The organism is Burkholderia sp. Bp9004, from assembly GCF_003858025.1.
GTDB lineage: Bacteria > Pseudomonadota > Gammaproteobacteria > Burkholderiales > Burkholderiaceae > Burkholderia > Burkholderia diffusa.
The window spans coordinates 1-112,607 of the sequence record NZ_QTQD01000004.1 but is presented as its reverse complement, the minus strand read 5'-3'; the positions used below and the strand labels follow the sequence as shown (position 1 = coordinate 112,607).

Here is a 112,607-nt window from a genome sequence, read left to right as displayed (position 1 = left end):
TGGATCCGAACCCGGCAAACATGCTGGTGTTCGAGTGTGGTAGTCAGCGACATCCGAGGTACTCGGACAATGCGTTACGCAAGCTGCAGGAAGCGAATACAGCAGAAAGCGTCGAAAACGCTTGGCACAAAAGAAGCGATAGTCAGCCACTTCGGCGGACGGCAATCCATTGCACTCTCCTTTACACCTTACTGGCAAAGGAGTTTGGCCCGAATTGACGGACAGGACAACGCGCGATCGGGAAGGCAACAAGACATCTCTTGGGCGCTGATGCTGCCAATTTCCGCCCGAGAAGAGAACCGATGTCGAGCGTCGGAACTCACATCACGACGGGCGCACTCGAAAGATCATCGAGCCGCGGGCCGTGACGTGGAAAGTGTTTTTGCAGCAGCTCGGTCACCTGCTCGATACCTCGCAGAACACCGGACCGATAATGGCCTTGCCGGAAGTGCGCCTCCATGGCCTGGCAAATCGCTTCCCATTCGCGGCCATCCACCTTGGCGTGGATGCCTCGGTCCGCGACGATTTCGACGTCGCGGTCCGCAAGAAGCAGGTAGATAAGAATGCCGTTGTTGTGCTCCGTGTCCCAAACCCGGAGGTCCGAGAAAACCTCGATGGCACGGTCCCTCGCAGATGTGCCCTTCAGCAATGCGCGGATGTGCAGCGCACCCTCTACAGCAAACCTGACTTGACCTACGTGCGCGCGATGACTCATACGTACAGCCTCTTCAATAGCGATGAGCTCCCGCCGTGAGAATGCGCTGTTGACCCGCCAGTGGGTCGTGAAGAGATGCCGGAACAGGCGTTTCAGGTCCATGCTCACCACCGTCCCGATGCGCCACCGCCGCCGAAGCCTCCGCCGCCTCCGCGAAAGATGTCGCGATTCGAATCACGACCGAAACGGCCACCGCTACCGCCAATGAAGCGCCCACCCGCCGCTCCCATTCCGCCGCCCAGCAACGTGAAGAGCAGCGCCATCAGTCCTGCCGCGATGGCGATAAAGAGCGCCCCCGATAAAACCCATGCGAGCACTCCGACGACTCCGCCCGTAACGGCTGCACCCGGCAGTCTCCCGAGCATGGCGCGCAGAAGGCCGCCCGCCATGACCGTCAGGAGGAAGAGGACCGGAAGCAACCGTCCGGCGCCGTCGCTCGTCTGATATCGCCGCTGCGGCGGAGGTAACTGCTCGCCGCTGGTGACGCGCATCATGCCGTCGACGCCGGCAGTGATGCCGCCGTAGAAATCTCCGTTTCGGAACCGCGGAACTATCGCCTCGTTGATGATGCGATTGCTCGTCGCGTCGGTGAGCACGCCTTCGAGGCCGTATCCGACCTCGATTCGAAGCGTTCGGTCGTTCTTGGCGACAATCAGGAGCGCGCCGTCGTCGACATTCTTGCGCCCAAGCTTCCATTGCTCGACGACTCGCATCGAATACTGTTCGATGGTTTCGGGCTCCGTGGTCGGAACGACGAGAACTGAAATCTGCGCTCCTCTTTTCGCCTCGAACTCTCTCAACGTCTTCTCAAGGCTGGCCATCTGGTCGCTGGTCAGGGTTCCAGTCTCATCGGTTACTCTCGATGTCAGCGGCGGGACAACGACGTCGGCATGGGCGCAGGCAGCCCCCAAGACAAAGAAAGCCAAGACGACGGCCGTCGCCAGCCGGAACACGTTCAATTGGAACCCCTGCCTGCAGATGCCGGCGTCGAACCGAAGTCGACCCGCGGCGGTTTGGAAATCTCGGCTTCGTTGCTCACCGAGAAGTTGGGACGTTCCAGATAGCCGAATGCCTTTGCAGTCAAATTGTTCGGGAAGGAGCGTACCGTCGTGTTGTACGTCTGGACGGCGCGAATGTATCGATTGCGGGCCACGGCAATGCGATTTTCCGTACCCTCGAGCTGCGCCTGCAGGTCGCGGAAGTTCGCATCCGACTTCAATTGCGGATAGTTCTCCGATACCGCCAGCAGACGTGACAGAGACGACGTGAGCTGCCCCTGTGCCGCTTCAAACTTTGCGAAAGCATGCGGGTCGGCAATGAGTTCGGGCGTGGCGCGAATCGAACCCACTTGCGCCCGGGCCTCAGTCACACGGACCAGCACTTCCTTTTCCTGGTCCGCGTACCCCTTCACTGTGTTGACGAGGTTGGGAACAAGGTCGGCACGCCGTTGATACTGATTTAGAACTTCTGACCAACTGGCCTTCACCTGTTCGTCTTCGCTCTGGATGGCGTTATAGCCACACCCTGAGAGAGACAGCAGGCTCAGCGCCAATGCGCCTGTCAGAAGTGCGCGGGCCAGACGGCGCCGTGTGGAGATTGCTGCGAAATTTGTCGACATGGACGCGCCTCTGTCCTGTATTCCCCGGCATTCCGCCGCTCACCGGTGCACTGCCTATCGTATGTAGCTCGGCGGTCGCAGGGTTGATGCACGTCAATGCTGCATTGTCGAGCGTGCCCGGGGTAATGCACCGTCTCGGTCGCATGTCGGCTCCACGGCCGCGCTACATATGAAGAATTCGGTGCGTGATCCGTTGAGCCACGTCAAGCCATCGAAGGGGCGTCAGCATAGAGTGATTCTAGGGTTCGACCAGCGCTCGAGAACCATGCTCACGGAGAACAAGGCGGCATTCCCGCAAAAACTCGCAATTGCAATTGCGACCGTCGGCATGGTCAGTGCCGTTGCAATCGCTGGTACGGCGGCGGCCGCCGACGATGCCCATCATCCGAACAAAGCAGCCGAAAAAGCGCCGAGCAAGTCAAACCGCGAAGCGGACGACCAAATGCAGGCCATGCGGGTCATGCACGAAAAGATGATGAACGCCAAGACGCCTCAAGAACGCGTTGCCCTGATGGACGAGCAAATGAAAGTCATGCAAAACGGCATGTGCATGATGGAAATGACGAGTGCTCACTCGTCCAGTATGCCGATGTCATCGCGGCAGGGGAGTATGGAAATGCGCACGGATATGATGCAGATGATGATGCTCGACACATTGCTCCGTCGTCGGTGGCGCCCTCTGATGATTTGACAATATAGTCGCACTGTACGCAACCGAGGTACCGGCTAGCCTCGGTAAAGGTAACTCACGTCGTAGCACGGCCGTCACGTCAATATCGAACGCGCAGGGCGAAGAGCCTCAATGGAAGCGGAACGGGTGAGCAAAGGAGCGTCAAATGAGCGGCCAACCCGGCGAAGACAAGCTTGATCACCCACGGATTTCTGAGCACTTGTCATCGGGCGAGCATCACGCACGCGAGACGGACAAGCACGACCAATCCGCCGGCCACGGCCACGACGCGCATGCGCCTCACCAACATGGCCAGGATGAGCACGTTCGACCCGCAGATTCGCTTCGCGACCCCGTCTGTGGAATGACGGTGGCCGATGAGTCAAGCTTGCGCTGCGAACACGATGGCAAGTGGTACGCGTTCTGCAGCCAGGCTTGCTTGACGAAATTCCAGGCTGCGCCGTCCAGGTACGTCGAGCCCTCGACCATTGAGCAGCCACGAGCAGTGCCTGAGGGCACCATCTACACGTGCCCGATGCACCCGGAAATTCGCCGGGACCATCCTGGGCAATGTCCGAAGTGCGGCATGACGCTGGAGCCGGTTCTGCCCGGTATCGACGAAGGCGAGAATCCGGAACTGGTCGATTTTCGACGCCGATTCTGGTGGACGTTGCCACTGACAGTCATCGTTTTCGTGCTGGCGATGTTTGGCCATCGCCTACGATTGATGGGAGCCGGCACCGAAAGCTGGGTTGAGTTCCTCATCTCCACGCCAGTCGTCCTGTGGGCGGGCCTTCCGTTTTTCGAGCGGTGCATGCGCTCATTCGTGAACCGCAGCCCCAACATGTGGACGCTCATCGGGCTCGGGACGGGGTCGGCCTATATCTACAGTGTCATCGCCACCATCTTCCCCGGCGTGTTTCCTGAAACGTACCGTGCGCACGGCCGGGTCAGCGTGTATTTCGAAGCAGCGGCAGTCATCATTTCGTTGACGCTTCTCGGGCAGTTGCTCGAACTGAAGGCCCGCTCGCAAACATCCGCGGCCATCAAGGCGCTGCTCGGGCTCGCACCCAGGACGGCCCGACGCATCAGCCCGGATGGTTCCGAGGAAGACGTTCCGTTGTCCCATGTGCATGTGGGAGACCTGCTTCGCGTGCGGCCAGGCGAGAAAGTCCCCGTGGACGGCGTGGTGACGGATGGCTCGAGTTCGCTCGACGAGTCCATGATTACCGGCGAACCCATTCCCGTCACGAAGCGCGTTGGCGACCACGTCATCGGCGCAACGATGAACGCGACAGGCAGTCTCGTCATTCGCTCGGAAAAGGTCGGCTCCCAGACTGTCTTGTCGCAAATCGTGCAGATGGTCGCGCAGGCGCAGCGGTCCCGTGCCCCCCTGCAGCGCATGGCCGACAAGGTGGCCGGCGTGTTTGTCGTCGGCGTCGTCAGTGCCGCTCTTCTGACATTCTTCGTGTGGGGCATCTTTGGGCCGGAGCCCAGCTGGGTGTTCGGTCTCATCAATGCGGTGGCGGTGCTCATCATTGCTTGCCCCTGCGCGCTGGGGCTTGCGACGCCAATGTCCATCATGGTTGCAAGCGGCAAAGGAGCCACAACCGGGATTCTCTTTCGAGATGCGGCCGCGATCGAAAATCTGCGCAAGGTCGATGTGCTCATCGTCGACAAGACGGGGACGCTGACAGAGGGGCGTCCAGCGTTCGAGCGAGCCGTGGGCACAAACGGATACTCGACCGACGAAGTACTTCGTCTGGCCGCGAGTCTCGACCAAGGTAGTGAGCATCCGCTTGCTGCGGCCATCGTTGCGGCTGCCCGTGAGAAGAAGCTGACTTTGGACCGCACGGAAAATTTTGAATCCGCTACGGGTATCGGCGTGAGAGGACTTGTCGCCGGCAGGAAACTTGCGCTTGGCAACACCGCGCTGATGCAGACTGACGCGGTATCCGTCGAATCGCTGGCGAGGGAGGCGGACGGCATGCGCGCGCAAGGCGCCAGTGTCATGTACTTGGCGGTCGATGGCAGTTTGGCCGGACTGCTGGCAGTCGCGGACCCGATAAAGACGACAACGCCAGAAGCGCTTTTGACGTTGAAGGAAAACGGCATTCGAGTCGTGATGGCGACCGGTGATGGTGTAGTCACTGCCAAGGCCGTAGCCGGAAAGCTCGGCATCGACGAATTCCATGGCGAGGTGAAGCCTGCAGACAAGCTCAACTTGGTGACACGGCTTCAGCAAGCCCGGCACGTTGTCGCAATGGCCGGAGACGGCATAAACGACGCCCCCGCGCTTGCCAAGGCCGATGTCGGCGTGGCCATGGGAACAGGCACGGATGTGGCGATGAGCAGCGCTCAGGTGACCCTCGTCAAAGGCGACTTGCGCGGTATCGCGCGTGCTCGAGAGCTGTCCGAGGCAACCGTCGCGAACATGAAGCAAAATCTTGGCTTCGCGTTCGTATACAACGCACTTGGGGTTCCGCTGGCGGCAGGGGTACTTTATCCATTCACCGGTTTGCTGCTTTCGCCGATGATTGCCGCACTTGCAATGAGTCTAAGCTCCGCTTCGGTCATTTCGAACGCACTGCGACTGCGCAACGCGAAGATTTAGCTTGTCACGCAGCTTGCGGCGGTCGCATAACGACAGCACACCTTTCGTCGCAGTGGGCCGCCCGCGCAGTTCCCACTAGTATCGTATGTAACCCGAACTATTGGAAAAGCGAGTGTTCGGATGTTCGCGGTGCACACGCAAGCATGCGTTGGATTGGACGTCTTCGGGCCCGGTCACGCAGGTCATTGATTTGCCTAGAGCGCTCGGGCGCAATCAGAACCAGCGGTGACGCGTAACCAGAATGAATGTACCTCGGGAGATCACTCGGCGCGAGGCTGAGCGGTCCCGTGACGGCAGCGGCGAACGAAGGCGATTCATGCGCGATCGCCCGCGCCGTTACGATTCCGGGTTGAAGGCAGACGTGTCGCCGTCGATCCGGAACACAATCGGATCGCGTGGATAGTGCTTGATGTCCGGAGAGAAATCGTACTTGCCCTCGGTCCAGTAGTACGCGAAGGAGACGAGCAGAATCGCCAGCGAAAATGGCAGCGACAGGCGCCCCCATGTCCAGAAGGCAATCAGCCCGAGTGCGGCGACGACCGCAAAATAGATCATGGCCGGGCGTCGCGCCTTTGCGAGCGGCTGCCACGTTTCGGGATGAATTCCGGCGGCAATGAATGCGCTCGGATTGAAACGCAACCCCTGATGTGCGAGGCCGCACAGCAGTGCGACAAGCAATTCGTGACGATTCTTGAAGCGAACGCAGCGAATGGCGTCGTCGGCGTCGTAATCCACGAGGCTCGTGCGCAGTGTGTATCGCTTCGCCGGTTCGCGCTTCCCACTTTGTCGCCAGAACTGGAAGTTCGCCGGGCTCATGGTCACTCGGGAAGGCGGGTTGAAGTCAACGTCGCAGCACATGTCCTCGTTCCGCACGACTTCACGCCATTCGATGCACCGTTCCTGCTGCAGGGCCGCCTGGTCCGAGTGCTTGCCGACGCCATATCGGAAGCCGGTTGCGTCGACTTGAAACCAGCCGCCGATATTCATCGTCGCGCGAATCACGATCACTACCGCCCAGGCGAGGCAGGCCAGAATGCAAAGCCATAGAACGAAACCGATGAACCCGACACGCGAGGAGGATGCATCGTCGAACGGCGCAACGAGCAATCCAGCGAACATCGTGCCGAAAAACAGCATGAAACCGATATTCAGCAGATAGGTATTGAACCGATCTGGAATTCCTTTGCATGTCGGTATCTGTCGAAGGTGTGCAGGCAGCGTGATGACTCGCGGTTTTGCGCTTGTGTCCGGGGCGGATTGCTTCGACGCGTCGTCAGTGCGGGGCGGCAACGCGTCGTCTGAGCGGGTAGTCATGGCGCGTGGCCCCTTGTTCGTAGGATGTGTTTTGGAAATCGGCGAATCGTTCGGATGGTAATCGATCTGGCGGAACGGCTCGCACCGGAATCAGGGTTCCCTGCACGAATGCAAAAGAATCCGGCCGATTGTTTTCTTCTGTGTCGGAAATCCGGAAAGTCGACGGCGTTCGTAGTGACGGCGGAACCCCAATGCTCGACCGGTACGCTCGGGGCGGCCCGAACCGACACCGCCATACCCACGCCTTCGTGCGAAGATTGAGCGATATTCCACCCGCATTCCATCGAGACCGTCGTGATCCGATCGAACCCCGAGGGCAACCCGCAAGCCGGCCATCCGCCGTGGATGGCCGTCGCACTGGCCGAGCTGGGCATTCGCCGCTTCCCGCCCGGCAGCATCAATCCGCGCATCGTCGAGTACAACAACCACACGAACCTCGTCGGCTACGACGACAAGATTTCGTGGTGCTCGTCGTTCGTCAACTGGTGCATGACGCATGCCGGCATACGCGGCACGGGGTCGGCGCTCGCGCGTTCGTGGCTCGAATGGGGGCGGCCGCTGGAGCGCCCGGTGTACGGTTGCATCGCGATTCTGACGCGCGACGACCCCGTGAGCTGGAAGGGGCACGTCGGGTTCTATCTGCGTCACGACGACGAGCGTGTCCACCTGTTCGGTGGCAATCAGCTGGAAGAGGTGCGCGAACTTGCGTATCCGGTGAGCGAGGTGATCGGTTACCGGTGGCCGGACGCGGGCTGATCGCGCCGCACGCCCGGCCTCCCGCGCACGGACGACGGCGCCGGCGTCGCACGGCGGCCGTGGTCAATCCTGCGCGGCGGTGGTAGCGGCGGCCACGGCCTGCGGTTCACCCGCCGCCTCGTTCCTGCTCCACCCGCCGCCGAGCGATCGATACAACGCGACCGCCGCCAGCGCATGCTCTCGCCGGACCTGATTGAGTGCATCCGAATCCCGCAGATACACTTCCTGCGCCGACAGCACGTCCAGAAAATCCGTCGCGCCGCCCTTATAGAGCTGGTTCGCCAGCCCGAGCGCCTTGTCCGACGCCGAGAGCGCGCTGTCGAGGCGCCGCGTCGCTTCATCGCTGCTGACGAGGTTCGCACGCGAGTCCTCGACTTCCCGCAGCGCCTGCAGCATCGTCTGCCGCAACCCGAGTTCCGACTCGCGCATTCTGCTTTCGCTTTGCGTGATGTCGGCGGTGATTCGCCCCGCGTTGAAGATCGGGCTCGTCGCGCTCAACGCCGCGCTGAACAGGTTGTCGGTCAGCGTCGGCAACCCGAGATACGACGCGGCCAGAATCCCGTCCGTCAGGTTCAGCGAGAACTTCGGATACCGCTCGGCCTTCGCGACGCCGACCTGCGCCGCGCGCCGCTCGACCTGTGCGTACGCGGTGAGCACGTCCGGCCGGCGCAGCAGCGCCTGCGATGGCAGCGTGGCGGGCGACCCGGCAGGCGGCGCCGGAATCGCGCCGGCCTGCGCGAGCATGATCCGGTCGTTCGACTCGGGCGTGCGGCCCGAATACACGGCAATCAGGTTGAGCTGATGCGCGATCTGCGCGCGCGTCGGCGGAATCCGCGCTTCGAGCGCATCGAGCTGGTTCTGCGCGCGCGTGACGTCGAGCTCCGTCGACAGCCCGAACGCCTGCCGCTTGCGCGTGAGTTCGAGCGCATGCCGGCGGATCGCCGCGTTGTCCTGGAGGATATTCAGTTCCTGCTGCGCCCAGCGCAGGTCGACGTAGGCCGAGGCGGCATCGGCCGCGAGCGCGAGCCGCATCGCGTCTTCCGCGTGCTTTTGCCCGACCAGCTCGGCCTGCGCGGCCAGCAGGTCGAGCCGTTCGCCGCCGAACACGTCCGGCGACCAGCTCAGCGCGAGTCCCGCGCCGGCCTGCCGCACGTAGCCGAGCGGCGGCGGCGTATTCTGGCGCGCGTCGGACGCACGCGCGGTCGCGTCGAGTTCGGGCAGCAGCACCGCGCGCTTCTGCACGGTCAGCGCCTGCGCCTGCTTCACGCGTTCGGCCGCGGCCTGCAGATCGAGGTTGCCGTCGAGCACGGTCGCGATCAGCCGGTCGAGCACGGGATCGTTGAACTGCGCCCACCATGCGGCGGCGTCGATGCCCGCACGCGGCACGTCGGTGTCCCACGCTGCGGGCGCGAGCGATTGCACGGAATCGTGCAGCGCCGGGTGCTGCGCGGGCTGCACCGCACACCCTGCGGCGAGTGCGCTGACGGCCAGCGCGACGAGTAGCTTTTTCATGATGACGACCTTGGCTTCAGTGCGCGTCCGGCGGCGGCGCGTTCAGGGTGATGGGACGGGAAAACGCGACGGCAACCAGAGCGACCACGAAGCACAGCGACAGCGCGTAGTACGCATCCGCGTAGGTGAGCGTCAGCGCTTCGCGATAGATCAGGCGATGCAGGTTCGCGAGGCCGGCCTGTGCGGTATCGAGCGTGTTGCCGGCCACCGAGGTCCAGTACGCGGCCTGGCGGTCGAGCAGCGACGCGACCTGCGGCTCGCCCGCGCTCACGTGTTCGTTCAGGCGCAGGTAGTGGAAGTTGAGCCGGTCGTTGAGCATCGTCGCGCTCACCGCGATGCCGATCGCACCGCCGAGGTTGCGCATCAGGTTGAACAGGCCGCTCGCCGACTTCAGACGCGACTGCGGCAGCGAGCCCAGTGCCATCGTGACGATCGGCGGCACGCTGAATTGCTGGCCGATGCCGCGCAGCGCCTGCGGCAGCAGCAGCTCCCGCCAGCCCCAGTCATGCGTGATCGGCGTGTACAGATAGCAGCCGAGGCCGAAGCAGATCAGCCCGAACACGAGCAGCACGCGCAAGCTGAGGTAGCGTGCGGCGAATGCATACGCGCAGAGCGCGATCAGCTGGAACGCACCGACCGACAGCAGCGCGATGCCGATCTGCAGCGAGCTGAACGCGCGCACCTGCGCGAGAAACAGCGGTGTCAGGAACACGGTGACGAAGATCCCGATGCCCGTCACGAACGACAGCAGGCTGCCGATCCCGAAGTTGCGCACGGCGAGCGCGCGCAGGTCGACGATCGGGTCTTCCGCGGTCAGTGCGTGCACGATGAACAGGAAGCCGCAGATGCCGGAGATCCACGCGCAGATGACGATCGCATCGTCGCTGAACCAGTTCTTGCGCGGGCCTTCTTCCAGCACGTATTCGAGGCAGCCGAGGAAGCCCGACATCAGCGCGATGCCGAGATAGTCGCCGCGCTTGATGAGGCTGAGATCGGGTTCGTCGATGTGCACGTAGCGCGGCACCAGCGCGGCCACGGCGATGCCCGGCACGAGATTCAGGTAGAACAGCCAGTGCCACGACCATTGATCGGTGATCCAGCCGCCGATCACCGGCCCGATCGCCGGCGCGAGCGACGCGAGCGCGCCGATCGTCGTCGACGCGATCAGCCGCTGCTTGCCCGGAAACAGCACGAACGCGGTCGTGAACACGGTCGGGATCATCGCGGCGCCGAGCGCGCCTTGCAGCCCGCGGAACAGGATCATCGAGTTGATGTCCCACGCGAGCCCGCACAGCATGCTCGTGATCGTGAAGCCGACGGCCGACGCGACGAACAGCCAGCGCGTCGACATCACCTTCGACAGCCAGCCCGACATCGGGATCACGATGATCTCGGCGATGAGGTAGGCCGTCTGCACCCAGGACAACTCGTCCTGGCTCGCGGACAGGCCGCCGCCGATGTCGCGCAGCGACGACGCGACGATCTGGATGTCGAGCGTCGCCATGAAGAAGCCGACGCACATCAGCGCGAACGCGAAGACGCGCTGCTTCGTCGGCTGCGACGCGGGGTCGCCGGAAAAGGCGGTGGTCATCTCGGGCTCCCGTTCAGTTCGCGTGGTCGGTATGCACGGTCACGACCGCGGAGAGGCCTGGACGCAGCACGTGCTCGATGCCCGGCTGCGGATCGAGATGCACGCGCACCGGCACGCGCTGGACGATCTTCGTGAAGTTACCGGTCGCGTTCTCGGGCGGCAGCACGCTGAAGGTCGCACCGGTCGCGGGCGCCAGGCTGTCGACGCGGCCGTGCAGGCGCGTGCTCGACGCGTCGAGCGCGACGTCGACGCGATCGCCGGCGCGCATCTTGCGCAGCTGGTCTTCCTTGAAGTTCGCGTCGATCCACGGCCCGGACACGGGCACGACCGTCAGCAGCGGCACGCCGACGTTGGCGAGCATCCCGACGCGGCCCGTGCGGTTGCCGACGTAACCGTCGACGGGCGAGCGGATCGTCGTGTACTCGACGTTGAGCGCCGCGACCCGTTGCGCGGCGAGTGCCGTGTTCACGCGGGCCCGCGCATCGACGAGCTGCGCGCCGAGCACGTCCAGCTGCCGCTTCGATGCGAGCAGCGCGGCGTCGCTGCGCGCGACGGCCGCATCCGCCTTCGAATAGTCGGCATCCGCGCGTTCGACGATCTGATTCGACACGGCATCGGATTTCACGAGCTCGCGGTAGCGCACACGGTCGGACGACGCACGCGTGAGCTCGGCCGAGGACGCATTCCTGTCCGCGGCATGCTGGCCGATCACGGCGTATTGAAGTTGTTGCTTCGCTTCGAGTTCGGCCACCGCGGCGCGCGCGCTGTCGACTTCGGCGGTCGCCTGCGCGAGCTTCGCATCGTAGTCGCGCGCATCGAGCTGCACGAGCACGTCGCCGGCCTTCACGCGCTGGTTGTCGGTCACGAGAATCCTGTCGACGAAGCCGTTTACCTTCGGCGCGAGGACCGTGACATCGCCGCCGACGTACGCATCGTCGGTGCTTTCCTGGAAGCGCAGCACGAACAGCCAGTCGAGCGTCGCGGCCGCGACCGCGACGACGACGGCGGCCACCGCGATGCGCATCCACGGCACGCGGCGCTGCTGCCTTGCCGGCCGGTCGGTTGTGGCTGCCTCGCGGGAGGCGGCGGCTTGGGTCGTTTCCATCGAATCACCTATGTATATGCACTTACTGAAGCGACCGACGATGCGTCGCCGATCGGGGAGGGGGTTAGCGTTCCGGGAGGTTGTGCGTGATCCGGAACAATTCGTCTCTGAGGCGGGCGGCCTGCGCCGACCCGAACCGCTGCTCGAACGCCTCCTGCGCGGCGAGCCAGTGCACCTGCGCTTCGGCGATCTTCGTTTCGCCTTGCGCGGTCAGCGCGAACGTCTGGCGGCGGCAACGCGGCTCGATCCTGCCCGTGACCAGCGCCGCGCCGACCAGCGGCTTGAGCGCGCGCAACAGCGCGGTGCGCTCGATCACCAGCACCGCCGACAGCATCGCCATCGTTACGCCCGGGCGCTCCCTCAGCAGCGCGAGAATGCTGTACTGAGACGGCGTGACGCCCGCCCGCGACAGGTAGCGCTCGTAGAACTGCGAGATCCGCCGGGCGGCTTGCCGGACCGCGAAGCAATCGTCATCGGTAAGCGTGGTCTTGTGCATGTGCACATGTTAGGTGGCAGAGCGGCCTGAAGCGAGTGGCGGTGCGGGATCAGATTGGTGCCGTGGCTGTACCAATCGACGATGGAACGGCGCGTTTTCGCGCCGGATCAGGCAGCGGCCGGAACAATCCCGCCTTGGCGGTCGCAGTACGCGGCCGTGTAGTCGATGAACGCCTTGACCTTCGCCGGCAGCAGCGCGCGGTTCGCGTAAGCGAGCTTGATTTCGACGAAGGCGTCGACGAGGTCGGCACCGTCGAGCAACTGCACGAGCGCGCCCGACGCGAGCTCTGCTTCGACGAGCGTTCTCGGCACGACGCCGATACCGAAGTCGTGCATCACCATTTCGCGGTTGAAGACGGGGCTGTTCGACGAGATGTCGAAGCTCAACGGCACGACCAGCGTGTCACCGTCGACGCGGAACGACAGCGCGGGCCGGCGCAGCGACGGCGACATCGGGATGAACGCATGATCGGCGAGGTCGGTCGGCGTTTCGGGACGCGCATGCGTGCGCAGATACGCGGGCGTCGCGACGATCACGACGGGTATGCGTTCGACCAACCGCACGACGGTCGTCTCGCTCGTCAGCATGTACGGCACGACGATGCCTATGTCGTAGCCTTCGCCGACGAGGTCGACCGGGCGCTCGGTCAGCGTGACGTCGAGGCGCACCTTCGGATGCGCGGCCTTGAAGCCGGCGATCAGCGGCACGAGCCGGTTGAGCGCGGCCGTCGTGTGCGCGACGAGGCGCAGCAGCCCCTCGGGCTCGCGCGTGTGCGACTGCGCCTGCGCTTCCAGCGAATCGAGTTCGTCGAGCACGGCCGCGCAGCGTTCGTAGATGCGCTCGGCGGTCTCGGTCAGCGAGACCTGGCGCGTGGTCCGGTGCAGCAGGCGACTGCCGAAGCGCGCCTCCAGATCCGCGACCGCCCGCGACACGACCGGCCGCGCGAGGCCGTGCATGTCGGCGGCGCGCGTGAAGCTGCGCATTTCCACCACCGACCGGAAGATCCGCAGCTTGTCGATGTAGTCCATGTCCGTCTCCTCGAGGCGATGGCGGGGCGCCTGATGCACGCGGCCGGCCCGGCCATGTTACGGCGGAGTGTACATTGACTTTATGCATATGCACATATAAATTGCCGATCATGAACGATATCCAGATCGCCCAGGCCTGCAATTGCCTCGCGCTGCGTCAGGCGGCGCGCTTCGTCACGCAACTTTACGAGCGACATCTGGCCCCGGTCGGCGTCACGCCCGCGCAGTTCTCGATCATGGCGAATCTGTCGCACCGGCCCGGCCTGGTGATGAGCGAACTCGCCGACACGCTGGTGATGGATCGCACGACGCTGTTGCGCGCGCTGAAGCCGCTGCAGCGCGACGGCTTCGTCGCCGCGGCCGCATCCGAGCATGACGCGCGCGCGCACGCGCTCAGCCTGACGAAGCTCGGTGAGCGCACCTACGCGCAGGCGAAAGTCGCGTGGCAGGCCGCGCAGGACGAGTTCGAGACGCAGTTCGGCCGCGGCCGCGCCAAGGCACTGCGCGACGAGCTGTTCAGCCTGACGGCGCAGCGATAGGCGCAACGCGCGCGGTAGTATGACAAAAGCGATCCGGATCCACCGGACGAGACACGAGGAGTCCCCCATGCTGCAGTTGAGCGAGCGCGACGATGCGATGTTGCGCGGCGCATTCGGCGACGGCGTCGCGCGCGCGATGCGGATCGTCGCGCGCACGGCCGACGTCATGTCGGCGCCGCACCTGATCGACATCACGTCCGCGCATATCGACGGCTGTCTTTACCACGGCCAGACCAGCCTCGACTTCGTCGAATATTTCGTCGACACGGGCGCGCGGGTCGCGGTGCCGACCACGCTGAACGTCGGGTCGCTGGACCTGATCCATCCCGAGCTGTATCACGGCGACCGCACGATCCAGCGCGACGCGCAACGCCTGATGGACGCGCATCTCCAGCTCGGCTGCGCGTCGAGCTTCACGTGCGCGCCGTATCAACTGAAGAATCGTCCGCGCCTGGGTGAGCAGATCGCGTGGGCCGAATCCAATGCGATCGTGTTCGCCAACTCGGTGCTCGGCGCGCGCACCAGCCGCTACGGCGACTTTCTCGATCTGGCCGCCGCGATCACCGGGCGCGCGCCGTACGCGGGGCTGCACGTCGAATCGAATCGCGCGGCACGGATCGTGTTCAACGCGCCGGACTTCGGCAACCGGCCGTCGCGCGACATCTACTTCGCGGCGCTCGGATTGCTGATCGGCCGGATCGCCGGTGCAACCGTGCCGGCGATCGTCGGGCTGCCGGCCGACACCACCGAAGACGAACTCAAGGCGCTCGGCGCGGCCGCCGCATCGAGCGGCGCGGTCGCGCTGTTCCATGCGGTGGGCGTCACGCCCGAGGCGCCGACGCTCGACGCCGCGCTGCACGGGCAGGCGTCGCAGCGAACCGTCGATGTCGCGATGGCCGATCTCGACGAGATCCGCCGCACGCTGAACCACGGTGCGGCCGGCGATGCGCTCGTCGCGGTCGCGCTCGGCACGCCGCACTTCTCGCTGGCCGAGTTCCGCACGCTCGACGCGCTGCTCGACCAGTTCGACGGCAAGCCCAAGTGCGATTTCTACGTGAACACGAGCCGCTTCATCCTGTGGGAACTGGACGAGCTCGGGCTTGCCGGCAAGTTCGACGCGCGCGGCATCCAGATCGTCGTCGACACCTGCACGTACATCACGCCGGTGATGAAACAGCTGTCGGGCCTGGTGATGACGAACTCGGGGAAGTGGGCGTCGTACGCGCCCGCGAACATTGGCGTCACGGTGGCGTACGGCAGCATGCGCGAGTGCGTGCGCTCCGCGTTCGAGGGAAAGGTGCGATTCGATGACTGAAGCAATGGTTCGGAAACTGACGGGCGATACGCTCGTGCCGGGCAGCGCATGCGCGAAGACGATCGTGCTCGACAAGCCGCTCAGCTTCTGGGGCGGCTACGACTCGGGCGCGGGGCGGATCGTCGATCGCGGGCATCCGCAGGCGGGCGCGAGCCTGGCCGGCCGGATCATGGTGATGCCGCACGCGAAGGGATCGAGTTCGAGCAGCAGCGTGCTCGCGGAAGCGGTGCGCAATGGCACGGGGCCGGTCGGGATCGTGCTGAAGGAGCGCGACCTGATCATCTCGATCGGCGCGATCGTCGCCGCCGAACTGTATGCGATCGCGGTGCCGGTGGTGTGCGTGACCGATGCGGTGTACGACGCGATCGTCGCCGCGACGGGCGACGTGCGGATCGAGGCAGGCGAGGGTGACGGCTGCGCGCGGATCGACGTCGGCAGCTGACGCGTCACGCGCTCGCCGGCTTGGAGGAAGCGGGTGTGCAGCGGATCTTCCCGCACGAGCGACAGCGCATTTCTTGCCGGCCGGTCGTGCGGGCCGCCGGATTTCGGACCATACAATCAGGCTGAACGCTGAACGCTGAACGCTGAACGCTGAACGCTGAACGCCGAACGCCGAACGCCGAACGCAGGATCGTGCTCGGCACGAAGCGGCCGATTGCCGTTCGATCGAACGATTAAATCCCGACCGGGCGCGTGGTGCCGCCTGCATTCGCCGGTCATTCGCGCGTGGTTGCGGCGGCCGCTTCCCGATAGGCGCTCGGCGTCTGCCCGGCCCAGCGCCGGAATGCCCGCGTGAAATTCGCCGGATCGGTGAACTGCAGCCGCTCGGCGATCGTCTTCAGGTCGAGATCCGACGCGGACAGCAACTGCTTCGCGTCGCGAAACCGCGCTTCGTCGAGCAGTTGCCGGTAGCTCGACCCGGCTTCCTCGAGCCGGCGCCGCAACGTGCGCGTCGACACGAGCAGGGCGTCGGCGAGCGCCTCCGGACTTGAATAGTTGCCGGCCGTTCGCGCCAGTTCCGCGCGCACGCGCCCGACGAGATCGCCTTCCTCCTGACGCACCTGCGCATACTCGCGCTCGACCTGCACGAGCGCTTGCCGGTGCGCGACTTCGTCGGCGAGCGGCAGCGGCCAGTCGAGTACGTCGCGGGCGATCCACAGCGCGTTCGCCGCACAGCCGAATTCGACCGGCGGCAGCTGGTCGCGATAGCGTGCGAAGTAATCGGGCTGCGGCCATGCGAAGCGCAGCGCGATCGGCGGCGATGCGCGCCCGGACCACTGCGAGATGTTCTGCGCGAGCCCCGTCAGCACGAACTCGAACATCACGTGATGTTGCAGCACCGGGCTTGCCTGCACGCCGTGCAGTTCGAGCGTCGCGCCGTGTTCGTCCTCCGCATAGGTCAGCCGATACTGGCGGTTGCGCATCCGGAAGTAGCGCTGCGTGACGACCAGTGCTTCGCGGATGTCCCGCGCGGTCAGCGTCGCATAACCGAGGAAGCCGTGCACGGTCGGCTTCAGCAGCAGCCCGAACGCGAGCCCGATGCCCGGATCGCCGCCGATCTCGATCGCGTTGAGCACGAGCCGGCCCCATTGCGACGGCGCGACGCGCGCGTCCGGTTCGGCCAGCACGGCGTCGCGCAGCCCGGTTCCCGCGCGCACGGCGGCCGGATCGACGCCGCGCTCGGCGAGCGCCTGCAGCAGCAGGCGCGTATAGGCGACCGGAATCGTCGGCCGGCGTAGCCCGAGGTGGTCCTTGCGTGACGGGGAGGTCATGTCGATTTGGCCGGAAATGACAAGCATTATGGCTGTTTGCCCCCTCACGTTCAAGGCGGCGCGCGGCCTACGATGGCACGTATCGATTATCGGCAGACTCACCATGACGACTTCCTTTCCCCACCTGCTCGCGCCGCTCGACCTCGGCTTCACCACGCTGAAGAATCGGGTGCTGATGGGCTCGATGCACACGGGCCTCGAGGACAGCCGCAAGACGCTGCCGCGGCTCGCCGACTATTTCGCCGAACGCGCGCGCGGCGGCGTAGGCCTGATCGTGACCGGCGGTTTCGCGCCGAACGTGGCCGGCTGGACCAAGCCGTTCGGCGGCACGCTGATGACGTCGGCCGGCGCGCGGCGCCATCGCGTGATCACCGATGCCGTGCATGCGGACGACGGCAAGATCGCGCTGCAGATCCTGCATACCGGCCGCTACGGCTACCACCCGTTCGCGGTCGCGCCTTCGAAGATCAAGTCGCCGATTTCGCCGTTCGCACCGCATGAACTCAGCGCGCGCGGCGTCGAGCGGCAGATCCGCGCGTTCGTCCGCTGCGCGCAGCTTGCGCGCGAGGGCGGCTACGACGGCGTCGAGATCATGGGCTCCGAGGGCTACCTGATCAACCAGTTCATCTCGATGCATACGAACAAGCGCAGCGACCAGTGGGGCGGTTCGTACGAGAACCGGATCCGGCTGCCGATCGAGATCGTCGAGCGCACGCGCGAGGCGGTCGGCCGCGACTTCATCCTGATCTACCGGCTGTCGATGCTCGACCTGATTCCGGACGGCAGCGACTGGAGCGAGACCGTGCAGCTCGCGAAGGCCGTCGAGCGCGCGGGCGCGACCATCATCAATACCGGGATCGGCTGGCACGAGGCGCGCGTGCCGACGATCGCGACCTCCGTGCCGCGCGGCGCGTTCGCGTGGGTGACGAAGAAGATGAAGGGCGAGGTCGGCATTCCGCTCGTGACGACCAACCGGATCAACCGGCCCGAGGTGGCCGAGCAGATTCTCGCGGACGGCTGCGCGGACATGGTGTCGATGGCGCGCCCGCTGCTGGCCGATGCCGAGTTCGTCGTCAAGGCCGCGCAAGGCCGGGCAGACGAGATCAACACCTGCATCGGCTGCAACCAGGCGTGTCTCGATCACGCGTTCAAGAACAAGATCGCGTCATGCCTGCTGAACCCGCGCGCATGCCACGAGACCGAGCTGGTTTATACGCGCGTGCAGCAGCCCAAGCGGATCGCGGTGGTCGGCGCCGGGCCGGCCGGGCTCGCGTGCTCGACCGTGCTCGCGCAGCGCGGCCACCACGTCGACCTGTTCGACGCGGCGCCGGAGATCGGCGGCCAGTTCAACATGGCGAAGCGGATTCCGGGCAAGGAGGAGTTCGACGAAGCGCTGCGTTATTTCGGCCGTCAGGTCGAGGTGACCGGCGTGAACCTGCACCTGAATCGTCGCGTCGACGCGAGCGACCTGATCGCCGGCGGCTACGACGAGATCGTGCTCGCGACCGGCGTGGCGCCGCGCGACCCGAAGATTCCCGGCCAGGATGGGCCTAACGTGCTCAGCTACATCGACGTGCTGGCCGGCGGGCAGCTGGTCGGCCGGCGTGTCGCGGTGGTCGGCGCCGGCGGCATCGGCTTCGACGTCGCCGAATATCTGGTGCAAGGCGGCGAGTCGCCGACGCTCGATCTGGAAGAGTGGAAAGCGGAGTGGGGCGTGACCGATCCGGCCGCGACGCGCGGCGGCGTGACGCGCGCGCAGGTCGCGGCGCCGGCTCGCGAAGTGACGCTGCTGCAGCGCAAGGCCGCGCCGCTCGGCAAGGGGCTCGGCAAGACGACCGGCTGGATTCACCGCGCGACGCTGAAGATGAAGCAGGTGAAGATGATCGGCGGCGTGAACTACGAACTGATCGATGCGCGCGGGTTGCACGTATCGTACGGCGAGCAGCGCACCGATCATGAACTGATCGAAGCCGACACGATCGTGCTGTGCACGGGGCAGGAACCGCAGCGCGCGCTGCTCGCGCCGTTGCAGGCGGCCGGACGCTCGGTGCATCTGATCGGTGGTGCGGAACTGGCCGCCGAGCTCGATGCGAAGCGGGCGATCGATCAGGGCTCGCGGCTCGCGGCGCGGCTGTAAAGGGCGTCGTTCCGGGTTGCGAAGCGGCGGAGTGCGTCACGCGGCGATGGCCCGCCTGCGCGACGCCTCGCGACTTCCCGCGCGGTGATTCATTCGACGTGCCGGGGCATGCGGACAATCTGGAAAGGATGCACCGCGTCGCCATGCAACGTGGCGACGCGATTCTGGCAGAACACCATTCGCCACCGGCCGGCGGACGTCAGGCCGCTTCGGCCCGCTCTTCCTCTTCCGCTTCCAGCATCGCCTTGACGATCAGGTAGACGGCCGGCAGGTCGTCGTCGTCGCGACGCCAGTCGACCGGCTCCTCGACATCCGCCGCGACCAGCCGGCTATCGCGCAGGCGGATGAACGCATCGACGACGGTCGGATCGTTGCGGCTCAGGAAACCGGTATTCGAGAACGCGAGTTCCTCGACGTTCAGCAGCGCCTGCCAGCTCATTGTGCGGACGGCGGCCGGATGCGTGCGGCGTCGCAGGCCGAGCGCGCGTTGCGCGGGGCCGCCGACGACACGCTGCAGGTCGACGACTGCCCGCTGCGCGGCACGCTCGAAGTGCGCGGGGTTGAAGCCGGGTTGCTCGGGATCGAATGCGGATGACTGGAACATGGTCGCCTCACAAAAGTCCGTCCGTCATGGATGACGGAATTCGGGTCAAATGGTGCAAAAGCACTGTAAATATATACAGTGTTCGAGGCGGTTTCAAGTCCTGAATGCATGTCTGTTTGGCGGCACGGGGGCGAGCGCGGCGGCGACGCTGCCCGACGCGCGTACCGCGCGGCTTTCGCGAACGATTTACACCGACGCCGCGATCGTCTCCCGCAACCACCGATGCGCGGGATCGCGATGCACGCGCTCGTGCCAGAGCATCGACATTTCGTAGCCGGGCACCTCGACCGGCGCTTCCACCACGCGCAGCGCGGGCACGTCGCGCACCAGCCGCTCGGGCAGCATCGCGACGAGATCCGTGCTGGCGACGGCCGACATCACGAACAGGAAATGCGGAACGGACAGCACGACACGCCGAGCGGCGCCCGCCTTCGCGAGAGTCTCGTCGGTCACGCCGAAGAAGCCGCCGCCGTCGGGCGACACGATCACGTGTTCCAGCGCGCCGAACTGCGCGAGCGTGGGGCGCCGCTTCAGCTTCGGATGACCGGCGCGGCCGACGAGCACGTAGCGCTCGACGAACAGCGGCAGGCGCCGCATCCCCTCCGGCGAACCTTCTGTCGTGTGGAAGGCCAGGTCGATGCCGTTTCGCTCCGCGTCCTGCTCGATGCGCGGCGGCACGAGCTCGACGACGGCGAGTCGCGTCGCGGGGGCGGCCGATCGCAGCGTGTTCAGCGCGGGCAGGACGATCGTCGATTCGCCATAGTCGGTCGCGGCCACGCGCCACGTGTTCGTCGCGGTTGCCGGATCGAACGGCGTGGCCGTCAGCACCGCGCGCTCGACTGCTTCGAGTGCATCCCGTAGCGGCGCGCGCAGCGTTTCCGCGCGCGCGGTCGGCCGCATCCCGCGCGGCCCCGGCAGCAGCAGTGGATCGCCGAACAGATCGCGCAGTTTCTGCAACTGCACGCTGACCGACGGCTGCGACATGTTCAGTTTCTCGGCCGCCCGCGTGACGTTGTGCTCGGCGAGCAGCACGTCGAGCGTGACCAGCAGGTTCAGATCCAGTCGTCTGAGATTGTTCATGGCTATACCTGGAATATCGTGAATTCATTTCCAATATACCGTTGGCGACGGCATCCTGCAGTCATTCAATCAACGGAGTGACGAACATGAATGTGCTGATCGTTTATGCCCATCCGGAACCGCGTTCGCTGAACGGCGCGTTGCGCGACTTCGCGGTCGAGCATCTCGAAGCCGCGGGCCATGCCGTGCAGGTGAGCGATCTGTACGCGATGAACTGGAAGGCCGCGTTCGATGCGCATGACGTGACCGACCGTGCGCCCGACGCGCGCTTCGATCCCGCGCTCGATTCGAAGCGCGCGTTCGAAACGGGCACGCAGCGCGACGACATCGCGCGCGAACAGGCCAAGCTGAAGTGGGCCGACGCGGTGATCCTGCAGTTTCCGCTGTGGTGGTTCTCGATGCCGGCGATCATGAAGGGCTGGGTCGAGCGCGTGTATGCGTATGGTTTTGCGTACGGCGTCGGCGAGCATTCCGACCAGCATTGGGGCGACCGTTACGGCGAGGGCTCGCTGGCGGGCAAGCGGGCGATGGTGATCGTCACGACGGGCGGCTGGGAGTCGCACTACAGCGCACGCGGCATCAACGGGCCGATCGACGACGTGCTGTTTCCGATCCAGCACGGGATCCTGTATTACCCGGGGTTCGACGTGCTGCCGCCGTTCGTGATCTACCGGACGGGGCGGATGAACGACGTGCGCTTCGACGAAACGCGTGCTGCGCTCGGCAAGCGTCTGGACGAACTGTGGACCGCGCAGCCGATTCCGTTCCGGCGGCAGAATGCGGGCGACTACGAGATTCCGGCGCTGACGCTGAAGGCGGAGATCGCGCCGGGCAAAGAGGGATTTGCCGCTCATCTTGCGCACGCGTATTGATTGCGCGTGAGAGGCCGTCGCGGGAAAGTGCGGTGTGGGCCTATCGGCGCCTGCAATCAAATCGAGTCGTTTCCTGAGATCGACGCGACGCGTCTGCACAATAGGCCCGCACGGGCCGCGCAGCGAATCCGTGAAGGGGTGACTTCACGTTCGTCAAGGACGGCAGCGGCTGGAAAACCACCGACGATTTCACTGAAACGCTGCTGCAGGCGATCGTCGCGCGACGTATCGCGAAGGTGTATGGCGACAATGTCGCCGACAAGATGGGGGCGCAGAAGTAGCCGCGCGGCAACCTGATCCGACGCTGCGGATGTCGAAATGAAACGGGCGGCCCGCAATGCGATCGCAGGCCGCCCGTTTTGTCCGTGCTCGACCGCCTGATTACCGATCATCCTCCCGCACCGAAGAAGGATGCCGGCACAGCGCCCGCACCTCCATCTCCATATACGGAAACAACGGCAGCTGGCTCAACAGGTCATGCAGCTGCTGCACGCTTTCCACATCGAAAATACTCACGTTCGCATACTGCCCCGCGATACGCCACAGATGCCGCCAGGTTCCTTCGTTCATCAGCCGCTGGCACATCGCCTTCTCTTCGGCCTTCAGCGTGGCCGCCTTGACCGGATCCATGTCCGTCGGCAGACGGACGGTCATTTCCACATGAAACAGCATCCTGTGCTCCTTGCGTTGTCGATTCGTCGAACGGGACGGCCGCTCAGGCCTGCGCCCGCGCCCGCGCGACTTCGCTCGCCGGCACGTCCTGCTTGTCCTTGAGCAGCGAGAAATCGAAGTCGATCAGCGCGAACGGCCCGTCGATGCCATACGGCTTGCCTTGCGCGCCCTCGGCCTGCTTGACCTTCGGGATCAACCCTTCGCGGGTCGCGAATGCGAAGTCGTCCCAGATGTGCGGGTCGCCTTCGATGTTGATCTGCGTCGTCAGCTTACGATATCCGTCCGCGGAAACGAAGAAGTGGATGTGCGCCGGACGATGGCCGTGGCGGCCGAGCTGGTCGAGCAGCTGTTCGGTCTTGCTGCCCGGCGGCACGCTGTAGCCGACCGGCAGCACGCTGCGGAAGCTGTAGCGGCCCTCGGCATCGGTGCGGATCGAGCGGCGCAGGTTGAACGCCGGCTGCGACTGATCGAAGTACGAATAGTTGCCCAGATGGTTCGCGTGCCACACCTCGACGAGCGCATTCGCGATCGGCGCGCCGTCCTGACCGAGTACCTGACCGCGCATGATCAGCGTCTGGCCCGGATCGGTGCCGTCGTCGAGACGCGCATGGCCGACCGATTCCGGCGCGCCCGCGACGTACAGCGGCCCTTCGATCGTGCGCGGCGTGCCGCCCTGGAAGCCGGCCTTCTCCTCGGCCTCGTCCATCCGCACGTCGAGGAAGCGCTCGAGGCCGAGGCCCGCGGCGATCAGCCCGAACTCACGGCCGGCTTCGTTCAGGTAGTTGAGCGCGGTCCAGAACTCGCTCGGCTGCACGTCGAAGTCCTCGATCGTGTAGCAGATGTCCTTCACGATCCGGTTGACGATCGCGCGCACGCGCGGGTTGCCGGGCTTTTCCGCGGCGTCGTCGAAGGTTTTCAGCAGGGCGTCGATGGCTTGCTTGTTCATCTGTGTCTCCGGTTTCGGTTGTCGTGTCATGCGGGATCAGCGGGCGTCGCGTCGCATCCGTTCGATGCGGGCCCAGTCAAAGGTGATGCCGAGGCCGGGCGTCGCCGGCAGGTGCAGCTTGAAATCCTGGTAACGCAGCGGCTCGACGAGGATTTCCTCGGTGAGCAGCAGCGGGCCGAACAGCTCGGTGCCCCATTTCAGCGAGCCGAACGTGCTGAACAGTTGCGCGGACGCCATCGTGCCGGCCGCGCCTTCGAGCATCGTGCCGCCGTACAGGTCGATGCCGGCGGCCGACGCGATCGATGCGACGCTCGCCGCACCGAGCAGGCCGCCCGATTGCGCGATCTTCACCGCGAACACGTCGGCCGCACGGTCCTGCGCGAGCGCGAATGCATCGACGGGGCCGTGCAGCGCCTCGTCGGCCATGATCGGAATCTGCGCGAGCTGCGTGAGGCGCTTCAGCCCCGCACGGTTGGTCGCCGCGATCGGTTGTTCGACGAGGCTCACGCCGGCCTCCGCGAGACGGGCGCCCGCGCGGATCGCGTCGGTTTCGGTCCATGCCTGATTCACGTCGACGCGGACGTCGCCGCGCTCGCCGAGCGCGCGCTTGATCGCGATCACGTGCGCGACGTCATCGTCGACCGCATTCGAGCCGATCTTCAGCTTGAACGCGCGATGGCGGCGCGCGTCGAGCATCGCCTCGGCTTCCGCGATGTCGCGCTGCGTGTCGCCGCTCGCGAGCGTCCACGCCACGTCGACCGCTTCGGTCGTGCGGCCGCCGAACAGCTCGGACAGCGGCACGCCGAGGCGGCGCGCCTGCGCGTCGAACAGTGCGGTTTCGAGCGCGCATTTCGCGAACCGGTTGCCCTGGAACAGCTTGCGCGCACGCGCCATCGCGGCGCCCGGTCGCGTCGCGTCCATGCCTTGCAGCAGCGGCGCGAAGTAGGTGTCGATGTTGACCTTGATGCTCTCGGGGCTTTCCTCGCCATACGCGAGACCGCCGATCGTGGTCGCCTCGCCGACGCCCTCGATACCGTCCGTGCATCGAACGCGGACCAGCACGAGGGTCTGGCAATTCATCGTGGCCACCGACAGTTTGTGGGGCCTGATCGTCGGCACGTCGACGAGCAGCGTCTCGACGCGTTCGATGGTGGCGGTAGTTGCTATCATGCGATTCCTCCTGTTGGTGCACATGGTAGGAATTTCCGCCGAGCGGCGTCCAACACTCTTTCCGACTACTTCCATACCTTTGAGGCATGAAATGGAATTGCGCCAGCTCCGGTATTTCATCGCCGTCGCGGAGGAAATGAACATCACGCGGGCGGCGGAGCGCCTGCACATGACGCAGCCGCCGCTGAGCCGCCAGCTCCAGGCGATCGAGGACGAGGTCGGGCTGCCGCTGTTCGAGCGCGGCGCGCGGCCGCTGAAGCTGACCGACGCGGGCCGCGTGTTCTATGCGCAGGCGACGCGCGTCGTCGAACAGGCCGACGAGCTCGGCCCGCTGACGCGGCGGCTCGCGCAGTTGTCGGAGCGGATCGTGATCGGCTTCGTGCCGTCGACGCTCTACGGCGCGCTGCCGGACGTGATCCGCGCGTTTCGCGAGGCGCACCCGGGCGTCGAGCTGTCGCTGATCGAAATGTTCACGCTCGAGCAGCTCGGTGCACTGAAGGGCGGGCGGATCGACGTCGGGTTCGGCCGCCTGCGCTTCGACGACGACCAGCTCGTGCGCGAGGCGCTGATCGAGGAAAAGCTGATCGCGGCGCTGCCAGTCGGGCATCCGCTCGCCGATCCGGGCCGGCCGTTGACGCTCGCGGACATCGCGAACGAGACGCTGATCGTTTATCCGAGCACGCCGCGGCCGAGCTTCGCGGACCAGCAGCTGTCCGCGCTGCGCGACGGCGCGCTCGTGCCGGCGGCCGTGCACGAGGTGCGCGAACTGCAGACGGCGCTCGGGCTCGTCGCCGCGCAGGTGGGCGTGTCGCTGGTGCCGGAGAGCGTGGAAGGCGTGCGCGTGAAGGGCGTCGTCTACCGGCGGCTGCCGGAACCCACGGCGACGTCGCCGATCATCATGAGCCGCCGGCTGCACGGCGAAAGCGCCGCGACGACCGCGTTCTGCGCGATCGCGCGGGAGATGATTGCGCCGGCCGCGTAGGGACGGTCGTTTCCGTATTGACTGCAACTAACGGTCAAATTCGGCGCGCCAGGGCGAATGCGGAGCGGGTGTCGCGATGCGATGTCATCTGCCGCTGATGCAGGCGGACAGCGAGCCGGCAAGCCGACCCGGCCGGCAACCTGCAACCCGGCGTCCCCGCTACCACTTGCCACTTACCGCTTCCCGTCGAGCGTCTCCGAAGGCGATTCGCCGAACTTCTCCCGGTACGCGATCGCGAATCGCCCGAGGTGCGTGAACCCGCAATCGAGCGCGATATCGGCGATCCGTCGCTCGGACACCGACCCGCGCAGCAACTCCCGCGCATGCTCGAGTCGCGTCGCGCGCAGGTATTGCATCGGGCTCATTCCGCGGAACTGCAGGAAGGCGTCACGCAGTGTCCGCTCCGGCACGTTGGCGGCCTGGACGATATCGATGAGCTGCAACGGCTGCGCGTAGTGTGCGTTCACGAACTCCTGCGCGCGCCGCACGAAGCCCGGCGCGGGATCCTGGCGCGCGCTCGGTACCGACGGCGGGTGGCCTTCGATCAGCAAATCGATCAGCAGATGCTCGAGCTGCGACGCGACGCGCGGGTTCGCGTTCGCCCGTTCGAGCAGCGCCGGCGAGCGGGCGACGAGCATCAGCTGCTGGCGCCACGCGGTGAGCGCGGCATCGCTGATGTGCAGCACGGGGTCGAGCATCGCGCGCGGGTCGCCGGTCAGCGAACCGACGGTCGCGGCATCGATGCGCAGCACGAACTGCTCGCAATCGGCGGACAGCACCGCGTCGAAGCGCTCGCCGGGCGCGCACAGCACGCCGGTCTGCCCGTCGACGCCGAGCCGGCGCCCCATCGCGTGGACTTCCGCCTGCCCGGACAGGCAGAACATCAGCAGGTAATAACCGTCGACGGCGTCGACCTGCACGCGCATCGCGTCGCCGAACGCGATGGTGCCGATGCCGAGCCCGCCGAGCCGCACGAAATCCATATGCGATGCGCCTTGCACGCGGCCGCTCGGCAGCAGCGCGTGCGGCTGCATCACGCGCGAGATCCGCTCGCGCGTCTCGTCGAGATCGCGGGATTCGAACAGCCGGTGCGCACGCAGCGCAAGCGGCTCGAACGACGTTGGGGACATGGGCATCAGCCTTGGTATGAACGACGGGCGCTTCGATCCGACGAATGGGTCGGGATCGCCCTCGGGTCGCGTGTGTCGCCATGCTAGCGCAGAAATCCGCCGAAAGTGGATATTGCGCCGCCGCAATCGCACTTTCCGGATAGACGCGGAATTTTAGCTTTTCAAAAATCGGCTCCATGCAATCAACGAAACGGAACCAGAAGGAGTCCGACATGGAGCAGACAGAATCGCCCGTCGTATTCGCCGCGCGCGACGACGCGTCCGATGTGCGCTTTCCGCACGACGACGGCTCGCGCGTGCCGTACAAGGTGTTCAGCTCGCGCGCCGTCTACGATCGCGAGCAGGAACGCATCTTCCGCGGGCCGACATGGAACTTCGTCGCGCTGGAAGCGGAAATCCCGAACGCCGGCGACTTCAAGAGCACGTTCGTCGGCGACACGCCGGTCGTCGTCACGCGCACCGAGGACGGCACGCTGTCCGCATGGGTGAACCGCTGCGCGCACCGCGGCGCGCAGGTGTGCCGCAAGTCGCGCGGCAACGCGAGCTCGCACACGTGCGTCTATCACCAGTGGAGCTTCGACAACCAGGGCAACCTGCTCGGCGTGCCGTTCCGGCGCGGCCAGAAGGGGATGACCGGGATGCCGGCCGACTTCGACCCGAAGCAGCACGGGCTGCGCAAGCTGCGCGTCGACAGCTATCGCGGGCTCGTGTTCGCGACTTTCAGCGATGAGGTGGCGCCGCTGCCCGACTATCTCGGCGAGCAGATGCGTCCGTGGATCGACCGGATCTTCCACAAGCCGATCGAGTATCTCGGCTGCACGCGCCAGTATTCGAAGTCGAACTGGAAGCTGTACATGGAGAACGTGAAGGATCCGTATCACGCGAGCATGCTGCACCTGTTCCATACGACCTTCAACATCTTCCGCGTCGGGATGAAGGCGCGCTCGATTCCGGATGCGAACCACGGGCTGCACAGCATCATCACGGTGACGAAGACGAACGACGACACGTCGGCCGCGTACAAGCAGCAGAACATCCGCTCGTTCGACGAGGGCTTCCATCTGGAAGACGAATCGATCCTCGATCTCGTGTCGGAATACGACGAGGACTGCACGAACCATATCCAGCCGATCTTTCCGCAGCTCGTGATCCAGCAGATCCACAACACGCTGGTCGCGCGCCAGATCCTGCCGAAGGGGCCGGACAACTTCGAGCTGATCTTCCACTTCTTCGGCTACGCGGACGACACGCCCGAACTGCGCGCGCTGCGCATCAAGCAGGCGAACCTGGTCGGGCCGGCCGGCTACATCTCGATGGAAGACACGGAAGCGACCGAGCTCGTGCAGCGCGGCACGGTGCGCGACGCCGACGCGACGTCGGTGATCGAGATGTCGCGCGGCAACCCGGATCAGCAGGACACGGTGATCACCGAAAGCCTGATCCGCAAGTTCTGGGTCGGGTACCAGAAGCTGATGGGCTATTGAAGCGGGAGCGCGCAATGATGGAAAACCTGACGGAAGACATGAAGACGTGGTTCGAGATTTACATGCTCCAGAACCGCTACATCGGCCACCTCGACAACGACCGGCTCGAACACTGGCCGGAAATGTTCACCGAGGACTGCACGTACGAGATCGTGCCGAAGGAGAACGCGGATCTCGGGCTGCCGGTCGGGATCGTCCACTGCACGAACCAGCGGATGCTGCGCGACCGCGTGGTGTCGCTGCGGCACGCGAACATCTTTGAAGAGCACACGTACCGGCACATGACGTCGGGGCTCACGATCGTTGCGGAGCGCGACGGCGAGATCGACACGGAGAGCAACTACGTGGTCGTGCAGACGCGCAGCAACGGCGAATCGAACGTGTACCAGGCCGGCAAGTATTACGACACGGTCGTGCGCACGCCCGACGGGCTGCGCTACAAGACCAAGCGCGTGATCTACGACACGTCGCGCGTGCAGACGCTGCTCGCCACCCCGATCTGACAGCCAAGGAAACGACATGACCGAAGCAACGCTCGCCGAATGGCATCCGCTGGGCGCATTCGACGAATTCTCCGAAGACGAACCGGCGGCGCGCGTCGCTGGCCAGAAGCCGATCGCGGTGTTCCGGATCGGCGACGAACTGTTCGCGATGCACGACCTCTGTTCGCATGGTCACGCGCGGCTGTCCGAAGGCTATGTGGAAGACGGTTGCGTCGAATGCCCGCTGCACCAGGGGCTGATCGACATTCGCACGGGTGCGCCGAAGTGCGCGCCGATCACCGAGCCGGTGCGGACTTATCCGATCCGGATCGTCGACGGTCAGGTGGAAGTCAATGTCGGCTGACCCGTTCGTGATCGTCGGTGCCGGCCATGCGGCGCGGCGCACGGCCGAGGCGCTGCGCGCGCGCGACGCCGACGCACGCATCGTGATGATCGGCGCGGAGCGCGAACTGCCGTACGACCGGCCCGCGCTGTCGAAGGACGCGCTGCTGGGCGACGGCGGCGAGCAGCGTGCGTTCATCCGCGATGCGGCATGGTACGACGCGCAGCGCATCGAGCTGCGGCTCGGCACGCGCGTCGAAGCGATCGAGCGCGATGCGCAGCGTGTGCGGCTCGACGACGGCGCGACGTTGCCGTTCGCCCGCCTCGTGCTCGCGACGGGTTCGCGCGTGCGTGCGTTCGGCGGGCCGGTCGACGAAGGCATCGTCCCGCATTACGTGCGCACCGTTGCCGACGCGCGTGCGTTGCGCGCGCAGCTCGCGCCGGGGCGTCGCGTGGCGGTGCTCGGCGGCGGCTTCATCGGCCTCGAGGTGGCGGCCGCGGCACGCCAGCTCGGTTGCGACGTGACGGTGATCGACCCGGCTGCGCGCTTGCTGCAGCGTGCGTTGCCGGAAGTCGTCGGCGCATATGCGCGGCAACTGCATGACGCGCGCGGCGTGATCTTCCAGACGGCGACGCTGCCGCGCGCGATTCGCCGCGCACCGGGCGGCGGCGCGATCGTCGAGACCGATCGCGGCGACGTGCAGGCCGATATCGTCGTGGTCGGCATCGGCGTCGTGCCCAACGTCGAACTCGCGCAGGCGGCCGGCCTCGAGGTCGACAACGGTATCCGTGTCGATGCGGGATGCCGGACGGCCGATCCCGCGATCTTCGCGGCGGGCGAGGTGACGATGCACTTCAATCCGCTGCTCGGGCGTCACGTGCGGATCGAGTCGTGGCAGGTCGCCGAGAATCAGCCGGCGGTCGCGGCCGCGAACCTGCTGGGGGCGGACGAAACGTATGCCGAGCTGCCCTGGCTGTGGTCCGATCAGTACGATTGCAACCTGCAGATGCTCGGGCTGTTCGGCGGCGAGCGAACGATCGTCGTGCGTGGCGATCCCGCGAGCGGGCCGTTCACGGTGTTCGGGCTGGACGACACCGGGAAGATCGCTGCGGTGGCGGCGGCGAATCTGGGGCGCGACATCGGTGTATCGCGGCGCCTGATCGCGGCAGGCGCCGTGCCGGATCCGATGAAGCTCGCCGATCCGACGGTGAACCTGAAGACCTTTCTCTGAGGCAGTGCGCGAACGCGGCCGGCGCGGCCGTGTTCGCGCCGGGTAGCTGAAACGTCGAGCGTGACCTGTTCCGGACAACCTTTCCGGCTCGGGCAACTCGCGCGGGTTTGTCGCAGGCCGGCGATCGGTGCATATTAGCGGCATTGCCGTTTCACCGGTCGCCCATGACGCCAGACAAAGCCCTCGAACTGAAACGCAGCAAGCGCCGCGCGCTATGGCTGCTGCTGGCCGCGGTCGCGGTATTCGTCACGACGATCCTGCTGCCGCGCGGCCCGTGGGTCGACGGTTTCAAGGCGGTGGCCGAGGCCGCGATGGTTGGCGCGCTCGCCGACTGGTTCGCGGTCGTCGCGCTGTTTCGCCGCGTGCCGATTCCGTTCGTGTCGCGCCACACCGAAATCATCCCGAAGAACAAGGACAAGATCGCCGACAACCTCGCGGTGTTCGTGCGCGAGAAATTCCTCGGTCCCGACGCACTCGTCGCGCAGATCCGCCAGCACGATCCCGCACGGAAACTCGGCGCATGGCTCGGCGAGCCCGCGAACACCGACGCGCTCGGCGGCTACGTGACGAAGCTGATGAGCTTCGCGCTCGACATGACCGACGATGCGCGGATCCAGTCGTTCGTCCACGATGCGTTCCGCGCGGTGATCGACCGCATCGACCTGTCGCAATCGCTGGGCGCGATCCTCGACACGCTGACGAAGGACGGCCGCCACCAGGCGTTGCTCGACGATGCGATCGAGCAGGTGGTCGACGTGCTCGACAAGGAGGAGAACCGTGAGGTGATCGCGGGCTTCATCGTCGAATGGCTGAAGACGCAATACCCGAAGGTCGAGAAGATCATGCCGACGCAGTGGTTCGGCGAGAACGGCGCGCGCATGCTGGCGAGCGCGGTGAGCCGCGTGCTCGAGGGCGTGGCGGCCGATCCGGAGCACGAGTTGCGGCAGCGCTTCGACCGCACGGTCGTGCGGCTCACCGAGCGGCTGAAGCATGACCCTGCGTTCATCGCGAAGGGTGACGAGATCAAGCGCTACATTCGCGACGGCGACGCGTTCAATGACTATGTGCGCGATCTGTGGGACCAGTTGCGCGCATGGCTGAAGGCCGATCTCGCGCGGCCCGATTCGACGCTGCACCGGCAGGCCGCGACGCTCGGCGGCTGGCTCGGCGCGCGGCTCGCGCAGAGCCCGGCGCTGCGTGCGTCGCTGAACGAGCACATCGAGAAGGCCGTGCACGAGATGGCGCCGGATTTCGCGGATTTCCTGATGCGTCACATCCGCGATACGGTGCGCAACTGGGATGCGCGCGAGATGTCGCGGCAGATCGAGTTGAACATCGGCAAGGACCTGCAGTACATCCGCATCAACGGCACGCTGGTCGGCGGGCTGATCGGGCTCGGGCTGTATCTGGTCTCGCTGGTGCCGCGCTGGGCGGCGGCGTGGCTGCATTGATGCGGACGCGGCCGGTCGGTTTTCCGGACGCTGAAACGTGGCGCACGGCAGGGCATGGGTCGCAGTATGTAAGCCATGGTTTACATGTTGGGTGAATGAAATCGGCGTGCCTCCGACAATACGGTACGGCCGCGCGCGCCGTTTGACGTCGAATTGGCCGTCAGGCCGATCCTCTCGCGCGGCCGGACCCGGCCATTCGGCCGAAGTCGGAATTCCGCGAATCCGTCTACAATCAAAAACGTCCTTGCCGCCCGTGCGTGCTTGCCGCGCGCGGGCGAATCCGTTTGTCCTCCTGCACAGGGAGGCGCCGCCGTGCGTTGCGCGGCGGGCAGTGCCGTGGTCAGTGTCCAGTAGGTAAAGCGTCCGCGTGCCGTAGGCCGGCGCGCGTTCTGAACGTCGCGCGCCCGTAAGCCGGGCAGGCGGCATCAACCGAGAGTCCCCCATGAAAGCATCGGATCTGTTCGTGAAGGCGCTGGAAGCCGAAGGTGTCGAGTACGTGTTCGGCATCCCCGGCGAGGAAAACCTCGATCTGCTCGAATCGCTGCGGCGATCGAAGATCAAGCTCGTGCTGACCCGGCACGAGCAGGCGGCCGGGTTCATGGCCGCCACCTACGGCCGCCTGACGGGCCGCACCGGCGTGTGTCTCGCGACGCTCGGGCCAGGCGCGACCAACTTCGTGACGGCTGCCGCCTATGCGCAGCTCGGCGGCATGCCGATGCTGATGATCACCGGGCAGAAGCCGATCAAGTCCAGCAAGCAGGGTCACTTCCAGATCGTCGACGTCGTCGGCATGATGCAGCCGCTCACGAAGTTCACGCGGCAGATCGTGTCGATCGGCAACATTCCGTCGGCGGTGCGCGAGGCGTTCCGTCGCGCGGAGGAGGAGCGCCCGGGCGCCGCGCACCTCGAACTCCCGGAGGACATCGCGCACGAGGAGGGCGACGGCAAGCCGATTCCGCGCAGCTACAGCCGGCGGCCGGTGGCCGAGGAGAAGGCGGTCGCGCACGCGGTCGACGCGATCCAGGCCGCGCGCCACCCGCTGTTGATGATCGGCGCGGGCGGCAATCGCAAGACGACCTGCAAGATGCTGCTCGAATTCGTCGACAAGACGGGCATCCCGTTCTTCACGACCCAGATGGGCAAGGGCGTGATCGACGAAACGCATCCGCTGTGGCTCGGCAACGCGACGCTGTCCGACGGCGACTTCGTGCACCGCGCGATCGAGCATGCGGACTGCATCATCAACGTCGGCCACGACGTGATCGAGAAGCCGCCGTTCTTCATGCGCACGGACGACAAGACCGTGATCCACGTGAACTTCCTCGGTGCGCAGGTCGATCCCGTCTACTTCCCGCAGATCGAGGTGGTCGGCGACATCGCGAACGCGGTGTGGCAGATGAAGGAGGCGATCGCGCCGCAGCCGCATTGGGATTTCGCCCGCTTCGCGATGATCAAGGAGCATTTCGACGCGCATCTGGCGAAGGGCCAGCACGACCCGCGCTTCCCGATGTACCCGGTACGGATAGTGAACGACCTCTACAACGCGCTGCCGACCGACGGGATCGTCTGCCTCGACAACGGGATGTACAAGATCTGGTTCGCGCGCTACTGGCGTGCGCACGAGCCGAACTCGCTGCTGCTCGACAACGCGCTCGCGTCGATGGGCGCGGGCCTGCCGTCGGCGATCGCGACGAAGATCGTGCATCCGCAGCGCAAGGTGATCGCCGTGTGCGGCGACGGCGGCTTCATGATGAATTCGCAGGAACTCGAAACCGCCGTGCGGCTGAAGCTCGACATCGTCGTGATGATTCTGCGCGACGATGCCTTCGGGATGATCCGCTGGAAGCAGGAGAACATGAACTTCCCCGATTTCGCGATGACGCTGCAGAACCCCGATTTCGTGTCGTATGCGCAAAGCTACGGCGCGCACGGGCATCGCGTCGAAGCGGCCGACGATCTCGAGCCGCTGCTGCGCGAGTGCTTCTCGTCGCCTGGCGTGCACGTGATCGACGTGCCGATCGACTATTCGGACAACGAGCGCGTGCTGAACCGCGAGATCAAGCGGTTGTCCGCGCAACTCTGAATTCCCCGTTCACAGGAAGGAGTCGTTCCATGCTGAAGGAAACCTATCCGTATTACCTCGCCAACGAAGCCGTCTACGCGAACACCGATCTGGAAGTGACCGACAAGTTCAGCGGCAAGGTCGCGACGCGCGTCGCGCTCGCCGACGCGAAGGCGATCGATGCGGCCATCGGCGCGGCGGTCGGCGCCGCGAAGCCGATGCGCGAGTTGCCGGCCTACAAGCGTCAGGCGGTGCTCGACCACTGCGTCGCGCGCTTTCGCGAGCGCTTCGACGAGCTGGCGGAGGCGCTGTGCATCGAGGCCGGCAAGCCGATCAACGATTCGAAGGGCGAGGTGACGCGGCTGATCGATACATTCCGCGTCGCGTCCGAGGAGTCGGTGCGCATCGACGGCGAGGTGATCAACCTCGAGATCTCGGCACGTGCGCAAGGCTACACCGGCTATACGCGGCGCGTGCCGATCGGCCCGTGCTCGTTCATCTCGCCGTTCAACTTCCCGCTGAACCTCGCCGCGCACAAGGTCGCACCCGCGCTGGCCGCAGGCTGTCCGTTCGTGCTGAAACCCGCGAGCCGCACGCCGATCGGCGCGCTGATCATCGGCGAGGTGCTCGCCGAAACCGACCTGCCGAAGGGGGCATTCTCGGTGCTGCCCGCACATCGCGACGGCGCGGACCTGTTCACGACCGACGAGCGCTTCAAGCTGCTGTCGTTCACGGGTTCGCCGGCCGTGGGCTGGGCGCTGAAGGAGAAGGCCGGGAAGAAGAAGGTCGTGCTGGAGCTCGGCGGCAACGCGGCGGCGATCGTCGACGCGGACCAGCGCGAGCAGCTCGATTACGTGGTCGAGCGTCTCGCGTTCGGCGCGTATTACCAGTCGGGCCAGAGCTGTATCGGCGTGCAGCGGATCCTCGTGCATGCGGATCTGTACGACGCGCTGCGCGACAAGCTGATCGCGAAGACGTGTTCGCTGAAGATGGGCGATCCGAAGGATCCGTCGACGTTCGTCGGCCCGATGATCTCCGAATCCGAATCGCGCCGGCTGTCCGGCTGGATGGAGGCGGCCGTCGCGGCGGGCGCGAAGATCGTCGCGGGCGGCAAGGTCGACGGCGCGATGTTCGAGGCGACGCTGCTGGAAAACGTCGGTCGCGAACAGGACCTGTACCGGAAGGAGGCATTCGGTCCCGTCGCGATCCTCGAGAAGTTCGAGCGCTTCGACGATGCGCTCGCGCGCGTCAACGACAGCGACTTCGGGCTGCAGGCCGGCGTGTTCACCGATTCGCTCGCGCATGCACAGCGCGCGTGGGACGAGCTGGAGGTGGGCGGCGTCGTGATCAACGACGTCCCGTCGTTCCGCGTCGACAACATGCCGTATGGCGGCGTGAAGGATTCGGGGCTCGGCCGGGAAGGGATCCGTTACGCGATCGAGGACATGACCGAGCCGCGCCTGATGGTCGTGAGGCGCCGCTAGCGCGAAGGGATGCGGCATGACGGCACGCGGGCAGGCGATCACGCAGGCCCGCGTGCCGTTTTCGTTTCGGCGTGCACCGACGGGCGCGGCGCCGCCCGGGCGGTGCGCCATCGTGACGGCACCGCGTGCCGTGCTCGCCGAACGCGCTCGACTGCACGCATCGCATCGTGATGTAATCGCGCGAATTGGCCAACCGGGGTACGACATCGGCTGGCGTGCGCATTCATTCTTCACGAGATCGATTCATGTCTCCTGTCTCGGCATTCAAACTGGTTCTGTTGTCATTCCTCGCGATCGTCGCGCTCGAATGCATCGCCAAGCGGTTGCGATTGCCGCCCGCGGCTGCGCTGCTGATCGGCGGCATCGGCATCGCGTTCATTCCCGGCCTGCCGCCGATCAACCTCGATCCGGAACTCGTGCTGCTCGTGTTCCTGCCGCCGCTGCTGATGGACGGCGCGTATTTCTCGGTGTGGGAGGAGTTCAAGCACAACGTCGGCGGCATCCTGATGCTCGCGATCGGCGCGGTGGTGTTCACGACGTTCGCGGTCGGTTTCGCCGTGCACTGGGTCGTGCCGTCGCTGCCGTGGGCCGCGTGCTTCGCGCTCGGCGCGATCGTGTCGCCGCCCGACGCGGTGGCCGCGAAGGCGGTGCTCGAACGCGTCGCGCTGCCGCGCCGGCTGATGGTGCTGCTCGAAGGGGAAAGCCTGTTGAACGACGCGGCGGGCCTGGTGCTGTTCCGCTTCGCGGTCGCCGCCGCGCTGACGGGGGCGTTCAGCCTCGAGCACGCGGTCGTGCGCTTCGCGGAACTCGGGCTCGGCGGCGTCGTGGTCGGGTTCCTGGTCGGAAAGCTCGTCGTGTGGTTCCTGAAGCTGCTCGATGACGACTATCTGGTGATCACCGTCGCGGTGATCGCTGGCTGGATCGCGTACATCGCGGGCGAGATGGTCGAGGTGTCGGGCGTGATCGCGACGGTCACGGCCGGCATGATCGTCGGCTGGCATCAGCACGAGGTGTTCTCGGCGGCCGTGCGCACGCGCGGCACCGCGTTCTGGCAGGTCATCGTGTTCCTGCTCGAAGCGCTGGTGTTCGTGCTGATCGGGTTGTCGCTGCGCGGTGCGATCCACCGGCTCGGCGGCTTCGAGCAGGTGCTCGCGACGATGGTCCCGCCGGTGCTCGCGGTGCTGGTGGCGGTGGTCGTGTCGCGCTTCGTGTGGATCTATGCGGTCGAGGCGCTGAAGATGCCGGTGCGCGGGATCATTCGGCGTGGTGTCGCACCCGACTGGAAGGCCGCGACGATCATGAGCTGGGCCGGGATGCGCGGGGTCGTGACGCTGGCGATCGCGCTGTCATTGCCGGAGGCGATGCCGGGCCGCGACGTGATCCTGGTCGCGTCGTTCGCGGTGATCCTCGTCACCGTGCTCATGCAGGGCACGACCATCGGGCCGCTGATCCGGCTGCTGCGCCTGCCGCAGCGCGAAGAGCGCGCCGCGCATCACCTCACCGAGCCGCAGGCGTGGGCGCATATCGAGGCTGCGCAGCTCGCGGCGATCCAGCCGCTGGTGCGCGACGAGAGCGGCAAGGTGATTCATCCGCGCCTGCTGGAGCAATACACGTATCGCGCGGAACTGACCGAGCGGGCGAAGAACGAGCCTGCTTATCCGGCGGAGGTACGCATCGCGCACTACGACGTCGTGCTGGCCGCGATCAAGGCCGGGCGTGTGGAATTGTTGCGCCTGCATCGTTCTGGCCGCATTCACGACGAGATGCTGCACATGCTCGAGCGCGATCTCGACCTGCAGGAAGTGTCCGCGCAGCACGCGCGCGGGTAACCGGCCGCGCAAATCGGGTTCGGCGCGCGGTGCCGCGAGCCTTCGCGTCGCGCCGATCCGGTCGCGGCGCGCGATTTTCCCCCTCCATCTCTGCCGATTTCATCGCATCGGAATCCGGCCCCAAAACGTTCGATACGACGGCTTGCAGCGCATGCAAACCTCGCGGCGCCGGCTGCGCAAACGTTATCGTCTTTCGCGTCCGGAAATGATCTGATTTAACTGAATCCCGCTCTTTCACCATATTTGGCAAAACTAAACCGGAAGGAGATAGATGCTGTGTTCTAATTTCATTTAGAATCAGCCGGTTATCTTTATTGAGAGAAAGCGCGCGGAGGTAATGCGACCGTCGTCGGGGTGAAATCGGCGTTCGGATCCCCGCGAGGCAATGCCGACAGGCCAGATCGGCAGCAATAGGCGGATTTCTTCGCCGCCATATTTAAGATGGCGTCCAAGTCGGATAAACAACTCCTATGAAAGAATCAATTGGAGATTTGGCGTTTGAAACGGTATTTATGAAAGAATCCGGCGGTGAAAATGCGCTGGATTGTCTCGAGTCCGGGCTATCGGTTCTGCTCGTCGACGATCAGCCGTTCGTCGGCGAGGTGATCCGCCGCGCGCTGCGCAGCGAGCACGATATCGACCTGCATGTGTGCACCGACGCACATCGGGCGATGGCGGTCGCGCGCGACGTGAAGCCGACGGTCATCCTGCAGGATCTCGTGATGCCGGAAATCGACGGCCTCGATCTCGTTCGCGCGTGGCGCGCGAACACCGAGACCGCACGCGTGCCGATCATCGTGCTGTCGGCGAAGGAGGAGCCGATCGTCAAGCGCGAGGCGTTCATCGCCGGCGCGAACGACTACCTCGTGAAGCTCCCGGACGCGATGGAGCTGACCGCGCGCATCCGCTATCACTCGAATTCGTACCTGATGTCGCGCCAGCGCGACGAAGCGCTGGATTTCCTGTCGCACGACATGCGTTCGCCGCAGACGTCGATCCTCGCACTGCTCGAGGTCTACCGGACCGAGCACGGCGACATGCCGCCGATCATGGAGCGCATTGCCGGCCACGCACGGCGCGCGCTCGCGCTCGCGGACGGCTTCATCCACCTGACCCGCGCGCAGTCGGAACGCCGCGCGCACGAGGTCCTGAGTCTGAACGAGATCGTGCTCGACGCTGTCGACCAGCTGTGGGAGAAGGCGGCCGGATTCGGCAGCCGGGTCGTTGCCCACGTGCCCGACATCGAGTGCGTGACGATGGGCGACCGCATGATGCTCACGCGCGCGGTCGCAAACCTGATCGACAACGCGCTGAAGTACGGCCCGGCCGGCACGGACGTGCACTGCACGCTGAGCGACGACGACGGTGCGTGGCTGATCGGCGTCGAGGACGCCGGCTCCGGCATCGCGCCCGAGCAACGCACGGCCGCGACCGAGTCGTTCGTGCGGCTCGAATCCGTGCATGGCGCGGCGCGCAGCGGCTTCGGCCTCGGGCTTGCGTTCGTCCGCGCGACGGCCGCGCGGCATCGCGGCCAGATCCTGATGCGCAATACGGTGCGCGGCTTCATGGTCGCGCTTCGGCTGCCGGCGCAAGCGGACCGATGATTTCGCGGCGCGGCCCGGTGCCGCGCTGCCCGAGAGACCCCGATGCGCTCGTGGCGCGCCGTCCGGCGCGCGGGCGGGCGCGGTTTTTTTCAACGCTGATTTTAGAAAGCCCATAACGAACATGGCCACCGTGACGCCCCGCGCGACCAATGAAAGCCTGCACCCGACGATCGGCGCCGCCCGGCTGACGCTCGGCAACCGTATCCTGTTCAGCTTCGGCGTGCTGTTCGTGCTGATGCTGGTGACGGCCGGCGTGTCCTACGAGCGCCTGCGCGCGATCAACGCCGAGGCCGTCAGCATCGAACGCGACTCGCTGCCGGGCGTGTATCTGGCGGCGTCGCTGCGCGGGACGGTCAATGAATCGTTCGCGATGCTGCAGCAGGCGACGTTCGTCGATACCGATCCCGAACTCGTGCAGCGTGATTTCGCGAGGATCGGCGAGACGCTCAAGGAGGTCGAGTCGCTGTCGGTCGATTACCAGAACACGACGTTCCGCGATGACGACCGCCAGCGCTTCGCGGCGTTTCGCGGCGCCTTCGACCGCTATCTGCCGCTGCTGAACGACGCGGTGCAGAAGAGCCGCGTGTCGCGCGAGGAGGCCGTCGCCGCTTATGCGAAGGTGCAGCCTGCGTGGGCCGAGGTCGTGCGCAACGCGAATATCCTGGTGCAGGAAAACCGCAAGTTCGCCGACCAGTCCGCGAAATTGATCCGCCAATCCGGGCAGGACACCGAGATCGTCCTCGCGACCGCGCTGGCGATCGTGCTGCTGTCCGCGCTGGGGCTGGGCTACGGGCTGTACCGTTCCGTCACCGTGCCGATGGCGCGGCTCGTCGAGGTGCACGACGTGATGCGCACCGGCAACCTGACGCGCCGCCTCGACCTGCGCCGCCGCGATGAGTTCGGCACGCTCGAGTCGGGCTTCAACCGGATGGCCGACGAGCTGACCGAGCTGGTCGCGCGCGCGCAGCAGTCGTCGCTTCAGGTGACGACGTCGGTCGCCGAAATCGCGGCGACGTCGCGCGAGCAGCAGGCGACCGCGAACGAAACCGCGGCGACGACGACCGAGATCGGTGCGACCTCGCGCGAGATCTTCGCGACGTCGCGCGACCTGCTGCGCACGATGAACGAGGTGGCCGGCGTGGCCGAGCAGTCGGCGACGCTCGCGGGCGTGAGCCAGAGCGGCCTCACGCGGATGGGCGAGACGATGCGCAGCGTGATGGACGCGGCCGGTTCGGTGAACGCGAAGCTCGCGATCCTCAACGAGAAGGCGCTGAACATCAACCAGGTCGTCGCGACGATCACCAAGGTGGCCGACCAGACCAACCTGCTGTCGCTGAACGCGGCGATCGAGGCCGAGAAGGCCGGCGAGTACGGCCGCGGCTTCGCGGTCGTCGCAACCGAGATCCGCCGCCTCGCCGACCAGACGGCGGTGGCGACGTACGACATCGAGCAGACGGTGAAGGAGATCCAGTCGGCCGTGTCGGCGGGCGTGATGGGGATGGACAAGTTCTCGGAGGAAGTGCGCCGCGGGATGCTCGACGTGCAGCAGGTCGGCGGGCAGCTGTCGCAGATCATCGCCGAGGTGCAGACGCTCGCACCGCGCTTCCAGATGGTCAACGAAGGGATGCAGACCCAGGCGAACGGTGCCGAGCAGATCACGCAGGCGCTGTCGCAACTGTCGGAAGCCGCGCAGCAGACGGCCGAATCGCTGCGCCAGTCGTCGCAGGCGATCGACGACCTGACGCTCGTCGCGAACCAGTTGCGCACCAGCGTGTCGCGCTTCAAGGTCGACGCGTGATGCGCGCCGAGGCGCACGGCGGCGCGCACGCGCTGTTCCTGATGTTCGAGCTCGACGGCGAGCGCTATGCGCTGGATGCGGCCGACATCGACGAGGTGCTGCCGCTTGCGACCACCAAGGCCGTACCCGGCGCGCCCGAATGGATTGCCGGGTTGCTGATGCGCGGCGGTCAGCCCGTGCCCGTGATCGACGTGCCGATGCTGGCGCTCGGACGGCGCGCGCATGCGCTGCGCTCGACGCGGCTGGTGATGGCTCGCTATCGCGTCGGGCAGCTCGACCGCGATCGCGTGATCGGCCTGATCGTCGAACGCGCGACCCAGACGCTGCGGATCGACCGCACCGCGTTCCGCGCAAGCGGCGTATCGACCGCGCGCACGCGCTGGCTCGGGCGCGTCGCGAACACGCCCGACGGGATCGTGCAGCAGGTCTCGGTGTCCGACCTGATCGACGACGTGGCGCGCCTGTATCTGTTCGACGACCTGCCGGGCCACGGGGGGGCATCCGCATGAAAGAGTCCGATTCGCGATTTCGCGGCTGGCTGCTGCGCGAGACCGGCATCGACCCCGATTCGCTCGGCAACGATTTCCTGAGCCGCGCGCTGACGGAGCGCGTGCAGGCGCTGCAGGGCGACGGCGAGCGGCTGCCGTCGGCGGCGCGGCCGCCCGTCACGCCGGAAGCGCTCGACGCCTACTGGCAACAGCTCAACGCGTCCGCCGACGAACGGCGCGCGCTGATCGAACTGTTCATCGTGCCGGAGACGTGGTTCTTCCGCGATCGCGAGGCGTTCGCGACGCTCGCGCGGCTCGCGGCCGAGCGGCTTGCCGCGATGCCCGGGCGCGTGATCCGCGTGCTGAGCGCGCCGTGCTCGACCGGCGAGGAACCGTATTCGGCGGCGATGGCGCTGCTCGACGCCGGGCTCGATCCGGCCAGCTTCACGATCGACGCGATCGACCTGAGCGCGCGCGCGATCGAACAGGCGCGGCTCGGCTGCTACGGACGCAATGCGTTTCGCGGCACGACGACCGAGTTCCGCAGCCGCTACTTCACGCCGGTCGCCGACGGCTGGCTGCTCGACGAGCGCGTGCGCGCGTGCGTGCAGTTTCGCCAGGCGAACCTGGTCGAGCCGGGCTTCGATACGGGCATCCGCTACGACTTCGTGTTCTGCCGCAACGTGCTGATCTATTTCGACCGCGACGCCCAGGACCGCGTGATCGATTCGCTCGAAAGCTCGCTCGCCGACGACGGCATGCTGTTCGTCGGCCCCGCCGAAACGGGCGTCGCGATGCGGCACGGGATGCGCTCGGCGCGCGTGCCGCTGGCGTTCGCGTTTCATCGCGCGCGCGGTGGTGCCGCGGCGGACGGCTATGCGGCACCGATGCCCGCGATCGCGCCGTACCGGCGCGGCGAGCACTTCGCTGTGGTGCCGCCGGCCGCGACGCGCCCGCTGCTGGCCGTCGTGCCGCAGACGTGGAGCGATGCCGCGCCGTCGCGCGCCGCGTTCGCGCCGGCCGAGCGCCCGACGGCGCCCGAGCCGCGGGCCGACTGGCGCGTCGACTCGCCGGCGCATGTGGCCAACGTGGCCGACATCCCCGCGAAGGGGGCGCCGGTCGCCGACAGCGCCGCACCGACGCTCGAGGAAGCGCAGGCGCTGGCCAATGCGGGCGCATTCGACGAGGCCGAGCGCGTGCTCGCGCAGTTCTCCGCGCACGCCGGGCCGCACGCCGACGCGTTCTACCTGAACGGGCTGATCGCGGATGCGCGCGGGCGCGTCGCGGAAGCGGGCGACTTCTACCGGAAGGCGCTGTATCTGCGGCCGACGCACCACGAAGCGCTGACGCATCTCGCGACCTTGCTCGACGTCGGCGGCGACGGCGCCGGCGCGCGATGGCTGCTCGAGCGTGCGCGGCGCTCGGCCGGATAACGAGAATACGGGTTGGGAGCCGACATCGGGATGACCGAGGAAAGAATGAACCGCGACGCCGTTGCCACTGACGACACGACGATCGGCGTCGACGATTGCTGGAACCGGATTGGCACACGCGGCGATCGCTCGTGCGAGCGGCTGGCCGACTGCCTGCGCTGCCTGAACTGTCCGGTCTACGCGTATCACGCGGCGAAGCTGCTCGAACGCCCGCTCGCCATCGCCGAGATGGCCGACGCCACGCAGCGGATCAGCGCGTTCGACGCGACCCGCGCGCACGGCAAAGACGATACATGCCAGGCGGCGCTGGTGTTTCGCGTCACCGACGAATGGCTCGCGCTGCCGATCGGTGTGCTGCGCGAGATCGCCGGCACGCGCCCGATCCATTCGCTGCCGTATCGCCGGCATTCGGCCGTGCGCGGCGTGGTCAACATTCGCGGTACGCTGCGCATCGCGATCTCGATCGGCGCGCTGCTCGGCCTCGACGCGGGCAAGGGGGGCAACGGCGGTGGCGACGGCCGTTTCACGCGGCTGCTGGTCGCCGCGCACCAGGGCGAGCCGGTCGTGTTTCCGGTCGACGAAGTCGAGGGCGTGCTGCGCTTCGGCGCATCCGAATGGGTGCCGGTGCCGGCGACGGTCGGGCGCGCGAGCGCCGGCCTGTCGCGCGGCGTGCTGTCGTGGCGTGGCAAGTCGGTAGGCCTGCTCGACGACGACCGGCTGTTCGACGCCGTGACACGGAGCATGCGATGAGCGGCGATGACGATCTGAGCCACCTGTCGCTGCTCGAGCTGTATCGCGAGGAGACGCGCACGCAGACCCAGGCGCTGTCGGAACGCCTGCTCGCACTCGAATCGGGCGAGCCCGACTCCGTCGCGCTCGAGGCGTGCATGCGCGCCGCGCATTCGCTGAAGGGTGCCGCACGCATCGTCGGCGTGCCGCTCGGTGTCGACATCGCGGGGTGCATGGAAGAATGCTTCGTCGCCGCGCAGGCCGGCACGATCGCGCTGACGGCCACGCACGTCGATGTGCTGCTCGCCGGCGTCGACCTGCTGGTGCGCGTCGCCGATCCGGAGGCGGCGCCGGTGTCGTCGACCGAGATCGAGGCGTTCGCGCTGGCGCTGACAGGTGCCGACGGCGCGCGCGCGATGCCGGCCTCGGCCCCGGCGTTCGCGCCGCCGCCGGCACCGCCGTTCGTCGTGCCGCTTCGCGAGCACGACGGCGCCGCGAACGAATCCGTGGGGGCCGGCGCCGCGGTGCCGCCGCTCGCGGTGTCGGCGGCCGTGCCCGATCCGGTCCAGGCGGGCCGCGCGGCCGGCGCGGGTGCAATGCGCCGCGTGCGGGCCGATACGCTGAACCGGCTGCTGAGCCTGTCCGGCGAGTCGCTCGTCGAATCGCGCTGGCTCAAGCCGTTCGCGGAGTCGATGCTGCGCGTGAAGCGCGCGCAGCGTGATGCGGCCCGGTCGCTCGATCTGTTGTACGAACAGTTTGCCGACGATCTCGACGCGGGCGTGCTCGCGTCGGTGAACGAAGTGCGGCACATGCTCAACGACCTGCAGCGCTCGCTCGCCGAGCGCATGGACGAATTCGATCGCTTCGAGCGGCGCAGCACGCATATCGCCGAGCAGCTGTACGACGAGGCGCTGCAATGCCGGATGCGGCCATTCGGCGACGCGACGCGCGCGTATCCGCGCATCGTGCGCGATCTCGCGCGCTCGCTCGGCAAGCAGGTGCGCTTCTCGATCGTCGGCGAAGGCACGCAGGTCGATCGCGACATCCTCGACCTGCTCGACGCGCCGCTCGGCCACCTGCTGCGCAACGCGATCGATCACGGCGTCGAATCGCCCGACGCGCGTCGGGCGCGCGGCAAGGCGGCCGAGGCGAGCGTCACCCTGGAGGCGCGCCACAGCGCCGGTTCGCTGCTCGTCAGCGTGATCGACGACGGGCCGGGCGTGGACATGGATGCGTTGCGCGCGGCGGTCGTGCGCCAGCGCCTGACCGACGACGAGACGGCCGCGCGGCTGTCCGATCCCGAACTGCTCGAATTCCTGCTGCTGCCGGGCTTCTCGATGCGCGATGCGGTGACCGACGTGTCGGGGCGCGGCGTCGGCCTCGACGCCGTGCAGGAGATGGTGCGCGGCGTGCGCGGCGCGGTGCGCATCTTCAACGAGCCTGGCGCGGGCATGCGCTTCGTGCTGCAGCTGCCGCTCACGCTGTCGGTGATCCGCAGCCTGCTGGTCGAGGTCGGCGGCGAGCCGTACGCGTTTCCGCTTGCGCACGTGCGCCGCACGCTCGAACTCGCGCACGACGATATCGACGTGCTCGAAGGGCAGCCGCATTTCCCGTTCGACGGCCGGCGCGCAGGCCTCGTCGCCGCACACCAGTTGCTCGACGCGGGCGAGCCCGACGTCGCCCGCACGAGCACGGCGGTCGTGGTCGTCGGCGGGGAACCCGAGCTGTATGGCGTCGCGGTCGACCGCTTCCTCGGGGAGCGGATGCTCGTCGTGCAGCCGCTCGACAGCCGCCTGCACAAGATCCAGAACATCGCGGCCGGCGCGCTGCTCGAGAACGGCGACCCGGTGCTGATCGTCGACGTCGAGGACCTGATCCGCTCGGTCGACAAGCTCGTGCGTGGCGGGCAGCTCGCGCGGCTCACGCGTGATCCGCAACTCGCGCTCGTCGATCGCCGCCGCCGCGTGCTCGTCGTCGACGATTCGCTGACGGTGCGCGAGCTCGAGCGCAAGCTGCTGGAAAAGCGCGGCTACGACGTGACGGTCGCGGTCGACGGGATGGAGGGCTGGAACGCGGTGCGCAGCGACGCGTTCGATCTCGTCGTCACCGACGTCGACATGCCGCGCATGGACGGTATCGAACTCGTCACGCTGATCAAGAACGACCCGATGCTCAAGCGCGTGCCGGTGATGATCGTGTCGTACAAGGATCGCGACGAGGATCGCCGGCGCGGGCTCGATGCCGGCGCCGATTACTACCTCGCGAAGAGCAGTTTCCACGACGAGGCGCTGCTCGATGCGGTGCACGACCTGATCGGGGACGCACGCGGATGAACATCGGCATCGTCAACGATCTGCCTCTGGCCGTCGAGGCGCTGCGCCGCGTGCTCGCGCTGCGCACGGACCACCGCGTGCTGTGGGTCGCGACCGACGGCGACGAGGCCGTGGATTTCTGCATTGCCCATCCGCCCGATCTCGTGCTGATGGATCTCGTGATGCCGAAGGTCGACGGCGTGGAGGCGACACGGCAGATCATGGCGCGCGCGCCGTGCGCGATCCTGATCGTGACGGTCAGCGTCAGCGCGAACACGTCGTCGGTCTATGAGGCGATGGGTGCCGGCGCGCTCGATGCGGTCGACACGCCGACGCTCGCGCTCGGGCTGTCGACCGACGCGTCGCCGCACGCGCTGCTCGCGAAGATCGACCAGATCGGCCGGCTGCTCGAAAGCCGGACCGTGACGCTCGTGCCGCCCGGCCCGGCCCCCACGCGCCGCTTGCCGACGCTCGTCGCGATCGGCGCGTCGGCGGGCGGGCCGACCGCGCTCACCGCGCTGCTGCGTGCGCTGCCGGCCGATTTTCCGGCTGCACTCGTGATCGTGCAGCACGTCGACCAGGCGTTCGCGGTCGGCATGGCGGAGTGGCTCGACGGCTATACGCAGCTGCCCGTGCGTGTCGCGGGGGAGGGCAGTGTGCCGCGGGCGGGCGAGGTGCTGCTCGCGGCGACCAACGATCACCTGTACATGTCGCCGCGCGGCGTGCTCGGCTATACGCGGCATCCGGCCGAGACGCCGTACCGGCCGTCGATCGACGTGTTCTTCAACAGCGTCGCCGACGGCTGGCAGGGCGACGCGCTCGGCGTGCTGCTGACCGGAATGGGCCGCGACGGGGCGCTGGGGCTGAAGGCGATGCGCGCGAAGGGTTGCTACACGATCGCGCAGGACGAGGCGACGAGTGCCGTCTACGGGATGCCGAAGGCGGCCGCGGCGATCGGTGCCGCATCGGCGATCCTGCCGCTCGAGCGAATCGCGCCGCAGCTGATCTCGCGCGTGACGCGCATGACGCGCGACTGACGGCGCGCGGCGGCCCCGGCGGGGCTGCATTGCGCGCGCCGCGCGGCGTCGCGTACAATTGCCGCCTGCGGAGATGGCATGCCTCCCTGCGGTCGATCCCGGCGCGTCGCGCGCGGCTCGGCCCTCAACCGCCGGTGACCCGGCTGATGATGCCTGCGTGTTCCTGGGTTGTCAGGAGGTCGCAGGCCGTCCATGCGGTATTCTGCCGCCCAGGTTTTGATGTCCCGTCGAATCTGGAAATCATGTTTTTCTCGACTTCTGCCGATTTTTTCGCGACCGTGCGCTACGTGTGCCGCTGGCTCGCGCTCTCTGCCCTGCTTGGTGCGCTGGCCGGCACGGCTTCCGCGTGGTTCCTGATCGCGCTCGAGTGGGCGACCGGCACGCGTGTCGCGCATCCGTGGCTGTTGTGGGGACTGCCGGCAGCCGGTTTCGCGACCGGCTGGGTCTACCACCGGTTCGGCCAGTCGGTCGCGCGCGGCAACAACCTGCTGATCGACGAAATTCACGACCCGAAAGCGCTCGTGCCGAAGCGGATGGCGCCGCTCGTGCTCGTCGCGACCGTCGTCACGCACCTGTTCGGCGGGTCGGCGGGCCGCGAGGGCACGGCCGTGCAGATGGGCGGCGCGCTCGCCGATCGCGTCACGCACCTGTTCCGGCTCGATCGCGAGCATCGGCGCGTGCTGCTGATGGGCGGCATCGCGGCCGGGTTCTCGTCGGTATTCGGCACGCCGCTCGCGGGCGCCGTGTTCGGGCTCGAGGTGCTCGCGATCGGCCGCGTGCGGTACGACGCGCTGCTGACCTGCGTCGCGTCGGCGATCGTCGCGGACATCGTGTGCCGCGCGTGGGGCGTGCATCACACCGTTTATGCGATTCCGTTCGTGCCGGCCGTGTCGGCCTCGGGGTTGATCGCGACGGTCGTCGCGGGTGTCGCGTTCGGCGTCGTCGGCCGGCTGTTCGCGTTCGCGACGCATGCGCTGAGCGCATGGTTTCGCCGCGTCGTGCGCTACGCGCCGCTGCAGCCGGTGCTCGGCGGCGCGCTGGTGGCGGTGGCCGCCACCGTGCTGAAGGTGCCGCAGTATCTCGGGCTCGGGATCCCGACGATCGAGGCCGCGTTTCACGGGCCGCTGCCGGCTTACGATTTCGCGGGCAAGTTCGCGTTTACCGTCGTCACGCTCGCGTCGGGATTCAAGGGCGGCGAAGTGACGCCGCTGTTCTATATCGGCGCGACGCTCGGCAACGCGCTCGGCCAGGTGCTCGCGCTGCCGGTGCCGGTGCTCGCGGGGCTCGGCTTCGTCGCGGTGTTCGCGGGCGCGGCCAACACGCCGGTCGCGTCGACGATCATGGCGATCGAACTGTTCGGCGCGGATATCGGCGTCTATGCGATCGTCGCCTGCGTGGTCGCCTATCTGTTTTCCGGACACGCGGGGATTTATCGATCGCAGCGGGTGGCGGTGGGGAAGGGGGCGCGGGTGGAGGCGGACTGACGGCGCGGGCGGGGCGGCTGACCGCCGTGTGTCGACGGAAACGGACACCCGGTGATCGCGCCGATCACCGGAAACGGGGCGCGTCCGTTACGCCTTCGGCAGTTTCGCGACGTTGCGCGCGAGCAGTTCCTCGATGTCGATGCCTTTCTCCGCGAGCAAGGTCGTCACGACACCGGTCAGTTCCCCGAGCGTTTCCTTGACCGACTCTCGGATCGTATCCACGACGACCTGGGTGCTGCGCTCGATCTCGATATTGACCTTGTCGTTGACGCCTTTGGCGTCGAAGGTGGTCGCGCGTCGCGTTTCGGGAATCAGCCAGACTTCGAACCAGCCTTCGTCGCGATTGACGTCCGATACGGTGAGGCTGCAGCCGTTGATCGCGATATAGCCCTTCGCGAACACATAGCGTTTGAAATCGGCCGGCACGCCGATGCGGATCATCCGGTTGTGTTCGGACGACGCGATATGCAGGATGGTCCCCATGAAGTCGACGTGACCGGACAGCGGATGCCCGCCGATTTCCGCGCCGTCCTTCGCGGCCCGTTCCACGTTGACTCGGGCGCCGGTCGTCAGGTCGGCCAGCGTGGTGATTCTCAGGCTCGGCAACATCACGTCGAAGTCGATCAGCAGCGGCGAGTGGATGGTCGTCACCGTCAGGCAGACGCCGTCGACCGAGACGCTCGCGCCGATCTCGATGTCGGTGGCGAACCGCTCGGGGAATTCGATGCTGAACGTTCTCAGTTCGCCGTGATCCTTGATGGCCTTGATGACGCCAACACCCTGAACAATGCCTGTAAACATGATCCGCCTTTGGTCGCAAATTGCCTGGCCGGTATGATAAGTGATCGCGGCGGGCGGCGTCGGGGCCAGAAGCGCGGTGGCAGTGCACCGCACGTCCGGCCGCAACCGGGTTGCCATCAAGCCTCCGCCGGCTGCCCCCGCGGGCCGGCAGCGCCGTCGACCGCGCGCGGCGGCGAATCGATCAGGCCCTTCGCCAGCTCCAGCGCCTGCCGCTCGAACAACCGGCGATAAATCCCGCCGTCGATGCGGATCAGCGCGTCGTGGTTGCCTTCCTCGATCACCTTGCCTCGATCGAGCACGAGCAGGCGGTCGAGCGAGCGCACCGTCGACAGCCGGTGCGCGACGACGAGCGTCGTGCGGCCGACCATCAGCCGCTCCATCGCCTGCTGGATCAGCACCTCGCTTTCGCTGTCGAGGCTCGACGTCGCTTCGTCGAGGATCAGGATCGGTGCATCCGCGAGGAACGCGCGCGCGATCGCGACGCGCTGGCGTTCGCCGCCGGACAGCTTGATCCCGCGCTCGCCGACGAGCGTGTCATAGCCGTCCGGCAGCGCGGCGATGAAGTCGTGCGCGCTGGCGAGACGCGCGGCGCGCTCGATCTCCGCACGGCTCGCGTCGGGGCGCGCATACGCGATGTTCTCCGCCAGCGTGCGGTGGAACAGCACGGGCTCCTGCTGGACGATCGCGATCTGGCTGCGCAGCGAGTCCTGCCGCACCTGCGCGATATCCTGGCCGTCGATCGTGATGCGGCCGCCCGACACATCGTACAGACGCTGGATCAGCTTGATGAACGTCGTCTTGCCCGACCCGGAATGGCCGACGAGGCCGACCCGCTCGCCGGGCGCGATGCGCATCGAGAAGTCGTCGTACAGCGGCACGGGATGGTTGCCGTAACGGAACGTCACGTGCTCGAAGCGGATCTCGCCTTGCCCGATCCGGATCGCCGGCGCGCCGGGACGATCGTCGATGCCGAGCGGCTGGCGCTCGAGCGCGACGAGCTCTTCCATGTCGTTGACCGAGCGCTGCAGGTTGCGGATGTGCATGCCGACGTCGCGCAGGTAGCCCTGAAGCATGAAGAACATCGTCAGCGAGAACGCGATGTCGCCGATGCTCGCTTCGTCGTTCGCCCACAGCCGCAGCGCCACGCCGATCATCGCCGCCTGCATCGCGACGAGCATCGCACCCTGCAGCCCGCCGTTGAGCGTGCCGCGTACCCACGTGCGGCGCGTGCGCTGGCGCCACTTGCCGATCACGCGTGCGAGCCGCGCTTCCTCGCGCGTTTCCGCGCCGAACGCCTTGACGACCGCGTTGCAGCTCACCGCGTCCGCGAGTGCGCCGCCCATGCGCGTGTCCCACATGTTGCCGAGCCGCGCGGCCGGCGCGACGATGGCGAGCGACACGGTGACCGTCACCGAGATGTACAGCAGCGAACCCGCGCCGACGACGAACCCCATCACCGGCCAGTGCGTGCCGAGCAGCACCGTCGCCCCGACGAGCATCGTGACCGACGGCAGCAGTGCGATCAGCACGGTGTCGTTCAACAGGTCGAGCGCCCAGATCCCGCGCGTGATCTTGCGCACGGTCGACCCCGCGAAGCTGTTCGCGTGCCAGTCGGTCGAGAAACGCTGCACGCGATGGAATGACGCGGCGGCGATCTCGCTCATCATCTTCAGCGTAAGCGTAATGATGTTCAGATAGACGCCCTGCCGCAGCAGCGTCGCGCCGATGCCGAGCGCCGCGAGTGTGCCGAACGCGACGACGGCCGAATGCCACGCGGCGGCGCGGTCGGTCAGGCCGATCGACAGCGCATCGACGAGGCGGCCGGCGAACAGCGGCGTGAGCACGTCGGCAAGCGCGCCGAGCAGCGCCAAGGTCGTGATCGTCGCGATGCGTACCGGCTGCTTGCGCCAGTAGCGGAACGTGAAGCCGAAGACGGCCTGGAATGCCTGGCCGCCCTGATGGGTGGTTTTTCTGGTCATGTATCGTTGCCCGGCGCATCGCGCGACGGGACTTTCCGGTTCGGAGAACGTCGAAAACGCAACAGTCCGGCCGCGCGGACGACGCGGGCGAAACGAAACGGACTGTCGGAAAATGCGCGGGCCGTCGAGTTAGCGGAGCACTCGGGAGCCGGCGCGGACGACGGGCTGGATCAGCCGCGCCGTGGGACCACGTTCGGGAAGGCTGCTGGCATTCGGAACATCTGCACCTCCCTGAAGTGAACGGTTGAAAGGACGCCGAAAAGACGTGAAGGGATTTTATCAGCAGTGCCGGAGTCGCCGCAACGTCTGACGAATGCCGCGTTGCAGCGTCGATACGGTTAGTATTCGGGGTTTCGGCCCTTTTTCGTGCGGATTCCGCGATGCGGTGCCGCACGGGTCGGCGGGCCGCATCGATTACACTTTGCCGTTGCGCGTCGGCCGCTGCGGCCCCGCGGATTCACCCCGATACATTCCTGAGGAAACGATGAGCGACGTTCAGCAAGGCATCCTGGCTCCGATCGACACGGCGGCCCGATACCTCACTTTCACGATTTCGAACAACGGTAACGTGGCAGCGGCGCTGAGAGCTTTGCGCGAGCTCGTCGACGGGCGCGACACGGTCGTGGGCTTCGGACAGGCGCTGGCCGCACACCTCGGGCGTCCGGTCCCGGGCCTCACCGAATATCCGGCGTTCGCGGTGAACGACCGCACGCTGCCGATCACGCCGGCCGACGTCTGGGTCTGGCTGCGCGGTGACGATCGCGGCGAGCTCGTGCTGCGTGCGCGGACGATCGAACGGGCGCTTGCGCCGGCGTTCGCGCTGCAGGACGCGGTCGACGGGTTCCGCTATTCGAACGATCGCGACCTGTCGGGTTATGAGGACGGCACCGAGAACCCGAGCGGCGACGACGCGCTGGCCGCGGCGATCGTCACGGGGCAGGGCGCGGGTCTCGACGGTTCGAGCTTCGTCGCGGTTCAGCAATGGCTGCACGACTTCGACCAGATGGAGCGCATTGCGTCCGGCGACATGGATCACATCATCGGTCGCCGCCGCTCGGACAACGAGGAACTCGACGATGCGCCCGAGTTCGCGCACGTGAAGCGCACCGCGCAGGAGAGCTTCGAGCCGGAGGCGTTCATGCTGCGCCGTTCGTCGCCGTGGTCCGACGCGCGCCGCGCGGGGCTCTACTTCGTCGCGTTCGGCTGTTCGTTCCGCGCGTTCGACGTGCAGATGCGCCGGATGAGCGGCGCGGACGACGGCATCGTCGACGGCCTGTTCCGTTTCACGCGACCGCTGACGGGCGCGTATTTCTGGTGCCCGCCGGTGAAGGACGGCAAGCTGGACCTGTCCGCGCTCGGACTGTAAACGCCGGACGACATCCGAAAACGGGCGGGTCGCGCATCGTGCGCGGCCCGCCCGTTTCACTTGTTGCGTATCGATCGTGTGCGGCGCGGTGCGTCGTCCCGTCAGTTCAGCGTCGTTTCGATGCGCGTGCCGCGCTTGATGAACAGCGTCACCGGCGTCTTCTCGCAGATTTCCGCGAGCCGCTGGCGCTGCGCATCGTCGAGCGGGCCGTCGAGCGTCACGACGCGGCGCACGTATTGCTGCCCTTCGCGATCGGCGTGCAGTTCGGTGCGCACGTCGATGCGCACGGCCGGCCACGTCTTGCGCTGCATGTACATGCGCAGCGTCGCGGCCGTGCATTGCGCGAGGCCGGCCAGCACGAACTCGAACGGCGCCGGCCCTAGGCCCTGTCCGCCTTCGCGCGGCGCTTCGTCGCCGGTCAGCGCGTGCGTGCCGGCCTGCAGCTGGACGACGTAGTCGGGTGCGTCGGCGGCGAGGGTGGCGGCAGCATGGATGAGCGGCATGGCAAGAACTCCGGCAAGCGGGGAAAGAGGCGGCCGCGACGATGCGGTGTACGAGCCGCCAGCATACCGTCTCGCGGAAAATCGTGGGCGCTGCGCGCGTCGGCGGGGCTCGCCAGGATCAGCCGGCGACGCCGGCACTCCGGCGCACGAGCATGGCGACGCGTTCGCGCACCCACTGGTGCGCGCGGTCGGTTTCGCGCGACTCGTGCCAGTACGCGAGCAGTGGAAACGGCTTGAGCCGCAGCGGCAGCGGCTGCACGGCGATCGGCAGCATCGCCGCCATGCGCAGCGCATACGTGCGCGGCAGCGTCAGCAGCAGGTCGCCCGTCGCGGCGATCTGGCAGGCGGCGAAGTAATGCTGGCAAACGAGCTGGATGTGACGGAGGCGTCCGTCGTTGCCGAGCAGCACGTCGAGCGATTGCGGTTCGCCGAGCGACGACACCGCGACATGCCCTGCGGCGAAATAGTCGCCGCGCCGCAGCGGACCGCCGGTCAACGGATGATCGTGCCGCATCGCGACGACGAGCGAATCGTCGAGCAGGTGTTCGGTCGCGATGCGCGGACCGGTCTGCACGCGTCGATCGACGACCAGATCGAGATTGCCTGACGCGAGTTCGCGTTCGATGTCGTGCACCGCGATGCGGCGGCTCACGAATCGCAGGCCCGGCGCTTCGTCGGCGAACGCGGCGACGATCTGCGGCAGCGCGATCGATTCGAGCACGTCGCGAATGCCGACCGCGATGCTCAGGTCGAGCGTCGCCGGGTCGAATGCCGACGGGGCGCGCACGGCGCGTTGCAGGCCGGCGAGGTGAAGCTGCACGTCCGCGATGATCGTGCGCGTGCGCTCGGTCGGCACGACGCGGTTGCCCTGGCGGACGAACAGCGGGTCGTCGAAATGCGCGCGCAGACGGTTGAGCGCATGCGTGACTGCCGGCTGCGTCAGGTGCAGCGCACGGGCCGCCGCGCCGATGCCGCCGTGCACGTAGACGGCATCGAGCACGCGGAACAGGTTCAGGTCGAGACGATGATCGGCGGGCACGGACGAAGTCGGCGTGGTGGACGGTGGAGCGATTCTACGGGATGCGCGAACAACGGAACGCGGGTGCGTGCATCAGAGCGACGATCGATGCCGTTCGATGCGTGTCGATGACGATCGAGCCGATACGTGCGTGCGCGCATCCGATGCGCGACGCGAATCATGCGCACGATGCGAGCCTGCCCATCGGCATGCGCATTTCCGCGCGGCCGCACCAGCGGTCGGCGACAGCCTGTTGAAATCCGCCATCATACTGTCCCGGTCTGCCATTTCATGCCAAAGACACGACCCGTTCGGCTAAGATGCCGTCGCTTCATATTTCGAAATAGCCGTCGCTGTCGCACGAGTTCAAACCAAATATAAGCCTGACAGTTCGACGGTATTACAAGAAGTCGAAAAAGTCCGGGGGCTTGGCAGTGGAAGCAGCAGATCAGAGGTGGGTCGTAATCTATTTGAGTACGGGGTTTTCCTTGGCGCAGGCCGCGCGCCTTGGCGAGGCCTTCAACCTGGCGAATCGCCTGCACGCGTTCAGTGCGGATTACGAGTTGAAGTACGTATCGGAAAGCGGGGGGTTGCTGCAGTCGTCGTCGGGCGTGCAGATCGCCGCCGATCCGCTCGGCGATGAGCACGGCCCTCGTGCACTCGCGTTCATTCATCTTCATGGCGACCGCGCGTCGATCAACTGGAACGATGCATTGCGGCGTCGCCTGAGCGACATCCGCCGGCATGCGCGATGGATCGTCGATGCGATGGACCTGTCGACGCTCGCGGCGTCGCAGCGGCAGACGGATGCCGGTCACGCGCGAACCGGTCGCGCGCGCGGCGCGGCGGCCACGATCGAACTGCAGGCAGGCGAGGCCGACGTGTTCGCGGCCGTGCTCGACATGTTCCGCGCCGATCTCGGCGACAGCGCCGCGCAGGAGATCGCCAGCAACCTGATGCGGCCGGTCGAGCAGCGCTACGCGCAGTCGATGTGGGCGTTTCGCGAGCTGAGCGCGAGCCCGTCGATCAGGATGTCGGCGCAACGGCTGCGCGCGCAGAGCGCGAACCGCATTTCGATCGCGGAAGTCGCCCAGACGGCCGCGATGAGCGAGCGCAATTTCCTGCGGCGCTTCAAGAAGGAAATCGGCGTGACGCCGACCGAGTTCGTGCAGCACGTGCGGCTCGAGCGCGCATGCCACATGCTGATCCACACGACGCTGCCGGCCGACAAGGTCGCGCGGCGCACGGGCTTCGGCAGCGGCGAGCGTCTGGCGAAGCTGTTTCGCCAGCGCCTGCAGGTGTCGCCGACCGAATTTCGCGTCGCCGAGCGCGAGCGGATCCTGACGAACGGCGCCGGCGCGGCCGATCCGCAACTCGTGCCGCGGCCCGCGAAATCCGGCGGCGAGCGGGCGAGCCGGGGCGCGCGTGTCGATGCGCGGGAGAAAACGGGGCGGATGACCGTAAAATCACCGTGTCGCGATCACGATCCCCGGTTTCCATGCCCTTGCTCCCCACTACCGCCACCGCCCCCTTCTGCCCGTCGGAAGTAAAGGGCAGCATCACGATCGACGCCGGCGCGTCGCGCTGGATGAAGCTCAAGCGCTTCTTCGGCCCGGGCCTGCTGGTCGCGATCGGCTACATGGATCCCGGCAACTGGGCCACTGACATTCAGGCCGGCTCGCAATTCGGCTATTCGCTGCTGTGGGTCGTGGCGCTCTCGAGCCTCGCCGCGATCTTTCTGCAGATGCTCGCCGCGCGGCTCGGCCTCGTCGCGGGCAAGGATCTCGCGCAGGCCAGCTACGACCGCTATGGCCGCTTCGGCCGCATCGTGCAGTGGGTGACCGCCGAGGTGTCGATCATCGCGTGCGACATCGCCGAAGTGCTCGGCTGCGCGCTCGCGTTCAAGCTGCTGCTCGGCGTGCCGCTCGCGTGGGGAATCGTGCTCACCGCGCTCGACACGGTGATCGTCCTCGGGCTGCAGGGCAAGGGCGTCCGGCAGATCGAGGCGATCGTGCTCGGGCTGATCGCGACGATGGCGTTCTGCTTCGTCGCGCAGGTCGCGATCACGCCTCCCGACTGGCATGCGGTCGCGGCGGGGCTCGTGCCGGGCGATCCGGGCCATGACCGCAAGGACGCGATCGTGCTCGCGCTCGGCATCGTCGGCGCGACGATCATGCCGCACAACCTGTATCTGCATTCGTCGGTCGTGCAGACGCGTCATGTCGTCGGCGGCGCGCGCGGCCTGATCCGCGACACGCTCGCGCTGGTGCGGATCGACACCTGCGTGTCGCTGTTCGTCGCGATGCTCGTCAATGCGGCGATCCTGGTCGTCGCGGGTGCGGCGTTCCATGCGACCGGCCAGCACGACGTGACCGACATCGAACAGGCGTACCGGCTGATCACGCCGATCGCGGGCGGCGCGGCCGCGCTGCTGTTCGGCATCGCGCTGCTCGCGTCGGGGCAAAGCTCGACGCTGACCGGCACGATCGCCGGCCAGGTGATCATGGACGGCTTCCTGCACACGAAAATCCCGTGCTACCAGCGCCGGCTGATCACGCGCGGGCTCGCGCTGATGCCCGCGCTGATCGGCGTGCTGTGGCTCGGCGAGAATTCGGTCGGGCAACTGCTCGTCTGGAGCCAGGTGCTGTTGAGCCTGCAGTTGCCGTTCGCGATGTGGCCGCTGATCCGCTCGGTGAGCGATCGCGACACGATGGGCGAGCATGCGATCGGCCGCAGGATGCAGGTCGCAGCGTGGACGCTGTTCGCCGTCATCACCGGCACGAACCTGCTGCTGATTACGGGTGTCGCGGGTTGATACAGCCTGTCACAGGCTGAAACAGGCGCATGGCGCGCGTGCGTTAAACTGCGCGTTTTGCCAGCCGTTCGACGTCCGTTATGTGGAGTGAAATCAGCAACATCGGCGACGCCGCGCTGACCCTGCCGGTCGCGCTGACCTGCGCGGTCTGGCTCGCATTGTCCGACTGGCGGCTCGCGGTGCGCTGGATCGTGCTGCTCGCGGCCGGCATGAGCCTGGTCGGGGCGACCAAGATTCTCTATGCGGGCTGCGGTGTCGAAATCCCGCAGTTCGACTTCCGCGTGATCAGCGGCCATACGATGCTGTCGACGTCCGTGTGGACCGTCGCGCTGTCGATGCTGTGGCAGGCCTTCCGTGCCGGCAAGGTGCCGGGTGTGGCGGCGGGCCTCGCCGTCGGCGCGGTGACGGCCGTCGCGCGCGTGTTCGACCATTCGCACACGATTCCCGAAGTCGTCGTCGGCTGGCTGCTCGGCGCGCTGGTCGCGCTGGTGTTCCTGCGGATCTACGACCGGTCGCACAAGCGCTCGGTCTCGCCGCGCATCGCAGCCGTCTGCCTGCTCCTCGTGTCCGGCATCGCGTACGGGAATCGCGCGCCGTTCCAGCAGATGATCGATACGCATTCCCCGCAGTTCTGCGCATTCATGCGCACGTCCGGCAACGGGTCCTGATGGCCGTTCTTTCCGGGGCGCCAGCGCCCCCGGTGTCACGGTGTCAGGTGAGGTGGTCACCCGCGGTGGCGGCACCTCCGACTCTCATCCCGTTCTTTCCTCGTCATTGTCAAAATCCGGCGTTCTGCCTTCATTGAATCGATATTCGCGGTGATTCCGGCGCGCGGAACAGGCTCGTCCCGTCGCCCGGAGATACGAAGGTCATGAACCGTGTCTATGACTGGGCATTACGAATATTCATTTCATAGATCGCCGGCAATCGCGTACGCTGGCGTTCGTTCGATCGTGGCCGCAGCGGCGGCTTGCCCGATTTGTCCGGCGCGGTGCGGCCGGCTCGCTATACTCGCGCAAACCATGCGGCGGTCGGCCGGCGCACGGCAACCGCCGTCGCGGCACCGGTCCGCCTCGACGATTCACGATAGGAGCAGGTTCCATGACAGTCGTTTCCCCGCGCCTCGCAGGCAAGTGCGCGTACATCACTGGCGCCGCCGGTGGCCTTGGCCGCGCGATCGCGCGCCGGATGGTCGAGCAGGGCGCGCGCGTGTTCCTGACCGACATCGCCGACGCGGCGGTGCTCGACGCGTTCGCGCATGAACTCAACGCGGGGCACGCGGCGCCGGTCGCGTTCGCGGCCACGCAGGACGTGCGCGACGAGGCGCGCTGGCAGGCGCTGCTCGCGCAGGCGAACGAAGCGATGGGCGGGGTGTCGGTGCTCGTCAACAATGCCGGCGTCGGGTCGATCGGCGCGCCCGCGCAGATCCAGCTCGACGAATGGCGGCGCGTGATGGCGATCAACGTAGAGAGCATCGTGCTCGGCTGCAAGCACGCGCTGCCGTACCTGGGCGCAAGCCACCCGGCGTCGATCATCAACATCTCGTCGGTGGCCGCGTTCAAGGTCGAGCCGGATTTCACGGCGTACAACGCGTCGAAGGCCGCGGTCGCGTCGCTGACGAAGTCGGTCGCGATCGACTGCGCGCGCCGCGAGCTCGACGTGCGCTGCAACTCGATTCACCCGGCATTCATTCGCACGGGCATCGTCGAGCCGCTGTTCCAGTCGCTCGGCGAACGCGATGCGACGCGCAAGCTCGCACGCGGCATTCCACTGCGCCGGCTCGGCGATCCGGACGACGTCGCGCATGCGGCCGTCTATCTGGCATCCGACGAAAGCCGCTTCGTGACGGCCGCCGAACTCGTGATCGACGGCGGCATGTGCGCGGTCTGACGCGCATCGACGACAACAACCGGAGGAGAACATCATGTCGACACCCGTGAACCGCCAGCTGCTTCTGAAGACGCGCCCGGAAGGGCGGGTCGGCCGCGAACACTTTTCGCTCGTCGAAACACCGGTGCCGGCGCTCGCCGACGGCGAAGTGCTCGTGCGCGTGCTGTATCTGTCGATGGATCCGACCAACCGCGTATGGATGAGCGACGTGCCGCAATACCTGCCGCCCGTCGCGATCGGCGAGGTGATGCGCGCGCTCGGCATCGGGCGCGTGGTCGCGTCGCGCCATGCGGGTTTCGCGCCAGGCGATCTCGTACAGGGGCTGGTCGGCTGGCAGGACTATGCGGTCGTGCCGGCCGACCAGGCCGCGCAGCTCGTGAAGCTGCCCGCGCAGTCGGGCCTGCCGCTGCCGACGCTGCTCGGCGCGTGCGGGATGAGCGGCCTGACCGCGTATTACGGGCTGACCGACATCGCGCCGGTGCAGCCCGGCGAGACGCTCGTCGTGTCGGCGGCGGCCGGCTCGGTCGGTTCGATCGCCGGCCAGATCGGCAAGATCCACGGCGCGCGCGTGGTGGGGATCGCGGGCGGCGCGGACAAGTGCCGCTACCTGACCGAGACGCTCGGCTTCGACGCGGCCGTCGACTACAAGGCCGACGATTTTCGTCAGCAGCTCAAGGCAGCGACGCCGGACGGCGTGCACGTGAACTTCGAGAACGTCGGCGGCGAGGTGATGCGCGCGGTGCTGTCGCGGATGGTGATCGGCGGGCGCGTGGCGCTGTGCGGCGTGATCTCGAACTACAACAGCGGCCGCGCAGCGGACGACGTCGGCGTGCTGATCTCGAAGCGGATCACGATGCGCGGCTTCCTGATCCTCGACTACCGCAAGAGCCGCGAAGCCGTGCAGACGCTCGCCGGATGGCTGCGCGACGGCCGGCTCAAGGCCGAGGAAACCGTCGCCGACGGGCTCGAGAATGCGCCCGACGTGCTGAATCGCCTGTTCGACGGCGACCATCGCGGCAAGCTCGTGCTGCGCGTCGATCCGGACGCATGAGCTGCCGCGCTGACGCGGGTTGAGTCTGCATAGTCCGGGATCAATTTAGGACGTATCCCATATATCGTTCCGGCCGCTCTCCTTAAAGTAATTGCCAGCAAACGGCGGCGTGACATGCGCGTCACGCCGCCGTTTTTCATTTGCACGGCAAAAACGGGAGGCGAAACATGCAAACGAAGACGGGGCAGGCAGCACCGGCGGCGGTGCGCGATCGAACGAAGCGGTGCATCGACGCCAGGCTGCGGAGCGTCGCAGCCGGGTTCGGCATCGCATTCGCGATGTCGGGCGCGGGTGCGGCTGAGCCGGTGCACGCGAATGGCATCGTGCGATTCAGCGGTGCGCTCGTCGATCTGTACGACGTGAGATTCGACGCGCCGTCGATCGGGGCGTCAAGCAGTGCGACCGCGGCGACACTCCGGTTCGATGCGCATGGCCGGCGCCTGCCCGGCGCGCATGTGGCGCTCGTGGAACTCGATGGCCAGCCGCTTTCGCGGCCCGCGGGAGCGGAGGTTCGCGCGACATGGCGCGATGCGCGCGACGATCGAATCGTGCCGCTGGATTCGGGCCGCGCGCATCGTGTCGGCCCGTATGGCGGCGTGCTGACGGTCGCGGTGCCGGACATGGAAACGGGCGCCGTGGCGCCCGTCGTGATCAGGATTCGACATCCGTGACGCGTCGCGTCATTCGCCCTGTTCGGCTCGCGCGTAAATATCCCAGCTCGCCATGAACAGCGCGGCGACGAGCGGTCCGATCACGAAGCCGTTGATGCCGAACAGCGCCATCCCGCCGAGCGTCGAGATCAGCACGACCCAGTCGGGCATCTTCGTGTCCTTGCCGACGAGGATCGGGCGCAGCAGGTTGTCGACGAGGCCGATCACGCCGACGCAGAACGCGACGAGGATCACGCATTTCCAGATCGCGCCGATCGCGAGGAAGTAGAGCGCGGCGGGCACCCACACGAGGCTCGCGCCGATCGCCGGCAGCAGCGACAGGAACGCCATCAGCGCGCCCCACAACACGACGCCCTCGATCCCGAGGATCCAGAAAATCAGGCCGCCGAGCGCGCCCTGCACGAGCGCGACCGCGATGTTGCCCTTCACGGTTGCGCGTACCACCGTCGTGAACTTCGCGAGCAGCAGGTTCTTGTGCTCTTCGTCGAGCGGCATCGCGCGGCGCACGCGGCGGCCGATCTCGCCGCCGTCGCGCAGCAGGAAGAACACCATGTACAGCATCACGCCGAAGCTGACGACGAACTGGAACGTGTTCTGGCCGATGCTGAGCGCCTGGGTTGCCGCGAACTGGCTGATCTGCGCGGCACCGTCGGTCAGCTTCTTCTGGATGCCGGGGATGTTGGTCAGCCCGTATTTCTGCAGCAGGTTCTGAATCGACGTCGGCAGCGCGTGAATGATGTCATGGAAGTACTGCGAATAATTCGGTTGCGCGCTCTTCAGCTCCTGGTACACGTACGCGATTTCCTGCACGAGCGTCGCCGCGACGAATACGAGCGGCAGGATCACGATCAGAATGATCAGCGACATCGTCACGAGCGCGGCGAGGTTGCGCCGCTTGCCGAAGCGTGCGGCAAGCCAGCGCTGCACCGGCTGGAACAGGATCGCGAGAATGGTGCCCCAGAAGACGGCGCCGGAGAACGGCGCGAGTATCCAGCACAGTCCGACGGTGACCGCGAACAGCAGGAAATAGAAGAATTTTTGGTGATCGTGTCCGCTTTCCATGGATGGTTCGCGCAGATTGATGCCTGGTTTGATTGAATCTCGTTGCCTCGGGCGCGATCGGCTCGCGAACGTCACGGGTTCGCGGTGAAGCGCGCGCAGGGCGGCCCGATCGGCAGTATGCCCGCAAAGGTGCCGCCATCATAGCCGCCGCGCGCGGCGCACTCGAAAACGCCGCGACCGGAGTCGCGGCGTTGCCGGGAAGCAAATCGGCCCTGGGGCCGTGTCGACACGTCAGATGTGGAGCCGGGTGATCTTGGTGCCGTTGACCGACAGGTCGCCCATCAGGCCCGCGTTGGTCAGGATAAGCACCTCGACTGGAGCGGTGGCCGTATTGGAGTCGACCGCACCGTTCGCGCCGACCTTCACGACCGCGACGGAGGCGTCGGCGCCGGCCGACCAGCCTTCGGACTTGCGGAACGAGTCGAGCGCATCCTGCGTCATGAACAGGAACACGATGGCCTTCGATTGCGCGCCGGCCTGCAGGCCCACCGACAGCGACGACGTGTTGTAGTAGCCGACGGTGCTGCCGCCGACACGCAGCGCACCGTTGCCGGACTGGCCGCCGACGATGAAGCCGGCCTGCAGCACGTTCGGGAACACGAGCACGCCGCGCGATTTCGCAACGAGCTCACGCGAGCCCGGCACCGTCGAATAGAGGCGCGACAGCGTCGCGTTCACGCTCGCATCGATCGACTCGCGTTTCGACGCGCTGGCCGATGCGTTGTCGGGTTTGTCGGGCGTGGTGGTGCAACCGGCAAGGGCGAGACTGCCGAGCATGACGGCGGCGGCGGCTTTCAGGGCGAGAGACTTCTGCATGGCGTTTCTCCTTCGTTGTCGGGTTGAGAACGGATGGGCGGCCAGCCCCGTTCAACGGCGGGCAAGCAGCAGGCCCGCGACGAACGCGAGGCCCGCGACGACGCCCGCCGTCTGCCATGGGTTGTCGTGCACGGCTTGCGACACGCGCTCGGCCGAATCGCGCAGCCGGGCGGCCGCTGAGCCCGACGCGTAGTCGAGCGTGCTGCGCGCTTCGTCGAGCCGTGACTGCACGCGCTTGCGCAGCGCGGCGATATCGCCGTCGCCGTCGTTCTTCAGCAGGTCTTCCAGTTCATCGACCAGCCCGCGCAGATCGTCCGATACGTCCGCATGCAGGTCGCGGGCGGCCGAGCGCGCCGAGCGTCCCACGCGCCGGCCGGTACGACGGATATCGGACAGGCCGCGGTCCAGCTTGTGTTCGATCGAGTCAGTGAGCGCCATGATGTTTATCCTCCTTGGATTTGATTTGCTGGCCGGATTTGCAGGCCAATTTGAAGATAAGACCAATCCCAGCAACCAATGTGATTCACATCAGCCAATTGAGTTTCGAGACAAATTTTCAATTCGTCGGCAAGTTTCCCGGGAAGCCCCGCGCGACGGGGCGGGGCGGTGGTTGAAAAAATTTCGCGCATCGGGCAAAACGGCGTAGCGAGCCGTTGCGCGACATGAAAGTCCGGTAAATATGGCGTCGCGCGATGCGTCAGGTAAATAGTGCCGTTGCATCTGCCAGACCCATGCAATTGCACTAGTCGTCCATTTCTTCGTGGAGCAGGGTTTGTGCCCGCGACGGCTCAGGCGGCACTGTCGTCCAGCGCCAGGTCGATGACGACTGGATTCGAGCGCGCGCAGCGGAGACGACGAGCGAGGCGGCAAGCATGAGCGGCGGCAGGCGTGACAAGGCGCGCTCCACGAGAAGAAAATTCGAAGGTTCGTGCAAGCATTCTGACGGCAACATCGCGTGTTGTGATCGAATTGGCCATCAGGCCAGTGCCGAACGGCCAACGATGACGGCAGGGCCGGCCAAGGCTGCTACGCTTCGCATCTGACACGTCGTTCCGGCCTGCGATCCGAACGCTTGCGCGCACGGCCCCCACGGGAGAATTCCATGTCCTACATGCTGTTGATTGTCGAACCGACCGGCCAGCGCGCCGAACGCACGCTCGAAGACGGGCAGGCGCTGTACGCGCGAATGGTCGATTTCGCGGAGACGCTGAAAGCGCGCGGCGTGCTGCGCGGCGTCGAGTCGCTGGAGCGCTCCGAACGCGCGACGCGCGTGCAGGTGCGCGAAGGCGAGACGCGCCTCGTCGACGGCCCGTTTGCCGAGGCGAAGGAAATGGTCGGCGGCTTCTTCATCGTCGACGTCGACACGCGCGACGAAGCGATCGAGATTGCGCGCCAGTGTCCGGCTGCGCAATGGTGCACGGTCGAAGTGCGCGCGGTCGGCCCGTGCTTCCTGTGACAGCTGCGTCTCGGTATTTACCCTGATTCGTCGCGCGGCACGTCGATCCGGCGGTCTGCCGCCCGTCGTCCGGATAAGGCGCCGATGAGCGGACGCCCTTTTCACCGATGACAAGGAGTGAGCGATGCGATTCATGATCATGATCCGGGCGAACGCCGTCAGCGAATCCGATGCGTTGCCGGACAACCGGCTGGTCGAGGCGATGACGGTCTACCACGAGGAACTGGCCAGGGCCGGCGTGCTGCTCGATGCGAACGGCTTGCGGCCGAGCGCGCGCGGCTGGCGCGTGCGGTACACCGGCGGCAAGGGCACGGTAGTCGACGGCCCGTTCGCGGAGACGAAGGAATTGATTGCCGGCTACACGTTGATCCAGGTGCGCTCGCGCGACGAGGCGCTCGAATGGACGCGCCGGTTTCCCGCGCCGTTCGGTGCCGAAATGGACTGCGAGATCGAGGTGCGGCCGTTGTTCGAGCTCGACGACCTCACACCGAGCGACGCGGTCGAGCGGTTTCGCGATCTCCACGTCGGCCGCACCCACGCCTGATTCTGCGCGAATCCAATCTCACCGGAGCATCCGTCATGCACAAGATGGTTTTCATCAACTTGCCCGTGGCCGACCTGCCGCGCTCGAAGACGTTCTACCAGGCACTCGGCTTCGAGGTCGTGCCGGCCTATACCAACGAACAGGCCGCCTGCATCAAGATCAGCGACACGATTTTCGCGATGCTGCTCGTGCGGCCGTTTTTCCAGACCTTCACCGGCAAGACCATCGTCGATCCGGCGACGCAGGTGCAGGTGCTGTCGTGCCTGTCGTGCGACAGCCGCGCCGAGGTCGACGCGATCGTCGCGAAGGCGCTCGCGGCCGGCGGGTCCGCGCCGCAAGCGCCGCGCGAGTATCCGAACATGTACGGCCACGGATTCGACGATCCGGACGGTCACGCATGGGAGCTGATGGCCATGCCGCTGGATGCGTCCGCCCAGGGGCAGGCGTCGTGACGCGTGAGGCGACTCACCGTGCGATCGAAGCGGTCTGGCGGATCGAGGCGCCGAAGATCATTGCCCGCGCCGCGCGCGTGGTGCGCGACGTCGGCGTGGCCGAGGAGCTCGCGCAGGACACGCTCGTCGCGGCGCTCGAGCACTGGCCCGTCGACGGTGTGCCCGACAACCCGGCCGCGTGGCTGATGACGGCCGTGAAGCGGCGCGCGCTCGACCGGGTCCGGCAGGAGTCGCTGCATGCGGCGAAGCGCGACCAGCTCGGGCATGAAATGGACGCGCTCGAAGCGCATGTCGTCCCCGATATCGCGGACGCACTCGCCGATGCGAGCGCCGACGATATCGGCGACGACCTGCTGCGGCTGATCTTCACGTCGTGCCATCCGGTGCTGTCGACCGATGCGCGCGTTGCGCTGACGTTGCGGCTGCTCGGCGGGTTGACCACGAGCGAGATCGCGCGCGCGTTCCTGTCGCCCGAGCCGACGATCGCGCAGCGCATCGTGCGCGCGAAGCGCACGCTCGCGGCGGCGCGCGTGCCGTTCGAGGTACCGGCCGCCGATGCGCGGCCCGCGCGGCTCGCGTCGGTGCTCGAAGTGATCTACCTGGTGTTCAACGAAGGCCATGCGGCGACCGCGGGCGACGACTGGACGCGCCCGGCGCTGTGCGACGAGGCGCTGCGTCTCGGCCGCGTGCTGGCGGGGCTCGTGCCGGATGAAAGCGAAGTGCTCGGGCTCGTCGCGCTGATGGAACTGCAGGCGTCGCGCATGCACGCGCGGACCGATGCGCAGGGGCGGCCCGTGCTGCTGCTCGACCAGGACCGCAGCCGCTGGGATCCGCTGCTGATCCGGCGCGGCCTCGCCGCGCTCGAGCGGGCGACGAAGCTCGGGGGCATGCGTGGCCCGTACGCGCTGCAGGCCGCGCTGGCGGCGTGCCATGCGCGCGCGCGGCATGCATCGGAAACGGACTGGGCGCAAATCGTCGCGCTCTACGACGCGCTTGCGGAAGTCGCGCCGTCGCCGGTCGTCGAGCTGAACCGCGCGGTGGCGGTGGGGATGGCGTTCGGGCCCGCCGCGGCACTGGAAATCGTCGACGTGCTGCGCGACGATCCGGCGCTCGCCCGCTATCACTGGCTGCCGAGCGTGCGCGGCGACCTGCTCGCGAAGCTCGGCCGCGCCGACGAAGCGAAGGTCGAGTTCCGTCGTGCGGCGGAATTGACCCGGAACGAGCGCGAAAGGGAATTGCTGCTGAAGCGTGCGACGGATGCGTGATGCATGACGAGCGACGCCGGTGCGAGTGCACCGGCCGTGGCGCCGGAAGCCCGGAAGCCGAATCTCGAGCGAAACGCCGGCCCACCCGGCGACGCGCCCGCCAACTTGTCCCTTATTCCCGCCCTCCGCTATCGCGCGGATTGAAAAAGCCTATTGGGGGATGCGAACGCCAGCGCCTAGATTAAAAGGCACGAAGCGTGCGCGTCCGGCATACGCTTCGTGCCCCACATACATCATCGGCCAGGCTTCGCACGCGGCCGCGCCGGCTCGAACGGAGGCACACATGGCTCAACTCAAGGGCAGCAAGACCGAAGAGAATCTGAAGGCCGCATTCGCGGGCGAATCGCAAGCGAACCGGCGCTATCTGTATTTCGCTTCGAAGGCCGACGTCGAAGGCCAGAACGACGTCGCCGCGCTGTTCCGCTCGACTGCCGAAGGCGAAACGGGCCACGCGCACGGCCACCTCGAATACCTGGAGGCAGTCGGCGATCCGGCGACGGGGCTGCCGTTCGGCTCGTCGCGGCTGAACCTCGAATCGGCGATCGCCGGCGAGACGCACGAATACACCGACATGTATCCGGGCATGGCGAAGACGGCGCGCGACGAAGGCTTCGACGAAATCGCGAACTGGTTCGAGACGCTCGCGAAGGCAGAACGCAGCCACGCCAACCGCTATACGAAGGCGCTCGACGCACTCGTCGACTGACGCGGGTCCGGCAGCAAGGCAGCACGGCCCGGCCGGACATCCTGAGGCCGGCCGTGCGTCGATCGCTGCCCGCATCACGCGGGCGGCGAGTCCGCGCGCATGCGCGCCACGCTGGAGCGCCCCATGCCACACAAGGAAGGCAGTCTCGAAGCCCCGACGCGGCATCCGCTCGACTGGCAGTCCGAAGCGTTCTACGACCAGGCCGCGATCGATGCGGAAATGACGCGCGTGTTCGACATCTGCGCCGGGTGCCGGCGCTGCGTGTCGTTGTGCGGCGCGTTTCCCACGCTGTTCGATCTCGTCGACGAAACGCCGATGGGCGACATCGAGGAAGTGCCGAAGGACGCGTTCGGCAAGGTCGTCGATCAGTGCTACCTGTGCGACCTCTGCTACATGACGAAATGCCCGTACGTGCCGCCGCACGCATGGAACGTCGACTTCCCGCACCTGATGCTGCGCGGCAAGGCAGCGCGCTACAAGCGCGGAGAGGCGCCGCTGCGCGACAAGGTGCTGTCGAACACCGACGCGCTCGGGCATTTCGCGGGCATTCCGATCGTCACGCAGACGGTGAACGCGGTGAATCGCACGCCGCCGGCGCGCCACGCGCTCGAGGCGGCGCTCGGCGTCGATCGCAACGCATGGCTGCCGGAGTTCGCGCCGCGCAAGTTTCGGCGTGCCGCGAAGCGCTCGGACGGGCTGCCGGTACGTGACGGCGAACGCACGCCCGGCAAGGTCGCGATCTACGCGACGTGCTACGTGAACTTCAACGAGCCGGGGATCGGCCACGACCTGCTGGCGATCCTCGCGCACAACGAGATCCCGTACGAGCTCGTCACGCGCGAAGCGTGCTGCGGGATGCCGCTCCTCGAGCAGGGCAACCTTGAGGGCGTCGCCGCGAAGAAGGCCGTGAACATTCCGGTGCTGGAGCGTTATGCGCGCGAAGGCTATGCGCTGATCGGCGCCATCCCGAGCTGCGTGCTGATGTACAAGAGCGAACTGCCGCTGATGTTTCCCGGCGACGACGACGTGCGCGCGGTGGCCGATGCATTCTGGGATCCGTTCGAATACGTGATCGCGCGGCATCGCGACGGTTTGCTGAAGACCGACTTCAAGCAGGGCCTCGGCACCGTGTCGTATCACGTGCCGTGCCACGCGCGTGTGCAGAACATCGGCCGCAAGACGGCCGACACGCTGTCGCTCGTGCCCGATACGCGCGTGAACGTCGTCGAGCGCTGCTCGGGGCATGCGGGCACGTTCGGCGTGAAAAAGGCCTTCCATGCGGACGCGATGCGGATCGGTGCGCCGGTGTTCAAGGCGATGGCCGAGCCGAAGCCGGATGTCGTGTCGTCGGACTGCGCGCTCGCCGGGCATCACATCGTGCAGGGCATCGACGAGAAAGGGTTGCCCGCCGCGCCGCTCGCGCATCCGCTGACGCTGCTGCGCCGCGCGTACGGTATCTGAACCGGTCGCTCCACGAAGACATCGACGCTATCCAAGGACACGCCATGACGCTGACCCGCGACTCGCTGCTGACGCTCGAAGCGTACGCGAAGATCCGCAAGACCGAACACGCGCGGCTCGTCGCGTACAAGCGCCGCCGCGCGGTGGCGCTGGGCAACCATCTGCGTTTGCTGTTCGAGGACGAGACCACGATCCGCTACCAGATCCAGGAAATGCTGCACATCGAGAAGATCTTCGACGAGGCCGGCATCGAGGGTGAACTGGAAGCCTATCTTCCGCTCGTGCCCGACGGCACCAACCTGAAGGCAACGCTGCAGATCGAATACGAGCACGAGGCCGAACGGCGGGCGGCGCTCGCGCGGCTGATCGGCGTCGAGGATCGCGTGTACCTGCGGGTCGACGGGCACCCTGACGTCTATGCGATCGCCGACGAGGATCTGGACCGCGACAACGCGGAGAAGACCTCGGCCGTGCATTTCGTGCGCTTCGAACTGGGCGAGCCGATGCGCGCGGCGCTCAAGGGCGGCGCGATGCTGTCGATCGGCTGCGATCACCCGGCCTACACGGTGCCGCCGCAACGGGTGGACGCGGACGTCGCCGCGTCGCTGGCCGGCGATCTGCGCTGATGCGTGCGGCCGGGTGCCGCTTTCCGTATCGCGCGGATTCCCCATCGTTCCGACCCGGAACGCGGCGCCCGATCGTTGCGCCCGCCACTGTCGGCTGTCTGCTACGCCGAGGATGTAACAGACCCGTCGACGCTTGCATGCCGGGAGACGATGTGCATCGACCCGCGACCGCTTTCACTACTCGCAGAGAAACAATAAAAAGATTGTGCACGGGGAAAATTCAGTTCAATCGAGTTTGAACGATTTACCGATCCGTGAATATCTTGTTACGAATTTTTCCCTGATTTACCGATTTTCGGCGGCAATTCCCGGAATTGTTTCAGGCAAGGGTCGGAACAAGTCGGGCGGCCTGCCGGTCGGGCCGCATCCGCACCCCGCAGAGCCCCGCCAGACGGGGCTTCCCAGCGCCCCGCATAACGATCGCGTAAAAAAATTCAAGCGTAAATGGATTGCGCATCCATGGCAGGTTGTTTCAGTGCGTAACATTAAGTCATTGTCATATTGAGATAAACCCTGAGGATGGTATGCTTCGTGCACAAAAATTCCCACATTGGAGTGAGACCGTAGTTTGTGCGCCATTGCCGTGAATGGCGGCACCGTGAAAGTGCGGTGTCGCACCGGCATGCACAACGACCGGATAACCATAATGTGCAACCGGGCCGCCCCGTGACGCGATGCGTGACGACGGCGCCGACAATCGCAGCCCCGGCCTGGCTGCGTGGAGAAATCGACTATGTTCTTCGATGAGCTTAACGATGAAGAGTGGTTTCGACTTTCAACGCTGATCGCCGATGAACCCATTCGGCTGAACCGTCGAGGCCGTCCGCGAGCCGAACCGCGCGTTGTCGCCAACGCGGTTCTGTGGATCCTGACGACCGGTGAAGCGTGGTCCAAACTGCCCGGGCGCTATCCGTCCGGGCCGACGTGCCGCCGCCGCTACGAGGAGTGGCTCGCGAACGGCACGCTGCTGCAGATGATCGACGTGCTCACCCAGTTCAGCGGGCGCACGTTCGCGTACGTGCCGCCGCCGCCGGTGCCGGTCGCGCCGGCATGCCGCGCGGAGCCCGTGCCCGACAACGACCGTCTGCGCGGCGTGTTCTGGCAGAACCCCGAGTCGTGGCAACTGCCGGTCGCTCAGGCAAACGTTTGGGATGGCGAGGGCGCGACGCTGACCGCGATGCCGAACGCCGCCGACGACGCGTCGCGCGGTGCATCGTTCGCGGTGCCGGGCGCGCAGCCCGCGGGGCTGCGTCACGGGCGTCCGTCCGCCGCGAGCTTCGCCGCGGCCGAGCCGCAAGTCGACGAATACCGTGGCTATACGATCTGCGGCAGCGCGCAACCGGTGCAGAACCTGATGTACCGCGCGTGGGCCGAGATCACGCAGGACGACCGGCGCGTCGAGCGCTCGGGCCTGATCGGCCCGCGTTTCACCGATCCGGAGGAAGCGGAGCAGTACGCGCTCGACTGGGCGCGTCAGTGGATCGATCGCCACGGGGCGAGCGACGAACCGGTGCGTGCGCCGCAAAGCGAGGTGCTGGCCGGCCTGTCCGAGCTGGCACGTGCCGAGTCGGACATCAAGCGCTTCATCGCCGAGCGTCGTGCGGGCGCGTTGTCCGAGAGCCGCAACGATCCCGTGCAGGCGGACCGCCGCGAATACGCGTATCGCGTAGGTTGATCGTCGTCCGAACGAAAACGCGCGGGTCGTCGTCCGTCACGACGCCCGCGCGTTTTTTTGTCTTCGGCATGCCCGTGATGCCGGGCGCACCGTCGAGACGGCGCGCCCGGCAGGCGTGGCATCACTGGCGACCGTAGGTATCGTCGAAGCGGACGATGTCGTCCTCGCCGAGATACGCGCCCGACTGCACTTCGATCAGCTCGAGCGGCATCTTGCCCGGGTTCTCGAGACGGTGCGACACGCCGAGCGGGATGTACGTCGATTCGTTTTCCGACAGCAGGAAGGTTTCGTCGCCGCGCGTGATGCGCGCGGTGCCGCGCACGACGATCCAGTGTTCGGCGCGGTGATGGTGCATCTGCAGCGACAGTCGTGCGCCCGGCTTCACGACGATGCGTTTCACCTGGAAGCGCTCGCCCATGTCGACCGAGTCGTAATGACCCCACGGGCGATGGACCTTGCGATGATCGGTCGCTTCCGCGCCGCGTTCGGCCTTGATGCGCCCGACGATCTTCTTCACGTCCTGCACGCAGGATTTGTCGGCGACGAGCACGGCGTCCGGCGTTTCGACGACGACGAGATTGCGCGTGCCGACACACGCGATGAGCCGGCTTTCCGAATGCGCGAAAGTCGATTCGGCGTTTTCGAACAGCACGTGGCCGCGGCCGACGTTCTCGGCTTCGTCCTTCGGCAGGATCTGCCAGATCGCGTCCCACGAACCGACGTCCGACCAACCCGCGTCGAGCGGCACGACGACGCCTTCGCACAGCTGCGGCAGGTTCACGAGCCGCTCCATCACCGCGTAGTCGATCGAGTTCGACGGCGACGCGGCGAACGCGTCGCGGTCGACGCGGAAGAAGTCGCCGTCGTCCTTGCCGCCTGCGACGGCCTGCTCGCAGGCTGCGAGGATCTCCGGTTCGAGCTGGCGGATCGCGTTCAGCCACACCGACGCGCGCACGATGAAGATCCCGCTGTTCCACCAGTATTCGCCGGACGCGACGTACTGCTGCGCGAGTTCGAGATGCGGCTTCTCGACGAAGCGGTCGAGACGGCGCACGTCGAGGTTGCCGGTAGCGGCGTCGCCGAGCGGCGCGCCGACGCGGATGTAGCCGTAGCCCGTTTCGGCACGGCCCGGCACGATGCCCATCGTCGCGATCTTGCCCTGGGCCGCGCAGTGCACGCCGGCCGCGACGGCCGCATGAAAGCGCGGCTGGTCGGCCACCGCGTGGTCGGCCGGCATCACGGTCATCACGGCATCGCCGCCGCCGGCGACGATTCGCAGCGCGGCGAGCGTCAGCGCGGGCGCGGTGTCGCGGCCGAGCGGCTCGAGCATGATCGATGCACGCTTGCCGGTCAGGCGCAGTTGCTCGGCAGTCGTGAAGCGGTGATCCTCACCGCACACGATCAGCACGTCGTCGTTCAGCGGATGACCGGTCGCGAGGCCGTCGAGCCTCAGCGCGGTGGATTGCAGCAGCGAATGATCGCCGAGCAGGCCGATCAGCTGTTTCGGATAGTGTTCGCGCGACATCGGCCACAGACGCGTGCCCGAACCGCCTGCAAGGATCACCGGCTGCACCGCGACCCGCGTCGCGGCGTCGGTTGCGGCGGAAGAAGAAGGGCGCGTATCGGCTGCCACGGCCGGAGCATTCATGATGACACTCTCCTCGATTGAAGTCAGTGCCTGTTTGTAGCATGAAGTAAATCGACAATAAAACCGGGGCGATTTGCGCGATATTCGACGCGCACGTATCAGGAAAATTTTTCATCGATGGCATGCGATGCAAATAAAAAAATAAAAAATAATTCGACGAATCGGGCTGGAGCCCCGTCCTGAAAAGGGCTCGTGGGAACCGTAAAGTTCTCGAAAAAATCCCGATTCACGATCGATTCGGGAAAACGTGCCGATTTAATTCGGAAATGTCGCGGCAAGAATTTCCGATTATTTTTCGAAATACTTGAGCGCTTGAGGAGCGATTTTCTTGTCGCTTCAATAGCGTCATGCAACGTTTGAATCGAAGGTGCGGCACGGGCTGCACGAGGAGCTGTTCGGCAAACGCCTGTTCAAAGAGGAAGCAGACATGTTGAGCGTGCTGGCGAGAGTCATCGATATTGCGATGGTCGTGTTGGGGGCGTTGATCGCCGCCGCGCTGCACGGCGGCAGCATCTGGCTCAACGACCTGCAGCGCACGACGGTGCTGTTCGACTGCCTGCTGGTCGTCGTGTTCTTTCCGGCCATCGGCATTTACCAGTCGTGGCGCGGCAAGCGTCTCGTCGGTCTGGTGGGGCGCGTCGCGTTCGCGTGGCTGGTGGTCGAGCTCGCGGGCATCCTGATGAGTTTCAGCTTCCACCAGTCGGGCGACCTGTCGCGACTGTGGCTCGGTTACTGGGCGGTGGTGACGATGGCGCTGCTCGCCGGCTCCAAGGCTTGCGTGCACGTCGTGCTCCGGCAACTGCGCCGCGGCGGCTACAACCTGAAGGCAGTGGCGATCGTCGGCGGCACGCCGGCGGCGCGGCGGCTGATCGCACAGATGCGGGCGCGTCCGGAAGCGGGCTTCAACCCGGTGTGCGTGTACGACGAAAGCGAAGTACCGGGCGAAGTCGCGCTCGACGACGTGCGCATCGAGCGGCAGTTCGAATCGCTGGTGTGGCTGGTGCGCAGCCGCGCGATCAGCGAGCTGTGGCTCACGCTGCCGATCACGGAGGAGCGCCGGATTCACCAGATCGTGACGGTGTTCCGCCACGACTTCGTGAACATCCGTTTCATTCCGGACGTGCGCACGCTGTCGTTCTTCAACCAGGAAGTGGTCGAGGTGCTCGGCGTGCCGGCGATCAACCTCGCGGCGTCGCCGATCACCGACGTACGGATCCTGCCGAAGTTCGTGTTCGACCGGCTGTTCGCACTGGCGGCGCTTACCGCGCTCGCGCCCGTGATGCTGCTGATCGCATGTCTGATCAAGCTCACGTCGCGCGGGCCGGTGTTCTTCCGCCAGAAGCGCAAGGGCATCGACGGCCACGAGTTCGAGATCTACAAGTTCCGCTCAATGAAGGTGCATCAGGAAGTCGCGGGGCAGGTCACGCAGGCCACCAAGAACGACACGCGTGTGACGCCGGTCGGCCGCTTCCTGCGCCGCACGAGCCTCGACGAACTGCCGCAGTTCATCAACGTGCTGAAGGGCGAGATGTCGGTCGTCGGTCCGCGTCCGCATGCGCTCGCGCACGACGACATCTACAAGGATCTGGTGAAGGGATACATGTTCCGCTACCGGATCAAACCGGGCATCACCGGCTGGGCGCAGATCAACGGCTTTCGCGGCGAGACCGACCAGATCGAGAAGATGATGGGACGCGTGAAGCTCGATCTGTACTACATGCAGAACTGGTCGTTCTGGCTCGACATCAAGATCGTCGTGCTGACGCTCTGGAAAGGCTTCACCGGCAGCAACGCTTACTGACGCGGTTTCGTCCCGCGCAGACACTCCGGTTTCACGAATTTCGAATCATTGGTCACGAGGTCCGACACATCATGAATCTGACTATCATCGGCAGCGGTTACGTAGGTCTTGTCACCGGCGCCTGTCTCGCCGACATCGGGCACGACGTGTTCTGTCTCGACGTCGATCAGGCAAAGATCGACGTCCTGAACAACGGCGGCGTGCCGATCCACGAGCCGGGCCTCAAGGAAGTCATCGCGCGCAACCGCGCGGCGGGCCGCCTGCGCTTCTCGACCGACATCGAGGCCGCGGTCGCGCACGGCGACGTGCAGTTCATCGCGGTCGGCACGCCGCCCGACGAGGACGGCTCGGCCGACCTGCAGTACGTGCTCGCGGCGGCGCGCAACATCGGCCGCTACATGAAGGGCTTCAAGGTGATCGTCGACAAGTCGACGGTGCCGGTCGGCACGGCCGAGCGCGTGCGCGCGGCGGTGGCCGAGGAACTTTCGAAGCGCGGCGGCGACGCCCCGATGTTCTCCGTCGTGTCGAATCCGGAATTCCTCAAGGAAGGCGCGGCGGTCGACGATTTCACGCGGCCGGACCGCATCGTGATCGGCTGCGACGACGACGTGCCGGGCGAGCGCGCGCGCGAGCTGATGAAGAAGCTCTACGCGCCGTTCAACCGCAACCACGAACGCACGCTGTACATGGACGTGCGCTCGGCCGAATTCACGAAATACGCGGCGAACGCGATGCTCGCGACGCGCATCTCGTTCATGAACGAACTGGCGAACCTGGCCGACCGCTTCGGCGCGGACATCGAGGCCGTGCGCCGCGGGATCGGTTCCGATCCGCGCATCGGCTATCACTTCCTGTATGCGGGCTGCGGCTACGGCGGCTCGTGCTTCCCGAAGGACGTCGAGGCGCTGATCCGCACGGCCGACGAGCACGGCCAGTCGCTGCAGATCCTGAAGGCCGTGTCGTCGGTCAACGCGACGCAAAAGCGCGTGCTTGCCGACAAGATCGTCGCGCGCTTCGGCGAGGACCTGACGGGCCGCACGTTCGCCATCTGGGGGCTCGCGTTCAAGCCGAACACCGACGACATGCGCGAGGCACCGAGCCGCGAGCTGATCGCCGAGCTGCTGTCGCGCGGCGCGCGCATCGCGGCGTACGACCCGGTCGCGCAGCAGGAAGCGCGCCGCGTGCTCGCGCTCGATCTCGCGGATCACCCGAGCTGGCTCGAGCGGCTCACGTTCGTCGACGACGAGGCGCAGGCCGCGCGCGATGCCGACGCGCTCGTGATCGTCACCGAATGGAAGGCGTTCAAGAGCCCGGATTTCGTCGCGCTCGGCCGTCAATGGAAATCGCCGGTGATCTTCGACGGCCGCAACCTCTACGAGCCGGAGACGATGAGCGAGCAGGGCATCGAATACCACCCGATCGGCCGCCCCGGCTCGCGTCAGGCCGTCGCCGCCCGCGTGCCGGGCGCCGCGCGCGCGAACGCGTGACCCGCGCGTCGCCGTTACCCGTAACCCGAATCGAGACGCCATGTTCCGGAACATCCTGATCGTCTGTCATGCGAACGTCTGCCGCAGCCCGGCGGCGGAACTGCTGTTCAAGTCGCACGCGGCGTCGCGCGGCGGCCCGCGCGTGACGTTCCACTCCGCAGGCGTGCGTGCGAACGACGGCGACGGCATCGATCCGGTGATGCGGCAACTGCTCGCCGAGCGCGGCGTCGATGCGACGACACACCGGTCGCGGCGGCTGTCGCGCCGGATCGTGCGCGACGCCGACCTGATTCTCGTCAGCGAGCGCGAACAGATCAAGGCCGTCGAATCGGTCGATCCGTTCGCGCGCGGCAAGGTTCACCTGCTGGGCAAGTGGGAGGACGCCGAGATCGCGGATCCGCATGGCGGCCCCGAGGCCGACTATCGCGAGAGCTACTCATTGATCGAACGTCTGGTTCAAGGATGGCTGCAAAAACTATGCTGAAACGTCCCATGCGCCCGCTGGCGCTCGCCGTCGCGATGACGACCTTCCTGTCGGCCTGCGCGACTGCGCCCGGCAACTATCTCGACTCGTCGAACCTGAAGGACGAAGGCCGGCAAGGTCAGGCCGAAACCTATCCGGTTCATTACATCGACGCGAAGCTGGTGATGGATCAGCTGCAGAAGCAGCAGGTCGAACACCCGCTGCCGCCGGGCCGTTACACCGATCCGTCGCAGTACGTTTACCGCATCGGCCCGCAGGACATTCTCGGCGTCACCGTGTGGGACCACCCCGAGCTGACGACGCCGCAGGGCCAGTCGTTCTCGAGCGGCGGCAACACGACGCAGACGATCGCGGGCGCGCTGCAGCAGCCGTATTCGTCGTCGCTGCCGGGCCAGGCCGATCCGTACGGCCAGACCGTGGCCGCCGACGGCACGATCTTCTTCCCGTTCGTCGGCCGCATCCACGTGGCGGGCAAGACGATCGCGCAGACGCGCGACGAGTTGGCCACGCGCCTTGCGCGCTACGTGAAGAATCCGCAGCTCGATGTGCGCGTGCTGTCGTTCCGCAGCCAGAAGGTGCAGGTGACGGGCGAGGTGAAGACGCCCGGCCCGCTCGCGATGAGCGACGTGCCGCTGACGCTCGTCGACGCGATCTCGCGCTCGGGCGGCTCGACCGCCGAGGCCGACCTGCAGCGCGTGCGCCTGACGCGCGACGGCAAGCTCTACACGCTCGACGCGAACGGCGTGCTCGACCGCGGCGAAGTGAAGCAGAACGTGATGCTGCAGCAGGGCGACATCGTCAACGTGCCGGACCGCAGCGACAGCCGCGTGTTCATCATGGGCGAGGTCAAGACGCCGGTCACGGTGCCGATGCTCAAGGGCAGGCTGACCATCGCCGACGCGCTGACGGCCGGCGGCGGCATCCTCGACACCGATGCGAACCCGCGCAAGATCTACGTGATGCGCGGGATGCGTGACAACCCGACGAAGCCGGAAGTGTTCCGTCTCGACATGACGCAGCCGGATGCGCTGATGCTGTCGAGCCGCTTCCCGCTCCAGCCGCTCGATGTGGTCTACGTCAGCACGGCCAGCTCGGTGCAGTTCAACCGTGTGCTGCAGCAGGTGCTGCCGACGATCCAGACGATCTTCTACATGCGGCAAATCACGCGCTGATAGCCCGCCGGGGTGGCGTCTGCCCCCCGGCACCACTCAAGCGGGAACGAATGGTGAACACGCAAGCAAAACACGCCTACGCGGATCTGACCGCGAAAACCGAGGAAGAGGACGTCGTCCTCGGCCAGCTGCTCCAGGTGCTGATGGACGACATCTGGCTGCTGCTCGGCATCGCGGTGACCGTCATTGCGCTCGCCGGCCTCTACTGCTACATCGCGAAACCGGTGTATCAGGCGGATGTGCACGTGCGGGTCGAGAGCAACGACAACACGTCGCAGGCGCTCACGCAGACGCAGACGGGTGCGACGATCAACAGCGGCCCGCAGCAAGCGCAGACCGACGCGGAAATCGAGATCATCAAGAGCCGCGGCGTCGTCACGCCGGTCGTCGAGCAGTTCAAGCTGAACTTCTCGGTCGTGCCGAAGACGATTCCGCTGCTCGGCAGCCTGTCCGCGCGCGTCGCGACGCCCGGCGAGCCTTCGCGCGCCTGGTTCGGCCTGCGGTCGTACGCATGGGGCGGCGAAGTCGCCGACATCGACACGATCAACGTCGTGCCCGCGCTCGAAGGCAAGAAGCTGACGCTGACGGCCGGTCCGAACGGCACCTACACGCTCGTCGACGCGAACGGCAGCCGCCTGCTGTCGGGCCGTGTCGGCGAATCGGAGCAGGGCGGCGGCGTGACGCTGCTGGTGCAGAAGCTGGTCGCGCGTCCGGGCACGCAATTCACGGTGGTCCGCTACAACGATCTCGACGCGATCACCGGCTTCCAGTCGGGCATCCAGGTGTCCGAGCAGGGCAAGCAGACGGGCGTCGTGCAGATCTCGCTCGAAGGCAAGGACCCGGACCAGACCGCCGCGATCGCGAACGCGCTCGCGCAGTCGTACCTGAACCAGCACGTGATCGCGAAGCAGGCCGAAGCGACCAAGATGCTCGACTTCCTGAAGGGCGAGGAACCGCGCCTGAAGTCCGATCTCGAGCGGGCGGAAGCCGCGCTGACGCAGTATCAGCGCACGTCCGGCTCGATCAACGCGAGCGACGAGGCGAAGGTCTATCTCGAAGGTAGCGTGCAGTACGAGCAGCAGATCGCGGCCCAGCGCCTGCAGCTCGCATCGCTCGCGCAGCGCTTCACCGATTCGCACCCGATGGTGATCGCCGCGAAGCAGCAGCTCGCGGAACTGCAGGGCGAGAAGGACAAGTTCAGCAACCGCTTCCGCAGCCTGCCGGCGACCGAAGTGAAGGCCGTCCAGCTCCAGCGCGACGCGAAGGTCGCCGAGGACATCTACGTGCTGCTGCTGAACCGCGTGCAGGAGCTGTCGGTGCAGAAGGCCGGCACGGGCGGCAACATCCACCTCGTCGATTCCGCGCTGCGCCCGGGCGATCCGGTCAAGCCGAAGAAGGTGCTGATCCTGTCGGCCGCGGTATTCCTCGGGCTGATCCTCGGTACCGGCATCGTGTTCCTGCGCCGCAACCTGTTCCAGGGCATCGAGGATCCGGATCGCGTCGAGCGCACGTTCAACCTGCCGCTTTACGGGCTGGTGCCGCAAAGCGCCGAGCAAGTGAAGCTCGACGCGATGGCCGAGAAGGGCGGCGGCCGCGCGCGGCCGATCCTCGCGAGCCTGCGTCCGAAGGACCTGAGCGTCGAAAGCATGCGCAGCCTGCGCACCGCGATGCAGTTCGCGATGATGGATGCGAAGAGCCGCGTGATCGTGCTGACCGGCCCGACGCCGGGCATCGGCAAGAGCTTCCTGACGGTCAACCTCGCGGTGCTGCTCGCGCATTCGGGCAAGCGCGTGCTGTTGATCGACGCCGACATGCGTCGCGGCATGCTCGACCGCTACTTCGGCCTCACCGCGCAGCCGGGCCTGTCCGAACTGCTGAGCGATCAGTCGCCGCTCGAGGAGGCGATCCGCGAGACGCCGGTGCAGGGCCTGTCGTTCATCTCGGCCGGCACGCGCCCGCCGAACCCGTCGGAGCTGCTGATGTCGACGCGCCTGCCGCAATACCTCGAAGGGCTCGGCAAGCGCTACGACGTCGTGCTGATCGACTCGCCGCCGGTGCTGGCGGTGACCGACGCGACCATCATCGGCCGCATGGCCGGCGCGACCTTCCTGGTGCTGCGCTCGGGCATGCATACCGAAGGCGAGATCGCCGACGCGATCAAGCGCCTGCGTACCGCGGGCGTCGATCTGGAAGGCGGGATCTTCAACGGCGTGCCGCCGAAGGCGCGCGGCTACGGCCGCGGCTATGCGGCCGTCCACGAATACCTGAGCGCCTGACGGCATTGCACGAAACCGGGCCGGCGTGCGCAGCGCCGGCCCGGCCGACTGGAGAACCCTCGATGAAAATTTCCGTGCTCGTTCCGACCTACCGGCGTCCCGCCGACCTCGCGCGCTGCCTGCTGGCGCTGCAGCGCCAGCAGCGGCTGCCCGACGAGGTGATCGTCGTCGCGCGCCCGGAGGACGATGCCACGCACGAGCGCCTCGCCGATCCATCGGTCGGCGGCATGCTGCCGCTGCGGATCGTGCCGGTGGATGTGCCGGGGCAGGTCGCCGCGCTGAACAAGGGGCTCGACTCGGCGAGCGGCGACATCGTCGCGATCACCGACGACGACGCGGCGCCGCGCGCCGACTGGCTCGCGCGCGTCGAAGCCGTGTTCCTGGCCGATCCGCGCGTCGGTGCGGTCGGCGGCCGCGACTGGGTGCACGAGAAGGGCCGCGTGCTCGACGAGTCGCGCGAGCTCGTCGGCCAGCTCACGCTGTCCGGCAAGATCGTCGGCAACCATCATCTGGGCGTCGGCGGCGCGCGCGAAGTCGACATGCTCAAGGGCGCGAACATGAGCTACCGCCGCGCCGCGATCGAACGTCTGCGCTTCGACACGCGGCTGCGCGGCGCCGGCGCGCAGGTGCACAACGACATGGGTTTCAGCATGCAGGTGCAGCGTGACGGCTGGAAGCTCGTCTACGACCCGGCGATCGCGGTCGATCATTTTCCGGCCGAGCGTTTCGACGACGACCGGCGCGATGCGGCATCGCTGAATGCGATCAGCAACGGCGCGTACAACCTGCACCTGATCCTGCGCGAGCATCTGCCGCCGGTGCGGCGCGAAATCGCTTGGTGGTGGTGGACGCTGATCGGCACGCGCGTCTATCCGGGCTTCGCGCACGTGCTGCTGTCGCTGCATACCGCGCGGCGCGACCGTGTGCGCGAGCACTGGCGCGCGGTGCGCCGCGGCGCACGCGATGCGCGCCGCGCCGACCTTGCCCCCCATCGTGCGGCGATGCCGCCGGTGACGTCTTGAACGGGCTGCGCGCACGACGCGCGGCCATCCCCGGAGGGCTTGCATGAATTCCACGAAGGTTCACGTCCACCTGTTCTACGGCGCCGATCCGCGTACTTACCGGAAAGGCGAGAACATCGGCTGCCTGTACGGCTATCACCACGCGGAATCCGACGAATTCCGGCTGACCTATTCGCAGGACCGGCGCGAGAACCGCGTCGCGAGCCTCGTGCGCCGTGCGCTGAAGGCGGCGCTTGGCTTCGACGTCGTGCATGCGTGGCGCAATCGCGCCGCGTTGTTGGGCACCGACGTGATCTGGACGCACACCGAGCAGGAGCATCTCGCCGCCGCGCTGATCCTGAAGCTCGCCGGCGCACAAGGCAAGCGCCCGCTGCTGCTCGCGCAGAGCGTGTGGCTGTTCGACAAGTGGAACACGTTCGGCGGCCCGCGCCGCTGGCTGTACCGCAAGCTGCTCGCGCGCGCCGACGCGCTGACGACGCTCGCCCGCGACAACGCCGAGCTGTGCCGCCGCTTTCTCGGGCGCGAGGCCGAGTTCGTCTACTACGGGCTGAACACGCAGGACTTCCCGCTCACCGAGCCGCAGCAGTGGCAGCCGAACCGACCGCTGCGGATCGCCGCGATCGGCAACGACCGCGACCGCGACTGGCGCACGTTCCTCGCCGCGTTCGGCGGCGACGAGCGCTACGACGTGCGGCTCGCGACGCGGCGCCGCGTGCCGCGCGAGTGGCATGCACCGAACGTGAAGATCGGCTCGGCGTCGGGCCTCGCGAAGCAGCACGAACTGTACGCGTGGGCCGACGTGATCGTCGTGCCGCTGCGGCCGAACTTCCACGCGTCGGGCATCACCGTGATGCTCGAGGCGGCGGCGGTCGGCAAGCCGATGATCGTGTCCGACGTCGGCGGGCTCAGCGACTACTTCCCGCACGATACGGCCGCCTACGTGCCGGCGTTCGACGCAGCGGCGATGCGCCAGGCCGCCGATCGCTTCGTGGCCGATCCGGCCGCCGCGCTCGAATGCGCGCGTGCCGCGGCCGCGTGCCTGCGCGAGCGCGACCTGACCACGCAGGCATTCGCCGAACAGCACGTGCGGATCACGCGCGACATGCTGCGCCGGCGTCGCACGCCGGCGGCGGCTGGTCTCGCGATGCCACTCGCGGATTCGCGCCCGTCGTCGCGGTGAGAACGGATCGATGAGTACGATTGCCGCCGAACGCGCACCGTCGCGCAGCCGCAGCCGGTTGCCCGAACCGAAGCACTGGGTCGGGCAGGCGGGGCTATGGACGTTTACCGCCGCGCTGATCGCCATTCACCAGGGCAAGGTGCTGACGCTCGCGTTTCCGGTGCTGGCCATCGCGGTCGGCATCTGGCTGTATTTCAAGAGCCCGGCGCGCTACGTCGGCTTCATGTGGTGGGTGTGGTTCCTGAGCCCCGAAGTTCGACGTCTCGCCGACTGGTCGAAGGGCGCGTTCACGCCGACGAGCCTGATCCAGGTCGCGCCGCTCGCGGTGACGATGATCGCCGGGTTCGGGCTGCTCAGGCATTACCGCGTGCTTGCGCAGCGGCGCGGGATTCCCGTGCTGCTGATGCTGTTCGGGCTGACGTATGCATATCTGGTCGGGATCGTGTCGAGCGGCGTGATGGCCGCGACCTACGACCTCGCGAACTGGGTGTACCCGGTGCTGATCGGCTTTCACATCATGGTCAACTCGCGCGATTATCCCGAGTACCGCGACGTGCTGCTGTCCACGTTCATGTGGGGCATGCTCGTGATGGGCGTGTACGGCGTCGTGCAGTACTTCGTGATGCCGCAGTGGGACGTGCTGTGGATGATCGGCTCGGACATGGGTTCGCAGGGCGAGCCGGTGCCGTACGGTGTTCGCGTCTTCAGCACGATGAACTCGTCGGGGCCGTTCGCGTTCGCGATCATGGGCGCGCTGGTGTTCGTGTTCGCCGCGCCGCAGAAGGTCCGCTGGTTCGCGGGCGCCGCCGGCTTCGTGTCGTTCGCGCTGTGTCTCGTGCGCTCGACCTGGGGCGGCTGGGTGATCGCGCTCGCGATCCAGCTCGTGCAGTCGAGCAACCGCGTGCGGATGCGGATCCTGATCAGCGGTGTCGTGCTGGTCGGGCTATGCGTGCCGCTGCTGACCGTCGGGCCGGTGGCCGACCGCCTCGGCGCGCGCCTGCAATCGATCACGAACCTGAAGGACGACCGCAGCTACGACGACCGCAACAAGTTCTACGCGACCTTCGCGCAAACGGCGTTCACCGACGTCGCCGGCGAGGGCATGGGCGCGACCGGCGCGTCCACCAAGCTGTCGAGCGACAGCGGCGAGCTCGGCAAGTACGGCAGCTTCGACAGCGGCGTGATGAACGTGCCGTTCGTGCTCGGCTGGCCCGGCACGCTGCTGTACCTGTCGGGCGTCGTGATGCTGCTCGCCCGCACCCTGCGCGCGGCGTTCAAGCTGCGCAAGGACAAGTTCGTCGGCGCATGCCTGAGCCTGTGCCTGTCGGTGTTCGCGATGCTCGTGTTCACGAACTCGCTGATCGGCACGGGCGGCCTGCTGCTGTTCACGGCCATTTTTTCAATACTATCCGCGGCGCACTGGCAGAAGGCACAGCGCCTGCTGGCCGCCGCGCGTTCACGGGGAGGCGACCATTGAGAATCGCGATCGTCACGCACGTCGTGCGACATAACGACGGGCAGGGCCGCGTCAATTACGAAATCGCGCGCGCGGCGCTGGCCGAGAACTACGAGGTCACGCTGGTCGCGTCGCATGTCGCGCCCGAGCTGCTTGCCGACCCGCGCGTGCGCTGGGTGCCAGTGAAGGTCGGCGGCTTCTGGCCGTCGAATCTCGTCAAGCAGCAGGTGTTCGCGCTGAAGAGCGCGTGGTGGCTGCGCGCGCATCGCAGCGAGTACGACGTGCTGCACGTAAACGGCTTCATTTCGTGGATCAAGGCCGACGTGAATACCGCGCACTTCGTGCACGGCGGCTGGTTCAAGAGCCCGTATTACCCGTTCGGGCTGACGAAGGGGCTGTGGTCGGCCTACCAGTACGTCTACACGCGCGTGAATACGGCGCTCGAGCGCTGGGCGTACCGGCGTTCGCGCGCGATCACGGCCGTGTCGCAGAAGGTGGCCGACGAGATCGCCGGGCTCGGCATCGACAGCGGCAAGATCAGCGTGATCTACAACGGCGTCGACGGCAGCGCGTTCGCCGGCGCGCAGGCCGATCGCGCGGCGTTCAAGCTGCCGGACGATGCGTTCCTGCTGCTGTTCGTCGGCGACCTGCGCACGCCGCGCAAGAACCTCGGCACCGTGCTGAAGGCGCTGACGAAGCTGCCGGCGAACGTCCATCTCGCGGTGGCGGGCTATCTGCCCGGCAGCCCGTATCCGGACGAGGCGCGCGCGCTCGGCATCGATTCGCGCGTGCATTTCCTCGGTCTCGTGAAGAACATGCCGACGCTGATGCGCTCGGTCGACGCCTACGTGTTTCCGTCGCGCTACGAAGCGATGAGCCTGTCGCTGCTGGAAGCCATGGCGGCCGGGCTGCCGGTCGTCACCGCGCGCACCGCCGGCGGCGCGGAAATCATTACGCGCGACTGCGGGATCGTGCTGGAGGACCCCGACGATCCGGCCGCGCTCGCGCAGGCGATCGGCTCGCTCGCGGCGTCGCGCGACACCTGTCGCGCGATGGGCGACGCGGCCCGCGAACTGATGACCCGTTTCGGCTGGGCCCACATGGGCGCCCAGTATGTCGCGCTCTACCGGCGCATCGGCCAACCCTCGCAGCCGTCCGCCTTCGAGCGGGTCGAGCATGCGGTTACGCAGGAGCAGTCGTAATGTCCCAATCTTCCCGGCCGATCAAATCGTTGCAGATCGGCATGCACTGGTTCCCCGAACGCGCGGGCGGCCTCGACCGGATGTACTACTCGCTCGTCGGCGCGCTGCCCGGTGCGGGCGTCGAGGTGCGCGGGCTCGTTGCCGGCTCGCCGAAGGTCGCCGACGACACGGGCGGTGCGATCCAGGGCTTCGGACCCGCGTCGCAGCCGCTTGCGCGCCGCATGCTCGCCGCGCGCCGCGCGTTGCGCGACGAGATCCGCAGCGAGCGTCCGGACGTGATTTCGTCGCACTTCGCGCTGTACACGTTCCCGGGCCTCGACGTGACGCGCGGGATTCCGCAGGTGTCGCATTTCCAGGGGCCGTGGGCCGACGAAAGCCAGGTCGAGGGCGCCGCGTCGCTCGGGCAGCGCGCGAAGCGCTATCTCGAACAGGCCGTCTATACGCGCTCGTCGCGCCTGATCGTGCTGTCGCAGGCCTTCGGCCAGATCCTGACGAACCGCTACGGCATCGATCCGTCGCGCGTGCGCGTGATTCCCGGCTGCGTCGATACCGCGCAGTTCGATACGCCGCTCACGCCGGCCGAGGCGCGGCACAAGCTGCAACTGCCGCAGGACCGGCCGATCGTGCTGGCCGTGCGCCGGCTCGTGCGGCGCATGGGGCTGGAAGACCTGATCGACGCGATCGGTCTCGTCAAGCACCGTCACCCGGACGTGCTGCTGCTGATCGCCGGCAAGGGCAAGATCGGCGAGGAACTGCAGCAGCGCATCGACGACGCGGGGCTGCAGGACAACGTGAAGCTGCTCGGGTTCGTGCCCGACCATCATCTCGCGGCGCTGTACCGCGCGGCGACGGTCAGCGTCGTGCCGACGGTCGCGCTCGAAGGCTTCGGGCTGATCACGGTCGAATCGCTGGCGTCCGGCACGCCGGTGCTGGTGACGCCGGTCGGCGGGCTGCCGGAGGCGGTGGCCGGGTTGTCCGACGATCTCGTGCTGCCGTCGACGGGCGCGGATGCGATCGCGGAAGGGCTCGGCGGCGCGCTGTCGGGCGCGATCACGCTGCCGGACGAGGCCGCGTGCAAGCGCTACGCGCGCGACAGTTTCGACAACGCGGTGATCGCGCGACGCGTCGCCGGCGTGTACGAAGAGGCGATCCAGGCGGCGGGGTAAGCGAACGCGCACGCCGCCGCGACGGTCGGGCCGGCGCACGCGCATGCGTCCGGTCCGCATGCCGGCCGCTCGATCCGGGCGAGCCGGTTTTTTTTCGTTCCGTGCCAGGCAGGCCGCGGTTCGCGCTCGGTGTTCGACACTTCGACACGCGTCATGCACGCCGGAGCGTCACGGCCCATACGGCGAATGCACCCACGCTGACCGCCGCCCCGAGCCCGCAGACGCCGATCCATCCGGCGTGCGCATACATCATCGTCGACGCAATCGCGCCGAGCCCGCTGCCGACTGAATAGAACAGCATGTAGCACCCGACAAGGCGTGCGTGCGCATCGGGCCGCGCGCCGAGGATCATGCTCTGGTTCACGACGTGGACGGCCTGCCCACCGACGTCGAGCAGCACGATGCCGACGACCAGCAGCGCGATCGACGTACCGGCGAACGCAAGCGGCAGCCACGAGAGTGCGAGCAGCGCGAGCGCGGTGCCGGTCGCGGCTTCGCCGAGGCCGCGATCCGCGAGCCGGCCGGTGCGCGCGGCGGCTGCCGCACCCAGCGCGCCGACCAGACCGAATGCGCCGATCTGCGTATGCGACATCGCATGCGGCGGTGCGCTCAGCGGCAGCACGAGCGCGCTCCAGAAGATGCTGAACGCCGCGAACAGCAGCAGTGCGATCGCTCCGCGCACACGCAGCACACGCTCGTCGCGCAGCAGCGTGACCATCGAACCGAGCAGCGCCGCGTAGCCGATGCGCTCGCGCGGCGCGTCCGCATCGGGCAACAGCCGCGCCAGCGCGACCAGCATCGCGATCGCGAGCGCGCCCGACACCAGATAAACCGCACGCCAGCCGGCGACATCCGTGACGACACCCGCGAGCGCGCGCGCGGCGAGCAGGCCGATCACGACGCCGCCCTGCGCCGCGCCGACCACGCGGCCGCGCTCGCCGGCGCCTGCAAGCGCGGCCGAGCAGGCGATCAGCCCTTGCGTCATCGCGGTGCCGAGCAGCCCGACCGCGACCATGCCCGCCAGCAATGCGATGCGCGTCGGCGAGGCGGCCACGCCGATGCATGCCGCCGTCAGCAGCAGAAGTTGAACGGTGATCAGGCGTTTGCGGTTCAGCAGGTCGCCGAGCGGCACGACGAACAGCAGCGCGAGCGCGCAGCCGAGTTGCGTCGCGGTGATGACGCCGCCGACCGTCGCCTGCGATACGCCGAAGTCATGTGCGATCGAGTCGAGCAGCGGCTGTGCGTAGTACACGTTCGCGACGCTCGCCGCGCAGCAGACGGCGAGCAGCACGACGCGCGCCGTCGACACGCGCGAGACGGCGATCGGACGAGCGGTGCGCGACGTCGCGTTCGACGCGACCGTTCCTGAACTGGGTGATTCCATGGGGTGTCTCACGCTCACTCAAGTGGTTGCAATTTGAAACTAGTGTGAGTGTAGGAAAAGTAGTTTTAAAATGCAACCTGTGTGACGGCGGGCGATGGGCCCGCGCACGGACAGCCGGCGGCCCGCGAAGGCGCCGGCGCGACAGCGGAGAGCAATATGGCCAGGCAGAAAAGTCTCGCGGATTCGCCGTGCCCGGTGGCGCGGGCGACCGATATCGTCGGCGATCGCTGGGCGTTGCTGATCGTGCGCGATGCGTTCGACGGCGTGCGCCGGTTCGGCGATTTCCGCGCGAGCCTCGGCGTCGCGAGCAACATCCTGTCGGACCGGCTCAGGATGCTGGTGGACGCAGGCGTATTCGAAGTCGTGCCCGCGTCGGACGGCAGCGCATATCAGGAGTACGCGTTGACGAAGAAGGGCAAGGGACTGTTTCCGGTGATCGTGATGTTGCGGCAGTGGGGCGAGGCAAACCTGTTCGAGCGCGGCGAGCCGCATTCGGTGCTGGTCGAGCGCAAGACGGGCCGGACGATCCGCAAGCTCGCGCTTCGGCACGACGACGGCCGGCCGCTGAAGGCGGCGGAGACGGTCGTGCGGAAGGTGGGCGACGAGGGGGGCGGGACGCGGGGGTGAGTGTTCGTTCGCCGCGCGACAGGGGAACGGAGGCCGTGAGGCTCAGCGAGCCGTGACACGGCTTTCCGGCAGGCCGGGGCGACGTGCGTGAGGGCTCAGTGCCGCTCGCCGCGCCAGCGCCCCGGTGCGACGCCGAAGCGCTTCGTGAAAGCGTGCGTGAAGGTGCTCTGGTCGGCGAAGCCGACCATGCCGGCGATGTCGACGAGCGGATGGCGGCCGTCCGCCAGCAGCACGACGGCGGCGTCGAGCCGCAGCCGCTGCAGGTAGCGATGCGGGGTTTCGCCGAACGCGTCGACGAACAGTTGATGAAAGCGGCGCATTCCGTAACCACAGTGCGCGGCGAGATCGGCGATGCGCAGTGGTTCCGCGAGCCGCGCGCGCAGCCAGCGGTCGATGCGCGCGAAATCCAGGCCCGCCGCGGGCGCGGCGAGGCCGGCATCGTCGAGCAGCGCGTCGCACAGACGCGCGGCGGCCTGCCACTGGAAGCGATGCGCGCGCTGCGTGTCGCCGGCTGTCCCGTCGAATTGCGCGGCCGCCGCCGCGACCTGCGCGACGAGCGACGTGAGCGCCGGGTCGATCGACACGGCACGCGCGCTGTCGAACAGCCGCTGGGGCACCGCGAGCGACGCGGCGGGCAAGTCGAGCACGAGCTGGCGATTCTCGCCGAGGCCCGAGTAATCGTGGCGCGCGCCGGCCGGAATCAGCCACGCCGCGTGCCGGTCGATGCGCTGGCCGACGCCGTCCACCGCCATCACCATCGCGCCGTCGACGCCGATCACGACCTGATGAAAGTCGTGCACGTCGGACGCTTCGCACGTGTCGTAACGGCGCAGCGCGATGGCGGGAGACGGGATGCGTTCCATCGGAAGGACGTCGGCCGACGGCGTCGTCAGACGGCGAGCAGTTCGACTTCGAACACGAGCGTCGCGTTCGGGGGGATCACGCCGCCTGCGCCGCGCGGGCCGTAGCCGAGTTGCGGCGGGATCGTCAGGCGACGCACGCCGCCGACCTTCATGCCCTGCACGCCTTCGTCCCAGCCCTTGATGACCATGCCGCCGCCGAGCACGAACGCGAACGGGTCGTTGCGATCCTTGCTCGAATCGAATTTCTGACCGTCGGTCAGCCAGCCCGTGTAGTGGACGCTGACGGTCTGGCCGGCTTGCGCTTCCGCGCCGCTGCCTTCGGTCAGGTCTTCGATTTTGAGGCCCGATGCGGTCGTGGTGACAGACATGACTTCTCCTGAAAGGGGTTGGGTAAAACCGCTATTGTAGGCGAGCGGGCAGGGGGCCGCCTTACACGACAAGCGCCCCGCGGCATGCCGATCGCGCGCCGGCCGCGGTGATGATCATGCATTCCGCCTGAAACGCGAATGGAACGCGCGTTTGAATTTTTCGCGAACCGGATCGACGGGGTTGCGCCGCGCGAACGGGGCGCGCGTATGAATTGGTGTCACCCGGCTGCTCGGCGTCACGTCGAGCGGCACCGCGTGGTCCCGCGAAACGCCCGTCGCGTGGGGTGTGTGTGCCGATTTCGGCGCGTGCGTGCGCCGTCTGGCTGCCGGTCGCGTACCGGCGTGCGCGTTCGAATCCCGGCGCGCCCGAATGCCGCTCGAACCTCGTTTTTTCCGCGCTGCCGACCGTGCGCTGTTTGGAAGCGCGCGTCTACCGCGCGGCTTGCGCGCGGTACCGGCCGGCGCCTATCTTTACAGTTATCGATGTCAAGATTTCGGCGTTGCGCGATGCGCTGCCCGGGCCCGCGCCGACAAGGCCGCGACGGCTGGCGGGCCGCCCGAAAACCAGGAGAACGACGAACATGAAGTCAGCCGCTTCAGCCATTGCAGCCGAGGTGATGCCAGTGCGCCGCGACCTGCGCTTCGACCTGCCGGTCGAGCGCGCGAAGGACTGGCATGGGCTCGGCCCGCACGTGACCCACTTCTTCAACGCGCTGTCGCTGCTGTTTCCGGCCGGCGAACGCTTTTTCATGGATTCGGTGCGCAATTATCGTGACCGGATCGACGACCCGGTGCTCAAGCGGCAGGTGCTCGGCTTCATCGGCCAGGAGGCGATGCATACGCGCGAGCATGTCGAATACAACGAGCTGATGCAGGCCAACCGCCTGCCCGCGCGCAAGCTCGACAAGCGAGTATGGACGGTGCTCGGCTTCATGAAGCGCACGCTGCCGCATTCGGTGCAGCTCGCGCACACGGTCGCCGCCGAACACTACACGGCGATGCTCGCGGACTGGCTCCTGCGCGACCCGACGCGCCTGGACGGCTCGGTCGAAGGCTACCGGCAGATGTGGCTGTGGCATGCGCTCGAGGAAACCGAGCACAAGGCCGTGTCCTACGACGTGTGGAACGTCGTGATGAAACCGGGCCTGCGCCGCTACCTGATCCGCGTCGGCGTGTACCTGGTGACGACGCTGACGTTCTGGCCGACGGTGTTCCTGATGCACGTGACGCTGCTGTCGCGCGATCGCGACATCAGGCATCGTGTGCGCGGCATGCTGCGCATGATTGCATTCCTGTACGGGCCGCGCCGCGGGCTGTTCCCGCGCATCGCGGGTGAATGGCTGAGCTTTTTCCGGCCCGGCTTCCATCCGTGGGACCACGACAATCGCCACCACCTCGCGCGCGTCGACACGCTCGCCGCCGCCTACGGAGAACACGACGGCGCGTCGGCCGGACGCGGCCGCGCTCACGCACTCGCGCCGCTCGCATCGGGGCGCTGACGCCGCCACGCCGCGCGGCACGTGTTGCGTTCGTGCATCATCCCCACTTCTTCTGACGATTGACCGGCGTCAAGCGGAAAACGGTTGCGCGAGCGCGTGCCGGCGCGGCCGCCGGGGCCGCGCCGGCGCCTGCCGCCGGGCCGATTCCACGTGCCCGGCGCCGCGTGTCGTACCGGCGCGCCCGCACCGGCGCGGCTTCGCGCGCCCGATATCCGTACGGCCATGTTTCCGCACCCGCCTCGCCACCGGGATATCACCCATCTAGCCGCGCACCGGCGGCGCCGATATACCGTTCATGAAAGGATCCGCCCGGCGCGCGATTATTGCCCGGGGGGATTTTATTCGGACGGAAATGCGGCCAATATGTCGGTTCGATCGAGGTCCTTCGGATGCGGCGGCGAGCCGGCGCACGATACCAACGCCAAGCGGGGAACAACGATGGTTGCAAGGTCACCCGACGCAAGCGGGACGGCGGCGTCCGAGATGCCGCCCGTGTCCGTTACCGCTCCCGAGGCTGGGCGCAAGCTGTTCGTCATCATGCGTTCGCCGGACGAGCCGTTGCTGGCACAACTGCGGGAGCTCGGCTGGGACATCTCGGTCGCGAAGACGGCCGGCGCCGCGCAGAACATGACGTCCGGCGTGAATGTCGCAGCCGGGCTCGTCGATTTCTCGGGCTTCACGTCGCGCGACTATCCCGCGCTGAAAGCGTGCCTGAGCCAGCCGGCGATCGGCTGGATTTCCGTCGCGCAGGCCGGTGTCACGATCGGCGTTGCCGTGCGCGAACTCATCCGCAGCTACTGTTTCGATTACGTGACGCTGCCGTTGCCGTACGAATGGATTTCGCACGTGCTCGGCCATGCGCGCGGGATGGCCGCGCTCGATCGCGTCGACGGCGCGGCGTACGCGGCGTCGATCGGCGAGCACGGGATGATCGGCAACTGCGAAGCGATGCAGCAGCTGTTCAGCACGATCCGCAAGGTCGCGAAGACCGACGCGAGCGTGTTCATCTCCGGCGAGTCGGGCACCGGCAAGGAGCTGACGGCGCTCGCGATCCACGAGCGCTCGGTGCGTGGCAAGGGGCCGTTCGTCGCGATCAACTGCGGCGCGATTCCGCATCACCTGCTGCAGTCGGAACTGTTCGGCTACGAGCGCGGCGCATTCACCGGGGCGAACCAGCGGCGCGCAGGCCGGATTGAATCCGCGAACGGCGGCACGCTGTTTCTCGACGAAATCGGCGACATGCCGATCGAAAGCCAGGCGAGCCTGCTGCGCTTCCTGCAGGAAGGGAAGATCGAGCGGCTCGGCGGCCAGGAGTCGATTCCGGTCGACGTACGGATCATCTCGGCGACGCACGTGGATCTCGACGGCGCGGTCGAAGCCGGACGCTTTCGCGCGGACCTCTATCACAGGCTCTGCGTGCTGCGCATTCACGAGCCGCCGCTGCGTGCGCGCGGCAAGGACATCGACATCCTCGCGCATTACGTGCTGCAGAAATACAAGGCCGACAGCGGCCGCAAGATCAGCGGCTTCACCTCGGCCGCGCTCGACGCGATGCGCCGCTACGAGTGGCCCGGCAACGTGCGCGAGCTGATCAACCGGGTGCGCCGCGCGATCGTGATGGCCGAGAGCCGGCTGCTGACACCGCACGACCTCGGGCTCGAGGTCCCGGGCGAAACGGAGCCCGTGACGCTCGAGCAGGCGCGTTCGCTCGCCGAGCGCACCGCGATCGAAAACGCGCTGCTGCGCAACGATCACCGGATCAACAAGGCCGCCGCCGAACTCGGCATCTCGCGCGTCACGCTTTACCGGATGATGATCGAGCACGGGCTCAACGACCACGACAACAACGGCGGAAAGGACGGCGTGCCGCCCGACGACGCCGACCATCAGCGAGTCGGCTGAACGACGGCGGGAAGCGTCCACGGCCGTCCCGTGCGCGGGCGTCCGGCACCATGTAAAGAGCGTGAAACGTTTCGTGCCGGCGGCCACCCGGATCGACCCGGCAAACGTGCGCGGCGGCGTGCCGCCCGTGCCGGGAAAATATTCCGGATCGTCCGCGCGCCTTGTCCGGCAAGGCATCGCCGCCACACGGGCGCGCCCGCCCGCGCCCCGCATGTTTCAGTTTCGCAACGTCCTGCCTGCCCCGCCCGTTGCGGCCGCGGGCTTGTCCGATGAAAGCCTTGTGCGGCCGGCCCGGAACGAAGCTGGCCCGCTCCTTGCGGAGTTTGAGGTGCGAAAGTCGATGACGTGGCGTCCGGCCGGTCCGGCAGCGAACCATGCGAGGACCGGCAAGGACGCAGTCCACGGGGATGACCGGACGGACGGGCAGCATAGCCCTGCTCCGAACGGCATGGGCCGTTATCGACGGATCGTCGGGGCGCCGGCTGTGTCCGGTTGCCGGTACAAGCTACGGATCGAATACGGGGTAGAAAAATGACGAACGATCGCCACACGCAGCGGCCGGCAGGCCGCGATCGCAGTGATTCGACCCATCGCCGGTCGACCGCGCATCTTGCTGCCGGCCGGCATGCGTCGACAGGCCACCTCTCCGCGCCCGGTGCGAGGCGGATCCGGCTGATACCCGGTCATCCGCGCCGGGCCGGCGCTTTCTCGCTCGCCAACCCGATCCGCATGGGGATGTGCACGCGGGCACCGGTTCCCCGGCGCCCGATCTTCGCTTATTGACGACGTCGAGCGCCTGCTGTCGCCAGAGCAGGTGATCCGTTTGCAATGCGAAAGACGTGCGGCGTCCGGATGCGCGATACGGACGATGAACCGGCGCGACGGCGAACGTCAGGGAGGCGTCGCCGTCCGGCGAGCAGGGGAGGGGCGGTCAGACCGCGCGCGACGGGTATCGCACCCGTCCGCGCGCGGCGCCGCTTCAGCCGCCGTAGATGTCGAAGTCGAAGTACTTCGACGCGAGGCGCTTGTACGTGCCGTCCTTGACCATGTCGAGGATCGCGCGATCGATCTTCGCCTTCAGGTCGGTGTCTTCCTTGCGCAGCCCGATGCCGGCGCCGATGCCGAGCACCTTCTCGTCGACGAGTTCGGGCCCGACGAACTGGTAGCCCGCGCCGCGCGGCGACTTCAGGAACCCGATCGCGGCCTGCACCTCGTCCTGCAGTGCGGCGTCGAGGCGGCCCGACGTCAGGTCCGCATACACGCCGTCCTGGTTCTGGTACGACACGACGTTCGCACCCTGCTTCGCCCAGTACGCCTTCGCATACGCTTCCTGCGTCGTGCCCTGTTCGACGCCGATCGACTTGCCTTTCAGCGATTCGGCCGTCGGCAGCAGCGGCGAACCCTTCTTCACGACGAGCCGCGTCGGCTGGTTGTAGATCTTCGTCGTGAAGCCGATCTGTTCCGCGCGCTGCGGCGTGATCGACATCGACGACAGCACCGCGTCGAACTTCTTCGCCTTCAGCGCCGGGATCATCCCGTCGAAATCGTTCTCGAGCCACACGCACTTCGCCTTCAGCCGTGCGCAGATCTCGTTGCCGAGGTCGATGTCGAAGCCGACGAGCTTGCCGTCGGGCGCCTTCGATTCGAACGGCGCGTAGCTGGCGTCGGTGCCGAAGCGCAGCGTGGTCCAGTCCTTCGCGACGGCGGGGCCTGCCGATACCGCGAGCAGGGCGATCGAAACGGCGGCAATCAGTCTCTTCATGGTGGTTCCTTGGCGTGGTCTATCCGGTTCTGGGCGACACGGTTGCTGCGGGGGACGCTCCGCGTCCCGGTGCGCTGTCCGCACGGTCATTAACGCAGAAAATAAAATAACAGTCCAGAATGGACAAAAAATATCGATCCTTCGGACGGAATGCCGACGCCTTGGGGGGCGACCCTTGCAAAAATGCGAAAATGGACTAATCTTGTTAGTAAATTCGTTTCGAGACTAACGATCATGTCACAGCCCGCTTTCGATTCGCATTCCGCCCCGCGGCAGGCCTCGGTCGCGCGGATGTCGGCGGCCGGCCTGCGTGCGTTCTTCAACATCGCGCGCGACTGGGAGCTGACGATCGACGAACAGATCGTGCTACTCGGGTCGCCCGGCCGCTCGACGTTCTTCAAGTGGAAGGCCGCGCCTGAATCGGCCCGCCTGCCGCGCGATACGCTCGAGCGGCTATCGCTGCTGCTCGGCATCTACAAGGCGCTGCAGATCCTGCTGCCGCAGCCGGCTGCGGCCGACACCTGGGTCAAGCGGCCCAACGACGCCGCACCGTTCGGCGGCAAGCGCGCGCTCGACCGCATGCTCGCCGGCAACGTCGGCGACCTGGTTGCCGTCCGTCAATATCTCGACGCGATGCGGGGTGGCTGGGCGTGACGATGCCGATTGAAGAAGTACAACACTGGCCCACGACCGTCGTCGACTGGGCACCTGCCTATCGCGTGATTCCCACCCGTTTTCCGGCCATCAACCTGTTCGACCGCGTGGCGGCCGCCGAGGATTTCGACGCGCTCTATGCGCTCGAATCGCTGACCAACGACCGCATCCGCAACGAAGTCGGCACGCTCGACCTCGTGCCGCCGGCCGAGCGTCGCTACGGCCCGGGTTGGGGGCCGATCATGGCCGCGTTCACGCACCTGAATCCGCAGGGCAGCCGCTTTTCCGACGGCAGCTACGGCGTGTTCTACTGCGGACGGTCGCGCGATACGGCGATCGCCGAGACGCGCTATCACAGCGGGCTGTTCCTGGCCGCGACGAGGGAGGCGCCGATGCGCCAGCAGATGCGGCTGTACACGGTGTACGCGCAGGGCGACGTCGCCGACGTGCGCACGTGGCCGCAGCGCAGCCCGGGGCTGCTCGATCCGCTCGACTACAGCGCCGGGCAGGCGCTCGGTCGCACGGTGCGCAATGCGGGCGGCGCGGGGATCGTCTATCCGTCGGTGCGCGACCCGCGCGGCGAGTGTCTCGCGGCGTTCCGCACGACGTTGCTGCGCGACTGTCATCACGCGGCATATCTCGAATACAACTGGAACGGTTCCGCGATCGATGCGGTGTTCGAACTGAACCAGGTCGGCTAGCCAGCGCGTTGGGCATGCCATGAACGCTGCCGGCCCCAAGCCCCGTCATTGGCGTGATCAGGCTTTAAGGCAGCGGCAGGTCGCCCGCATGACGTGCGCGCGCGTCGGCCTGGGTGAGCGACCACGTCTCGCCCGTGCACGGCTCGACGATCGTCAGGCGTCCGGACGGTGCGAACGCGCCGGTGTCGATGAACCATTGCGCGCCGATGCGCTGCGGCGCGCGCACGGGCGTGTGGCCGGTGCAGGTCAGCGACAGGCCGGCCTGCCGGGCCGGGTCGGCGAGCCCCTGCACCAGGTCGCGCCCCCAGATCAGCCGCTCGCGCACGTCGGGCGAATAGCTGCCCGTGTCGAGTTCGGCGTCCGAACCGAAGAATTCCGCGTGCAGCACGTTGAAGCGCGCGGGGCCGTCGCCGATCACGCGCACGAGCGGCAGCGCGTCGACGCGTGCCGCATGCGCGTGCAGCCGTTCCGGCGGAAGATCGGCGCCCCAGTCGCCGCCGATTCCGCGCCACGCGTCGGGCGACAGCTTGCCGCGCGACACGAGGCTCAGCACTTCTTCGTGATTGCCGCGCACCACGTGGCACCACGGGCGGTCCAGCAGCTCGAGCGCGGTTTCGGACGCGGGGCCGCGATCGACGAGATCGCCGACCGAGAACAGCCGGTCGCGAGCCGGGTCGAAGCCGATGTCGTGCAGCAGCGCGCGCAGCACATCCACGCAACCGTGCAGATCGCCGACGACGAAGTCGCGGCCGGCCGCGTTCGCGGGATGATGGCAGAGGACGGGAGTCATCCCGATATCTTAGGCGCTCACGCCCATCGCGACGTCATGTAGGAATGGCGATAATCGGGGCGGTACCGCCCGGCACGGCGCAGCGGGCCGTTCGCACGCCGGCTGAACCCTTTCCATCCGCTTTCGGAATCGTACGATGACGCTTTATCCGCAGGTGTTACGCAATCGGCCGCGCATGGTCGCCGCCTTCGCCGCCGGCGTGCTGTGCGCGGTGCTGCTGCCGTGGCATTTGAGGCCGACCGCGCGCGCGCTGATCGGCTGGGATTGCACGATCTGGCTGTATCTCGTGCTGATGTGGGTGCGCATGGTCACCGCGCATCATCACCAGGTGCGCGAGATCGCGATCCGCGAGGACGAGAGCGCGACGACCGTGCTGACGGTCATCTGCATCGCGACGGTCGCGAGCGTCGCCGCGATCGCGATCGAACTCGCGACCGCGAAGAACGTGGGCTTTCGCGCCGGGCTCGGCCATTACGCGGTCACGGGCGCGACGCTGTTCGGCGCATGGTTCCTGATTCCGACGATCTTCACGTTGCACTATGCGCGGCTCTATTACGGCTCGCCGAGCGGCGATCGCGCGCTGCGGTTCCCCGACCGCAACCCCGAGCCCGATTACTGGGATTTCCTGTATTTCGCGTTTACGCTCGCGGTCGCGTCGCAGACGGCCGACGTGTCGCTCGCGAACCGTTCCGCTCGGCGCGCGGTGCTCGCGCAGTCCATCCTGTCGTTCTACTTCAACATGGCCGTGCTCGGGCTGTCGATCAACGTCGCGGCAGGGTTGTTGAGCTGACGCGGGTGACTTGAGCCGTTCGTACGCACGGCCACGCTCGAGCGTGCGGCGGCCGGCGGGCCGCGCGAGGATCACTTCGAGAAAGCGCGCGATTGCCGTGTGCGTGCCGCCTCGTGCCGTTTCTCGTGGTCACGCGCCGCGCCGCATCGCGATCCACGCCCCCCAGAACAGGCTCGAGAAAAAGCGCAGTGGCGCATCGAAGCCCGCATCGTGCAGCAACGCGAACACGGCTTCCTCGGCAGCCGGCGGATCGGCGCCCTGCAGGATTTTCGCCAGCTGCGCACGCACGGCGTCGGGCGTCGCGCCCTTCATCCGCCAGCGCTGTTGCCACGCGTCGAGCAGGCGAGGGTGGTCCGCATAGCGGCGATAGTTGCCCGCGATCACGAGCGGTGCGCCGGGCTTCAGGCGGCGCGCGATCGCATCCAGCAGCGCGGCCTTCGCCGCGTCGCCGGGGACGTGATGCAGCACGCCGATCAGCGTCGCGCCGTCGAAGGCCGGCGCATCGGGCAGCGCATCGACGCCGGCCTCGACGAATTGCGTGCGTGCGGCGAAACCCGCCGCTTCGACGTTGGCACGCGCGAGCGCGAGCATCGGCGCGGACGGATCGACGGCCGTGAACTGCCAGCCGGGTTCCAGGGCCGCGGGTACGCAGATTTCCTGCCCGGTGCCGCCTGCCCCCACGACGAGGAGCCGCGCCTGCGGCACACCGATCGCCGATGCGAGCATGCACGCGGCCAGCTCGTGGCACGCGTCGTAGCCGGCGAGCGCGATGCGGGATTGTTCGGCGTATTCGTGCGCGCGTGCCGGATCGAACTTCGCGGCGCTGGCGGGGAGCGACATGGCGGATTCCTCGGGTTCGGGCGCGGACGGGGTGCCCACGCGCATCGCACGGAGCGTAAGCGCGGGTCGGCCGCGCAACAAGGCGAGCGGACATTCCGGTATGCGGACTACCCGACTCGGCGCGCCATATGCGCAACCATTGACGGGGTCGATTCGCATTAAAAAATGTGAGGAGTCGATGCATCGCGGCCGTGAAACCGGCGCATACTTTTCTTCCCCCCTGCCTGGCCGTCGCATGCCGGGCCCCGATGCGCCGCGTCGACCGCGCGGCCATGCCGCTCGGCACGCACGAGGAGCGCATGATGTCAGATTGTCCGCACGATCCGTATGCGCAGCACTACATTCACTGCCTGCCGTCCGGCGCGCAGCCCTGCGGCGCGCTCGGCACGTCGCCGCGCACGCATTTCCGCGTATGGGCACCGGGCAGCACGCATGTTCAGCTCGAACTCGATACCGGTATGGGCCCGACGCTCGTCCCGATGACGGCGGCCGGTCCGCACTGGTTCGAGGCGTTCGTCGAATGCGGTGCGGGCGCGCGTTACCGTTATCGGCTCGACGACGTGACGTCGATTCCGGATCCCGCATCGCGTTCGCAACCCGACGGGCTCAACGGCCCGAGCGAGGTCGTCGATCCGCGCGCATTCACGTGGCACAACACGTTCTGGCGCGGACGTCCGTGGGAGGGCATTGCGCTGTACGCGATTCGTCCGCACGCGGTCGGCGGCTTCGACGGCGTGCGCCGCCGGTTGCCTCAGCTTGCCCGTCTCGGCGTGACCGCGCTGGAGTTGCTCGCGTCGCCGCACGACAGCCTGCCATTCGCGCCGCTCGCGGCGGAGGGCGGCCCCGACGCACTGAAGGCGCTGATCGACGATGCGCACGGCTACGGTCTCGCGGTGCTGCTGGAGCTCGATTACGCGCGCTTCGGCAGCGGCACCGACGCGCTGCGCCATTACGCGGCACCGTTCTTTCATACGCGCGACGATCCGCTGCAGGTGCCGCCGCTCGCGCTCGACCATCCGGAGGTTTGCGACTTCTTCTGCGACAACGCGCTGTACTGGATCGACGAATACCGTTGCGACGGCTTGCGGCTGCGCGAGGCCGACCGGATCGGCACGTCGTGGCTGCGGGAGATCGCCGATCGCGTGCGCGCGGCCGTGCCGGCCGACCGGATGATCCACCTCGTGCTCGGCAGCGAGCGTCATCCGGTGCATCTGGCCGATACGCATTTCGATGCGCAGTTGAACGGTTGCGGAGAACGCGCGCTGCATCGGCTGACGGGGCGCGACGTGTCGGTGCACGAAGGGATTTCGCCGAACCAGTCGATCCACACGCTTGCTCGCGCGCTGACCGCGGCAGGCGCGGCATTCCAGCCGGCCACGGCGGGCGACGGTCCAGGCGCCGAAGGGTTGTCGCTCACGTCGCTGGTGCTGTCCGACGGCGCATGGCGCGAAAGCGAGCATGGCGACCACGAGCAAACTCCCGACCTCGCGGCGCTTGCGCTATCGCTGCTCACGCCGCAGATCCCGCTGATCTTCGACGAAACCGCGCGCGATGTCGATCGTGCGCATTTCGTGCAGTCGGCGCTCGCGGTGCGCGCGAAGCTGATTGCGCCGCGGCTGTCCGATTGCCGGCCGCAGGACGCGCATGCGCTGAAGGCGAGCGGTGACGGCGATGCCGATGCGCTGCTTGCATCATGGCGGCTCGCCGATGACGAGACGCTGACCATCGCATTGAACCTGTCGCCCGACGCGGTGCCGTTCGATGCGCCGAGCGGGCAGGTCGTGTTCGAGACGCCGGCACGCGCACGCGACCGGGTCGATGAAGGGGAGTTGCCGCCGTATTCGCTCGTCGCATGGCTGACGGGCGACGTCAACCGGTACGCGCTGACGCACGACGTGCGCCGGATCGACGGCAGCGCACGGCACGCAATGCGTCCCGTTCCGGGCGCATGATGCCTGCGGCCGGCCGGATGCTGGCGCACCCGGCCGCACTTACCAGAAGCTGCGAATGCCCGCGACGCCGTACGCGCCGTGGCGGCGCGCTTCGTCGAGATGCGCGCGTGTCATGCCGCCGAGCGCATAGACCGGCATCGCGGCCTGCACGGCCAACGCGGCGAATCGCGTCCAGCCGAGCGTCGGCGCCCCAGGATGGCTGAGTGTCGGCAATACGGGCGACAGCGTGACGAAATCCACGCCCGCGCGCGCGGCCAGCACGAGATCGTCGGCCGCGTGGCATGCGGCCGACATGAGGCGCGCGGCCGGCAGCGGCCGTTGCGTGACGGCGCGCAGCGCGGTGCCGTCGAGGTGCCAGCCCGCGCCGTCGAGCTGCATCACGCCCGCCACATCGATCGGCCCGTTGAGCATCAGTTGCGCGCCGGCCGCGTCGCAGCGCGCGAGTGCATCGGCGGCCAGCCGCGCGAACGCGTCTGCATCGAACGACTTCACGCGCAACTGCACGAGCGTCTCGCCGCGCGCCAGCACGGCCGACAGCCTGTCGAGGAATGCGTGGCAATCGGCGGCCGACGCGGACGCCGGCTCCGGCGTGATCACGTAGCAGCGCGGCAACGTCGGACTCATCGCGCGCGGCGAGCGGCGGCCGTCATTCGTCCGCCTCCTTCGCGATCTTCGGGTAGACGCGCACCAGCACGATGCGCGGCCCGTTCATCTTCTTCACGACGACGTCGAAGCGATCGAACGACACGCGCTGCCCTTCGGTCGGCAAATCGCTGAGCGCCTGGATCACGAGGCCGCCGACCGATTCCGCGCGCCCTTCGTCGATGTCGATGCCGAGCGCCTGCTCGAGCGACACGACGGGCAGGCTGCCCTTGCCCATCAGCGTGCCGTCGTCGAGGCGGCTCCAGTCTGCATCGCCCTGGCGGAACTCGTCGTGGATCTGGCCGACCAGCGCGCCGAGCAGGTTGTCGAGCGTCAGGAAGCCGATCGGCTTCTCGCCCTTGTTGCCGACCAGCGCGAAGTGCGGCGCGCCCTTGCGGAAGCGGCGGAACAGGTCGAGTGCCGGCGTGTCGGGCTTCACGTACTGCACAGGGCGCACGTAGTCGGACAGGTCCTCGAGCGCAGCCCCGGCATGACGCGCGAGCAGCAGGTCCTTCAGGTGGATCAGCCCGCTCACCTCTTCGCGCGACGCATCCTCGAACAGCGGATAGCGGCTGAAGCGATGCCGCGCGACGATCTCCATGTTGTCGGGCAGCGGCAGGTCGCGGCGCAGGCCGATCATTTCATGGGCCGGCCGCATCAGGTCCGATACCGTCATCGACGAGAAATCGAGCGAATGCGCGAGCGTGTTCCACTCGTCGTTGGAGTACGTGCCGCGGGCCGGCTGAGCCGCGTTGCCCGCGCTGCGGCGGCTGCGCAGGATCAGCTTCAGCTCGTCGGTCGAGTAGTGCGCATCGCCGCCGTGGTCGGCCGACAGCCCCGCGAGCTTCAGCACCGCATTCGCGCTGCTGTTGAGCACCCAGATCGCCGGATACATCGCCCAGTAGAACGCGTAGAGCGGCAGCGCGACCCACAGGCCGACCTTTTCCGACTGGCGGATCGCCATCGATTTCGGGGCGAGCTCGCCAACCACGATGTGCAGGAACGAGATCAGCGAAAACGCGAACACGAGCGAGATCAGGTGCACGATGCGTTCGGACTGCACGCCGATCAGGTCGAGCAGCGGGCCGATCAGTTCCGCGAACGCCGGCTCGCCGACCCAGCCGAGGCCGAGCGACGCGAGCGTGATGCCGAGCTGGCAGGCGGACAGATAGGCGTCGAGCCGGCCGTGCACGATGGCGAGGATGCGCCCGCGCAGGCCGTGCTTGCGGGCAAGTGTCTTGACGCGCGTCGCGCGCAGTTTGACGAGGCCGAATTCGGCTGCGACGAAAAACCCGTTCAGGGCCACCAGGAACAACGCGCCGATGAGCGCGAAGATCTGTAACAAAGAATCGCTCCAGTCATGAAAGGCCCATCAGTATAGGGCCTGAAAGTGAAGTGTAATGATTCGGGCTGCCGATCGCTTACACCTGCGCCTCGCAGGGGACGCAGAGCGAGAGGGTGACGGCGGAGTTGTCGGCGAACGGGGTGTGGGTGAAGGTGCCGCCGTGCGCGAGGGCGACACGCTGGCACAGCGCGAGCGTCCCGGCGACGCGCTTCGCGTCGCGCGCGCGCAGCATGTCGTGGCGGGCGAACGGTTCGAATGCGTGCGGCAGCGCGGGGTCGGCGAGGGCGTCGGCGTTCACGTCGCAGGTGACGTGCGCGACGCACAGCGCGCCGTCGCGCGTGCATGTGAGGGTCACGCGACTACCGGCGGCGCTGGCTTCGACGGCCGTCGTCAGCATCGTCCAGAACGCCTGCGCGATGCGTTCGCGATCGGCGGTCAGCGACGGTTCGCCGTCGGGCAGCGTCGCGTCGATGGTCACCCGCCGCGCGTCGGCGAGCGCGAAGCGCACCAGCGCAAGCGTGTCGTCGAGCAGCGGGCGCAGCGCGAACGGCTGCACGGCGATCGCGAGTGTGCGCGTTGCGGCGCGCGGCGCGTCGAGCACGTCGTCGATCAGCGCGACCTGCTGGTCGATCCCTGCGCGGATGCCAGCGAGCGCACGTTGCAGGTTCGGGTCGGCACCGGCGAGCTGGCGCTCGAGCACGTACGCCCAGCTGTGCATCGCGTTCAGCGGGCTGCGCAGGTCGTGCGATGCGGTGGACAGCGCCTGGTCGCGCAGGAACAGCGCGGCCTCGGCGGCATAGTGCGCTGCGCGTTCGCGCAGGAGGTCGGCGGCGGGATCGACGGAATTGGACGTCACGGAGCTGGCCTGTCGGAAGCGGTTGGCATGAAAAACACGCGAACCGCCATTATAGGGATCGCGCGCGTCACGCCGGCAGCGCGTCCTCGTCCTTTTTCCGGGCGTCGCCGTTCGGCAGCAGCTGGCAGGCGAGCAGGCCGGCCAGCATGAGCGCGCAACCGACCAGCGCGCGCAGCGTCAGCGTCTCGCCGAGCGCGGCCCAACCTGCGATGGCCGCGAACACGCCTTCCATGCTGAAGATCACGGCCGCGTGCGCGGGCGCCGCATCGCGCTGCGCGACGACCTGAAGCGTATAGCCGACGCCGACCGACAGCAGCCCGCCGTACAGCAGCGTCGGCAGCGCGCTGCGCAGCATCGCGACGCTGACCGGCTCGATCACGAGGCCGGCCGCGAGGCACAGCGCGCCGCACGCGACGAACTGCAGGAACGCGAGCACGAGCGGATCGTGCCGCTTTGCGAAATGGCCGACGGCCATCACGTGCGCGGCGATGATCACGGCGCCCGCGAGCTGGAACCAGTCGCCGTAGAGCACCGAGAAATGCTCGTCGATGCTGAGGAAGTACAGGCCGATCGCCGCGAGCAGCGCGCCGAACCACGTGCCGGCGCCGATCCGGTGGCGCGCGAACACGCCCATCAGCGGCACGATCACGACGTACAGCGAGCTGATGAAGCCCGCGTTCGCGACCCGTGTGTACTGCAGGCCGAACTGCTGCAGCGAGATCGATACGGCGAGCAGCCCGCCGAGCGCGAGGCCCGGCGCGAGCAGCGCCGGCTCGCGCCGAATCGCCGCGAGCTGCGCGCGCGAGCCCGCGTTGAACGTCAGCAGCGGGATCAACACCAGTGCGCCGAGCAGGAAGCGCAGCCCCGTAAACAGAAACGGCCCGATCACGTCGAGGCTCAGCCGTTGCGCGACGAACGCCGAGCCCCAGATCGCGGCGGCGGCGAGCATCAGCAGGTTGGCACGGAGGTGCTTGCGGGCTTCGGGCTTCATCGGAATTCTTCGGAAGATTGCGAACGGCGTAACCGATCAGTTTACGCCGAGATTGCAAGGCTGTCGGAAAACCTTCGGAGTGCGGCCGCCGCGCGGGCGTCGCGCACGCGCGAATACAGCACGACCTGCGAGTGCGGCAGCGGTGGCAAGCCGAATTTCGCGCCGACGTCGACCAGCGTGCGCGGGGCGACGCGCCGCGCCAGCGGACAGACCGCGAGCCCGGCTGCGGCGGCCGCCGTGACCGCTGCGACGCCGCCGCCCGTAAAGCGCTCGCGCCACGGCCGTCCGGCATGCTCGAGTGCGCGCAGCGCGGCGGCCCGCACGCCGCACGGCCCGGCCAGCACCGCGAGCGGCAGCGGCTCGCCGGCGCGCGGCGCCCAGTCGGGCGCGGCGAGCCACGCGAGCGGTTCGGTGAACAGCAGCGTGCCGTCGTCGCGCGGAGGGTCCTCGCCTGGTTCGTGCCGCACGATCGCCGCGTCGAGCCGCCTTTCGTCGTATTGCACGATCAGGCTCGCCGACGTGCCCAGGTGCATTTCCAGCGACAGCCCGGGATCCTGCCGGTGCAGGCTCGTCAGCACGGCCGGCAGGTCGGGCACCGCAACGTGCTCGCTGACGCCGAGCGACAGGCGGTGCGTGCCGGCCGAAATCGCGCCGAGCGCCTGATCGTGCGCGTCGAGCAGCGCGCGCGCGGCGGGCAGGAAGTTCTCGCCGTCAGCGGCCAGCTTGACGACACGCGGCGTGCGCGCGAGCAGCGGCTTGCCGAGGTGCGCTTCGAGCCGTTTCAGCTTCAGGCTGACGGCCGATTGCGTGATGCCGAGCGCGTCGGCGGCGCGCGTGAAGCTCGCGAGATCGGCGACCAGCACGAACGCGCGCACCGCATCGAGGTCGAGGACTTTCATTTCGAACGTAAATGGATGAAATATTGATTGATGACTGTTCATTATAGTCACGCGCGCCTAACCTGACGTGGCGTTTCCATTTTTCAACGTCACCGAAAGGAGCAGGATCATGCCGTTCACCCGTATCGCAGTGCGCGAAGGCAAACCGGCCGCCTACCGTGCGGCGCTCGTCGACGGCGTGCATCGCGCGCTGATGCACACGTTCAACGTGCCCGAGGACGACATCTTCATGGTCGTGACCGAGCATTCGGCCGAGAACTTTGTATTCGGCCGCCACTACCTCGACATCGAGCGCAGCGACGATCTCGTGATGATCCAGATCACGGCGAACAACACGCGCACGCTCGAGCAGAAGCAGGCGCTGTACCGGACCATCGCCGAAAACCTCGCGCGGCAGCCCGGCGTGCGGCCGCAGGACGTATTCATCAGTCTCGTCGAAGTGCTGAAGGAGGACTGGTCGTTCGGCAGCGGCATCGCGCAATACGTCGTTTGATGCGCGACAGGCGCGGCAGGGCCAGATCGTCTCCCGCGCGTTTTTGCGGCGTGTACTATGGAAGCTGCTTCACGGGCGACGCCGGCGCGGACGATGCGCCGGCGATTCTTCATGTGCAGGAGCCTCCATGTCGCGTGTGCTGGAAATCGTGTTGTGCCTGTCGCTGGAAGGTTGGCCGGTCAAGACGGGAAGCCGGGTCCGTGGCGAGCAGCGCGACTTCGGTGCCGAACTCGTCCGTGCTTGGCGGATCTGCCCGCAGGTGCGGATGCGGCGCGGCCAGGAGCGCGTGACGATCGAGCCGTGCCAGGTCGAGGAAGCCGAGACGAACCCCGGCGAGTGCTGGTGGACGTGGATCGAGTCGAACGCGCAGGGGCGGCGGGTCGTCGCGTCGCGCACGAAGGCATTCGCGCCCGGTGTCGTGGCGCGTGAGTTGTTCGATGCCGAGCATGCGGGCATCGTCGTGGCCACGCCGGTGTCGGTGCCGATCGCCGATTCGGAATCCGCGGAGGCCACGGGCGACCGCGACCGCGTGACGGCCGGCGCCGTCGACGAAGCGGCGGTTGCCGCATCGTCGGCGCCGGCACCGCCGCGGCTCGTCAGCGAGCGGCGGCGCGGGCGCTGGGCGGACGACAGCGGCGTGGTGGTCGAGATGACGCTCGACGACATCACCCTGCACGGCGGCACCGAGCCGCCGCGCCGCCATGTCGAGCTGCGCCTCGCGGCACCCGACTGGGAAACCGCCGCCGCACGCACGGCGGCGCTGCGCGCGCTGTTTGCCGCGGCGCGCGAGCTCAGCGGCGCATGGCCCGCGTTCGTGCAGCTGACCAGCGTGATCGATCGCGCGTGCGCGGGCGAGCCTGCCGTCGCCGGGCCGGTCAAGGCGCAACTCGTCGACCTGACCGGCATCCGCACGCAGCGGGCAGCGCTGTTCGCGCTGTCGGGTGACATCGCCGCGCAATGGCTCGGCAACGAGGGCGGTGTGCTCGACCGCGACGATCCCGAATTCGTGCACCAGATGCGGGTCGCGCTGCGGCGGCTGCGTACGCTGATGCGCTTCTTCCCGCGTTTCGCGGACGATCAATGGCAGGACACGTTCGGCGTCGACTTGAGCTGGCTTGCGGCGCTGCTCGGCACGGTGCGCGACTGGGACGTGTTCTCGACCGAGAGCCTGCCCGCGCTGATCGCGGCCGACGGCGGCAGCGCGGACTGGGACGGCACGCTCGACGCCGCGCGCGTACAGGCGATGGCCGCGCGCGTCGAACTGCGCCAGGCGCTGCATTCGGCGCGCTATGCGCGACTGACGCTCGGGTGGCTCGAGTGGCTGAGCGGGCTTGCGCTACCGCCGACCGATGCCGACGACGACGCACCGTCGCTGCGGCGTCACGCAACCAAGCGCGTGCGGCGGCTGTTCGGTCACCTGTATGCATCGCCGTCGCTCACGTCGCTCGACACGGCCGCGCGGCACCAGGTGCGGATCGACACGAAGCGGCTGCGCTACGCGCTCGAATTCTTCGCGTCGCTGGCCTCGCGCCGCACGCGCAACGAAACGGTCAAGACGCTCGCGCGCGTGCAGAGCGTGCTTGGCGAGGCGAACGACACGATCGTCGCGCTGCATCATCTCGAGCAACTGGCGGCGCCCGCTTACCAGCTGGGTTTCGTGCGCGGCTACGGCGCCGCGCTCGAGCAACGCGCGGCGAGGGACGCCGAGACGCTGCTCGCGAGCCTGCGCCCGCCGAAGCTGGATGGCAAGCCGCGTTGAGCGGCGCGCGCTCACTATAATGGGCACCCATTTTCTTCAGACAGACCGATGAGCGACGCGTCGCCTCCTTCCTCTTCTGCCGGACCGCTCGAGCTGGGCGGCGAACTGTGGCTGCGCGCGGGCGAGCAGACGCTCGGCGGCGCCACCCGCATTGCGCTGCTCGCGGCGATCGGCGACACCGGGTCGATCACGCGCGCGGCGAAGGCCGTCGGCCTCAGCTACAAGGCCGCGTGGGATGCGATCGATACGATGAACAACCTGGCCGGCGAGCCGCTCGTGACGCGCTCGACGGGCGGCAGGGGCGGCGGCGGCACGACGCTGACGCCGCGCGCAACGTCGCTGATCGCCGCGTTCCGCACGATCGAGCGCGAGCATCGCCGCTTCATCGACGCCGCGAGCGCGGCGGTGTCCGGTTTCGACGTCGACTGGGCACTGATCGGCCGGATCGGGATGAAGACGAGCGCGCGCAACCAGTTGTTCGGCAAGGTCGAGTCGATCGTGCGCGGCACGGTGAACGACGAGGTGACGCTCGTGCTGCCCGGCGGGCAGGTGATCGTCGCGGTGCTGACGCACGAAAGCGCCGATGCGCTCGGCCTGCGGCCGGGCGCGGATGCGTGCGCGCTCGTGAAGGCGTCGTGGGTCGTGCTGGCCGTCGACGACGAAGGCGGAGCCGAAGCGTCTCTGAAGGTATCCGCACGCAACCAGTTGCACGGGACGGTCGAAACCGTCGCGGCGGGCGCGGTGAACAGCGAGGTGACACTGGCGCTCGACGGCGGCGGGACGCTCACGGCCGTGGTCACGAACGACAGCGTCGGGGCGTTGCAACTCGACGCCGGCCGGCGTGCGATCGCGCTGTTCAAGGCATCGAGCGTGATTCTCGCGGTGACGGGCTGATTGCGCGCGGCGGCGGTGTGGGCCGTTTCCGGCGATGACCGTGGGCGGGCGGAGCGAAGCCGGCGCCGCCCAACGTACGCGAGGCGCCGGCTTCGATCCCGTTTTCAGCTTGTGCCGCCATTGCGGCTTCTCTCAGGTCAAACGTGGCCGCTTGGGCCACCGCCTTCGCGCGATCAGGTGACGCGCGTCGGCCACTCGGCGTGCGGCGTGGCGGCCTGCACGCGTCCTTCGCTCAATTGCACGACCTGGTCGCCGAATGCGGCGACGTCGTCGGGGTCGTGCGTGATGAGCACCATCGGGATATCGAGCCGCGCCTGCAGTTCGGCGAGCTCGTGGCGCATGCGCTGGCGCATCGCGCCGTCGAGTGCCGCGAACGGTTCGTCGAGCAGCAGGATGCGCGGCTGCGCGACCAGTGCGCGGGCAAGCGCGACACGCTGCTTCTGTCCGCCCGACAGCTGCGACGGGAATTGCCCGGCGAGCGTGTCGAGTTCGAACGCATGCAGCCAGTACGCGACTTCGGGCGGCACGGCCTTCGCACGCGGATTGCGCAGGCCCGACGTGAGCCCGAACGCGATGTTCTGGCGCACGTTCAGGTGCGGAAACAGCGCATAGTCCTGGAACAGGTAGGCGACGCGGCGCGCACGGGTCGGCACGTCGATGCCGCGCGCGGAATCGAACAGCGGTTCGCCATTCAGCGCGATCGTGCCTTCGTCGGGCGACAGCAGGCCGGCGATCGCCTGCAGCGTCATGCTCTTGCCCGCGCCGGACGGCCCGAACAGCACCACGCGCTGCGTGGCGGCCGTGAACGACACGTCGAGTGTGAAGCGGCGCTCCGCATTCACGTAGGTCTTGCGGATGTCGACGGCGACGCTCATGCCGGTCTCCGTCGTGCCGCGCCGCGCGTGCGGGAAGCCGATCGCGCGTCGGGAAGGCGTTTTGCCGCAACCCGTGAGGCGCGGCGGTACGGATGCGGCAGGCGCGTCATGTCAGCTGGCTCCGCCCGGCGCGCGACGGCACGAGCCAGCCGGTCGCGAGCAGCACGAGCACGCAGGTGATCGACGTCACCAGCACGAGGAAGTTGGCCGTGCTGTCGTCGCCGGCCTGCACCGCCGCATAGATCGCGACCGAAAGCGTCTGCGTGCGGCCGGGCAGGTTGCCGGCGATCATCAGCGTCGCGCCGAATTCGCCGAGCGCGCGCGCGAAGGCGAGCAGCGCACCGGCCAGGATGCCGCGCGTGGCGAGCGGCAGCGTCACGCGGAAGAACACCGCGGCTTCGCCGAGTCCGAGCGTGCGTGCCGCGCGCTCGAGATGCGGATCGACGCTTTCGAACGCCGTGCGCGCCGATTTGAGGATCAGCGGGAACGCGACGACCATCGATGCGATCACCGCGCCCTGCCACGTGAAGACGAGTTCGATGCCGAGCTTGTCGAGCCATGCGCCGAACACGCCGCGCCGGCCGAGCAGCACGAGCAGGTAATAGCCGAGCACCGTCGGCGGCAGCACGAGCGGCAGCGTCAGCAGCGAATCGACCACGTCGCGCATCGGCGAGCGCCAGCGCGCGAGCAGGAAGGCGGCGGCGACGCCGAGCACGATGTCGAGCGCGGTCGCCCAGCCGGCGACCTTCAGCGACAACAGCAGCGGCACCCAGGCGTCCTGCATCATGCTGCGCTCACTTGCCCGCGGGCTTGAAGCCGAACGTGGCCAGCACGGCCTGGCCCTGCGGCGACGCGACGAAGTCGATGAACGACTGCGCCTGTGCGGCATGGCGGCTGTCCTTGACCACCGCGATCGGATAGGTGATGGCCGTCTGCGTCGGCACGGTCAGCACCACCTTCACGCGGCCCGGCATGATCGCCGCGTCGGTGCCGAATACGAAGCCGGCGTCGACTTCGCCGCGTGCGACGTAATCGAGGCTCTGGCGCACGTTGGCGGCCAGCACGCCCTTCGCGCTGACGGCGTCCCATACGCCTGCCGCACGCAGCGCGCCTTCCGTGTAACGGCCGACCGGCACCGACGCCGGGTCGCCGTACGCGATGCGCTTCACGCCGGGCGCCGTCAGGTCGTTCAGCGACGTCGGCGCGGCGACGTGGCTGTCGGCCGGCACGATCATCACGAGCGAGTTCGCCGCGAAATCGCGGCGCGTACCCGGCACGATGACCTTTTCGCCGACCGCACGATCCATCGCCTTCTGGTCGGCCGATGCGAACACGTCGGCCGGCGCGCCCTTGGCGATCTGCTGCATCAGCACGTCCGACGCGCCAAAGTTGAACAGCACCTTGGTGTCCGGATGCTGCTTCTGATAAGCATCGCCGACGGCCTTGAACGCATTCGTCAGGCTTGCCGCCGCCGACACGACCAGCTCGTCGGCAGCGGAAGCCGGCCCGCTGAACGAGACGGCCGCGGCAAGCGCGGCGAGCGGCAGCAGGCGGAGCAGGGTGCGGCGAAGCGGGCGGACGGTTGAGCGCATGGACTGGTCGTTCGAATGGGATGGTTGGAACCGTAATCGTAATATAGGGCGGGTTATAACGCTCGACATACCGTTCATGCGACGGCGCGCATGAAATCTTCAGGCCTGAATGGCGACGGAAATGACGTGCGCGCGGCCCGTCACGCGTGCAGCAACGGCGGCGATCCGGTGCGGTGCAGCGACGACGGCTGATATGCGGGCCGGTAGTTGGGATTGGCTTTCCAGCGGGCGCGGACGAACGGCCGCTCGTGCCCCGACAGTTCCAGCGCCACCCTGGTGACCCAGCGATGCGACGGCACCGTGATGCCGTGCAGCGCGTCCGTGACGAGCGCGAGGCTCACGACGACCGCCGGCACCGACCAGCGGTGCGGCACCGCGTGCCACGAGCCGGCGATGAATGCCAGCGCGGCGATCGCGCCGACGATGCAGCCGGTGATCGATTCGGACGGCGAATGCGCGTCGAGCGCGACGCGCGACACGCCGACCGCGATGCCGGCCGCGAGCCCGAGCGCGATGCCGGCGATCCGCACCGTCGTGCGCGTGCGGATCAGCGCGAGGAAGATCGCGACGGGATAGACCGACGTCGACAGCATCGCGTGGCCGCTGAATCCCGTGAAGTCCCATGCGCGGATGCCGACGCCCCAGCCGAGGAATGCGATCTTGGTGAGCGCGACGACCCCGATCGCGACGGCGAGCACGCCGAGCCACGCGGCCGCACGCTGCCACGAGTAGCCGAGCGCGAGCCACACGGCGATCGTGATCGCGAGCGGCAAGGTCAGTCCGGCGCCACCGAACGCGGTGATCGTGATCCACAGGTGAGAGGACAGGTCGAACATCGGGAGAGGAACGAGCAGAGGCGGGACGAATGCTTAAATCAACGCGCGAGCCGGAGAGAACGACTACAACGGATACAAGCGGCTAAACCCCAGTATAGCGCCGCGTATGCTCGGGGCCCGTTTTTTGCGCCGCGGGGGAACTATCCGCGTGCAGGAAAAATCCCATAAACAATGCTATGGTGCATTGCACAAAGTCGAACGATCCACCGAGTGTTGTATCCCTATTTTTCCTGAACGCGAGCCCGATCGATGACCAAAAGTCTGACGAAGGTATGGCTGGGCGGCATGAAACGTATGCTGTCTCCGGCTGCCAAACGAGCGGCACGTGATGCACAGCGTATCGCGCGCGATACGCTCGAGGCCGCCGCGTCGCCCGCCGCAACCGATCTGTCCCCGCCGCGAGAGTCGCGCGTGCGGCCGCGCGCGGCTGCATGGGCGGCCGGCGAGTGGACGCGCGGCGAGCATCCGATGGCGCCCGCGCTCGGTCGCCTGGTCCAGCAGCTCGCCTACGGGCTGTACGTTCCACCTGGCCGCCGGCGCGGTGCGATACCGCTCGTGGTGATGCTGCACGGCTGCCAGCAATCGGTCGACGAGTTCGCGCAGGGCACCCGGATGAACCTGCTGGCCGACAAGCATGGCTTCGCGGTGCTGTATCCGGAGCAGTCGCTGCGCGCGCACGCGCACGGCTGCTGGCACTGGTACGAAGACACCGACCGCGCGGGGCGCGGCGAGGCGGACGCGGCCGCGTCGCTCGTCGACGCCCTCGTCGACGAGCACGGCTTCGACGCATCGCGCGTCTACGTCGCCGGGCTGTCGGCCGGCGCGGGCCTGGCAGCACTGCTCGCGCTGCACCACCCGGATCGCTTCGCGGCTGTGGCGCTGCACTCGGGCCCCGCGCTCGGCGAGGCGAATTCCGGGATCAGCGCGATGGACGTGATGCGGCGCGGCCTGCGGCAGAACCCGGCTGCGGTGATCGACACGCTGGTCGATGCGGGGGCGTATCCGGGCATGCCCGTGTTGATCGTGCAGGGCGACCGGGACCATGTCGTCGCGCCGAAGAATGCGGACCAGTTGATGGTGCAGTTCATGCGCCTGAACGGGCTCGCGGACAGCCGCGGCGCACTGCGCGGCGGCGAGCGTGTGGAAACGCGCGAGGCTGGCGCGCAGATCACCGACGTGCGTCGCGATGGCGAGTCGATCGTGCGGCTCTGTCACGTGAAAGGGCTCGATCATGCCTGGGCGGGCGGTGACGAAGCGGTGCCGTTTCATGCGGCGGTCGGTCCCGATGCGAGCGCGATGATCTGGTCATTTTTCGAAGAAAATCGGCGCACTGTGGCGACCGAACGACGCACCGTCTGATCGACGCTGGCCAAAGCCTAGGGTTTTCCCTATAATTCGGGAAAACCCTAGTCAAAGAACCTTTGGATTGCGAGATCGAACATGTACCTGCTGAGCCACCTCTTCCTGATGCTGACCAAGAACGCTGAAAAGGCCGCGAAAGAGCGCGCCGATGCCTATCTGGCCGAAGCAACCGACATCTACGATCTCGAATTCCGCATGCGCAAGATCGATCGCGAAGCGGCGATGAACCGTCCGTTCTCGTTCGGCTCGCGTTAAGCAGCGCAGCGCGGGCCGGCTCACCAGCCGGCCCCGCGAATCACGCAAAAGGGCGTGTGTGGCGAGCAGCCGCACACGCCCTTTTTGCATTCGGTGCCGCGCGTTGCGTCAGACGACCGTCAGGCGCACCGGCACGTTGTTGCGGGTCGCGTTCGAGTACGGGCACACGTGGTGCGCCTTGTCGACCAGCGCCTGTGCGTCGGCCTTGTCGAGCCCCGGCAGCGACACGCGCAGTTCGATGTCGAGCCCGAAGCCGCCGGCGTCGTTCGGGCCGATGCCCACTTCCGCGGTCACTTGCGTGTCGGCCGGCAGCGCCTGCTTGTTCTGGCCGGCGACGAACTTCATCGCGCTCAGGAAACAAGCCGAGTAACCTGCGGCAAACAGCTGCTCCGGGTTCGTACCTTCCGCGCCCGTACCGCCGAGCTCGCGCGGCGCGGCCAGCTTCACTTCCAGCTTGTTGTCGGCGGATACCGCGCGGCCGTCGCGGCCGCCCGTGCTGGTGGCGCTGGTCTTGTACAGAATGTTCATGGTGCAGCTCCTGTCGGAAGAATGGTAGGAAGCGGTCCGGTCGGACGGGGTGTCGCCGGCCACGAAAGAAATATAGAACACAAATGATTGGTGTGCAAATGAAATTTGAAGAAAAAGCCCGGCAGTGCCGGTAATGCCGTTCAGTTAAGATTCTTTCTGAGGAACCGGACAGCATAACGAGCAGGACGGGACTTGACGGCCCGATCGC

105 protein-coding genes and 1 riboswitch are annotated in these 112,607 nt (G+C 67.2%); of the genes, 64 read left to right on the top strand and 41 right to left on the bottom strand.

The window, feature by feature from the left end; genetic code table 11:
• Positions 1–319 precede the first annotated feature (319 nt).
• Genes DIE08_RS06570 through DIE08_RS06560 form a run of 3 tightly spaced genes read right to left on the bottom strand, consistent with a single transcriptional unit; the run spans position 320 to position 2,333 of the window.
• Positions 320–817, bottom strand: coding sequence for a TPM domain-containing protein (locus tag DIE08_RS06570; protein WP_059601490.1), 498 nt, complete (start codon positions 815–817; stop codon positions 320–322).
• Between the two features lie 2 nt (positions 818–819).
• Positions 820–1,674, bottom strand: a complete 855-nt coding sequence (locus DIE08_RS06565) for a YgcG family protein (RefSeq protein ID WP_124901355.1) — start codon at positions 1,672–1,674, stop codon at positions 820–822.
• Positions 1,671–2,333 carry a LemA family protein gene (locus DIE08_RS06560; protein ID WP_260436467.1) on the bottom strand — a complete coding sequence of 221 codons (663 nt, stop codon included), beginning with the start codon at positions 2,331–2,333 and terminating at the stop codon, positions 1,671–1,673. The genes DIE08_RS06565 and DIE08_RS06560 overlap by 4 nt, the downstream gene beginning before the upstream one ends.
• A 169-nt stretch (positions 2,334–2,502) precedes the next feature.
• Here DIE08_RS06560 and DIE08_RS06555 point away from each other — a divergent pair, with 169 nt between their 5' ends.
• Positions 2,503–3,024, top strand: a complete 522-nt coding sequence (locus DIE08_RS06555) for a hypothetical protein (RefSeq protein WP_260436466.1) — start codon at positions 2,503–2,505, stop codon at positions 3,022–3,024.
• Between the two features lie 145 nt (positions 3,025–3,169).
• Positions 3,170–5,617 (top strand): heavy metal translocating P-type ATPase, encoded by a 2,448-nt coding sequence (locus tag DIE08_RS06550; protein ID WP_260436465.1) that lies wholly within the window; start codon positions 3,170–3,172, stop codon positions 5,615–5,617.
• A 336-nt stretch (positions 5,618–5,953) separates the two neighbouring features.
• Here the strand turns inward: DIE08_RS06550 and DIE08_RS06545 are convergent, their stop codons facing one another.
• On the bottom strand, positions 5,954–6,931 hold the full coding sequence (locus DIE08_RS06545; protein ID WP_124901354.1) for a hypothetical protein: 978 nt from the start codon (positions 6,929–6,931) through the stop codon (positions 5,954–5,956).
• A 345-nt stretch (positions 6,932–7,276) separates the two neighbouring features.
• On the opposite strand from DIE08_RS06545, the gene DIE08_RS06540 reads away from it, so the two are divergent.
• Positions 7,277–7,687, top strand: coding sequence for a TIGR02594 family protein (locus DIE08_RS06540; protein WP_059532397.1), 411 nt, complete (start codon positions 7,277–7,279; stop codon positions 7,685–7,687).
• A gap of 63 nt (positions 7,688–7,750) precedes the next feature.
• Here DIE08_RS06540 and DIE08_RS06535 read toward each other — a convergent pair whose 3' ends face one another.
• The 5 genes from DIE08_RS06535 to DIE08_RS06515 all read right to left on the bottom strand — a co-directional run bounded on the left by DIE08_RS06535 (position 7,751) and on the right by DIE08_RS06515 (position 13,419).
• Entirely contained in the window at positions 7,751–9,199 is a 1,449-nt protein-coding gene (locus tag DIE08_RS06535; RefSeq protein ID WP_124901353.1) for an efflux transporter outer membrane subunit, read from the bottom strand.
• A 16-nt stretch (positions 9,200–9,215) separates the two neighbouring features.
• Positions 9,216–10,790 (bottom strand): DHA2 family efflux MFS transporter permease subunit, encoded by a 1,575-nt coding sequence (locus tag DIE08_RS06530; protein WP_124901352.1) that lies wholly within the window; start codon positions 10,788–10,790, stop codon positions 9,216–9,218.
• A 13-nt stretch (positions 10,791–10,803) separates the two neighbouring features.
• Positions 10,804–11,895, bottom strand: coding sequence for an HlyD family secretion protein (locus tag DIE08_RS06525; RefSeq protein ID WP_124901351.1), 1,092 nt, complete (start codon positions 11,893–11,895; stop codon positions 10,804–10,806).
• Between the two features lie 64 nt (positions 11,896–11,959).
• Positions 11,960–12,391 carry a MarR family winged helix-turn-helix transcriptional regulator gene (locus DIE08_RS06520; protein WP_059601511.1) on the bottom strand — a complete coding sequence of 144 codons (432 nt, stop codon included), beginning with the start codon at positions 12,389–12,391 and terminating at the stop codon, positions 11,960–11,962.
• A 107-nt stretch (positions 12,392–12,498) separates the two neighbouring features.
• Entirely contained in the window at positions 12,499–13,419 is a 921-nt protein-coding gene (locus tag DIE08_RS06515; RefSeq protein WP_124901350.1) for a LysR family transcriptional regulator, read from the bottom strand.
• A 110-nt stretch (positions 13,420–13,529) separates the two neighbouring features.
• Here DIE08_RS06515 and DIE08_RS06510 point away from each other — a divergent pair, with 110 nt between their 5' ends.
• From DIE08_RS06510 to DIE08_RS06500, 3 genes are all read left to right on the top strand, one after another.
• On the top strand, positions 13,530–13,958 hold the full coding sequence (locus DIE08_RS06510) for a MarR family winged helix-turn-helix transcriptional regulator (RefSeq protein WP_059601516.1): 429 nt from the start codon (positions 13,530–13,532) through the stop codon (positions 13,956–13,958).
• Positions 13,959–14,025: 67 nt separating this feature from the next.
• Positions 14,026–15,273 (top strand): aconitase X, encoded by a 1,248-nt coding sequence (locus DIE08_RS06505; protein ID WP_124901349.1) that lies wholly within the window; start codon positions 14,026–14,028, stop codon positions 15,271–15,273.
• Positions 15,266–15,715, top strand: a complete 450-nt coding sequence (locus DIE08_RS06500; protein WP_124901348.1) for an aconitase X swivel domain-containing protein — start codon at positions 15,266–15,268, stop codon at positions 15,713–15,715. Before DIE08_RS06505 ends, DIE08_RS06500 begins: the two co-directional genes overlap by 8 nt.
• Before the next feature lie 274 nt (positions 15,716–15,989).
• On the opposite strand, the gene DIE08_RS06490 is transcribed toward DIE08_RS06500, so the two are convergent.
• Entirely contained in the window at positions 15,990–17,072 is a 1,083-nt protein-coding gene (locus tag DIE08_RS06490; protein WP_059601524.1) for an AraC family transcriptional regulator, read from the bottom strand.
• A gap of 76 nt (positions 17,073–17,148) precedes the next feature.
• On the opposite strand from DIE08_RS06490, the gene DIE08_RS06485 reads away from it, so the two are divergent.
• Positions 17,149–19,182: an NADPH-dependent 2,4-dienoyl-CoA reductase gene (locus DIE08_RS06485; RefSeq protein ID WP_124901347.1), complete on the top strand. Its 2,034-nt coding sequence runs from the start codon at positions 17,149–17,151 to the stop codon at positions 19,180–19,182.
• 199 nt (positions 19,183–19,381) lie between these two features.
• On the opposite strand, the gene DIE08_RS06480 is transcribed toward DIE08_RS06485, so the two are convergent.
• Both DIE08_RS06480 and DIE08_RS06475 read right to left on the bottom strand, forming a co-directional pair.
• Positions 19,382–19,786, bottom strand: a complete 405-nt coding sequence (locus DIE08_RS06480; RefSeq protein ID WP_059601528.1) for a DUF2471 family protein — start codon at positions 19,784–19,786, stop codon at positions 19,382–19,384.
• 186 nt (positions 19,787–19,972) lie between these two features.
• Positions 19,973–20,866: a LysR family transcriptional regulator gene (locus DIE08_RS06475; RefSeq protein ID WP_124901346.1), complete on the bottom strand. Its 894-nt coding sequence runs from the start codon at positions 20,864–20,866 to the stop codon at positions 19,973–19,975.
• 86 nt (positions 20,867–20,952) lie between these two features.
• On the opposite strand from DIE08_RS06475, the gene DIE08_RS06470 reads away from it, so the two are divergent.
• Positions 20,953–21,738, top strand: a complete 786-nt coding sequence (locus tag DIE08_RS06470; protein WP_124901345.1) for an NAD(P)H-dependent oxidoreductase — start codon at positions 20,953–20,955, stop codon at positions 21,736–21,738.
• A gap of 56 nt (positions 21,739–21,794) precedes the next feature.
• Here the strand turns inward: DIE08_RS06470 and DIE08_RS06465 are convergent, their stop codons facing one another.
• From DIE08_RS06465 to DIE08_RS06450, 4 genes are read right to left on the bottom strand one after another with little or no spacing between them, the layout of a single operon-like run.
• Complete coding sequence (locus DIE08_RS06465) at positions 21,795–22,130, bottom strand: hypothetical protein (RefSeq protein ID WP_124901344.1); 336 nt, start codon at positions 22,128–22,130, stop codon at positions 21,795–21,797.
• Positions 22,120–22,410, bottom strand: a complete 291-nt coding sequence (gene catC / locus DIE08_RS06460; protein WP_011355923.1) for a muconolactone Delta-isomerase — start codon at positions 22,408–22,410, stop codon at positions 22,120–22,122. Before catC ends, DIE08_RS06465 begins: the two co-directional genes overlap by 11 nt.
• 43 nt (positions 22,411–22,453) lie before the next feature.
• Positions 22,454–23,356 (bottom strand): catechol 1,2-dioxygenase, encoded by a 903-nt coding sequence (gene catA / locus DIE08_RS06455; protein ID WP_124901343.1) that lies wholly within the window; start codon positions 23,354–23,356, stop codon positions 22,454–22,456.
• A 36-nt stretch (positions 23,357–23,392) separates the two neighbouring features.
• On the bottom strand, positions 23,393–24,526 hold the full coding sequence (locus DIE08_RS06450) for a muconate/chloromuconate family cycloisomerase (RefSeq protein ID WP_124901342.1): 1,134 nt from the start codon (positions 24,524–24,526) through the stop codon (positions 23,393–23,395).
• A gap of 91 nt (positions 24,527–24,617) precedes the next feature.
• Here DIE08_RS06450 and DIE08_RS06445 point away from each other — a divergent pair, with 91 nt between their 5' ends.
• Positions 24,618–25,508 carry a LysR family transcriptional regulator gene (locus tag DIE08_RS06445; protein ID WP_059601570.1) on the top strand — a complete coding sequence of 297 codons (891 nt, stop codon included), beginning with the start codon at positions 24,618–24,620 and terminating at the stop codon, positions 25,506–25,508.
• Positions 25,509–25,681: 173 nt separating this feature from the next.
• Here the strand turns inward: DIE08_RS06445 and andR are convergent, their stop codons facing one another.
• Positions 25,682–26,638 (bottom strand): anthranilate 1,2-dioxygenase regulatory protein AndR, encoded by a 957-nt coding sequence (gene andR / locus DIE08_RS06440; protein WP_059601572.1) that lies wholly within the window; start codon positions 26,636–26,638, stop codon positions 25,682–25,684.
• A 212-nt stretch (positions 26,639–26,850) separates the two neighbouring features.
• Here andR and andAc point away from each other — a divergent pair, with 212 nt between their 5' ends.
• From andAc to DIE08_RS06350, 16 genes are all read left to right on the top strand, one after another.
• Positions 26,851–28,122 (top strand): anthranilate 1,2-dioxygenase large subunit AndAc, encoded by a 1,272-nt coding sequence (andAc, locus tag DIE08_RS06435; RefSeq protein WP_124901341.1) that lies wholly within the window; start codon positions 26,851–26,853, stop codon positions 28,120–28,122.
• 14 nt (positions 28,123–28,136) lie between these two features.
• A complete protein-coding gene (gene andAd / locus DIE08_RS06430) occupies positions 28,137–28,625 on the top strand; it encodes an anthranilate 1,2-dioxygenase small subunit AndAd (RefSeq protein ID WP_059601577.1) in 489 nt (162 codons plus the stop codon).
• Between the two features lie 16 nt (positions 28,626–28,641).
• On the top strand, positions 28,642–28,968 hold the full coding sequence (andAb, locus tag DIE08_RS06425) for an anthranilate 1,2-dioxygenase ferredoxin subunit AndAb (RefSeq protein ID WP_039344765.1): 327 nt from the start codon (positions 28,642–28,644) through the stop codon (positions 28,966–28,968).
• Complete coding sequence (gene andAa, locus DIE08_RS06420) at positions 28,958–30,178, top strand: anthranilate 1,2-dioxygenase system ferredoxin--NAD(+) reductase (RefSeq protein ID WP_124901340.1); 1,221 nt, start codon at positions 28,958–28,960, stop codon at positions 30,176–30,178. The genes andAb and andAa overlap by 11 nt, the downstream gene beginning before the upstream one ends.
• 164 nt (positions 30,179–30,342) lie before the next feature.
• Positions 30,343–31,629, top strand: coding sequence for a DUF445 domain-containing protein (locus DIE08_RS06415; protein ID WP_124901339.1), 1,287 nt, complete (start codon positions 30,343–30,345; stop codon positions 31,627–31,629).
• A 442-nt stretch (positions 31,630–32,071) separates the two neighbouring features.
• Positions 32,072–33,712: an acetolactate synthase large subunit gene (locus DIE08_RS06405; RefSeq protein ID WP_059601583.1), complete on the top strand. Its 1,641-nt coding sequence runs from the start codon at positions 32,072–32,074 to the stop codon at positions 33,710–33,712.
• Positions 33,713–33,741: 29 nt separating this feature from the next.
• Positions 33,742–35,175 (top strand): aldehyde dehydrogenase family protein, encoded by a 1,434-nt coding sequence (locus tag DIE08_RS06400; RefSeq protein ID WP_124901338.1) that lies wholly within the window; start codon positions 33,742–33,744, stop codon positions 35,173–35,175.
• A 245-nt stretch (positions 35,176–35,420) separates the two neighbouring features.
• The gene (locus DIE08_RS06395) at positions 35,421–37,004 is read left to right on the top strand and encodes a Na+/H+ antiporter (protein WP_059601587.1); all 1,584 of its coding nucleotides are present in this window, start codon (positions 35,421–35,423) and stop codon (positions 37,002–37,004) included.
• Between the two features lie 470 nt (positions 37,005–37,474).
• A complete protein-coding gene (locus DIE08_RS06390; RefSeq protein ID WP_124901337.1) occupies positions 37,475–38,608 on the top strand; it encodes a hybrid sensor histidine kinase/response regulator in 1,134 nt (377 codons plus the stop codon).
• A gap of 121 nt (positions 38,609–38,729) precedes the next feature.
• Positions 38,730–40,406: a methyl-accepting chemotaxis protein gene (locus DIE08_RS06380; protein ID WP_124621060.1), complete on the top strand. Its 1,677-nt coding sequence runs from the start codon at positions 38,730–38,732 to the stop codon at positions 40,404–40,406.
• Complete coding sequence (locus tag DIE08_RS06375) at positions 40,406–40,915, top strand: chemotaxis protein CheW (RefSeq protein ID WP_239007130.1); 510 nt, start codon at positions 40,406–40,408, stop codon at positions 40,913–40,915. Before DIE08_RS06380 ends, DIE08_RS06375 begins: the two co-directional genes overlap by 1 nt.
• Positions 40,912–42,327, top strand: a complete 1,416-nt coding sequence (locus DIE08_RS06370) for a protein-glutamate O-methyltransferase CheR (protein WP_124901336.1) — start codon at positions 40,912–40,914, stop codon at positions 42,325–42,327. The genes DIE08_RS06375 and DIE08_RS06370 overlap by 4 nt, the downstream gene beginning before the upstream one ends.
• A gap of 45 nt (positions 42,328–42,372) precedes the next feature.
• Positions 42,373–43,077, top strand: a complete 705-nt coding sequence (locus DIE08_RS06365; protein ID WP_124901498.1) for a chemotaxis protein CheW — start codon at positions 42,373–42,375, stop codon at positions 43,075–43,077.
• Positions 43,074–45,389: a hybrid sensor histidine kinase/response regulator gene (locus tag DIE08_RS06360; protein WP_124901335.1), complete on the top strand. Its 2,316-nt coding sequence runs from the start codon at positions 43,074–43,076 to the stop codon at positions 45,387–45,389. The genes DIE08_RS06365 and DIE08_RS06360 overlap by 4 nt, the downstream gene beginning before the upstream one ends.
• Entirely contained in the window at positions 45,386–46,405 is a 1,020-nt protein-coding gene (locus DIE08_RS06355) for a chemotaxis response regulator protein-glutamate methylesterase (RefSeq protein ID WP_124901334.1), read from the top strand. Before DIE08_RS06360 ends, DIE08_RS06355 begins: the two co-directional genes overlap by 4 nt.
• 60 nt (positions 46,406–46,465) lie before the next feature.
• Positions 46,466–46,568, top strand: a riboswitch (Fluoride riboswitch).
• A gap of 79 nt (positions 46,569–46,647) precedes the next feature.
• Positions 46,648–47,889, top strand: coding sequence for a voltage-gated chloride channel family protein (locus tag DIE08_RS06350; RefSeq protein WP_124901333.1), 1,242 nt, complete (start codon positions 46,648–46,650; stop codon positions 47,887–47,889).
• Positions 47,890–47,976: 87 nt separating this feature from the next.
• On the opposite strand, the gene DIE08_RS06345 is transcribed toward DIE08_RS06350, so the two are convergent.
• Together DIE08_RS06345 and DIE08_RS06340 are read right to left on the bottom strand one after the other, a co-directional pair.
• The gene (locus DIE08_RS06345; protein WP_124901332.1) at positions 47,977–48,690 is read right to left on the bottom strand and encodes a riboflavin synthase subunit alpha; all 714 of its coding nucleotides are present in this window, start codon (positions 48,688–48,690) and stop codon (positions 47,977–47,979) included.
• A gap of 116 nt (positions 48,691–48,806) precedes the next feature.
• Positions 48,807–50,669, bottom strand: coding sequence for an ABC transporter ATP-binding protein (locus DIE08_RS06340; RefSeq protein ID WP_124901331.1), 1,863 nt, complete (start codon positions 50,667–50,669; stop codon positions 48,807–48,809).
• Positions 50,670–51,153: 484 nt separating this feature from the next.
• Between DIE08_RS06340 and DIE08_RS06330 the strand changes: the two genes are divergently transcribed.
• Positions 51,154–52,035, top strand: coding sequence for a Dyp-type peroxidase (locus tag DIE08_RS06330; protein WP_124901330.1), 882 nt, complete (start codon positions 51,154–51,156; stop codon positions 52,033–52,035).
• A gap of 101 nt (positions 52,036–52,136) precedes the next feature.
• On the opposite strand, the gene DIE08_RS06325 is transcribed toward DIE08_RS06330, so the two are convergent.
• Both DIE08_RS06325 and DIE08_RS06320 read right to left on the bottom strand, forming a co-directional pair.
• Complete coding sequence (locus DIE08_RS06325) at positions 52,137–52,538, bottom strand: OsmC family protein (protein WP_059466564.1); 402 nt, start codon at positions 52,536–52,538, stop codon at positions 52,137–52,139.
• Positions 52,539–52,656: 118 nt separating this feature from the next.
• The gene (locus DIE08_RS06320; RefSeq protein WP_124621076.1) at positions 52,657–53,577 is read right to left on the bottom strand and encodes a LysR family transcriptional regulator; all 921 of its coding nucleotides are present in this window, start codon (positions 53,575–53,577) and stop codon (positions 52,657–52,659) included.
• A 467-nt stretch (positions 53,578–54,044) separates the two neighbouring features.
• Here DIE08_RS06320 and DIE08_RS06315 point away from each other — a divergent pair, with 467 nt between their 5' ends.
• The 6 genes from DIE08_RS06315 to DIE08_RS06290 all read left to right on the top strand — a co-directional run bounded on the left by DIE08_RS06315 (position 54,045) and on the right by DIE08_RS06290 (position 59,983).
• Entirely contained in the window at positions 54,045–55,106 is a 1,062-nt protein-coding gene (locus DIE08_RS06315; RefSeq protein WP_124901329.1) for a helix-turn-helix domain-containing protein, read from the top strand.
• On the top strand, positions 55,055–56,371 hold the full coding sequence (locus DIE08_RS06310) for an Nramp family divalent metal transporter (protein WP_124901328.1): 1,317 nt from the start codon (positions 55,055–55,057) through the stop codon (positions 56,369–56,371). The genes DIE08_RS06315 and DIE08_RS06310 overlap by 52 nt, the downstream gene beginning before the upstream one ends.
• A gap of 80 nt (positions 56,372–56,451) precedes the next feature.
• Positions 56,452–57,039 (top strand): phosphatase PAP2 family protein, encoded by a 588-nt coding sequence (locus DIE08_RS06305; protein ID WP_124901327.1) that lies wholly within the window; start codon positions 56,452–56,454, stop codon positions 57,037–57,039.
• Between the two features lie 433 nt (positions 57,040–57,472).
• Positions 57,473–58,261, top strand: a complete 789-nt coding sequence (locus tag DIE08_RS06300) for an SDR family oxidoreductase (RefSeq protein ID WP_124901326.1) — start codon at positions 57,473–57,475, stop codon at positions 58,259–58,261.
• 34 nt (positions 58,262–58,295) lie between these two features.
• Positions 58,296–59,312, top strand: coding sequence for an NADP-dependent oxidoreductase (locus DIE08_RS06295; RefSeq protein WP_059601622.1), 1,017 nt, complete (start codon positions 58,296–58,298; stop codon positions 59,310–59,312).
• Positions 59,313–59,479: 167 nt separating this feature from the next.
• Positions 59,480–59,983, top strand: a complete 504-nt coding sequence (locus tag DIE08_RS06290) for a thioesterase (protein ID WP_124901325.1) — start codon at positions 59,480–59,482, stop codon at positions 59,981–59,983.
• 9 nt (positions 59,984–59,992) lie between these two features.
• Here the strand turns inward: DIE08_RS06290 and DIE08_RS06285 are convergent, their stop codons facing one another.
• The 3 genes from DIE08_RS06285 to DIE08_RS06275 all read right to left on the bottom strand — a co-directional run bounded on the left by DIE08_RS06285 (position 59,993) and on the right by DIE08_RS06275 (position 62,299).
• Positions 59,993–61,045 carry an AI-2E family transporter gene (locus tag DIE08_RS06285; RefSeq protein WP_059678859.1) on the bottom strand — a complete coding sequence of 351 codons (1,053 nt, stop codon included), beginning with the start codon at positions 61,043–61,045 and terminating at the stop codon, positions 59,993–59,995.
• Positions 61,046–61,276: 231 nt separating this feature from the next.
• Complete coding sequence (locus DIE08_RS06280; protein ID WP_059601628.1) at positions 61,277–61,861, bottom strand: YSC84-related protein; 585 nt, start codon at positions 61,859–61,861, stop codon at positions 61,277–61,279.
• Positions 61,862–61,912: 51 nt separating this feature from the next.
• Positions 61,913–62,299, bottom strand: a complete 387-nt coding sequence (locus tag DIE08_RS06275) for a YqjD family protein (RefSeq protein WP_059531622.1) — start codon at positions 62,297–62,299, stop codon at positions 61,913–61,915.
• On the opposite strand from DIE08_RS06275, the gene DIE08_RS06270 reads away from it, so the two are divergent.
• From DIE08_RS06270 to DIE08_RS06225, 9 genes are all read left to right on the top strand, one after another.
• Entirely contained in the window at positions 62,298–62,507 is a 210-nt protein-coding gene (locus DIE08_RS06270; RefSeq protein ID WP_124901324.1) for a hypothetical protein, read from the top strand. The genes DIE08_RS06275 and DIE08_RS06270 overlap by 2 nt on opposite strands.
• 456 nt (positions 62,508–62,963) lie before the next feature.
• A complete protein-coding gene (locus tag DIE08_RS06265; protein ID WP_059466554.1) occupies positions 62,964–63,317 on the top strand; it encodes a YciI family protein in 354 nt (117 codons plus the stop codon).
• Positions 63,318–63,441: 124 nt separating this feature from the next.
• On the top strand, positions 63,442–63,861 hold the full coding sequence (locus tag DIE08_RS06260) for a YciI family protein (protein ID WP_059466553.1): 420 nt from the start codon (positions 63,442–63,444) through the stop codon (positions 63,859–63,861).
• A 35-nt stretch (positions 63,862–63,896) separates the two neighbouring features.
• Positions 63,897–64,313, top strand: a complete 417-nt coding sequence (locus DIE08_RS06255; RefSeq protein ID WP_059601629.1) for a VOC family protein — start codon at positions 63,897–63,899, stop codon at positions 64,311–64,313.
• A complete protein-coding gene (locus tag DIE08_RS06250; protein ID WP_059601631.1) occupies positions 64,310–65,578 on the top strand; it encodes an RNA polymerase sigma factor in 1,269 nt (422 codons plus the stop codon). The genes DIE08_RS06255 and DIE08_RS06250 overlap by 4 nt, the downstream gene beginning before the upstream one ends.
• A gap of 283 nt (positions 65,579–65,861) precedes the next feature.
• On the top strand, positions 65,862–66,284 hold the full coding sequence (locus tag DIE08_RS06245; RefSeq protein ID WP_059466550.1) for a rubrerythrin family protein: 423 nt from the start codon (positions 65,862–65,864) through the stop codon (positions 66,282–66,284).
• A 123-nt stretch (positions 66,285–66,407) separates the two neighbouring features.
• A complete protein-coding gene (locus tag DIE08_RS06240) occupies positions 66,408–67,745 on the top strand; it encodes a heterodisulfide reductase-related iron-sulfur binding cluster (protein WP_124901323.1) in 1,338 nt (445 codons plus the stop codon).
• A 44-nt stretch (positions 67,746–67,789) separates the two neighbouring features.
• Positions 67,790–68,371, top strand: coding sequence for a DUF3501 family protein (locus DIE08_RS06235; RefSeq protein ID WP_124901322.1), 582 nt, complete (start codon positions 67,790–67,792; stop codon positions 68,369–68,371).
• 733 nt (positions 68,372–69,104) lie between these two features.
• A complete protein-coding gene (locus DIE08_RS06225; protein WP_124621104.1) occupies positions 69,105–70,046 on the top strand; it encodes a transposase in 942 nt (313 codons plus the stop codon).
• A 121-nt stretch (positions 70,047–70,167) separates the two neighbouring features.
• Here DIE08_RS06225 and DIE08_RS06220 read toward each other — a convergent pair whose 3' ends face one another.
• A complete protein-coding gene (locus tag DIE08_RS06220) occupies positions 70,168–71,694 on the bottom strand; it encodes a mannose-1-phosphate guanylyltransferase/mannose-6-phosphate isomerase (RefSeq protein WP_124621106.1) in 1,527 nt (508 codons plus the stop codon).
• Between the two features lie 427 nt (positions 71,695–72,121).
• Between DIE08_RS06220 and DIE08_RS06215 the strand changes: the two genes are divergently transcribed.
• The 10 genes from DIE08_RS06215 to DIE08_RS06170 all read left to right on the top strand — a co-directional run bounded on the left by DIE08_RS06215 (position 72,122) and on the right by DIE08_RS06170 (position 84,940).
• Positions 72,122–73,495, top strand: a complete 1,374-nt coding sequence (locus tag DIE08_RS06215; RefSeq protein ID WP_124621107.1) for an undecaprenyl-phosphate glucose phosphotransferase — start codon at positions 72,122–72,124, stop codon at positions 73,493–73,495.
• Positions 73,496–73,566: 71 nt separating this feature from the next.
• Positions 73,567–74,982 (top strand): UDP-glucose/GDP-mannose dehydrogenase family protein, encoded by a 1,416-nt coding sequence (locus DIE08_RS06210; RefSeq protein WP_059531601.1) that lies wholly within the window; start codon positions 73,567–73,569, stop codon positions 74,980–74,982.
• Between the two features lie 40 nt (positions 74,983–75,022).
• The gene (locus tag DIE08_RS06205; protein WP_059531598.1) at positions 75,023–75,466 is read left to right on the top strand and encodes a low molecular weight protein-tyrosine-phosphatase; all 444 of its coding nucleotides are present in this window, start codon (positions 75,023–75,025) and stop codon (positions 75,464–75,466) included.
• A complete protein-coding gene (locus DIE08_RS06200) occupies positions 75,460–76,638 on the top strand; it encodes a polysaccharide biosynthesis/export family protein (protein ID WP_124621109.1) in 1,179 nt (392 codons plus the stop codon). Before DIE08_RS06205 ends, DIE08_RS06200 begins: the two co-directional genes overlap by 7 nt.
• 50 nt (positions 76,639–76,688) lie before the next feature.
• The gene (locus DIE08_RS06195) at positions 76,689–78,914 is read left to right on the top strand and encodes a polysaccharide biosynthesis tyrosine autokinase (RefSeq protein WP_124901320.1); all 2,226 of its coding nucleotides are present in this window, start codon (positions 76,689–76,691) and stop codon (positions 78,912–78,914) included.
• Positions 78,915–78,976: 62 nt separating this feature from the next.
• Positions 78,977–79,936, top strand: coding sequence for a glycosyltransferase family 2 protein (locus DIE08_RS06190; RefSeq protein WP_059601641.1), 960 nt, complete (start codon positions 78,977–78,979; stop codon positions 79,934–79,936).
• Between the two features lie 43 nt (positions 79,937–79,979).
• Positions 79,980–81,116 carry a glycosyltransferase family 4 protein gene (locus tag DIE08_RS06185; protein ID WP_059601642.1) on the top strand — a complete coding sequence of 379 codons (1,137 nt, stop codon included), beginning with the start codon at positions 79,980–79,982 and terminating at the stop codon, positions 81,114–81,116.
• 10 nt (positions 81,117–81,126) lie between these two features.
• Positions 81,127–82,593, top strand: a complete 1,467-nt coding sequence (locus DIE08_RS06180) for an O-antigen ligase (protein ID WP_059531583.1) — start codon at positions 81,127–81,129, stop codon at positions 82,591–82,593.
• Positions 82,590–83,774 carry a glycosyltransferase family 4 protein gene (locus DIE08_RS06175; protein WP_124621115.1) on the top strand — a complete coding sequence of 395 codons (1,185 nt, stop codon included), beginning with the start codon at positions 82,590–82,592 and terminating at the stop codon, positions 83,772–83,774. Before DIE08_RS06180 ends, DIE08_RS06175 begins: the two co-directional genes overlap by 4 nt.
• Complete coding sequence (locus DIE08_RS06170; protein ID WP_124901319.1) at positions 83,774–84,940, top strand: glycosyltransferase family 4 protein; 1,167 nt, start codon at positions 83,774–83,776, stop codon at positions 84,938–84,940. The genes DIE08_RS06175 and DIE08_RS06170 overlap by 1 nt, the downstream gene beginning before the upstream one ends.
• A gap of 151 nt (positions 84,941–85,091) precedes the next feature.
• Here the strand turns inward: DIE08_RS06170 and DIE08_RS06165 are convergent, their stop codons facing one another.
• Positions 85,092–86,324, bottom strand: coding sequence for an MFS transporter (locus tag DIE08_RS06165; RefSeq protein WP_124901318.1), 1,233 nt, complete (start codon positions 86,322–86,324; stop codon positions 85,092–85,094).
• Between the two features lie 156 nt (positions 86,325–86,480).
• On the opposite strand from DIE08_RS06165, the gene DIE08_RS06160 reads away from it, so the two are divergent.
• Positions 86,481–86,951: a helix-turn-helix domain-containing protein gene (locus DIE08_RS06160; protein ID WP_124901317.1), complete on the top strand. Its 471-nt coding sequence runs from the start codon at positions 86,481–86,483 to the stop codon at positions 86,949–86,951.
• A gap of 95 nt (positions 86,952–87,046) precedes the next feature.
• Here DIE08_RS06160 and DIE08_RS06155 read toward each other — a convergent pair whose 3' ends face one another.
• Together DIE08_RS06155 and DIE08_RS06150 are read right to left on the bottom strand one after the other, a co-directional pair.
• The gene (locus DIE08_RS06155; RefSeq protein WP_124901316.1) at positions 87,047–87,814 is read right to left on the bottom strand and encodes an AraC family transcriptional regulator; all 768 of its coding nucleotides are present in this window, start codon (positions 87,812–87,814) and stop codon (positions 87,047–87,049) included.
• 26 nt (positions 87,815–87,840) lie between these two features.
• Positions 87,841–88,182, bottom strand: a complete 342-nt coding sequence (locus DIE08_RS06150) for an FKBP-type peptidyl-prolyl cis-trans isomerase (protein ID WP_059601657.1) — start codon at positions 88,180–88,182, stop codon at positions 87,841–87,843.
• Positions 88,183–88,763: 581 nt separating this feature from the next.
• Here DIE08_RS06150 and DIE08_RS06145 point away from each other — a divergent pair.
• The 3 genes from DIE08_RS06145 (at position 88,764) to DIE08_RS06130 (ending at position 92,118) form a co-directional block, all read left to right on the top strand.
• On the top strand, positions 88,764–89,681 hold the full coding sequence (locus tag DIE08_RS06145; RefSeq protein ID WP_124901315.1) for a metal-dependent hydrolase: 918 nt from the start codon (positions 88,764–88,766) through the stop codon (positions 89,679–89,681).
• Between the two features lie 438 nt (positions 89,682–90,119).
• Complete coding sequence (locus DIE08_RS06135; protein WP_124901314.1) at positions 90,120–91,583, top strand: sigma-54 dependent transcriptional regulator; 1,464 nt, start codon at positions 90,120–90,122, stop codon at positions 91,581–91,583.
• Positions 91,584–91,644: 61 nt separating this feature from the next.
• On the top strand, positions 91,645–92,118 hold the full coding sequence (locus tag DIE08_RS06130) for a hypothetical protein (RefSeq protein WP_124901313.1): 474 nt from the start codon (positions 91,645–91,647) through the stop codon (positions 92,116–92,118).
• 444 nt (positions 92,119–92,562) lie between these two features.
• Here the strand turns inward: DIE08_RS06130 and DIE08_RS06120 are convergent, their stop codons facing one another.
• Positions 92,563–93,345: an ABC transporter substrate-binding protein gene (locus tag DIE08_RS06120; protein ID WP_059466532.1), complete on the bottom strand. Its 783-nt coding sequence runs from the start codon at positions 93,343–93,345 to the stop codon at positions 92,563–92,565.
• Between the two features lie 234 nt (positions 93,346–93,579).
• Here DIE08_RS06120 and DIE08_RS06115 point away from each other — a divergent pair, with 234 nt between their 5' ends.
• Positions 93,580–93,999 (top strand): MbcA/ParS/Xre antitoxin family protein, encoded by a 420-nt coding sequence (locus DIE08_RS06115; RefSeq protein WP_059601665.1) that lies wholly within the window; start codon positions 93,580–93,582, stop codon positions 93,997–93,999.
• A 2-nt stretch (positions 94,000–94,001) separates the two neighbouring features.
• A complete protein-coding gene (locus tag DIE08_RS06110; RefSeq protein ID WP_124901497.1) occupies positions 94,002–94,700 on the top strand; it encodes an RES family NAD+ phosphorylase in 699 nt (232 codons plus the stop codon).
• Positions 94,701–94,764: 64 nt separating this feature from the next.
• Here DIE08_RS06110 and DIE08_RS06105 read toward each other — a convergent pair whose 3' ends face one another.
• Complete coding sequence (locus tag DIE08_RS06105; RefSeq protein ID WP_124901312.1) at positions 94,765–95,490, bottom strand: metallophosphoesterase; 726 nt, start codon at positions 95,488–95,490, stop codon at positions 94,765–94,767.
• Between the two features lie 136 nt (positions 95,491–95,626).
• On the opposite strand from DIE08_RS06105, the gene DIE08_RS06100 reads away from it, so the two are divergent.
• Entirely contained in the window at positions 95,627–96,280 is a 654-nt protein-coding gene (locus tag DIE08_RS06100; protein ID WP_124901311.1) for a DUF1345 domain-containing protein, read from the top strand.
• A gap of 129 nt (positions 96,281–96,409) precedes the next feature.
• Here the strand turns inward: DIE08_RS06100 and DIE08_RS06090 are convergent, their stop codons facing one another.
• On the bottom strand, positions 96,410–97,120 hold the full coding sequence (locus DIE08_RS06090; RefSeq protein WP_124901310.1) for a class I SAM-dependent methyltransferase: 711 nt from the start codon (positions 97,118–97,120) through the stop codon (positions 96,410–96,412).
• A 302-nt stretch (positions 97,121–97,422) separates the two neighbouring features.
• On the opposite strand from DIE08_RS06090, the gene DIE08_RS06085 reads away from it, so the two are divergent.
• Complete coding sequence (locus tag DIE08_RS06085) at positions 97,423–99,072, top strand: DUF3459 domain-containing protein (protein ID WP_124901496.1); 1,650 nt, start codon at positions 97,423–97,425, stop codon at positions 99,070–99,072.
• 39 nt (positions 99,073–99,111) lie between these two features.
• Here the strand turns inward: DIE08_RS06085 and DIE08_RS06080 are convergent, their stop codons facing one another.
• The 5 genes from DIE08_RS06080 to DIE08_RS06060 all read right to left on the bottom strand — a co-directional run bounded on the left by DIE08_RS06080 (position 99,112) and on the right by DIE08_RS06060 (position 103,805).
• Entirely contained in the window at positions 99,112–99,696 is a 585-nt protein-coding gene (locus DIE08_RS06080; RefSeq protein WP_124901309.1) for a thiamine phosphate synthase, read from the bottom strand.
• A 22-nt stretch (positions 99,697–99,718) separates the two neighbouring features.
• Positions 99,719–101,059 (bottom strand): hemolysin family protein, encoded by a 1,341-nt coding sequence (locus DIE08_RS06075; protein ID WP_124901308.1) that lies wholly within the window; start codon positions 101,057–101,059, stop codon positions 99,719–99,721.
• Positions 101,060–101,135: 76 nt separating this feature from the next.
• Positions 101,136–101,915, bottom strand: a complete 780-nt coding sequence (locus DIE08_RS06070; RefSeq protein ID WP_124901307.1) for a sensor histidine kinase KdpD — start codon at positions 101,913–101,915, stop codon at positions 101,136–101,138.
• A 67-nt stretch (positions 101,916–101,982) separates the two neighbouring features.
• The gene (locus DIE08_RS06065) at positions 101,983–102,906 is read right to left on the bottom strand and encodes a DMT family transporter (protein WP_059601682.1); all 924 of its coding nucleotides are present in this window, start codon (positions 102,904–102,906) and stop codon (positions 101,983–101,985) included.
• 41 nt (positions 102,907–102,947) lie between these two features.
• A complete protein-coding gene (locus DIE08_RS06060; RefSeq protein ID WP_124901306.1) occupies positions 102,948–103,805 on the bottom strand; it encodes a LysR family transcriptional regulator in 858 nt (285 codons plus the stop codon).
• 109 nt (positions 103,806–103,914) lie between these two features.
• Between DIE08_RS06060 and DIE08_RS06055 the strand changes: the two genes are divergently transcribed.
• The 3 genes from DIE08_RS06055 to DIE08_RS06045 all read left to right on the top strand — a co-directional run bounded on the left by DIE08_RS06055 (position 103,915) and on the right by DIE08_RS06045 (position 106,951).
• Positions 103,915–104,298 carry a tautomerase family protein gene (locus DIE08_RS06055; protein WP_124901305.1) on the top strand — a complete coding sequence of 128 codons (384 nt, stop codon included), beginning with the start codon at positions 103,915–103,917 and terminating at the stop codon, positions 104,296–104,298.
• Positions 104,299–104,425: 127 nt separating this feature from the next.
• Positions 104,426–106,057, top strand: a complete 1,632-nt coding sequence (locus DIE08_RS06050) for a CHAD domain-containing protein (protein WP_124901304.1) — start codon at positions 104,426–104,428, stop codon at positions 106,055–106,057.
• A gap of 48 nt (positions 106,058–106,105) precedes the next feature.
• Complete coding sequence (locus DIE08_RS06045) at positions 106,106–106,951, top strand: TOBE domain-containing protein (protein WP_124901303.1); 846 nt, start codon at positions 106,106–106,108, stop codon at positions 106,949–106,951.
• Between the two features lie 173 nt (positions 106,952–107,124).
• Here DIE08_RS06045 and DIE08_RS06040 read toward each other — a convergent pair whose 3' ends face one another.
• From DIE08_RS06040 to DIE08_RS06025, 4 genes are all read right to left on the bottom strand, one after another.
• Entirely contained in the window at positions 107,125–107,826 is a 702-nt protein-coding gene (locus DIE08_RS06040) for a sulfate/molybdate ABC transporter ATP-binding protein (RefSeq protein ID WP_124901302.1), read from the bottom strand.
• A 106-nt stretch (positions 107,827–107,932) separates the two neighbouring features.
• Positions 107,933–108,610, bottom strand: a complete 678-nt coding sequence (modB, locus tag DIE08_RS06035; protein WP_059601856.1) for a molybdate ABC transporter permease subunit — start codon at positions 108,608–108,610, stop codon at positions 107,933–107,935.
• Positions 108,611–108,620: 10 nt separating this feature from the next.
• A complete protein-coding gene (gene modA / locus DIE08_RS06030; RefSeq protein ID WP_124901301.1) occupies positions 108,621–109,418 on the bottom strand; it encodes a molybdate ABC transporter substrate-binding protein in 798 nt (265 codons plus the stop codon).
• A gap of 140 nt (positions 109,419–109,558) precedes the next feature.
• Positions 109,559–110,254, bottom strand: coding sequence for a phosphatase PAP2 family protein (locus tag DIE08_RS06025; protein ID WP_124901300.1), 696 nt, complete (start codon positions 110,252–110,254; stop codon positions 109,559–109,561).
• Positions 110,255–110,503: 249 nt separating this feature from the next.
• On the opposite strand from DIE08_RS06025, the gene DIE08_RS06020 reads away from it, so the two are divergent.
• Together DIE08_RS06020 and DIE08_RS06015 are read left to right on the top strand one after the other, a co-directional pair.
• Positions 110,504–111,613 (top strand): PHB depolymerase family esterase, encoded by a 1,110-nt coding sequence (locus DIE08_RS06020; RefSeq protein WP_124901299.1) that lies wholly within the window; start codon positions 110,504–110,506, stop codon positions 111,611–111,613.
• 81 nt (positions 111,614–111,694) lie between these two features.
• Entirely contained in the window at positions 111,695–111,871 is a 177-nt protein-coding gene (locus tag DIE08_RS06015; protein WP_069228557.1) for a DUF3563 family protein, read from the top strand.
• Between the two features lie 108 nt (positions 111,872–111,979).
• On the opposite strand, the gene DIE08_RS06010 is transcribed toward DIE08_RS06015, so the two are convergent.
• Positions 111,980–112,399: an organic hydroperoxide resistance protein gene (locus DIE08_RS06010; RefSeq protein WP_031399791.1), complete on the bottom strand. Its 420-nt coding sequence runs from the start codon at positions 112,397–112,399 to the stop codon at positions 111,980–111,982.
• Between the last annotated feature and the right edge of the window lie 208 nt (positions 112,400–112,607).

What these genes read in the sequence shown, in the direction of transcription:
- DIE08_RS06465 (WP_124901344.1), bottom strand. Translation starts at nt 22,130, where the DNA reads ATGATCGGTAATCAGGCGGTCGAGCACGGACAAAACGGGCGGCCTGCG.
- DIE08_RS06345 (WP_124901332.1), bottom strand. Translation starts at nt 48,690, where the DNA reads ATGTTTACAGGCATTGTTCAGGGTGTTGGCGTCATCAAGGCCATCAAG.
- DIE08_RS06535 (WP_124901353.1), bottom strand. Translation starts at nt 9,199, where the DNA reads ATGAAAAAGCTACTCGTCGCGCTGGCCGTCAGCGCACTCGCCGCAGGG.
- DIE08_RS06180 (WP_059531583.1), top strand. Translation starts at nt 81,127, where the DNA reads ATGAGTACGATTGCCGCCGAACGCGCACCGTCGCGCAGCCGCAGCCGG.
- DIE08_RS06120 (WP_059466532.1), bottom strand. Translation starts at nt 93,345, where the DNA reads ATGAAGAGACTGATTGCCGCCGTTTCGATCGCCCTGCTCGCGGTATCG.
- DIE08_RS06235 (WP_124901322.1), top strand. Translation starts at nt 67,790, where the DNA reads ATGACGCTGACCCGCGACTCGCTGCTGACGCTCGAAGCGTACGCGAAG.
- DIE08_RS06405 (WP_059601583.1), top strand. Translation starts at nt 32,072, where the DNA reads ATGAAAGCATCGGATCTGTTCGTGAAGGCGCTGGAAGCCGAAGGTGTC.
- DIE08_RS06450 (WP_124901342.1), bottom strand. Translation starts at nt 24,526, where the DNA reads ATGATAGCAACTACCGCCACCATCGAACGCGTCGAGACGCTGCTCGTC.
- DIE08_RS06010 (WP_031399791.1), bottom strand. Translation starts at nt 112,399, where the DNA reads ATGAACATTCTGTACAAGACCAGCGCCACCAGCACGGGCGGCCGCGAC.
- DIE08_RS06150 (WP_059601657.1), bottom strand. Translation starts at nt 88,182, where the DNA reads ATGTCTGTCACCACGACCGCATCGGGCCTCAAAATCGAAGACCTGACC.
- andAd (WP_059601577.1), top strand. Translation starts at nt 28,137, where the DNA reads ATGATGGAAAACCTGACGGAAGACATGAAGACGTGGTTCGAGATTTAC.
- DIE08_RS06520 (WP_059601511.1), bottom strand. Translation starts at nt 12,391, where the DNA reads ATGCACAAGACCACGCTTACCGATGACGATTGCTTCGCGGTCCGGCAA.
- DIE08_RS06400 (WP_124901338.1), top strand. Translation starts at nt 33,742, where the DNA reads ATGCTGAAGGAAACCTATCCGTATTACCTCGCCAACGAAGCCGTCTAC.
- DIE08_RS06470 (WP_124901345.1), top strand. Translation starts at nt 20,953, where the DNA reads ATGAATGTGCTGATCGTTTATGCCCATCCGGAACCGCGTTCGCTGAAC.
- DIE08_RS06365 (WP_124901498.1), top strand. Translation starts at nt 42,373, where the DNA reads ATGAACCGCGACGCCGTTGCCACTGACGACACGACGATCGGCGTCGAC.
- DIE08_RS06500 (WP_124901348.1), top strand. Translation starts at nt 15,266, where the DNA reads ATGACTGAAGCAATGGTTCGGAAACTGACGGGCGATACGCTCGTGCCG.
- DIE08_RS06190 (WP_059601641.1), top strand. Translation starts at nt 78,977, where the DNA reads ATGAAAATTTCCGTGCTCGTTCCGACCTACCGGCGTCCCGCCGACCTC.
- DIE08_RS06285 (WP_059678859.1), bottom strand. Translation starts at nt 61,045, where the DNA reads ATGGAAAGCGGACACGATCACCAAAAATTCTTCTATTTCCTGCTGTTC.
- DIE08_RS06360 (WP_124901335.1), top strand. Translation starts at nt 43,074, where the DNA reads ATGAGCGGCGATGACGATCTGAGCCACCTGTCGCTGCTCGAGCTGTAT.
- DIE08_RS06240 (WP_124901323.1), top strand. Translation starts at nt 66,408, where the DNA reads ATGCCACACAAGGAAGGCAGTCTCGAAGCCCCGACGCGGCATCCGCTC.
- DIE08_RS06160 (WP_124901317.1), top strand. Translation starts at nt 86,481, where the DNA reads ATGGCCAGGCAGAAAAGTCTCGCGGATTCGCCGTGCCCGGTGGCGCGG.
- DIE08_RS06525 (WP_124901351.1), bottom strand. Translation starts at nt 11,895, where the DNA reads ATGGAAACGACCCAAGCCGCCGCCTCCCGCGAGGCAGCCACAACCGAC.
- DIE08_RS06225 (WP_124621104.1), top strand. Translation starts at nt 69,105, where the DNA reads ATGTTCTTCGATGAGCTTAACGATGAAGAGTGGTTTCGACTTTCAACG.
- DIE08_RS06560 (WP_260436467.1), bottom strand. Translation starts at nt 2,333, where the DNA reads ATGTCGACAAATTTCGCAGCAATCTCCACACGGCGCCGTCTGGCCCGC.
- DIE08_RS06155 (WP_124901316.1), bottom strand. Translation starts at nt 87,814, where the DNA reads ATGGAACGCATCCCGTCTCCCGCCATCGCGCTGCGCCGTTACGACACG.
- DIE08_RS06375 (WP_239007130.1), top strand. Translation starts at nt 40,406, where the DNA reads ATGCGCGCCGAGGCGCACGGCGGCGCGCACGCGCTGTTCCTGATGTTC.
- DIE08_RS06295 (WP_059601622.1), top strand. Translation starts at nt 58,296, where the DNA reads ATGTCGACACCCGTGAACCGCCAGCTGCTTCTGAAGACGCGCCCGGAA.
- DIE08_RS06490 (WP_059601524.1), bottom strand. Translation starts at nt 17,072, where the DNA reads ATGCTTGTCATTTCCGGCCAAATCGACATGACCTCCCCGTCACGCAAG.
- DIE08_RS06305 (WP_124901327.1), top strand. Translation starts at nt 56,452, where the DNA reads ATGTGGAGTGAAATCAGCAACATCGGCGACGCCGCGCTGACCCTGCCG.
- DIE08_RS06215 (WP_124621107.1), top strand. Translation starts at nt 72,122, where the DNA reads ATGTTGAGCGTGCTGGCGAGAGTCATCGATATTGCGATGGTCGTGTTG.
- DIE08_RS06220 (WP_124621106.1), bottom strand. Translation starts at nt 71,694, where the DNA reads ATGAATGCTCCGGCCGTGGCAGCCGATACGCGCCCTTCTTCTTCCGCC.
- DIE08_RS06390 (WP_124901337.1), top strand. Translation starts at nt 37,475, where the DNA reads ATGAAAGAATCAATTGGAGATTTGGCGTTTGAAACGGTATTTATGAAA.
- DIE08_RS06025 (WP_124901300.1), bottom strand. Translation starts at nt 110,254, where the DNA reads ATGTTCGACCTGTCCTCTCACCTGTGGATCACGATCACCGCGTTCGGT.
- DIE08_RS06415 (WP_124901339.1), top strand. Translation starts at nt 30,343, where the DNA reads ATGACGCCAGACAAAGCCCTCGAACTGAAACGCAGCAAGCGCCGCGCG.
- DIE08_RS06555 (WP_260436466.1), top strand. Translation starts at nt 2,503, where the DNA reads ATGAAGAATTCGGTGCGTGATCCGTTGAGCCACGTCAAGCCATCGAAG.
- DIE08_RS06060 (WP_124901306.1), bottom strand. Translation starts at nt 103,805, where the DNA reads ATGAAAGTCCTCGACCTCGATGCGGTGCGCGCGTTCGTGCTGGTCGCC.
- DIE08_RS06310 (WP_124901328.1), top strand. Translation starts at nt 55,055, where the DNA reads ATGCCCTTGCTCCCCACTACCGCCACCGCCCCCTTCTGCCCGTCGGAA.
- DIE08_RS06170 (WP_124901319.1), top strand. Translation starts at nt 83,774, where the DNA reads ATGTCCCAATCTTCCCGGCCGATCAAATCGTTGCAGATCGGCATGCAC.
- DIE08_RS06045 (WP_124901303.1), top strand. Translation starts at nt 106,106, where the DNA reads ATGAGCGACGCGTCGCCTCCTTCCTCTTCTGCCGGACCGCTCGAGCTG.
- DIE08_RS06480 (WP_059601528.1), bottom strand. Translation starts at nt 19,786, where the DNA reads ATGTTCCAGTCATCCGCATTCGATCCCGAGCAACCCGGCTTCAACCCC.
- DIE08_RS06270 (WP_124901324.1), top strand. Translation starts at nt 62,298, where the DNA reads ATGATGTTTATCCTCCTTGGATTTGATTTGCTGGCCGGATTTGCAGGC.
- DIE08_RS06255 (WP_059601629.1), top strand. Translation starts at nt 63,897, where the DNA reads ATGCACAAGATGGTTTTCATCAACTTGCCCGTGGCCGACCTGCCGCGC.
- DIE08_RS06485 (WP_124901347.1), top strand. Translation starts at nt 17,149, where the DNA reads ATGACGACTTCCTTTCCCCACCTGCTCGCGCCGCTCGACCTCGGCTTC.
- DIE08_RS06100 (WP_124901311.1), top strand. Translation starts at nt 95,627, where the DNA reads ATGACGCTTTATCCGCAGGTGTTACGCAATCGGCCGCGCATGGTCGCC.
- DIE08_RS06325 (WP_059466564.1), bottom strand. Translation starts at nt 52,538, where the DNA reads ATGCCGCTCATCCATGCTGCCGCCACCCTCGCCGCCGACGCACCCGAC.
- DIE08_RS06265 (WP_059466554.1), top strand. Translation starts at nt 62,964, where the DNA reads ATGTCCTACATGCTGTTGATTGTCGAACCGACCGGCCAGCGCGCCGAA.
- modB (WP_059601856.1), bottom strand. Translation starts at nt 108,610, where the DNA reads ATGCAGGACGCCTGGGTGCCGCTGCTGTTGTCGCTGAAGGTCGCCGGC.
- DIE08_RS06050 (WP_124901304.1), top strand. Translation starts at nt 104,426, where the DNA reads ATGTCGCGTGTGCTGGAAATCGTGTTGTGCCTGTCGCTGGAAGGTTGG.
- DIE08_RS06570 (WP_059601490.1), bottom strand. Translation starts at nt 817, where the DNA reads ATGGACCTGAAACGCCTGTTCCGGCATCTCTTCACGACCCACTGGCGG.
- DIE08_RS06080 (WP_124901309.1), bottom strand. Translation starts at nt 99,696, where the DNA reads ATGAGTCCGACGTTGCCGCGCTGCTACGTGATCACGCCGGAGCCGGCG.
- DIE08_RS06355 (WP_124901334.1), top strand. Translation starts at nt 45,386, where the DNA reads ATGAACATCGGCATCGTCAACGATCTGCCTCTGGCCGTCGAGGCGCTG.
- DIE08_RS06395 (WP_059601587.1), top strand. Translation starts at nt 35,421, where the DNA reads ATGTCTCCTGTCTCGGCATTCAAACTGGTTCTGTTGTCATTCCTCGCG.
- catC (WP_011355923.1), bottom strand. Translation starts at nt 22,410, where the DNA reads ATGCTGTTTCATGTGGAAATGACCGTCCGTCTGCCGACGGACATGGAT.
- DIE08_RS06040 (WP_124901302.1), bottom strand. Translation starts at nt 107,826, where the DNA reads ATGAGCGTCGCCGTCGACATCCGCAAGACCTACGTGAATGCGGAGCGC.
- DIE08_RS06330 (WP_124901330.1), top strand. Translation starts at nt 51,154, where the DNA reads ATGAGCGACGTTCAGCAAGGCATCCTGGCTCCGATCGACACGGCGGCC.
- DIE08_RS06105 (WP_124901312.1), bottom strand. Translation starts at nt 95,490, where the DNA reads ATGACTCCCGTCCTCTGCCATCATCCCGCGAACGCGGCCGGCCGCGAC.
- DIE08_RS06015 (WP_069228557.1), top strand. Translation starts at nt 111,695, where the DNA reads ATGTACCTGCTGAGCCACCTCTTCCTGATGCTGACCAAGAACGCTGAA.
- catA (WP_124901343.1), bottom strand. Translation starts at nt 23,356, where the DNA reads ATGAACAAGCAAGCCATCGACGCCCTGCTGAAAACCTTCGACGACGCC.
- DIE08_RS06260 (WP_059466553.1), top strand. Translation starts at nt 63,442, where the DNA reads ATGCGATTCATGATCATGATCCGGGCGAACGCCGTCAGCGAATCCGAT.
- DIE08_RS06300 (WP_124901326.1), top strand. Translation starts at nt 57,473, where the DNA reads ATGACAGTCGTTTCCCCGCGCCTCGCAGGCAAGTGCGCGTACATCACT.
- DIE08_RS06540 (WP_059532397.1), top strand. Translation starts at nt 7,277, where the DNA reads ATGGCCGTCGCACTGGCCGAGCTGGGCATTCGCCGCTTCCCGCCCGGC.
- DIE08_RS06510 (WP_059601516.1), top strand. Translation starts at nt 13,530, where the DNA reads ATGAACGATATCCAGATCGCCCAGGCCTGCAATTGCCTCGCGCTGCGT.
- DIE08_RS06090 (WP_124901310.1), bottom strand. Translation starts at nt 97,120, where the DNA reads ATGTCGCTCCCCGCCAGCGCCGCGAAGTTCGATCCGGCACGCGCGCAC.
- DIE08_RS06380 (WP_124621060.1), top strand. Translation starts at nt 38,730, where the DNA reads ATGGCCACCGTGACGCCCCGCGCGACCAATGAAAGCCTGCACCCGACG.
- DIE08_RS06350 (WP_124901333.1), top strand. Translation starts at nt 46,648, where the DNA reads ATGTTTTTCTCGACTTCTGCCGATTTTTTCGCGACCGTGCGCTACGTG.
- DIE08_RS06165 (WP_124901318.1), bottom strand. Translation starts at nt 86,324, where the DNA reads ATGGAATCACCCAGTTCAGGAACGGTCGCGTCGAACGCGACGTCGCGC.
- andAb (WP_039344765.1), top strand. Translation starts at nt 28,642, where the DNA reads ATGACCGAAGCAACGCTCGCCGAATGGCATCCGCTGGGCGCATTCGAC.
- DIE08_RS06055 (WP_124901305.1), top strand. Translation starts at nt 103,915, where the DNA reads ATGCCGTTCACCCGTATCGCAGTGCGCGAAGGCAAACCGGCCGCCTAC.
- DIE08_RS06205 (WP_059531598.1), top strand. Translation starts at nt 75,023, where the DNA reads ATGTTCCGGAACATCCTGATCGTCTGTCATGCGAACGTCTGCCGCAGC.
- DIE08_RS06135 (WP_124901314.1), top strand. Translation starts at nt 90,120, where the DNA reads ATGGTTGCAAGGTCACCCGACGCAAGCGGGACGGCGGCGTCCGAGATG.
- DIE08_RS06515 (WP_124901350.1), bottom strand. Translation starts at nt 13,419, where the DNA reads ATGGACTACATCGACAAGCTGCGGATCTTCCGGTCGGTGGTGGAAATG.
- DIE08_RS06195 (WP_124901320.1), top strand. Translation starts at nt 76,689, where the DNA reads ATGGTGAACACGCAAGCAAAACACGCCTACGCGGATCTGACCGCGAAA.
- andAc (WP_124901341.1), top strand. Translation starts at nt 26,851, where the DNA reads ATGGAGCAGACAGAATCGCCCGTCGTATTCGCCGCGCGCGACGACGCG.
- DIE08_RS06290 (WP_124901325.1), top strand. Translation starts at nt 59,480, where the DNA reads ATGCAAACGAAGACGGGGCAGGCAGCACCGGCGGCGGTGCGCGATCGA.
- DIE08_RS06020 (WP_124901299.1), top strand. Translation starts at nt 110,504, where the DNA reads ATGACCAAAAGTCTGACGAAGGTATGGCTGGGCGGCATGAAACGTATG.
- DIE08_RS06475 (WP_124901346.1), bottom strand. Translation starts at nt 20,866, where the DNA reads ATGAACAATCTCAGACGACTGGATCTGAACCTGCTGGTCACGCTCGAC.
- DIE08_RS06445 (WP_059601570.1), top strand. Translation starts at nt 24,618, where the DNA reads ATGGAATTGCGCCAGCTCCGGTATTTCATCGCCGTCGCGGAGGAAATG.
- DIE08_RS06200 (WP_124621109.1), top strand. Translation starts at nt 75,460, where the DNA reads ATGCTGAAACGTCCCATGCGCCCGCTGGCGCTCGCCGTCGCGATGACG.
- DIE08_RS06065 (WP_059601682.1), bottom strand. Translation starts at nt 102,906, where the DNA reads ATGAAGCCCGAAGCCCGCAAGCACCTCCGTGCCAACCTGCTGATGCTC.
- DIE08_RS06275 (WP_059531622.1), bottom strand. Translation starts at nt 62,299, where the DNA reads ATGGCGCTCACTGACTCGATCGAACACAAGCTGGACCGCGGCCTGTCC.
- DIE08_RS06530 (WP_124901352.1), bottom strand. Translation starts at nt 10,790, where the DNA reads ATGACCACCGCCTTTTCCGGCGACCCCGCGTCGCAGCCGACGAAGCAG.
- andR (WP_059601572.1), bottom strand. Translation starts at nt 26,638, where the DNA reads ATGTCCCCAACGTCGTTCGAGCCGCTTGCGCTGCGTGCGCACCGGCTG.
- DIE08_RS06185 (WP_059601642.1), top strand. Translation starts at nt 79,980, where the DNA reads ATGAATTCCACGAAGGTTCACGTCCACCTGTTCTACGGCGCCGATCCG.
- DIE08_RS06115 (WP_059601665.1), top strand. Translation starts at nt 93,580, where the DNA reads ATGTCACAGCCCGCTTTCGATTCGCATTCCGCCCCGCGGCAGGCCTCG.
- DIE08_RS06245 (WP_059466550.1), top strand. Translation starts at nt 65,862, where the DNA reads ATGGCTCAACTCAAGGGCAGCAAGACCGAAGAGAATCTGAAGGCCGCA.
- DIE08_RS06280 (WP_059601628.1), bottom strand. Translation starts at nt 61,861, where the DNA reads ATGCAGAAGTCTCTCGCCCTGAAAGCCGCCGCCGCCGTCATGCTCGGC.
- DIE08_RS06110 (WP_124901497.1), top strand. Translation starts at nt 94,002, where the DNA reads ATGCCGATTGAAGAAGTACAACACTGGCCCACGACCGTCGTCGACTGG.
- andAa (WP_124901340.1), top strand. Translation starts at nt 28,958, where the DNA reads ATGTCGGCTGACCCGTTCGTGATCGTCGGTGCCGGCCATGCGGCGCGG.
- DIE08_RS06145 (WP_124901315.1), top strand. Translation starts at nt 88,764, where the DNA reads ATGAAGTCAGCCGCTTCAGCCATTGCAGCCGAGGTGATGCCAGTGCGC.
- DIE08_RS06550 (WP_260436465.1), top strand. Translation starts at nt 3,170, where the DNA reads ATGAGCGGCCAACCCGGCGAAGACAAGCTTGATCACCCACGGATTTCT.
- modA (WP_124901301.1), bottom strand. Translation starts at nt 109,418, where the DNA reads ATGCGCTCAACCGTCCGCCCGCTTCGCCGCACCCTGCTCCGCCTGCTG.
- DIE08_RS06340 (WP_124901331.1), bottom strand. Translation starts at nt 50,669, where the DNA reads ATGACCAGAAAAACCACCCATCAGGGCGGCCAGGCATTCCAGGCCGTC.
- DIE08_RS06085 (WP_124901496.1), top strand. Translation starts at nt 97,423, where the DNA reads ATGTCAGATTGTCCGCACGATCCGTATGCGCAGCACTACATTCACTGC.
- DIE08_RS06545 (WP_124901354.1), bottom strand. Translation starts at nt 6,931, where the DNA reads ATGACTACCCGCTCAGACGACGCGTTGCCGCCCCGCACTGACGACGCG.
- DIE08_RS06505 (WP_124901349.1), top strand. Translation starts at nt 14,026, where the DNA reads ATGCTGCAGTTGAGCGAGCGCGACGATGCGATGTTGCGCGGCGCATTC.
- DIE08_RS06210 (WP_059531601.1), top strand. Translation starts at nt 73,567, where the DNA reads ATGAATCTGACTATCATCGGCAGCGGTTACGTAGGTCTTGTCACCGGC.
- DIE08_RS06370 (WP_124901336.1), top strand. Translation starts at nt 40,912, where the DNA reads ATGAAAGAGTCCGATTCGCGATTTCGCGGCTGGCTGCTGCGCGAGACC.